Origin of the sequence: Pseudomonas sp. NPDC089406, assembly GCF_044900265.1 — a bacterium.
Classification (GTDB): domain Bacteria; phylum Pseudomonadota; class Gammaproteobacteria; order Pseudomonadales; family Pseudomonadaceae; genus Aquipseudomonas; species Aquipseudomonas fakonensis.
Genome location: NZ_JBJDNC010000005.1, coordinates 56,815 through 170,155, shown reverse-complemented (window position 1 = coordinate 170,155; position 113,341 = coordinate 56,815). Strand labels below are relative to the sequence as shown.

Annotated in this window: 102 protein-coding genes, 1 tRNA gene and 1 pseudogene (2 of these 104 running past the window's edge); 58 read left to right on the top strand and 46 right to left on the bottom strand. The window is 64.9% G+C overall.

What is annotated here, in order from left to right; translation table 11 throughout:
- Nucleotides 1-1,317, bottom strand: the 5' end (the start) of a protein-coding gene (locus tag ACI2KK_RS05605; protein WP_404668193.1) for an NEL-type E3 ubiquitin ligase domain-containing protein. 3,009 nt of this gene lie to the left of the window's left edge; the window shows 1,317 of its 4,326 coding nt (coding positions 1-1,317); it begins with the start codon at nt 1,315-1,317; its stop codon lies beyond the left edge, outside the window.
- A 322-nt stretch (nt 1,318-1,639) separates the two neighbouring features.
- On the opposite strand from ACI2KK_RS05605, the gene ACI2KK_RS05600 reads away from it, so the two are divergent.
- The 7 genes from ACI2KK_RS05600 (at nt 1,640) to ACI2KK_RS05570 (ending at nt 8,501) form a co-directional block, all read left to right on the top strand.
- Entirely contained in the window at nt 1,640-2,557 is a 918-nt protein-coding gene (locus tag ACI2KK_RS05600; protein WP_217887990.1) for a glutamate/aspartate ABC transporter substrate-binding protein, read from the top strand.
- Nucleotides 2,558-2,705: 148 nt separating this feature from the next.
- Nucleotides 2,706-3,452, top strand: a complete 747-nt coding sequence (locus ACI2KK_RS05595) for an amino acid ABC transporter permease (protein WP_404668192.1) — start codon at nt 2,706-2,708, stop codon at nt 3,450-3,452.
- Nucleotides 3,453-4,124, top strand: coding sequence for an amino acid ABC transporter permease (locus ACI2KK_RS05590; RefSeq protein ID WP_404668191.1), 672 nt, complete (start codon nt 3,453-3,455; stop codon nt 4,122-4,124).
- The gene (locus ACI2KK_RS05585) at nt 4,121-4,855 is read left to right on the top strand and encodes an amino acid ABC transporter ATP-binding protein (protein ID WP_217842077.1); all 735 of its coding nucleotides are present in this window, start codon (nt 4,121-4,123) and stop codon (nt 4,853-4,855) included. The genes ACI2KK_RS05590 and ACI2KK_RS05585 overlap by 4 nt, the downstream gene beginning before the upstream one ends.
- 61 nt (nt 4,856-4,916) lie before the next feature.
- The gene (locus ACI2KK_RS05580) at nt 4,917-6,815 is read left to right on the top strand and encodes an ATP-binding protein (protein WP_404668190.1); all 1,899 of its coding nucleotides are present in this window, start codon (nt 4,917-4,919) and stop codon (nt 6,813-6,815) included.
- A complete protein-coding gene (locus ACI2KK_RS05575) occupies nt 6,812-8,140 on the top strand; it encodes a sigma-54-dependent transcriptional regulator (protein ID WP_404668189.1) in 1,329 nt (442 codons plus the stop codon). The genes ACI2KK_RS05580 and ACI2KK_RS05575 overlap by 4 nt, the downstream gene beginning before the upstream one ends.
- A 25-nt stretch (nt 8,141-8,165) precedes the next feature.
- A complete protein-coding gene (locus ACI2KK_RS05570) occupies nt 8,166-8,501 on the top strand; it encodes a GlpM family protein (RefSeq protein ID WP_217887986.1) in 336 nt (111 codons plus the stop codon).
- A gap of 160 nt (nt 8,502-8,661) precedes the next feature.
- On the opposite strand, the gene ACI2KK_RS05565 is transcribed toward ACI2KK_RS05570, so the two are convergent.
- Nucleotides 8,662-9,657, bottom strand: coding sequence for an alpha/beta fold hydrolase (locus ACI2KK_RS05565; RefSeq protein WP_404668188.1), 996 nt, complete (start codon nt 9,655-9,657; stop codon nt 8,662-8,664).
- Between the two features lie 198 nt (nt 9,658-9,855).
- Between ACI2KK_RS05565 and metR the strand changes: the two genes are divergently transcribed.
- The gene (gene metR, locus ACI2KK_RS05560) at nt 9,856-10,773 is read left to right on the top strand and encodes a transcriptional regulator MetR (RefSeq protein ID WP_027594174.1); all 918 of its coding nucleotides are present in this window, start codon (nt 9,856-9,858) and stop codon (nt 10,771-10,773) included.
- Here metR and ACI2KK_RS05555 read toward each other — a convergent pair.
- Together ACI2KK_RS05555 and ACI2KK_RS05550 are read right to left on the bottom strand one after the other, a co-directional pair.
- On the bottom strand, nt 10,757-11,170 hold the full coding sequence (locus ACI2KK_RS05555) for an NUDIX domain-containing protein (RefSeq protein ID WP_404668187.1): 414 nt from the start codon (nt 11,168-11,170) through the stop codon (nt 10,757-10,759). The genes metR and ACI2KK_RS05555 overlap by 17 nt on opposite strands.
- 593 nt (nt 11,171-11,763) lie before the next feature.
- The gene (locus tag ACI2KK_RS05550; protein WP_404668186.1) at nt 11,764-12,018 is read right to left on the bottom strand and encodes a type B 50S ribosomal protein L31; all 255 of its coding nucleotides are present in this window, start codon (nt 12,016-12,018) and stop codon (nt 11,764-11,766) included.
- 183 nt (nt 12,019-12,201) lie between these two features.
- On the opposite strand from ACI2KK_RS05550, the gene ACI2KK_RS05545 reads away from it, so the two are divergent.
- Nucleotides 12,202-13,821, top strand: coding sequence for an FMN-binding glutamate synthase family protein (locus tag ACI2KK_RS05545; protein ID WP_404668185.1), 1,620 nt, complete (start codon nt 12,202-12,204; stop codon nt 13,819-13,821).
- 151 nt (nt 13,822-13,972) lie between these two features.
- The gene (locus ACI2KK_RS05540; protein WP_404668184.1) at nt 13,973-14,482 is read left to right on the top strand and encodes a YkgB family protein; all 510 of its coding nucleotides are present in this window, start codon (nt 13,973-13,975) and stop codon (nt 14,480-14,482) included.
- A 35-nt stretch (nt 14,483-14,517) separates the two neighbouring features.
- On the opposite strand, the gene ACI2KK_RS05535 is transcribed toward ACI2KK_RS05540, so the two are convergent.
- Nucleotides 14,518-15,948: an amino acid permease gene (locus ACI2KK_RS05535; protein ID WP_404668183.1), complete on the bottom strand. Its 1,431-nt coding sequence runs from the start codon at nt 15,946-15,948 to the stop codon at nt 14,518-14,520.
- Between the two features lie 459 nt (nt 15,949-16,407).
- Between ACI2KK_RS05535 and ACI2KK_RS05530 the strand changes: the two genes are divergently transcribed.
- From ACI2KK_RS05530 to ACI2KK_RS05520, 3 genes are all read left to right on the top strand, one after another.
- Complete coding sequence (locus ACI2KK_RS05530; protein WP_404668182.1) at nt 16,408-19,554, top strand: transglycosylase domain-containing protein; 3,147 nt, start codon at nt 16,408-16,410, stop codon at nt 19,552-19,554.
- Between the two features lie 88 nt (nt 19,555-19,642).
- A complete protein-coding gene (locus tag ACI2KK_RS05525) occupies nt 19,643-20,170 on the top strand; it encodes a PadR family transcriptional regulator (protein ID WP_404668181.1) in 528 nt (175 codons plus the stop codon).
- On the top strand, nt 20,167-20,928 hold the full coding sequence (locus tag ACI2KK_RS05520) for a siderophore-interacting protein (protein ID WP_404668180.1): 762 nt from the start codon (nt 20,167-20,169) through the stop codon (nt 20,926-20,928). The genes ACI2KK_RS05525 and ACI2KK_RS05520 overlap by 4 nt, the downstream gene beginning before the upstream one ends.
- 189 nt (nt 20,929-21,117) lie before the next feature.
- Here the strand turns inward: ACI2KK_RS05520 and ACI2KK_RS05515 are convergent, their stop codons facing one another.
- Together ACI2KK_RS05515 and ACI2KK_RS05510 are read right to left on the bottom strand one after the other, a co-directional pair.
- Entirely contained in the window at nt 21,118-21,747 is a 630-nt protein-coding gene (locus tag ACI2KK_RS05515) for a Pr6Pr family membrane protein (protein ID WP_404668179.1), read from the bottom strand.
- On the bottom strand, nt 21,747-21,968 hold the full coding sequence (locus ACI2KK_RS05510; protein WP_217887978.1) for a VF530 family DNA-binding protein: 222 nt from the start codon (nt 21,966-21,968) through the stop codon (nt 21,747-21,749). Before ACI2KK_RS05510 ends, ACI2KK_RS05515 begins: the two co-directional genes overlap by 1 nt.
- 276 nt (nt 21,969-22,244) lie before the next feature.
- On the opposite strand from ACI2KK_RS05510, the gene ACI2KK_RS05505 reads away from it, so the two are divergent.
- The 3 genes from ACI2KK_RS05505 (at nt 22,245) to ACI2KK_RS05495 (ending at nt 28,633) form a co-directional block, all read left to right on the top strand.
- Entirely contained in the window at nt 22,245-24,251 is a 2,007-nt protein-coding gene (locus ACI2KK_RS05505) for a TonB-dependent receptor (RefSeq protein WP_404668178.1), read from the top strand.
- A gap of 604 nt (nt 24,252-24,855) precedes the next feature.
- Nucleotides 24,856-26,190, top strand: a complete 1,335-nt coding sequence (locus tag ACI2KK_RS05500) for a carbohydrate porin (protein ID WP_404668177.1) — start codon at nt 24,856-24,858, stop codon at nt 26,188-26,190.
- Nucleotides 26,191-26,221: 31 nt separating this feature from the next.
- Nucleotides 26,222-28,633: a glucose/quinate/shikimate family membrane-bound PQQ-dependent dehydrogenase gene (locus ACI2KK_RS05495; protein WP_404668176.1), complete on the top strand. Its 2,412-nt coding sequence runs from the start codon at nt 26,222-26,224 to the stop codon at nt 28,631-28,633.
- A gap of 193 nt (nt 28,634-28,826) precedes the next feature.
- Here ACI2KK_RS05495 and ACI2KK_RS05490 read toward each other — a convergent pair whose 3' ends face one another.
- Entirely contained in the window at nt 28,827-29,276 is a 450-nt protein-coding gene (locus tag ACI2KK_RS05490) for a ubiquitin-conjugating enzyme E2 (RefSeq protein WP_404668175.1), read from the bottom strand.
- Nucleotides 29,277-29,410: 134 nt separating this feature from the next.
- Here ACI2KK_RS05490 and lon point away from each other — a divergent pair, with 134 nt between their 5' ends.
- From lon to cmoB, 4 genes are all read left to right on the top strand, one after another.
- Entirely contained in the window at nt 29,411-31,831 is a 2,421-nt protein-coding gene (lon, locus tag ACI2KK_RS05485) for an endopeptidase La (RefSeq protein ID WP_404668174.1), read from the top strand.
- Between the two features lie 201 nt (nt 31,832-32,032).
- Nucleotides 32,033-32,425, top strand: coding sequence for a protease inhibitor I42 family protein (locus tag ACI2KK_RS05480; RefSeq protein ID WP_404668173.1), 393 nt, complete (start codon nt 32,033-32,035; stop codon nt 32,423-32,425).
- An 89-nt stretch (nt 32,426-32,514) separates the two neighbouring features.
- Nucleotides 32,515-33,258, top strand: a complete 744-nt coding sequence (cmoA, locus tag ACI2KK_RS05475) for a carboxy-S-adenosyl-L-methionine synthase CmoA (protein ID WP_404668172.1) — start codon at nt 32,515-32,517, stop codon at nt 33,256-33,258.
- Nucleotides 33,255-34,211, top strand: coding sequence for a tRNA 5-methoxyuridine(34)/uridine 5-oxyacetic acid(34) synthase CmoB (gene cmoB, locus ACI2KK_RS05470; protein ID WP_404668171.1), 957 nt, complete (start codon nt 33,255-33,257; stop codon nt 34,209-34,211). Before cmoA ends, cmoB begins: the two co-directional genes overlap by 4 nt.
- 148 nt (nt 34,212-34,359) lie before the next feature.
- On the opposite strand, the gene ACI2KK_RS05465 is transcribed toward cmoB, so the two are convergent.
- Nucleotides 34,360-34,566, bottom strand: coding sequence for a hypothetical protein (locus ACI2KK_RS05465; protein ID WP_404668224.1), 207 nt, complete (start codon nt 34,564-34,566; stop codon nt 34,360-34,362).
- A gap of 298 nt (nt 34,567-34,864) precedes the next feature.
- Between ACI2KK_RS05465 and ACI2KK_RS05460 the strand changes: the two genes are divergently transcribed.
- A complete protein-coding gene (locus ACI2KK_RS05460) occupies nt 34,865-35,539 on the top strand; it encodes a heavy metal response regulator transcription factor (protein ID WP_404668170.1) in 675 nt (224 codons plus the stop codon).
- A complete protein-coding gene (locus ACI2KK_RS05455) occupies nt 35,536-36,921 on the top strand; it encodes a heavy metal sensor histidine kinase (protein ID WP_404668169.1) in 1,386 nt (461 codons plus the stop codon). The genes ACI2KK_RS05460 and ACI2KK_RS05455 overlap by 4 nt, the downstream gene beginning before the upstream one ends.
- 160 nt (nt 36,922-37,081) lie before the next feature.
- Here ACI2KK_RS05455 and pdxJ read toward each other — a convergent pair whose 3' ends face one another.
- The 10 genes from pdxJ to rpoE form a co-directional block, all read right to left on the bottom strand.
- The gene (pdxJ, locus tag ACI2KK_RS05450; protein WP_404668223.1) at nt 37,082-37,804 is read right to left on the bottom strand and encodes a pyridoxine 5'-phosphate synthase; all 723 of its coding nucleotides are present in this window, start codon (nt 37,802-37,804) and stop codon (nt 37,082-37,084) included.
- Between the two features lie 62 nt (nt 37,805-37,866).
- Nucleotides 37,867-38,550 carry a DNA repair protein RecO gene (gene recO / locus ACI2KK_RS05445; protein ID WP_404668168.1) on the bottom strand — a complete coding sequence of 228 codons (684 nt, stop codon included), beginning with the start codon at nt 38,548-38,550 and terminating at the stop codon, nt 37,867-37,869.
- 105 nt (nt 38,551-38,655) lie between these two features.
- Entirely contained in the window at nt 38,656-39,558 is a 903-nt protein-coding gene (era, locus tag ACI2KK_RS05440; RefSeq protein WP_028690122.1) for a GTPase Era, read from the bottom strand.
- Complete coding sequence (gene rnc / locus ACI2KK_RS05435; RefSeq protein ID WP_404668167.1) at nt 39,551-40,240, bottom strand: ribonuclease III; 690 nt, start codon at nt 40,238-40,240, stop codon at nt 39,551-39,553. The genes era and rnc overlap by 8 nt, the downstream gene beginning before the upstream one ends.
- Before the next feature lie 158 nt (nt 40,241-40,398).
- Nucleotides 40,399-41,253, bottom strand: coding sequence for a signal peptidase I (gene lepB, locus ACI2KK_RS05430; protein ID WP_217842048.1), 855 nt, complete (start codon nt 41,251-41,253; stop codon nt 40,399-40,401).
- A gap of 5 nt (nt 41,254-41,258) precedes the next feature.
- Entirely contained in the window at nt 41,259-43,058 is a 1,800-nt protein-coding gene (gene lepA, locus ACI2KK_RS05425; RefSeq protein ID WP_024717450.1) for a translation elongation factor 4, read from the bottom strand.
- Between the two features lie 272 nt (nt 43,059-43,330).
- The gene (locus ACI2KK_RS05420) at nt 43,331-44,731 is read right to left on the bottom strand and encodes a DegQ family serine endoprotease (protein WP_404668222.1); all 1,401 of its coding nucleotides are present in this window, start codon (nt 44,729-44,731) and stop codon (nt 43,331-43,333) included.
- A 199-nt stretch (nt 44,732-44,930) separates the two neighbouring features.
- Nucleotides 44,931-45,896: a MucB/RseB C-terminal domain-containing protein gene (locus tag ACI2KK_RS05415; protein ID WP_404668166.1), complete on the bottom strand. Its 966-nt coding sequence runs from the start codon at nt 45,894-45,896 to the stop codon at nt 44,931-44,933.
- An 11-nt stretch (nt 45,897-45,907) separates the two neighbouring features.
- A complete protein-coding gene (locus ACI2KK_RS05410) occupies nt 45,908-46,498 on the bottom strand; it encodes a sigma-E factor negative regulatory protein (RefSeq protein WP_404668165.1) in 591 nt (196 codons plus the stop codon).
- Nucleotides 46,499-46,529: 31 nt separating this feature from the next.
- Nucleotides 46,530-47,111, bottom strand: coding sequence for an RNA polymerase sigma factor RpoE (gene rpoE / locus ACI2KK_RS05405; RefSeq protein ID WP_008094990.1), 582 nt, complete (start codon nt 47,109-47,111; stop codon nt 46,530-46,532).
- 437 nt (nt 47,112-47,548) lie between these two features.
- Here rpoE and nadB point away from each other — a divergent pair, with 437 nt between their 5' ends.
- On the top strand, nt 47,549-49,153 hold the full coding sequence (nadB, locus tag ACI2KK_RS05400) for an L-aspartate oxidase (RefSeq protein ID WP_404668164.1): 1,605 nt from the start codon (nt 47,549-47,551) through the stop codon (nt 49,151-49,153).
- Between the two features lie 98 nt (nt 49,154-49,251).
- Here nadB and ACI2KK_RS05395 read toward each other — a convergent pair whose 3' ends face one another.
- Complete coding sequence (locus tag ACI2KK_RS05395) at nt 49,252-49,710, bottom strand: protein YgfX (RefSeq protein WP_404668163.1); 459 nt, start codon at nt 49,708-49,710, stop codon at nt 49,252-49,254.
- Complete coding sequence (locus ACI2KK_RS05390) at nt 49,694-49,948, bottom strand: succinate dehydrogenase assembly factor 2 (RefSeq protein WP_217842042.1); 255 nt, start codon at nt 49,946-49,948, stop codon at nt 49,694-49,696. The genes ACI2KK_RS05395 and ACI2KK_RS05390 overlap by 17 nt, the downstream gene beginning before the upstream one ends.
- 134 nt (nt 49,949-50,082) lie before the next feature.
- Here ACI2KK_RS05390 and ACI2KK_RS05385 point away from each other — a divergent pair, with 134 nt between their 5' ends.
- Nucleotides 50,083-51,024: a YgfZ/GcvT domain-containing protein gene (locus tag ACI2KK_RS05385; protein WP_404668162.1), complete on the top strand. Its 942-nt coding sequence runs from the start codon at nt 50,083-50,085 to the stop codon at nt 51,022-51,024.
- Nucleotides 51,025-51,079: 55 nt separating this feature from the next.
- Nucleotides 51,080-51,889 carry an HDOD domain-containing protein gene (locus ACI2KK_RS05380; RefSeq protein WP_404668161.1) on the top strand — a complete coding sequence of 270 codons (810 nt, stop codon included), beginning with the start codon at nt 51,080-51,082 and terminating at the stop codon, nt 51,887-51,889.
- Between the two features lie 125 nt (nt 51,890-52,014).
- Here the strand turns inward: ACI2KK_RS05380 and ACI2KK_RS05375 are convergent, their stop codons facing one another.
- Nucleotides 52,015-53,394 carry a sensor histidine kinase gene (locus tag ACI2KK_RS05375; protein ID WP_404668160.1) on the bottom strand — a complete coding sequence of 460 codons (1,380 nt, stop codon included), beginning with the start codon at nt 53,392-53,394 and terminating at the stop codon, nt 52,015-52,017.
- The gene (locus ACI2KK_RS05370; RefSeq protein ID WP_404668159.1) at nt 53,387-54,058 is read right to left on the bottom strand and encodes a response regulator; all 672 of its coding nucleotides are present in this window, start codon (nt 54,056-54,058) and stop codon (nt 53,387-53,389) included. The genes ACI2KK_RS05375 and ACI2KK_RS05370 overlap by 8 nt, the downstream gene beginning before the upstream one ends.
- 199 nt (nt 54,059-54,257) lie before the next feature.
- Here ACI2KK_RS05370 and ACI2KK_RS05365 point away from each other — a divergent pair, with 199 nt between their 5' ends.
- From ACI2KK_RS05365 to ACI2KK_RS05345, 5 genes are all read left to right on the top strand, one after another.
- Nucleotides 54,258-55,547 (top strand): OprD family porin, encoded by a 1,290-nt coding sequence (locus ACI2KK_RS05365; RefSeq protein ID WP_404668158.1) that lies wholly within the window; start codon nt 54,258-54,260, stop codon nt 55,545-55,547.
- Between the two features lie 44 nt (nt 55,548-55,591).
- Nucleotides 55,592-56,572, top strand: a complete 981-nt coding sequence (locus tag ACI2KK_RS05360) for a tripartite tricarboxylate transporter substrate binding protein (protein ID WP_217842036.1) — start codon at nt 55,592-55,594, stop codon at nt 56,570-56,572.
- Nucleotides 56,573-56,748: 176 nt separating this feature from the next.
- Nucleotides 56,749-57,207, top strand: a complete 459-nt coding sequence (locus tag ACI2KK_RS05355) for a tripartite tricarboxylate transporter TctB family protein (RefSeq protein WP_404668157.1) — start codon at nt 56,749-56,751, stop codon at nt 57,205-57,207.
- A gap of 3 nt (nt 57,208-57,210) precedes the next feature.
- Nucleotides 57,211-58,725 carry a tripartite tricarboxylate transporter permease gene (locus tag ACI2KK_RS05350; RefSeq protein ID WP_404668156.1) on the top strand — a complete coding sequence of 505 codons (1,515 nt, stop codon included), beginning with the start codon at nt 57,211-57,213 and terminating at the stop codon, nt 58,723-58,725.
- Nucleotides 58,718-59,746 carry an AbrB family transcriptional regulator gene (locus ACI2KK_RS05345; protein ID WP_404668155.1) on the top strand — a complete coding sequence of 343 codons (1,029 nt, stop codon included), beginning with the start codon at nt 58,718-58,720 and terminating at the stop codon, nt 59,744-59,746. Before ACI2KK_RS05350 ends, ACI2KK_RS05345 begins: the two co-directional genes overlap by 8 nt.
- A gap of 84 nt (nt 59,747-59,830) precedes the next feature.
- Here the strand turns inward: ACI2KK_RS05345 and ung are convergent, their stop codons facing one another.
- Complete coding sequence (gene ung, locus ACI2KK_RS05340) at nt 59,831-60,523, bottom strand: uracil-DNA glycosylase (protein WP_404668154.1); 693 nt, start codon at nt 60,521-60,523, stop codon at nt 59,831-59,833.
- A gap of 128 nt (nt 60,524-60,651) precedes the next feature.
- Between ung and ACI2KK_RS05335 the strand changes: the two genes are divergently transcribed.
- Complete coding sequence (locus ACI2KK_RS05335) at nt 60,652-61,758, top strand: enoyl-CoA hydratase/isomerase family protein (protein WP_404668153.1); 1,107 nt, start codon at nt 60,652-60,654, stop codon at nt 61,756-61,758.
- Nucleotides 61,759-61,932: 174 nt separating this feature from the next.
- Here the strand turns inward: ACI2KK_RS05335 and ACI2KK_RS05330 are convergent, their stop codons facing one another.
- A complete protein-coding gene (locus tag ACI2KK_RS05330) occupies nt 61,933-62,400 on the bottom strand; it encodes a hypothetical protein (protein WP_404668152.1) in 468 nt (155 codons plus the stop codon).
- Nucleotides 62,401-62,612: 212 nt separating this feature from the next.
- Between ACI2KK_RS05330 and ACI2KK_RS05325 the strand changes: the two genes are divergently transcribed.
- From ACI2KK_RS05325 to nadS, 8 genes are all read left to right on the top strand, one after another.
- Nucleotides 62,613-64,103 carry a diguanylate cyclase gene (locus tag ACI2KK_RS05325; RefSeq protein ID WP_404668151.1) on the top strand — a complete coding sequence of 497 codons (1,491 nt, stop codon included), beginning with the start codon at nt 62,613-62,615 and terminating at the stop codon, nt 64,101-64,103.
- A complete protein-coding gene (locus ACI2KK_RS05320) occupies nt 64,096-64,317 on the top strand; it encodes a cysteine-rich CWC family protein (protein WP_404668150.1) in 222 nt (73 codons plus the stop codon). Before ACI2KK_RS05325 ends, ACI2KK_RS05320 begins: the two co-directional genes overlap by 8 nt.
- 31 nt (nt 64,318-64,348) lie before the next feature.
- On the top strand, nt 64,349-65,041 hold the full coding sequence (locus ACI2KK_RS05315) for a 16S rRNA pseudouridine(516) synthase (protein ID WP_404668149.1): 693 nt from the start codon (nt 64,349-64,351) through the stop codon (nt 65,039-65,041).
- 691 nt (nt 65,042-65,732) lie between these two features.
- Nucleotides 65,733-66,617, top strand: coding sequence for an alpha/beta fold hydrolase (locus ACI2KK_RS05310; protein ID WP_404668148.1), 885 nt, complete (start codon nt 65,733-65,735; stop codon nt 66,615-66,617).
- A gap of 115 nt (nt 66,618-66,732) precedes the next feature.
- Nucleotides 66,733-66,806: transfer RNA gene (locus ACI2KK_RS05305), tRNA-Gly, on the top strand.
- 212 nt (nt 66,807-67,018) lie between these two features.
- A complete protein-coding gene (locus ACI2KK_RS05300) occupies nt 67,019-68,719 on the top strand; it encodes a SulP family inorganic anion transporter (RefSeq protein ID WP_404668147.1) in 1,701 nt (566 codons plus the stop codon).
- Nucleotides 68,720-68,868: 149 nt separating this feature from the next.
- On the top strand, nt 68,869-69,189 hold the full coding sequence (locus tag ACI2KK_RS05295; RefSeq protein ID WP_404668146.1) for a type II toxin-antitoxin system RelE/ParE family toxin: 321 nt from the start codon (nt 68,869-68,871) through the stop codon (nt 69,187-69,189).
- Nucleotides 69,186-69,473 carry a NadS family protein gene (gene nadS, locus ACI2KK_RS05290; RefSeq protein WP_404668145.1) on the top strand — a complete coding sequence of 96 codons (288 nt, stop codon included), beginning with the start codon at nt 69,186-69,188 and terminating at the stop codon, nt 69,471-69,473. The genes ACI2KK_RS05295 and nadS overlap by 4 nt, the downstream gene beginning before the upstream one ends.
- A gap of 76 nt (nt 69,474-69,549) precedes the next feature.
- Here the strand turns inward: nadS and ACI2KK_RS05285 are convergent, their stop codons facing one another.
- The 3 genes from ACI2KK_RS05285 to ACI2KK_RS05275 form a co-directional block, all read right to left on the bottom strand.
- Nucleotides 69,550-70,032 carry a hypothetical protein gene (locus ACI2KK_RS05285; RefSeq protein WP_404668144.1) on the bottom strand — a complete coding sequence of 161 codons (483 nt, stop codon included), beginning with the start codon at nt 70,030-70,032 and terminating at the stop codon, nt 69,550-69,552.
- Nucleotides 70,033-70,046: 14 nt separating this feature from the next.
- The gene (locus ACI2KK_RS05280; RefSeq protein WP_404668143.1) at nt 70,047-70,418 is read right to left on the bottom strand and encodes a hypothetical protein; all 372 of its coding nucleotides are present in this window, start codon (nt 70,416-70,418) and stop codon (nt 70,047-70,049) included.
- A 97-nt stretch (nt 70,419-70,515) separates the two neighbouring features.
- Nucleotides 70,516-71,583, bottom strand: a complete 1,068-nt coding sequence (locus ACI2KK_RS05275; RefSeq protein ID WP_404668142.1) for a glycerophosphodiester phosphodiesterase family protein — start codon at nt 71,581-71,583, stop codon at nt 70,516-70,518.
- A 203-nt stretch (nt 71,584-71,786) separates the two neighbouring features.
- Between ACI2KK_RS05275 and ACI2KK_RS05270 the strand changes: the two genes are divergently transcribed.
- The gene (locus ACI2KK_RS05270; RefSeq protein WP_404668141.1) at nt 71,787-72,797 is read left to right on the top strand and encodes a DUF4917 family protein; all 1,011 of its coding nucleotides are present in this window, start codon (nt 71,787-71,789) and stop codon (nt 72,795-72,797) included.
- A gap of 15 nt (nt 72,798-72,812) precedes the next feature.
- Here the strand turns inward: ACI2KK_RS05270 and ACI2KK_RS05265 are convergent.
- From ACI2KK_RS05265 to ACI2KK_RS05255, 3 genes and pseudogenes are all read right to left on the bottom strand, one after another.
- A pseudogene (locus tag ACI2KK_RS05265) lies at nt 72,813-73,019 on the bottom strand (DNA-binding protein); the annotation flags it as partial.
- A gap of 488 nt (nt 73,020-73,507) precedes the next feature.
- Nucleotides 73,508-74,725, bottom strand: coding sequence for a class I SAM-dependent methyltransferase (locus tag ACI2KK_RS05260; RefSeq protein WP_404668140.1), 1,218 nt, complete (start codon nt 74,723-74,725; stop codon nt 73,508-73,510).
- A 99-nt stretch (nt 74,726-74,824) separates the two neighbouring features.
- The gene (locus ACI2KK_RS05255; RefSeq protein WP_369989992.1) at nt 74,825-75,433 is read right to left on the bottom strand and encodes a TPM domain-containing protein; all 609 of its coding nucleotides are present in this window, start codon (nt 75,431-75,433) and stop codon (nt 74,825-74,827) included.
- 232 nt (nt 75,434-75,665) lie between these two features.
- Here ACI2KK_RS05255 and bglX point away from each other — a divergent pair, with 232 nt between their 5' ends.
- From bglX to ACI2KK_RS05230, 5 genes are all read left to right on the top strand, one after another.
- Nucleotides 75,666-77,954, top strand: coding sequence for a beta-glucosidase BglX (gene bglX, locus ACI2KK_RS05250; RefSeq protein ID WP_404668139.1), 2,289 nt, complete (start codon nt 75,666-75,668; stop codon nt 77,952-77,954).
- A gap of 118 nt (nt 77,955-78,072) precedes the next feature.
- The gene (locus ACI2KK_RS05245; protein WP_404668138.1) at nt 78,073-79,830 is read left to right on the top strand and encodes an ATP-binding protein; all 1,758 of its coding nucleotides are present in this window, start codon (nt 78,073-78,075) and stop codon (nt 79,828-79,830) included.
- Nucleotides 79,824-81,155 carry a sigma-54-dependent transcriptional regulator gene (locus ACI2KK_RS05240; RefSeq protein WP_404668137.1) on the top strand — a complete coding sequence of 444 codons (1,332 nt, stop codon included), beginning with the start codon at nt 79,824-79,826 and terminating at the stop codon, nt 81,153-81,155. The genes ACI2KK_RS05245 and ACI2KK_RS05240 overlap by 7 nt, the downstream gene beginning before the upstream one ends.
- Before the next feature lie 273 nt (nt 81,156-81,428).
- On the top strand, nt 81,429-82,748 hold the full coding sequence (locus ACI2KK_RS05235; protein ID WP_217842012.1) for an MFS transporter: 1,320 nt from the start codon (nt 81,429-81,431) through the stop codon (nt 82,746-82,748).
- A gap of 126 nt (nt 82,749-82,874) precedes the next feature.
- Nucleotides 82,875-84,005 carry a Fic family protein gene (locus ACI2KK_RS05230; RefSeq protein WP_404668136.1) on the top strand — a complete coding sequence of 377 codons (1,131 nt, stop codon included), beginning with the start codon at nt 82,875-82,877 and terminating at the stop codon, nt 84,003-84,005.
- 3 nt (nt 84,006-84,008) lie between these two features.
- On the opposite strand, the gene ACI2KK_RS05225 is transcribed toward ACI2KK_RS05230, so the two are convergent.
- On the bottom strand, nt 84,009-84,761 hold the full coding sequence (locus ACI2KK_RS05225) for a hypothetical protein (protein WP_404668135.1): 753 nt from the start codon (nt 84,759-84,761) through the stop codon (nt 84,009-84,011).
- Between the two features lie 689 nt (nt 84,762-85,450).
- Between ACI2KK_RS05225 and ACI2KK_RS05220 the strand changes: the two genes are divergently transcribed.
- Both ACI2KK_RS05220 and ACI2KK_RS05215 read left to right on the top strand, forming a co-directional pair.
- Nucleotides 85,451-85,816, top strand: a complete 366-nt coding sequence (locus ACI2KK_RS05220) for a heme utilization protein (RefSeq protein ID WP_404668134.1) — start codon at nt 85,451-85,453, stop codon at nt 85,814-85,816.
- Between the two features lie 119 nt (nt 85,817-85,935).
- Complete coding sequence (locus tag ACI2KK_RS05215; protein WP_404668133.1) at nt 85,936-86,541, top strand: flavin reductase family protein; 606 nt, start codon at nt 85,936-85,938, stop codon at nt 86,539-86,541.
- On the opposite strand, the gene ACI2KK_RS05210 is transcribed toward ACI2KK_RS05215, so the two are convergent.
- Nucleotides 86,542-86,775 carry a hypothetical protein gene (locus ACI2KK_RS05210; RefSeq protein ID WP_217887924.1) on the bottom strand — a complete coding sequence of 78 codons (234 nt, stop codon included), beginning with the start codon at nt 86,773-86,775 and terminating at the stop codon, nt 86,542-86,544.
- A gap of 40 nt (nt 86,776-86,815) precedes the next feature.
- Entirely contained in the window at nt 86,816-87,109 is a 294-nt protein-coding gene (locus ACI2KK_RS05205) for a putative quinol monooxygenase (protein ID WP_217842006.1), read from the bottom strand.
- A gap of 202 nt (nt 87,110-87,311) precedes the next feature.
- On the opposite strand from ACI2KK_RS05205, the gene ACI2KK_RS05200 reads away from it, so the two are divergent.
- Nucleotides 87,312-88,226 (top strand): AraC family transcriptional regulator, encoded by a 915-nt coding sequence (locus ACI2KK_RS05200; protein ID WP_217842005.1) that lies wholly within the window; start codon nt 87,312-87,314, stop codon nt 88,224-88,226.
- Between the two features lie 89 nt (nt 88,227-88,315).
- Here the strand turns inward: ACI2KK_RS05200 and ACI2KK_RS05195 are convergent, their stop codons facing one another.
- Entirely contained in the window at nt 88,316-89,953 is a 1,638-nt protein-coding gene (locus ACI2KK_RS05195; protein ID WP_404668132.1) for a 5-guanidino-2-oxopentanoate decarboxylase, read from the bottom strand.
- 113 nt (nt 89,954-90,066) lie between these two features.
- Between ACI2KK_RS05195 and ACI2KK_RS05190 the strand changes: the two genes are divergently transcribed.
- Entirely contained in the window at nt 90,067-90,939 is an 873-nt protein-coding gene (locus ACI2KK_RS05190) for a LysR substrate-binding domain-containing protein (RefSeq protein WP_404668131.1), read from the top strand.
- Between the two features lie 93 nt (nt 90,940-91,032).
- Here the strand turns inward: ACI2KK_RS05190 and ACI2KK_RS05185 are convergent, their stop codons facing one another.
- Both ACI2KK_RS05185 and ACI2KK_RS05180 read right to left on the bottom strand, forming a co-directional pair.
- Nucleotides 91,033-91,647 (bottom strand): NAD(P)-dependent oxidoreductase, encoded by a 615-nt coding sequence (locus ACI2KK_RS05185; protein WP_404668130.1) that lies wholly within the window; start codon nt 91,645-91,647, stop codon nt 91,033-91,035.
- 28 nt (nt 91,648-91,675) lie between these two features.
- The gene (locus ACI2KK_RS05180; protein WP_404668129.1) at nt 91,676-92,551 is read right to left on the bottom strand and encodes an MBL fold metallo-hydrolase; all 876 of its coding nucleotides are present in this window, start codon (nt 92,549-92,551) and stop codon (nt 91,676-91,678) included.
- A 104-nt stretch (nt 92,552-92,655) separates the two neighbouring features.
- Between ACI2KK_RS05180 and ACI2KK_RS05175 the strand changes: the two genes are divergently transcribed.
- Nucleotides 92,656-93,567 carry a LysR family transcriptional regulator gene (locus ACI2KK_RS05175; protein WP_404668128.1) on the top strand — a complete coding sequence of 304 codons (912 nt, stop codon included), beginning with the start codon at nt 92,656-92,658 and terminating at the stop codon, nt 93,565-93,567.
- Nucleotides 93,568-93,684: 117 nt separating this feature from the next.
- Nucleotides 93,685-93,858 carry a hypothetical protein gene (locus ACI2KK_RS05170; protein ID WP_217841999.1) on the top strand — a complete coding sequence of 58 codons (174 nt, stop codon included), beginning with the start codon at nt 93,685-93,687 and terminating at the stop codon, nt 93,856-93,858.
- A 9-nt stretch (nt 93,859-93,867) separates the two neighbouring features.
- Here the strand turns inward: ACI2KK_RS05170 and ACI2KK_RS05165 are convergent, their stop codons facing one another.
- A complete protein-coding gene (locus ACI2KK_RS05165) occupies nt 93,868-94,737 on the bottom strand; it encodes an oxaloacetate decarboxylase (RefSeq protein WP_404668127.1) in 870 nt (289 codons plus the stop codon).
- A gap of 478 nt (nt 94,738-95,215) precedes the next feature.
- On the opposite strand from ACI2KK_RS05165, the gene ACI2KK_RS05160 reads away from it, so the two are divergent.
- Nucleotides 95,216-96,667: an MDR family MFS transporter gene (locus tag ACI2KK_RS05160; RefSeq protein ID WP_404668126.1), complete on the top strand. Its 1,452-nt coding sequence runs from the start codon at nt 95,216-95,218 to the stop codon at nt 96,665-96,667.
- A gap of 73 nt (nt 96,668-96,740) precedes the next feature.
- On the opposite strand, the gene ttgR is transcribed toward ACI2KK_RS05160, so the two are convergent.
- On the bottom strand, nt 96,741-97,388 hold the full coding sequence (gene ttgR / locus ACI2KK_RS05155; protein WP_404668125.1) for an efflux transport transcriptional regulator TtgR: 648 nt from the start codon (nt 97,386-97,388) through the stop codon (nt 96,741-96,743).
- A gap of 244 nt (nt 97,389-97,632) precedes the next feature.
- On the opposite strand from ttgR, the gene ttgA reads away from it, so the two are divergent.
- The 5 genes from ttgA to ACI2KK_RS05130 all read left to right on the top strand — a co-directional run bounded on the left by ttgA (nt 97,633) and on the right by ACI2KK_RS05130 (nt 106,408).
- Nucleotides 97,633-98,787: a toluene efflux RND transporter periplasmic adaptor subunit TtgA gene (gene ttgA, locus ACI2KK_RS05150; RefSeq protein ID WP_404668124.1), complete on the top strand. Its 1,155-nt coding sequence runs from the start codon at nt 97,633-97,635 to the stop codon at nt 98,785-98,787.
- Nucleotides 98,788-98,790: 3 nt separating this feature from the next.
- On the top strand, nt 98,791-101,943 hold the full coding sequence (gene ttgB, locus ACI2KK_RS05145; protein ID WP_404668123.1) for a multidrug efflux RND transporter permease subunit TtgB: 3,153 nt from the start codon (nt 98,791-98,793) through the stop codon (nt 101,941-101,943).
- Complete coding sequence (locus tag ACI2KK_RS05140) at nt 101,940-103,382, top strand: AdeC/AdeK/OprM family multidrug efflux complex outer membrane factor (protein ID WP_404668122.1); 1,443 nt, start codon at nt 101,940-101,942, stop codon at nt 103,380-103,382. The genes ttgB and ACI2KK_RS05140 overlap by 4 nt, the downstream gene beginning before the upstream one ends.
- A gap of 378 nt (nt 103,383-103,760) precedes the next feature.
- The gene (locus tag ACI2KK_RS05135; RefSeq protein ID WP_404668121.1) at nt 103,761-105,014 is read left to right on the top strand and encodes an OprD family porin; all 1,254 of its coding nucleotides are present in this window, start codon (nt 103,761-103,763) and stop codon (nt 105,012-105,014) included.
- Between the two features lie 398 nt (nt 105,015-105,412).
- Nucleotides 105,413-106,408: a LysR family transcriptional regulator gene (locus ACI2KK_RS05130; RefSeq protein WP_404668120.1), complete on the top strand. Its 996-nt coding sequence runs from the start codon at nt 105,413-105,415 to the stop codon at nt 106,406-106,408.
- Here ACI2KK_RS05130 and ACI2KK_RS05125 read toward each other — a convergent pair.
- Nucleotides 106,296-106,982 (bottom strand): Crp/Fnr family transcriptional regulator, encoded by a 687-nt coding sequence (locus ACI2KK_RS05125; protein WP_404668119.1) that lies wholly within the window; start codon nt 106,980-106,982, stop codon nt 106,296-106,298. The genes ACI2KK_RS05130 and ACI2KK_RS05125 overlap by 113 nt on opposite strands.
- A 90-nt stretch (nt 106,983-107,072) precedes the next feature.
- On the opposite strand from ACI2KK_RS05125, the gene ACI2KK_RS05120 reads away from it, so the two are divergent.
- On the top strand, nt 107,073-107,597 hold the full coding sequence (locus ACI2KK_RS05120) for a DUF962 domain-containing protein (RefSeq protein WP_404668118.1): 525 nt from the start codon (nt 107,073-107,075) through the stop codon (nt 107,595-107,597).
- A 231-nt stretch (nt 107,598-107,828) separates the two neighbouring features.
- On the opposite strand, the gene pcaC is transcribed toward ACI2KK_RS05120, so the two are convergent.
- From pcaC to ACI2KK_RS05090, 6 genes are all read right to left on the bottom strand, one after another.
- The gene (pcaC, locus tag ACI2KK_RS05115) at nt 107,829-108,221 is read right to left on the bottom strand and encodes a 4-carboxymuconolactone decarboxylase (protein ID WP_010952489.1); all 393 of its coding nucleotides are present in this window, start codon (nt 108,219-108,221) and stop codon (nt 107,829-107,831) included.
- Between the two features lie 10 nt (nt 108,222-108,231).
- Nucleotides 108,232-109,023, bottom strand: coding sequence for a 3-oxoadipate enol-lactonase (pcaD, locus tag ACI2KK_RS05110; RefSeq protein ID WP_404668117.1), 792 nt, complete (start codon nt 109,021-109,023; stop codon nt 108,232-108,234).
- 11 nt (nt 109,024-109,034) lie between these two features.
- On the bottom strand, nt 109,035-110,387 hold the full coding sequence (locus tag ACI2KK_RS05105; RefSeq protein ID WP_404668116.1) for a 3-carboxy-cis,cis-muconate cycloisomerase: 1,353 nt from the start codon (nt 110,385-110,387) through the stop codon (nt 109,035-109,037).
- Nucleotides 110,388-110,396: 9 nt separating this feature from the next.
- Nucleotides 110,397-111,686 carry an MFS family transporter gene (locus ACI2KK_RS05100; protein WP_404668115.1) on the bottom strand — a complete coding sequence of 430 codons (1,290 nt, stop codon included), beginning with the start codon at nt 111,684-111,686 and terminating at the stop codon, nt 110,397-110,399.
- A 178-nt stretch (nt 111,687-111,864) separates the two neighbouring features.
- Nucleotides 111,865-113,070 (bottom strand): 3-oxoadipyl-CoA thiolase, encoded by a 1,206-nt coding sequence (gene pcaF / locus ACI2KK_RS05095; RefSeq protein ID WP_404668221.1) that lies wholly within the window; start codon nt 113,068-113,070, stop codon nt 111,865-111,867.
- On the bottom strand, nt 113,067-113,341 hold the end of the coding sequence (locus tag ACI2KK_RS05090) for a CoA-transferase subunit beta (RefSeq protein ID WP_404668114.1). The gene runs 505 nt beyond the window's last position; 275 of the gene's 780 nt are visible here — the last part of the coding sequence; its start codon lies beyond the right edge, outside the window; the stop codon is at nt 113,067-113,069. Before ACI2KK_RS05090 ends, pcaF begins: the two co-directional genes overlap by 4 nt.

Genomic DNA, 113,341 nt, shown 5'->3' with positions numbered 1-113,341 from the left:
ACCAAAGACACGGTCCAGCGCCCCTTCGCGATCGCCGATCGCCCAGTCTTCGTACCCCTCATAGACCTGCCCGGCAATCTGCACCGCCGTCACCACCAGCATCACCTGCCCCAACACAGGCACGAACATACTGGCCAGGGCCAGCAGGTCGAACCCTGCCGCAAGCATGCCCTCAAGCCGCTCATGGCGGTCGACCTCGTCTTCATCCCCGGTCGGTACCGCCAGTACGCGGGCGTCGTCCAGCAGCTTTTCCAGTTGCAGCTTGCGCAGGTGCACAAACAGTTTGTCGTCGAGCGCCAGGTTGCGCCCGTCCAGCTCGACCGCAGCATCGGGCCCGGCACCCCGTTGCAGGGCCTTGAGCCGGCCGAAGAACTTGCCACGGTCACGCTCGCTGATAAAACGCCCGAAAAACCCGCGAAACGCAGGCTCGCGCAAGCGCAGTGCCAATGCCAGGTACAGTGCCTCCCATGAAGCGTGCCGGCTCAGCGGCAACTGGGTATCCCCAGGCAGCCAGGCAATCACCGCATTGACCGGCTGGCCCGGCGCATCACGCACCTCCAGGGTGACCACGCCGCGTACCTTCCTGCCCAGCAGGTAAAGTTGCCGGGCAACGACTTGCTGGGCTACCGAGGGCACTGTGGGAGGGGACGCGAAGATAGACAGAAGCTCAAGGTAGCTTTGCTCATCGAGTTGCTGCCTGAGCCTGGCCATGCGCACCGCAACTTCCATCTGCGCCCGCAGGTTCTCTTCGATCTGCAGCTCGATTTCATGGGCGCCCCCGTCGGCTGTCGTCGCCGGCATGAACTGCAACTTGAGCAAAAACTGGTAGCTGGCGCCCAGGTCCAGCTTGCGGCAAACGGCGGTGAAGGCTTCGTAGCCGAGCCTCAACGGCCTGCCGTTTTCGTCGCTCAAATAACTGCGGCGGAAAATCGAGCTCCGGGTCTCGCTTTCATGGAAATTGTGCAGCGCAGCAGCCAGCAAGCTCTGGGTCGAACTGTACACACGCCAGGGCGACTTAAGATGAGGCGATGCACTGGGCAATTCGACATCCCGGCTCACCTGCACCTTGCAACGGCGCACATCGAGCTTGCCGGCGCCCGCGTCCTCAAGCGCCTTTTCCAGCAAGGGCGCGGCGAAAGCCTCCAGTGAAGGGAGGCTATCGAACAACGGCGCAAGTTTGAGCGCGCTCGCCTGCTGTTGCTGCAAGGCACGCTGGAAGGCGCCCAGGTGCGACACATCGGCCTGGCCCAGCCAATTCGGCAAACGGCTGGCAATCAATGCATCGATTGAATCGAACGGGATGGCAATGTCGGTCATGCCGGATGCTCCTGCTGAAAACCCCCAGCAGAACACCGCCCGTTGCCCGGCCCGCGTTAAATAGATCTTGCCGGCCACTCATTCGGTTTTCCGAACGCATTACAGCCACTCATTCGGAAACCCGCACGGCAAAGCCGCTCGCAGAATCGTCAAAAAACATTAATCCCTAGTATTTTCGCGCCGTTATGATCACTCTCAGAGCTTGGCACGACTCATGCTCTACACTTGGGAGCCGAATGCACCACGCTTGATGCTGTATTCGTTGAACGAAAGAGTCCGCCAACGGCTCCATAAAAAAAACAAACACGTCGAGGAAAATTTGATGCGCATCGTTCGTCAATTGCTGGGCGCCGCCATCGCGGCTGCTGTCATCTCGTCGCCAGTCATGGCTGAAGAACTGACCGGCACGCTCAAGAAGATCAAGGACTCGGGCACCATTACCCTGGGCCACCGCGACTCCTCCATCCCGTTCTCCTACCTGGCAGGCAGCACTACGCCGGTGGGCTACTCCCACGACATCCAGCTGGCCGTCGTCGAAGCGCTCAAGAAGCAACTGGGCACCGACATCAAGGTCAAGTACAACCTGGTCACCTCGCAAACCCGCATCCCGCTGGTACAAAACGGCACCGTCGACCTGGAGTGCGGCTCCACCACCAACAACGTCGAGCGCCAGCAGCAGGTCGGTTTCACCGTGGGCATCTTCGAAGTCGGTACCCGCCTGCTGACCAAGGTCAAGGATGGCCAGCCATCCTATAAAGACTTCCCGGACCTGGCCGGCAAGAACGTGGTAACCACCGCAGGCACCACCTCCGAGCGCCTGCTCAAGGCGATGAACGCCGACAAGCAGATGAAGATGAACGTGATCTCGGCAAAAGACCACGGCGAAGCCTTCAACATGCTCGAAAGCGGCCGCGCCGTGGCCTTCATGATGGACGACGCCCTGCTGGCCGGTGAAATGGCCAAGGCGCGCAAGCCGTCTGACTGGGTCATCACCGGCACCCCGCAGTCGTACGAAATCTACGGCTGCATGGTGCGCAAGGAAGACGCGGCGTTCAAGAAAGCCGTCGATGACGCCATCGTTGCTTATTACAAGTCCGGTGAAGTCAACAAGAGCTACGACAAGTGGTTCCAGCAGCCGATCCCACCGAAAGGCCTGAACCTGCAGTTCAAGATGAGCGACGAGCTGAAGAAACTGATCGCCGAGCCGACCGACAAGGCCGCCGACGACAAGCAGTCCTGATCCTCAGCTGCAGATAGTGGCCTGGCGCTCAACTGCGCGAATCGTTCCGACAGGCCACTGATTAAGTGTCTACCCTTCTTCCGAGGGCGCCCAGCGCCCTTGGAAGCTCGAAGGTGCCCGTGAAACAACCGTCTGAGGGGAAATCCCGATGAATTACAACTGGGACTGGGGCGTGTTCTTCAAGTCCACCGGCGTGGGCAGCGAGACCTATCTGGACTGGTACATCACCGGTCTGGGCTGGACCATCGCCATCGCCATCTCCGCCTGGATCATCGCGCTGCTGCTGGGGTCTATCCTCGGCGTCATGCGCACCGTGCCCAACCGTCTGGTGTCAGGGATCGCCACCGCCTACGTCGAGCTGTTCCGCAACGTACCGCTGCTGGTGCAGCTGTTCATCTGGTACTTCCTGGTCCCCGACCTGCTGCCCGAAGGCCTGCAGGAGTGGTTCAAGCAGGACCTCAACCCGACCACCTCGGCGCTGATCAGCGTGGTCATCTGCCTGGGCCTGTTCACCGCTGCCCGGGTGTGCGAACAGGTGCGTACCGGTATCCAGGCGCTGCCCCGCGGCCAGGAAGCCGCTGCCCGCGCCATGGGCTTCAGCCTGTCGCAGATCTACAGCAACGTGCTGCTGCCACAAGCCTACCGGATCATCATTCCGCCGCTTACCTCCGAATTTCTCAACGTGTTCAAGAACTCCTCGGTGGCCTCGCTGATCGGCCTGATGGAGCTGTTGGCACAAACCAAACAGACGGCCGAGTTCTCCGCCAACCTGTTCGAGGCGTTCACCCTGGCCACGCTGATCTACTTCACCCTGAACATGGGCCTGATGCTGCTGATGCGCATGATCGAGAAGAAAGTCGCCGTGCCTGGCCTGATTTCCGTGGGGGGCAAGTAAATGGAAATGGACTTCAGCGAAATCATCCCGGCCCTGCCAGCGCTGTGGGACGGCATGGTCCTGACCCTGCAACTGATGGTGATGGGCGTGGTCGGCGGTATCGCCCTGGGCACCGTGCTGGCCCTGATGCGCCTGTCGTCGAGCAAGCTACTGGCCAATATTGCCGGCGCCTACGTCAACTACTTCCGCTCCATCCCGCTGCTGCTGGTGATCACCTGGTTCTACCTGGCGGTGCCGTTCGTGCTGCGCTGGATCACCGGCGAAGACACCCCGGTCGGTGCGTTCACCTCGTGCGTGGTGGCGTTCATGATGTTCGAGGCGGCGTACTTCTGCGAAATCGTGCGTGCCGGCGTGCAGTCGATCTCCAAGGGCCAGATGGGCGCCGCCCAGGCCCTGGGCATGACCTATGGCCAGGTCATGCGCCTGATCATCCTGCCCCAGGCGTTTCGCAAGATGACCCCGCTGCTGCTGCAGCAGAGCATCATCCTGTTCCAGGACACCTCGCTGGTGTACACCGTGGGCCTGGTCGACTTCCTCAACTCTTCGCGTGCCAACGGCGACATCATCGGGCGCTCCCATGAGTTCCTGATCTTCGCCGGTGTCGTCTACTTCATCATCAGCTTCTCCGCTTCGTGGCTGGTCAAGCGCCTGCAAAAAAGGATCACCGTATGATTTCCATCAAGAACGTCAACAAGTGGTACGGGGACTTCCAGGTGCTGACCGACTGCAGCACCGAGGTGAAGAAAGGTGAAGTGGTGGTGGTGTGCGGGCCGTCCGGTTCGGGCAAATCCACCCTGATCAAGTGCGTCAACGCGCTGGAGCCGTTCCAGAAAGGCGACATCGTGGTCGACGGCACCTCCATCGCCGACCCCAAGACCAACCTGCCCAAGCTGCGTTCGCGGGTGGGAATGGTGTTCCAGCACTTCGAGCTGTTCCCGCACCTGACCATCACCGAAAACCTCACCATCGCCCAGCGCAAGGTGCTCGGTCGCAGCGAAGCCGAAGCCACCAAGAAGGGCCTCGCCCTGCTCGACCGCGTCGGCCTTGGCGCCCACGCCAAGAAGCACCCCGGCCAGCTGTCCGGCGGCCAGCAGCAGCGCGTGGCGATCGCCCGCGCGCTGTCCATGGACCCGATCGTCATGCTGTTCGACGAACCGACCTCGGCGCTGGACCCTGAAATGGTCAACGAAGTACTGGACGTGATGGTCGAACTGGCCCACGAAGGCATGACCATGATGTGCGTGACCCACGAGATGGGCTTTGCCCGCAAGGTCGCCAACCGGGTGATCTTCATGGACAAGGGCAACATCATCGAGGACTGCCAGAAGGAAGACTTCTTCGGCAACCCCGAGGGCCGCCACGAACGCACCCAGCACTTCCTCAGCAAGATCCTGCAACACTAAACAGGGCCCGGCTCCGCTGCCCGCCCGGGCAGCGGATGCTGGTCGTGACAAGGCCACTGTGATGAAATGCGACCCTTCGCTCCTTCGCCCTGCCCAGCCCGCCGTGAAATCCCGCCTGATCCGCCAATTGCTGCTGCCGCCCCTGGTCATCCTGCTGATGGTCGGGTTGGGTTTTGCCGGCTTCATGATCAGCGAGAACAACGGCATCCGCACCCTGAGCGAGAACGGCGAGCGCGCCCTCGAGCTGCACGCGCGCACGGTCGAGAGCGAAATCAGCAAGTACACCTACCTGCCCAGCCTGCTGGAGCTGGAAGACAGCGTGTCACGCTTGCTCACCGACCCCGACGGCGGCAACCGCCAGGCCGTCAACGAATACCTCGAAGGCTTGAACCGGCGCAGCCGCAGCCGGGCGATCTTCGTGCTCGACACCAATGGCCGGGTACAGGCCACCAGCAACTGGCGCGACGCCGACTCGTTCCTCGGTGAAGACCTGGCCTTTCGTGCGTACTTCCAGGACGCCGTGCGCGGCGAGCCCGGGCGCTTCTACGGCATCGGCAGCACCACCGGTGAAGCTGGCTACTACCTGGCCCACGGGCTTGAAGAACACGGCAAGATCATCGGCGTGGCGGTGATCAAGGTGCGCCTGGATACGCTGGAAGAGCGCTGGCAGCGCGCCCGCCTGGAAGCCTTCGTCAGCGACGAGAACGGCATCATCATCCTTTCCAGCGACCCGGCGCGGCGGCTCAAATCGGTGCGCCCGCTGACCCCGCAGATCAAGGAGCGCCTGGCGCGCAGCCTGCAGTACTACTGGTGGCCGCTCAACGAGCTGCAGCCCCTGGCCCGCGAGACCCTGGCCGATGGCGTCGAGAAGCTGACCTTCCCGGCCAACAGCGAGACCGACAAAGGCAAGCAGCGCGAGGTGGCCTACCTGGCCCAGACCCGGCGCCTGGTCGACACCCCCTGGCACTTCACCCTGCTGACCCCGCTGCAGGACCTGCGCCGCGAGTCCATGGTGCAGGGCATCCTCGTAGGCGTGGCCTTCGCCCTGCTGGCGATCCTCGGTATTGCCTGGAACGAGCGGCGCAAGGTGATCGCCACACGCCTGGCCGCCCGCGAGGCGCTGGAAGAAGCCAACAGCCAGCTGGAACGGCGCATCACCGAGCGCACCACCGACCTGCGCGCCAGCAACGAACGCCTCAAGGGGCAGATTCGCGAACGCCGCCACGCCGAACAGACCCTGCGCCACGCCCAGGACGAGCTGGTGCAGGCCGGCAAGCTGGCCGCCATCGGGCAGATGTCCACCAGCATCGCCCACGAGCTCAACCAGCCACTGGCGGCGCTGCGTACGCTCTCGGGCAATACCGTGCGTTTTCTCGAGCGCGGCGCGCTGGACACCGCCAGCACCAACCTGCGCACCATGAACGAGCTGATCGACCGCATGGGCCGCATCACCGCCAGCCTGCGTTCGTTCGCCCGGCGCGGCGACGACAGCGGCCAGGCCTCGCTGGACAAGGCCGTCGATGCCACCTTGCAGGTACTCAACGAACGCATCGGCGCCTGCCACCTGCACCGACAGTTCGACGACCAGCAACTGGCCATCGACCAGACCCGCCTGGAGCAGATCCTGGTCAACCTGATCGGCAACGCCCTCGACGCCATGGCCAGCCAGCCGCAGCCGCAGCTGTGGCTCGAAGGCGAAGTGCTGGGCGACAAGTACCGCCTGCGGGTGCGCGACAATGGCCACGGCATCGACCCCGAGGCGCGCAAGCACCTGTTCGAACCCTTCTTCACCACCAAACCGGGCGAGCACGGCCTGGGCCTGGGCCTGACCTTGTCGGCCAGCCTGGCCACCGCCGCCAGGGGCACCCTGAGCGTCGAACACCCCGCCGGTGGCGGTACCGCGTTCGTCCTCGCCCTGCCCCTGGCCACTCCCCCCAGCGAAACGGCAGAGCAACCATGACCCAAGCGCCCCTTACCGTCCTGATCGTCGAAGACGACCCGCATGTGCTGCTCGGCTGCCAGCAGGCGCTGGCCCTGGAATACATCGCCTGCGAGGGCGTCGGCACCGCCGAGCAGGCCCTCGAGCGCATCGGCGATGACTTTGCCGGCATCGTCGTCAGCGATATCCGCCTGCCCGGCATCGATGGCCTGGAGCTGCTCAACCGGCTCAAGGCCCGCGACCGCAGCCTGCCGGTGGTGTTGATCACCGGCCACGGCGACATCGACATGGCAGTGGGGGCCATGCGCAATGGCGCCTACGATTTCATGGAAAAACCCTTTTCACCGGAGCGCCTGGTGGATGTGGTACGCCGCGCGCTGGAACAGCGCGGGCTGTCCCGCGAGGTGGTGGCCCTGCGCCGCCAGCTGGCCGGGCAAAGCAACCTGGAAAGCCGCATCATCGGCCGCTCACCGGCCATGGAGCAGTTGCGCGAGCTGATCGCCAACGTCGCCGACACCTCGGCCAACGTGCTGATCGAAGGCGAAACCGGCACCGGCAAGGAGCTGGTCGCCCGCTGCCTGCACGACTTCAGCCGGCGCCAGGGCCAGCCGTTCGTGGCGCTGAACTGCGGCGGCCTGCCAGAGAACCTGTTCGAGAGCGAGATTTTCGGCCACGAGGCCAACGCCTTCACCGGTGCCGGCAAGCGCCGCATCGGCAAGATCGAGCACGCCAACGGCGGCACGCTGTTCCTCGATGAGGTGGAGAGCATGCCGGTCAACCTGCAGATCAAGCTGCTGCGCGTGCTGCAGGAGCGCACCCTGGAACGCCTGGGGTCGAACCAGAGCATCCCGGTGGACTGCCGGGTGATCGCCGCCACCAAGTCCGACCTCGATGCACTGGGCCAGAGCGGGCAATTTCGCAGCGACCTGTACTACCGGCTGAACGTGGTCACCCTGGAGCTGCCGCCGCTGCGCGAGCGCCGCGAGGACGTGCGCCAGCTGTTCGAGCATTTTTTGCAGCAGTCGGCGCTGCGCTTCGACCGCGAAACACCCGAGCTCGACAGCCAGACCCTGTCGCGCCTGCTGGCCCACGACTGGCCCGGCAACGTGCGCGAACTGCGCAACGTCGCCGAGCGCTACGCCCTGGGCCTGCCGGCGTTCAAGAAGGGCCCCAGCGGCGGAGCCAGCCAGGGCCTGGGCTTTGCCGAGGCGGTGGAAGCCTTCGAGCGCAACCTGCTCGGCGACGCTCTGCAGCGCACCGGTGGCAACCTCAGCCAGGCCAGCCAGGAGCTGGGCATGGCCAAGACCACCCTGTTCGACAAAGTGAAGAAATACGGCCTCGGCTGACCCGACCCCAACCTGGAAAGACAACGTGGACCTGGTATTCAAAGCGGCGCTCGGCGCCGGCGTGGTGGTGCTTCTGGCGATCCTGTCGAAGACCCGCAACTATTACATCGCAGGGCTGGTGCCGCTGTTCCCGACCTTCGCCCTGATCGCCCACTACATTGTCGGCAAGGGCCGCTCGCTGGCGGACCTGAAGACCACCATCCTGTTTGGCATGTGGTCGATCATTCCGTACTTCGTGTACCTGGCCACGCTGTATGTGCTGGTCGACCGCATGCGCCTGGAGGCCTCGCTGGCCCTGGCAACGGTGGCCTGGCTGATGGCCGCGACGGTGCTGGTGACCTTGTGGGTGCGCTTGCACTGAGCAGGCCGACCTATCCCCTGTAGGAGCCGGCTTGCCGGCGATGGGGCCGGGCCTGCCAACCAGAACCCAGGCCTTGTACCGGGGCTGATGGCCCTATCGCCGGCAAGCCGGCTCCTACAGGTAACGATGCAAGCCGGCCCCTACAGGGGTGTGCTCCGGCTCACAGCCCGGCGATATGCGTCACATCCTGGCGGTGCGCCTGCAGGTAGGGCAGCACCGCCCCCAGCAGCGGCTGCTTGAACGGCTCCTGGAAGCGGTGTGCCAACCCCGGTATCAAGCGCAGCTGACTGCCCTGGATATGCGCCGCCAGGTGCACCCCGTGCATCACCGGCAACAGCGGGTCGGCGGTGCCATGCACCACAAGCGTTGGCACCCGTAGCTGGTTGAGCAGCTCTACCCGGCTGGGCTCGGCCAGTATCGCCATGATCTGGCGCTTCACACCCTCGGGGTTGAACGACCGGTCATAGGCCAGCGCTGCCTGCTGCAACAGCACCGCGCGATCGTCCTTCACTTGCGGGCTGCCCAAGGCCGCCAACAGGTCGGCCTGCTGTTCCAGGGCCACCTCGCGGTTGGGCGCGCTACGCTGCGCCAGCAACTGCACCAGTGCAGGGTTGGGTGCCGGCAGCCCGGCAGCCCCTGAGCTGGACATCACCAGCGTCAGGCTGCGTACCCGCTCTGGCGCCATGGCCGCGATGTGCTGTGCGATCATCCCGCCCATGCTCACCCCAAGCACGTGGAACTGGCGAATTTCCAACGCATCCATAAGCCGCACGCCGTCATTGGCCATGTCGGTCAAGGTGTAAGGCGCCGACACCGGCAGGCCGAGCTTGTAGCGCACCAGCTCGACGGTGAGGTTGGCGCTGGCCGGCAGCTGGTTCCAGCGCGACAGGCCGACATCGCGGTTGTCGTAGCGGATCACCCGAAAGCCCTGGCGGCACAGCGCCTCGACCACGTCGTCAGGCCAGTGGATCAACTGCCCGCCCAGCCCCATGACCAACAGCAACGCAGGGTCGCGCGCAGCGCCCACGCTCTGGTAGACCAGGCTCAGTTCACCCAGCTCGGCACGTTGCACCGGCACGTGAGGGTTACAGCGATCATCGGCGAAGGCCGCCGGCGCGCTGACCAGAAAAAAGAAGAAAAGTAGTAAAGCCCGCATGAAAAGAAACACCAGAATGCAGATCCCCAGTAGAGCGCGAGTCTGATGAAAAACATTCGGGCGCGCTGCCACAAAACCGTGACAGTTTCATGAACCTTGCCGAGCGGTCATCGCCAGCACACAGTCGACAGGCCGGGGCAACATGAGCGAAACTCAACACAATCCTGCCTTTAGTCAAATATTGTTCACGGAGCCACTGTGCTGGAAATCCGCCATCTGAAAACCCTTCATGCCCTGCGCGAGGCCGACAGCCTGGTGGAGGCCGCCGAACGCCTGCACCTGACCCAGTCGGCGCTGTCGCACCAGTTCAAGGAGCTGGAAGAACGCCTGGGCCTGCCGCTGTTCGTGCGCAAGAGCAAACCCATTCGCTTCACCAGCGCCGGCCTGCGCCTGCTGCAACTGGCCGACGCCACCCTGCCGCTGCTGCGCGGCGCCGAGCGCGACATCGCGCGCCTGGCCGGTGGCACTGCCGGGCGCCTGCACATGGCCATCGAATGCCACAGCTGCTTCCAGTGGCTGATGCCGACCATCGACCAGTTCCGCGACGCCTGGCCGGAAGTGGAGCTGGACCTGGCTTCGGGCTTTGCCTTCGCCCCGCTACCAGCGCTGGCCCGCGGCGACCTCGACCTGGTGGTGACCTCCGACCCGCTGGACCTGGCCGGCATCACCTATGTGCCGCTGTTCACCTACGAGGCCATGCTGGCGGTGGCCAACCAGCACCCGCTGGCCAGCAAGCCGTACATGGTGCCCCAGGACCTGCTCGACCAGACCCTGATCACCTACCCGGTGGAGCGCGACCGCCTGGATATCTTCACCCGCTTTTTGGAGCCGGCCGACATCGAGCCGGCCGCGGTGCGCACTTCGGAGCTGACGGTGATGATGATGCAGCTGGTGGCCAGCGGGCGTGGCGTGTGCGGCATGCCGCACTGGGCGCTGCACGAGTACAGCTCGCGCGGCTATGTGAAGGGCAAGCGCCTGGGCGAGAAGGGGCTGTTCGCCACGCTTTATGCGGCAGTGCGCACCGACATGCTCGATGCGCCGTACATGCGCGATTTTTTGCTGACCGCCAAGGACACTTCGTTCGCCACCTTGGACGGGGTCAGCGCGGTGCGTTGAGGCTTTCGCGCCACAGCGGCAGGATCAGGTCGCGGGTCAGAGGCGCCAGGTCCAGGCCCGGGGTTTCGTCTGCCGCCAGCCATAGCACTTCTTCGATTTCTGCGGCCGGGGCCACGGCCTGGTCGCAGTCGACCCGAAACAGCTCGGCCTGCACCTCAAAGCCCGGCTCATTGGCGGCCGGGGCGCTGAAACGGCCCAGATGAGTGGCCTGTGCAGGGTCCAAGTGCAGGCCGAGTTCTTCGTGCAGCTCGCGCACCAGGGCCTGGGCCGGGGTTTCGCCGGCGTCGATCTTGCCGCCGGGCTGCATGAAGGCCTGGGTGCCGCGCTTGCGTACCAGCAGGGTGCGGCCTTGGGCGTCGATCAGCAGGGCGGCGGCGATGTGGATGGTTTTGGACATGGGAGGGGTCGCGGTTTTCTGAAGGAAGGCAGGATACCTGACAGGGCTCTGTTGCGGGGGGATCGGTGGAGAATTCAGGGTGGTTTTTTTGGAGATGTAAGCGCATTCATTGAGGATGGCGAGATTTAGTCAGCTTTTCGCCCTTAAGACCATCCCTTTCAAGATATTCGCGTCAGGGCTGCCAGGTGCTCGCCACAACCCTTGCAGCGCCTATCAGATCGAGCGCCGCCCGCGCGGCGCTTCGCGGGTAAACCCGCTCCCACAGTTTGTTTCGGGCCAATTATTCCTGTGCAAGTACCGGCGCCTGCCTTGGTGCATGCCTTGAGTCATGTGGAGCGGCGGCAACGCCCACGCTGAAACCGCGTCGAACCAACAAGGCGGACCAGGTGATGGCACAGGACAGACTGGCCCGAAACAAACTGTGGGAGCGGGTTTACCCGCGAAGCGCCGCGCGGGCGGCGCTCGATCTCATAGGCGCTGCAAGGGTTGTGGCGAACACCTAGCAGCCCTGACGCAAACTTCCGGCGAACACCTGCCAGCCCTGACGCGCCCCCCTTGAAAGGAATGCCCCTTAAGGCAGATAACGATCCCCGCTACTTGCCGGTAAACCCGGCAAAGCGCTTGTTGAAGCCTGCCACCCGCCCTTCCACGGCGGTCTTGCGCTGCTGCCCGGTGTACACCGGGTGCGAGGCACTGGATACATCCAGCGCCACGTAGGGGTAGGTCTGGCCGTCGCTATGCACCTGGGTGCGGTCGGTGTCCACGGTCGAGCCGATCAGAAAATACGCATCGGCGGCAGTGTCGTGAAAAAGCACGGTACGGTAGGCGGGGTGAATGCCGGCTTTCATGTCGAAGGTCTCCTCGGGATTAATTGCGTTACTTTATAACATAAATAATCGCGAATGATTTTCGATACGTGAATTTTCATTTTTTCGCTTGCGCACCAAGCTGGCGAAGCGCCGCCCAACCGGGCTATGGTCGGGGTTTGTTCCAGGCCCTGAGCCTGACCGAGCCATTCGCAAGGACCCCGTATGAGCCTGTCACTTCTCAGTCGCTATGCCTTCTTTGCTGCCTGCGTGCTGTTCACCCTGGCCAGCCTGCCGTTCCTGCATCACGAGTGGCTGTGGCCATTCACCCTGACTACCGGCGTGCTCAGCCTGATCGGCCTGTTCGACCTGCTGCAGCAACGCCACGCGGTGCGCCGCAACTACCCGATCCTCGGCAACATCCGCTACCTGGTGGAGGGCATCCGCCCGGAGATCCGCCAGTACCTGCTCGAGTCCGACAGCGATGCCCTGCCCTTCTCCCGCGCGCAGCGTTCGCTGGTGTACGCCCGGGCCAAGAACGAAGCCTCGGACAAACCCTTCGGCACCCTGATCGACGTGTACCAGTCAGGCTTCGAGTTCATCGGCCACTCCATGCGCCCGGCGCCGTTGGCCGACCCGGCCAGCTTCCGCATCGTGGTTGGCGGGCCGCAGTGCACCCAGCCGTATTCGGCGTCGATCTTCAACATTTCGGCCATGAGCTTCGGCTCGCTCAGCGCCAACGCCATTCGCGCCCTCAACCAGGGTGCCAAGCTGGGCAACTTCGCCCACGACACCGGCGAAGGCAGCATCAGCCCCTACCACCGCGAACACGGCGGCGACCTGACCTGGGAACTGGGCAGTGGCTACTTCGGTTGCCGCACCCCGGACGGGCGCTTCGACCCCGAGCGCTTCGCCGCCCAGGCGCAGAACCCGCAGGTGCGCATGATCGAGATCAAGATGAGCCAGGGCGCCAAACCCGGCCACGGCGGCATCCTGCCCAAGCACAAGGTGACCCAGGAAATCGCCGAGACCCGCGGCATCCTGATGGGCGAGGACTGCATCTCGCCGTCGCGTCACAGCGCCTTCTCCACCCCGCTCGAACTGATGCAGTTCATCGCCCAGTTGCGTGAGTTGTCCGGCGGCAAGCCGGTGGGCTTCAAGTTCTGCCTGGGCCACCCGTGGGAGTTCATGGGCATTGCCAAGGCCATGCTGGAAACCGGCATCCTGCCGGACTTCATCGTGGTCGACGGCAAGGAGGGCGGCACCGGGGCCGCGCCTGTGGAGTTCACCGACCATATCGGCGTGCCGCTGCGCGAGGGCTTGCTGTTCGTACACAACACCCTGGTGGGCCTGAACCTGCGCGACAAGATCAAGCTCGGTGCCAGCGGCAAGATCGTCAGCGCCTTCGACATCGCCAGCGTGCTGGCCATCGGCGCCGACTGGGCCAACTCGGCGCGCGGCTTCATGTTCGCCATCGGCTGCATCCAGTCGCAGAGCTGCCACACCAACAAGTGCCCCACCGGCGTTGCCACCCAGGATGCCCTGCGCCAACGCGCGCTGGTGGTGCCGGACAAGGCCCAGCGGGTGCTCAACTTCCACCACAACACCCTCAAGGCACTGGCCGAAATGCTCGCCGCCGCAGGGCTGGAGCACCCGGCGCAGCTGGAGGCCAAGCACCTGGTGCGGCGCATTTCGGCCACCGAGATCAAGCTGTTCTCGCAGATGCACGTGTTCCTCAAGCCCGGCGAGTTGCTGACCGGCGAGGTGAACGGGCAGTTCTATTCGCGCATGTGGCAGCTGGCCCGGGCCGACAGCTTCGAGCCGCACAGCGAAGTGGCAGCCTGACACCCCCGAAACTGGTGCGCCCGTGACGCACCAGGCAGGAAAGAGAAATACCCTACAAAACCTTGGGAATGGTCCTGCGCGCAGGTTAAGTGCCACTTAACCCAGTTCGAGGACCGTCGATGCTCCGCCATCACTTCCAAGGAAACGCAACATGCCCTCGATTCTGCTTACTGCAAATGCCCAAAGCGACATGACGCCCCTTCAGCGCAAGCTCCTGCGCCTGGGCAGAGCCATCGCCCTGGCAGGCGTCATCCTACCCATGCTGCTGATCGGCCTGCTCAAGTTCACCGATATCGAGGTCCAGGCCCTGCAGCCATTGATCGGCAATACGCCATGGCTCAGCTGGCTCTATACCGGGTTTGGCGAGGCAGGAGCGTCCTACCTGCTGGGCGTTGTCGAGCTGACGACCGCCGCCTTGCTCATCGCCTCCCCGTGGTCGGCCAGGGCAGCCATTGCCGGCGGTGCGCTGTGCGCCGTCACCTTCATCACCACCCTGTCGATCCTGTTCGCCGTGCCCGTCTGGGAGGAGGCCTCAGGCGGTTTCCCCTGGCTCAATGGCCTGGGTGCCTTCCTGGTGAAAGACCTGGCACTGCTGGGGGTAAGCCTGGTGGTACTCGCCGACGGCCTGTTGCGCTTGCACAAGCCCACTGCGCAGCCCTGAAAACAAAGCCCCGGCACTGGCCGGGGCTTTGTTCATCAGCAGGCGCGACTCACCGCGCCTTGCAACTCCGTGGGCAACTCCTTGGGCGCCAGCCGGAACGCGTAATACAGCACGGTCAGCAGCACCAGGAACGCCGGGCCGATATACAGCGCCACGCGGGTGTCCGGGAAGTACGCCATCAGCCCCACCACCAGCACCAGAAACGCCAGCGCCAGGTACGAGCTCAGCGGCCACAGCCACATGCGGTACTTCAGCGCCTTGCGCTCGGCAGTGGAAAGGCCTGCGCGGAACTTCAGTTGCGCCAGCAAAATCATCACCCAGGTCCAGATTGCGCCGAAGGTGGCGATCGAGGTCACCCACACGAACACTTTCTCGGGGACCAGGTAGTTGGCCAGCACGCCCAGCAGCAACGCGCCGATCGACAGCAGCAGGGCGTTGCGCGGCACGCCGCTGTTCGAGGTGCGGGCAAACAGCGCCGGGGCCTGGCCGTTCTGCGCCAGGCTGTAGAGCATGCGCCCGGTGCTGAAGATGCCGCCGTTGCACGACGACAGCGCGGCGGTGATCACCACGAAGTTGATGATGCCGGCAGCGGTCTTGATACCCAGGCGCTCGAAGGTCATGACGAACGGGCTGCCCTGGCTGCCGATCTCGTTCCACGGGTAGATCGACATGATCACGAACAACGCACCCACGTAGAACAGCAGGATGCGCCAGAACACCGAGCCGATGGCCTGGGGGATGGTTTTTTGCGGGTTGCGCGCTTCGCCGGCAGTCAGGCCGATCATCTCCACGCCCAGGTAGGCGAACATCACCATCTGCAGCGACATCAGCACGCCGGTCACCCCGTTGGGCATGAAACCGCCGTGGCTCCACAGGTTGCCCAGGCCCACCGCAACGCCGTCATTACCGAAGCCGAAGGCGATGATGCCGATGCCACCCAGCACCATGGCAATGATGGTGACGATCTTGATCAGGGCGAACCAGAACTCGAACTCGCCGAACGCCTTGACCGCGATCAGGTTGACCGCGCCCATGCTGCCCAGGGCCATCAACGCCCAGATCCAGCGCGGCACATCGGGGAACCAGATGCCCATGTAGATGGCCACTGCGGTGATTTCCGCGACGCAGGTCACCAGCCACAGGAACCAGTAGTTCCAGCCGGTCAGAAAGCCCGCCAGCGGGCCGAGGTAGTCTTGCGCGTAGCGGCTGAACGAGCCGGCCACCGGGTTGTGCACGGCCATTTCACCCAGGGCGCGCATGATCACCAGGATGGCCAGGCCGCCGATGATGTAGGAGAGCATGATGGCCGGGCCAGCCATCTCGATGGCCTTGGCCGAGCCGAGGAACAGGCCGACGCCGATACAGGCACCGAGGGCCATCAGACGGATGTGCCGTTCGCCCAGCTCGCGCTTGAGCGGGCCGCCCTGGGCGGATTGGCCTTGGGCCGCGTGGTTGCCGACTGGCATAAGGGTACAACCTCATTTTGTTATTGGATTTGACCTTCGTGCAGAGCCGGCCGCGCCGATAGGCAGGGCGTCGTCTTGCCAGGCCGGCCTTGTGGGCCGACCTGTCTGCCGCGCGGGGCGCAGGCAGGGCGAAGGGGGCGAGCAGTATAGGAAGGGGCTTGTAGGAGGATTCACTATAAAAGGCAGTAAATTTGGCGAGAATTCCCGGGCAAATGCGCATTTACCAAGGGGCATCAACGCCCTTTCGCGGCTATGCACAGGTTCCCTGTAGGAGCCGGCTTGCCGGCGATGAGGCCCGCTCGAGCAACGCCGTCTACCCTGCTGACGCCATCGCCGGCAAGCCGGCTTCTACACGGGACCTTTCATTCTCGGACGTTTCCCACAATTTTTTCACCGAACCCTGCCACCGTCTAAGCTTCAGGCAAGCAAGACGAAAAGTACCTGGCCGGACTCAAGACTATGGGCGCACTGTGGCAATCGGATCCACCCAGAACGGAAGCACCCAAAGCACCCCAGGCTGAAGCCCCGACGCCAAAGACTCCCCGCCAGCGCCGCCTGTGGTGGCGGCTGATCCTGCTGGTGCTGTTGCTGGCCATCGTCGCCGTGGGCTACGCCGCCTGGCAGGAAATCCAGACCTCGCGCCTGCAATCGCGCGAATTCAGCCGCCTGGCCAGCACCCTCACCTACAGCCTGCAACCCGGCCCGAGCGATGCCATCGTCTACCCAGGCGCCGGCCCGTTCGACAAACGCCTGGGCTACAGCGCCCTGGGCGAATTCCTGCCGCGTCTGCTCAAGCGCGACTACCTGATCAACCAGCAGGTGCGCTTTTCCCCCGCATTGATGAACTACGTCGACCACGGTCTGTTCGTGCCCTACGTCGAGAAGATCCAGGCCGGCCTGTCGATCACCGACTGCCGCGGCGACACCCTGTACCAGTACAACTACCCGCAGCACCTGTACCCCAACTTCGCGGCCATTCCGCCGGTGATGGTCAACAGCCTGCTGTTCATCGAGAACCGCGAACTGCTCGACCCGAAGGACCCGCAGAACAACCCGGCGGTGGACTGGCCGCGCTTTGCCAAGGCGGCCTACAGCCAGGTGGCCAAGTACCTGGCCCTGCCCGGCCAGTCGGCCGGCGGCAGCACCCTGGCCACCCAGCTCGAAAAATACCGCCACTCGCCGGACGGGCTGACGGTGTCTGGCGCCGAGAAGATCCGCCAGATGATCTCGGCCAGCGTACGCGCCTACCAGGGCGGCCCGGACACCACCGAGGCCCGTGAGCGCATCGTGCGCGACTACCTCAACAGCGTGCCGCTGTCGGCGGTGCCGGGCCACGGCGAAGTGCACGGCATGGCCGAAGGCCTGCGGGTGTGGTACGGCGCCGACTTCGACCAGGTCAATCAGGCGCTCAACTCCACCGCCACCGACGACAAGAGCCTGGCCGAGCGCGGCCTGGCGCTGCGTCAGGTGCTGTCGCTGATGATCGCCCAGCGCCGGCCTTCGCATTACCTGTCCAAGGGGCGCATCGAGCTTGCCGACCTCACCGACTCGCACATCCGCGTGCTGGCGGCCAACGCCATCATCGACCAGCCGCTGGCCAACGCCGCCCTGGCCAGCAAGGCGGTGTACCGCGACTGGGTGGCGCAGCCGACCATCGTGCCGATCATTACCAACAAGGGCATCAGCCTGGCCCGCAACCGCCTGGCAGCGATGCTCAACCGCCCGCTGTACGACCTCGACCGCCTCGACCTGTCGGCCACCAGCACCCTGCAGGCCGACCTGCAGGTGCAAGTCAGCCAGTACCTGAAAAACCTCGCCGACCCGGCGTTTGCCGCGCAGCTGGGGCTGATCGGCGAACGCCTGTTGACCAGCAAGACCACCGACCAGGTGAGCTACAGCTTCACCCTGTTCGAGCGCACCGCCGACGGCTCGCGGGTGCGGGTGCAGACCGACAGCACCGACCAGCCGTTCGACATCAACGAGGGCAGCAAGCTGGAGCTGGGCTCCACCGCCAAGCTGCGGGTGCTCACCACCTACCTTGAGATCATCGCCGAGCTGCACGACAAGTACGCCGGCAAGCCGGCTGCAGAGCTCAAGAAGGTGCCGGTGGCCGAACTCGACCGCATCAGCCAGTGGTCGCTGGAATGGCTGATGCAGAACAGCAAGAACCAGAGCCTGGACGCCATGCTCGACGCGGCCCTTGAGCGCAAATACTCGGCCAACACCGGTGAGGCGTTCTTCACCGGTGGCGGCATGCATGTGTTCAACAACTTCCGCAAGGAAGACAACAGCCGCAACCCCACGCTCAAAGACGCTCTGCGCGAGTCGATCAACCTGCCGTTCATTCGCCTGATGCGCGACATCGTGCGTTACGTCACCTACCAGCAGCCCTACAACCGCGAGCCGCTGCTGCGCGACGACGCCGACCCGCGCCGCCAGGAATACCTGGCGCGCTTCGCCGACCGCGAAGGCACCAACTACATGATGCGCTTTTGGAAGAAGTACCAGCGCAAGACCTCGCAGCAGCGCCTGGACACCTTCCTCGACAGCCTGCGGGTAACCCCGCAGCGCCTGGCCGCCGTGCACCGCTACCTGTTCCCCGAAGCCGGGCAAGAGACCTTCAACAGCTTCGTGCGCGCCCACAGCAAGGGCGACAAGCAGGCGATGGCCAAGCTCACCGACAGCCGCCTGGTGGAAATGTACGAAGCCTACGGCCCGGGCAAGTTCGACCTGCCAGACCAGGGCTTCATCGCCAAGGTGCACCCGCTGGATTTGTGGATGCTCGGCTACCTGCTGAAAAACCCCGGTGCCTCGCTCAAGGACACCCTCAACGCCAGCCGCTTCGAGCGCCAGGAAGTGTACGGCTGGCTGTTCAAGAGCCGCCACCAGGGCGCCCGCGACAGCCGCATCCGCACCATGGTCGAGATCGAGGCCTTCACCGACATTCATGCGCGCTGGAAGCGCGTGGGCTACCCGTTCGACCACCTGGTGCCGTCGCTGGCCACCGCCATCGGCAGCTCGGGTGACCGCCCGGCGGCGCTGTCCGAGCTGGTGGGGATCATCCAGAACGACGGCGTGCGCCTGCCCACCCTGCGCATCGACACCCTGCATTTCGCCCAGGGCACCCCGTTCGAGACACAACTGATCAGCGACCCGGACCGCGGCCAACGCATCCTCCCGGTGGAAGTGGCGCGGGCGCTCAAGGGCGCCATGTCGCAAGTGGTCGACGCCGGTACCGCGCGGCGCATCTCGGGCAGCTTCAAGCTGCACGACGGCACACCGCTGGTGATGGGCGGCAAGACCGGCACCGGCGACAACCGCATCGAAAGCTTCGGTGCAGGCGGCAGGCTGATCGGCTCGCGCTCGCTGAACCGCACCGCCACCTTTGTGTTCTACCTGGGCGACAACCACTTCGGCACCCTCACCGCGTTCGTTTCCGGGCGTTCGGCCGAGGCCTTCACCTTCACCTCGGCGTTGCCGGTACAGGTGCTCAAGGGCATGGCGCCGATCCTCATGCCGTACCTGGAGCCGGGTAACCCCAACGCCTGCAAGGCGCCGGAAATGGCCATGGTGCCGGTGGGCGGGCACGACTTATCAGCTAATTAGATGATAATCATCTGCATTTGAAGGCTTGTCTTTAGATATATCTTGAGTAATATCTTGCGATATATCGAAACAGACGGAGCCCTGCGCCATGCGCGACCACGACCCTTTCGAACGCCGCCCCGGCCGGGGCGAGCGCGGCCCGCGGGTATTCGCCCCGGGCGACCTCAAATTGCTGATTTTGTCGATGCTGGCCGAGCAGCCCGGCCACGGCTATGACCTGATCCGCCAGATCGAAAACCTCTTCGATGGCAGCTACAGCCCCAGCCCCGGGGTGATCTACCCGACCCTCAACTACCTCGAAGAAGCCGAGCTGATCGGCGGCCAGGTTCAGGGCAGCAAGCGCCTGTACGCCATCACCGACGCCGGCCGCACGGCCCTGGCCGAACAGGCCGTGGCCCTGGACGGTGTGCGCATGCGCATCGAGGTGAGCAAGCGCGCCCTGCGCGGCCACGACCGCCCGCCAGAGATTCACGAAGCCGTCGGCAACCTGCGCCATGCCCTGCACATGCACAGCGGCCGCTGGACGCCCGACGAGATCGAGCGGGTACGCACCCTGCTCAACGACACTGCCAAGGCCATTGCCACCGGGCCCGCCACCACGGAGACCACCCCATGAGCGACTCCATCCATCGCGTCAACCACGAGATCCGCCAGCGCCGGCTGGTGGTGCTGAAGGTCACCGACCTGACCCCGCGCATGCGCCGCATCACTCTCGGCGGCGCCGAGCTGGCCGGCTTCACCAGCCTGGGCACGGACGACCACATCAAGCTGCTGTTCGCCAGCACGCCAGAGCAGCAACAAGCCCTCGACGCCCGCAACCTGGGCCGTGACGGCGGCGCCCGGCCGACCATGCGCGAGTACACGCCGCGGCGCATCGACCTGGTCAACCTGGAGCTGGACATCGACTTCGTCCTGCACGGCGACGGCCCCGCCTCTACCTGGGCAGCCCAGGCGGCGCCGGGGCAGGCCCTGAACATCGCAGGCCCCCGGGCCTCGATGGTGGTGCCGGACATCTTCGACAGCTACCTGCTGATCGGTGACGAAACCGCGATCCCGGCCATCGCCCGGCGCCTTGAAGCGTTGCCGGCGGGCCGCAAGGTACTGGCGGTGATTCAGGTAGAAGATGAGCAGGAGCGCCAGGCGCTGGCGAGCCAGGCGCAGGTCGAGGTGATCTGGGTACGCCGGCATGAGCAGGATTTGCTGGGCGTTGTACAGCACCTGGCGCTGCCCGAGGGCCGGCTGTACAGCTGGGTGGCGCTGGAAAAGTCGCTGACCCGCCAGGCCAAGACGTTGCTGCTGGAAAAGGGCGTGCAGGAAGATGCCTTGAAAGCCGCCGCCTACTGGCGCGCGGATGGGACTGCTGACGACGAATAAATTTCAGCCCCGCGGATGCCCCTGTGGGAGCGGCCTTGTGTCGCGATGGGCTGCGCAGCAGCCCCAGGATCTCGACCTCATGTGAAATCGCCGGGGCTGCTGCGCAGCCCATCGCGACACAAGGCCGCTTCCCACAAGGAGCGCCCCGACTTTCATAAATGGAGCAAGGCAGTTGCTCCCATACTCAACCTAGCTCGTACGCCCCCGCCACCGATCCAGCCCCAGCAACACCAACCCGATCCCCCAGAACCCCGCCAGCACCCCCAAGGCATTGAGCATCACCTGCCCGTACCCCAGCTGCGCCACATCCACGAACGGGTACGGGTACACCCCGATCTCATGCCCGCGCAGCAGCACAAAGGCAAAGTACAACGCCGGGTACAACGCCCAGGCCGCCAGGTGCCACAGGCGCAGGCGCCCCTTGGGTACCTCGAACCACCAGTACAGAACGAACAGCACCGGCATCACATCGTGCAGCAGTTCGTCCGCCAGCCATTGCCAGCCCTCGGGTTGCCACAGGTGGCGCAGCAACACGCTGTAACCCAGCCCCACCAGCACGATACTGGCGCAGATGCAGCTGCTGACCGGTGCTGACAGCAACCAGCGCCGCGCCGCTGACTCACGGCCGAACGCGGCCTGGCTGAGCAGCGTGGCCGCCAAGGTGTTGCTGAGCACGGTGAAATAGCAGAACAGGTTGACCAGCCCGCCGATCAGGCTGGCCTGCTCCTGCCAGCGCGCCAGCAGCACCAGGTACAGCTGCACCGCCAGCCCCGCCCAACCGAGCACGGCGGCCAGGGTCAGCCAGGGGCGCTGCGGCATCAGCCTTTGCGCTGCAGCTTCACGTACAGCTGCTCGACCTTCTCCCGGGCCCAGGGCGTCTTGCGCAGGAAGGTCAGGCTCGACTTGATGGTCGGGTCGCTCTTGAAGCAGCGGATATCGACACGCTCGGCCAGGCCCTGCCATTGGTAGTGCGCCACCAGCTCGGTGAGGATCTGCTCGAGGGTCTTGCCGTGCAGCGCGTTGTGTTGGGCCGTGCTCATGCCAGTGCTCCAGGTTCGGGAAGGTGCGCACATTACACGAGTGTAGCGGGCTGTAGGAGCGGCCTTGTGTCGCGAAAGGGGCGCGAAGCGGCCCCGACGATGTGTGCCGTGGCCGAGATCCCAGGGCCGCTGCGCAGCCCTTTCGCGACACAAGGCCGCTCCTACAGGGGACCGCGTCGTGCCACAAAACACTGGCCAGCGCCAAACAGCTTGTGCTGAAATAGTGATGTTATATTGTAACAACACATAATATCTGCCAAGGAACGCCACGTCCCCATGCGTCACATCCCCCTGCGCCTCACGCCCCTCGCCGCCGCCCTGTGGCTGGCCTCATCCCCCAGCCAGGCCGTGGAACTGCAACCCCAGGTGATCACCGCCAACCCGCTGGGCAACGCCCAACTGGCCGCCCCGAGCAGCGTGCTCGAAGGCGACGATTTGCTGCTGCAGCAGCACGCCAGCCTGGGAGAAACCCTCAACAAGCAACCCGGCGTCGCCTCCACCTGGTTCGGCCCCGGCGCCAGCCGCCCGGTGATCCGCGGCCTGGACGGCGACCGTATTCGCATCCTGCGTAACGGCGTCGGAGCCCTGGACGCCTCGTCGCTGTCCTACGACCACGCCGTGCCGCTGGACCCGATCAACGTCGACCGGGTCGAAATCGTCCGCGGCCCAGCCGCGCTGCTGTATGGCGGCAACGCCATCGGCGGGGTGGTCAACACCTTCGACAACCGCATCCCCGACTCGCCCATCGACGGCATTCACGGCGCGGGCGAGCTGCGCTACGGCGGCGCCGACACCACCCGCAGCAGCGCCGGCAAGCTCGAAGCCGGCAACGGCGAGTTCGCCCTGCACCTGGACGCCAGCAGCCGCTCGTTCAATGACCTGCGCATCCCGGGCTATGCCCGCAGCTCGAAGGTGCGCGACGCCGACGAACCCGGCAGCAAGCACCGCCTGGAAAACAGCGACGGGCGCCAGGACGGCGGTGCCATCGGCGGTTCGTACCACTGGGATCACGGCTATGCCGGCCTGTCCTACAGCCGCTACGACAGCAACTACGGCTCGGTGGCCGAAAGCGGCGTGCGCCTGGACATGAAGCAGGACCACTACGCCTTCGCCTCCGAGCTGCGCGACCTCGACGGACCGTTCACATCGGTCAAGCTCGATGCCGGCTACACCGACTACGAACACCGCGAAATCGAAGACGGCGAGGTGGGCACCACGTTCAAGAACAAGGGCTACGAGGCACGCATCGAAGCCCGCCACCAGCCGCTCGGCCCGGTGGAGGGGGTGGTTGGCGTGCAGGTCAACCGCAACGAGTTCTCGGCCCTCGGCGAAGAGGCCTTCGTGCCCCAGACCGACACCGACAGCCTGGCGCTGTTCATGCTCGAGCAATGGCAAGCCACCGACCGCCTCAACCTCAGCCTGGGCGCGCGCCTGGAGCACACCCGTGTCGACCCCGACGCCAAGGGCAACGAGAACTTCGCCGACGCCGACAGCAGCAGCTCGTTCAACGCCTTCAGCCTGAGCTCGGGCGCGGTCTACCAGCTGGACCCGGTGTGGGCACTGGCCGCAAGCCTGGGCTACACCGAGCGCGCCCCGACCTTCTACGAGCTGTACGCCAACGGCGCCCACGTGGCCACCGGCGCCTACGAGGTGGGTGATGCCAGCCTGAACAAGGAAAAGGCGATTTCTGCCGACCTGGCGCTGCGCTTCGACAACGGCACCCACAAGGGCAGCGTGGGGGTGTTCTACAGCCACTTTCGCAATTACATCGGCCTGATCGACAGCGGCAACACGCACCTTACCGACGAGGGCGACGAGTTCCCCGAGCTGCTCTACCAGGGCGTGCGGGCACGCTTCTACGGGGTCGAGGCCCAGGACCGCTGGCAACTGCTGAAAAACCAGTACGGCAGCTTCGCCCTGGAGCTGTCGGGTGATTACACCCGGGCCAAGAACCTCGACAGCGGCGAGCCGCTGCCGCGCATCGCCCCGCTGCGCCTGAACAGCGGGCTGGTGTGGGAGCTGGACCGCTGGCAGGCGCGGGTAGACGTGCAGCATGCATCCTCGCAGCACCGCAAGCCGAGCAACGAGACCAGCACCGACGGCTATACCACCCTGGGTGCGAGCGTGGGTTATCGCTTCGATATCGGCAAAAGCGAGTGGCTGGCGTTCGTGCGTGGCGAGAACCTGACCGACCAGACCGTGCGCTATGCAAGCTCGATCCTGCGGGATATTGCGCCGGCGCCGGGGCGCAGTGTCGAGGTGGGGTTGCGCACCACGTTCTGATTCATTGACTGCAAGCCTGCCTTGCGCAATGTCTGAAAGCTGACGCTCCCACAGGACTGTGCAAATCCCGGCTCCTGCGCCGTACCTGTGGGAGCGGGTTTACCCGCGAAGCAGACGACGTGGTGGATGGCATGGGCTTCGCCCGTGTTCGCGGTGGTCCGGCAAGCCCGCTCCCACAGGACTGTGCAAAACCCCCGCTCTGCTCCTACAGGACTGTGCAAAAACCGGCTCCAGCACCGTACCTGTGGGAGCGGGCTTGCCCGCGAAGCAGGCACCGCGGTGGATGGCACCGGCTTTGCCGGTGTTCGCGGTGGTCCGGCACTCCGGTAAACCCGCTCCCACAGGAATCGCGCCAACTTTTAAAAATTGGGCAAGACAGTTGCTCCCGCTCCTGGACCTCGGTTCGCTGCAAATAACTCGATTATTACCATCAAAGCAACAATCCCCTGCGACAATTTGTCTTTTTTTCTTACAAATTCCCCTATATCCTCCCCGCCGCAAGCTGAAACGCTTCACCCGCACTCCTTGACCGCCATTTCCCTCGAAGACCTCACGCTTCGATGCGTTTGCCGTTTTCTCAATAATCAAAAGATAGCGCTATCTCATGTCCGTCGTCGTTCGTCACCTAGCCCTCGCCGCCTTGCTCGGCCCCCTGCCCCTCACCACCAGCGCCAGCGAGATGTTCGCCAAGGACTCACCCTGGATGCTCGGCGACTGGGGCGGCACCCGCAGCGAATTGCTCGAGCAAGGCTACGACTTCACCCTCGGCTACACCGGCGAAATGGGCAGTAACCTGCACGGCGGCTACAGCCACGACCGCGCCGCGCGCTACAGCGACCAGTTCACCCTGGGCGCGCACATGGACCTGGAAAAGATCCTCGGCTGGCAGGCCGCCGAGTTTCAGCTCACCGTCACCGAACGCCACGGCGACAACATCAGCAACGACCGCATCAACGACCCGCGGGTCGGCGGCTTCACCTCGGCCCAGGAAGTCTGGGGCCGCGGCGAAACCTGGCGGCTGACGCAAATGTGGGTCAAACAGAAGTACTTCGACGGCGCGCTGGATGTAAAAGTCGGCCGCTTCGGTGAAGGCGAGGATTTCAACAGCTTCCCCTGCGACTTCCAGAACCTGGCCTTCTGCGGCTCGCAGGTGGGCAACTGGGTGGGCGGCATCTGGTACAACTGGCCGGTCAGCCAATGGGCGCTGCGGGTGCGCTACAACCTCAGCGACCAGCTCTACGCCCAGGTCGGCGTATTCGAGCAGAACCCCTCCAACCTTGAGTCGGGCAACGGCTTCAAGCTCAGCGGTAGCGGCACCCAGGGCGCGGTAATGCCGGTGGAACTGGTGTGGAGCCCGCAGGTATTTGGCCTGAAAGGGGAATATCGCGCCGGCTACTACTACAGTAATGCCAAGGCTCAGGATGTGCTCAAGGACCGCAACGGCCAGCCTGCCGCCATCAGCGGCGCAGCTTATCGCAGCAGTTCGAGCAAGCATGGCCTGTGGCTCGGAGCCCAGCAGCAGGTGACTGCGCAGGCGTCCGACCAGTCCCGCGGCCTGAGCCTGTTCGCCAACGCCACGGTGCACGACAAGAAGACCAATGCCATCGACAACTATGTGCAGGCAGGTTTGCTTTACAAGGGCCCCTTCGATGCCCGCGCCAAGGACGACATCGGTTTCGCCCTGGCACGCGTGCACGTCAACCCCGGCTACCGCAAGAACGCCCGCCTCATCAACCAGGCCGCCGGCCTGGACGACTACGACAACCCCGGCTACCTGCCCGTGCAGGACACCGAGTACAGCGCCGAACTTTATTACGGCATCCATCTGGCCGACTGGCTCACCGTGCGCCCGAACCTGCAGTACATCCGCCACCCGGGCGGGGTGTCGCGGGTCGACGACGCGCTGATCGGCGGCCTGAAGATCCAAAGCAGTTTCTGACCTGACTTTTCACACATACGGAGAACCTTTGATGAGCACCGAAAGTGCCAAGACTGGACCCCGCTGGCTACCCCGCCTGATGGGCGTGCTGCTGTTGCTGATGGGCCTGGCCCTGGTGGCCGGCGGCATCAAGCTGAGCCAGCTGGGTGGCTCGCTCTACTACCTGATCGCCGGTATCGGCTTCGCCCTGTCGGGCATCCTGCTGCTGGCCATGCGCCGCATTGCCTTGGGCCTGTACGCCGTGGTGCTGCTGTGCAGCACCGTCTGGGCCCTGCTGGAAGTCGGCCTGGACTGGTGGCAACTGGTGCCGCGCCTGGCCATCTGGTTCGCCATCGGCGTGGTACTGCTGCTGCCCTGGGCACGCCGCCCGCTGTTCGGCCCGGCCGCCAGGCTCAACACCGCGCTGCTGAGCGTTGCCGTGGTGGCCTCCGGCGCTACTGCCGTGGCCAGCCAGTTCACCCACCCGGGCGAGATCCGCGGCCACTTCACCCGCGACAGCAGCGAGATGGCCAGCGCCGCACCGGCCATGCCCGATGGCGACTGGCAGGCGTACGGGCGCAGCGAGCACGGCGACCGCTACTCGCCGCTGCGCCAGATCACCCCGCAGAACGCCTACCAGCTCACCGAAGCCTGGCGCATCCGCACCGGTGACCTGCCCACCGACAACGACCCGGTAGAGCTGACCAACGAGAACACCCCGCTCAAGGCCAACGGCATGCTGTATGCCTGCACGCCCCACGGCCGGGTGCTGGCCCTGGACCCGGACAGCGGCGCCGAGATCTGGCGCTACGACCCGCAGATCACCAGCCCGACCAAGACCTTCAAGGGTTTTGCCCACATGACCTGCCGCGGCGTCTCGTACTACGACGAGAACAGCTACGTGAGCCGTGACGGCAGCCCGGCACCAAAAATCAGCGACGCCGGCCAGGCCGTGGCCCAGGCGTGCCCGCGCCGCCTCTACCTGCCCACCGCCGACGCCCGCCTGATCGCCATCAACGCCGACAACGGCAAGGTCTGCGAAGGCTTCGCCAACCAGGGCCAGATCGACCTGACCCGCGGCATCGGCCCGTTCACCGCCGGTGGCTACTACTCCACCTCGCCGGCGGCGATCACCCGTGACCTGGTGATCATCGGCGGCCACGTGACCGACAACGAGTCGACCAACGAGCCGTCCGGGGTGATCCGCGCCTATGACGTGCACGACGGCCGCCTGGTGTGGAACTGGGACAGCAACAACCCCGACGACACCAAGCCTTTGGCCGACGGCAAGTTCTACAGCCGCAACTCGGCCAACATGTGGTCGCTGGCCAGCGTCGACGAAGAGCTGGGCATGGTCTACCTGCCACTGGGCAACCAGACTCCTGACCAGTGGGGCGCCGACCGCACCCCGGGCGCCGAGAAGTACAGCGCCGGCATCGTCGCCCTGGACCTGGCCACCGGCAAGGCGCGCTGGAACTACCAGTTCACCCACCACGACCTGTGGGACATGGACGTCGGCAGCCAGCCGACCCTGGTGCACCTGAAGACCGACGACGGGGTAAAACCTGCGGTCATCGTGCCGACCAAGCAGGGCAGCCTGTACGTGCTCGACCGCCGCGACGGCACGCCGATCGTGCCGATTCGCGAAATCCCGGTACCGCAGGGCGCGGTCAAGGGTGACCGTACCGCACCGACCCAGGCCCGCTCCGACCTCAACCTGCTCGGCCCTGAACTGACCGAACAGGCCATGTGGGGCGCCACGCCGTTCGACCAGATGCTCTGCCGCATCCAGTTCCGCGAGCTGCGCTACGAAGGCCAGTACACCCCGCCGTCCGAGCAGGGCACGCTGGTCTACCCGGGCAACGTCGGTGTGTTCAACTGGGGCAGCGTGTCGGTCGACCCGGTGCGCCAGCTGCTGTTCACCTCGCCCAACTACATGGCCTTCGTGTCGAAGATGGTGCCGCGCGAGCAAGTGGCTGCCGGCAGCAAGCGCGAAAGCGAAACCAGCGGCGTACAGCCGAACACCGGCGCACCTTACGCGGTGACCATGCACCCGTTCATGTCGCCGCTGGGCGTACCTTGCCAGGCACCGGCCTGGGGCTATGTGGCGGCCATCGACCTGTTCACCAACAAGGTGGTGTGGAAGTACAAGAACGGCACCACCCGCGACAGCACCCCGGTGCCGATCGGCCTGCCGGTCGGTGTGCCAAGCATGGGCGGCTCGATCGTCACTGCAGGTGGCGTGGGCTTCCTCAGCGGCACCCTCGACCAGTACCTGCGCGCCTACGACGTGAGCAACGGCAAGCAGCTGTGGAGCGCCCGCCTGCCGGCTGGCGGCCAGGCCACGCCAATGACCTACACCGGCAAGGACGGCAAGCAGTACGTGCTGATCGTTGCCGGCGGGCACGGCTCGCTGGGTACCAAGATGGGTGACTACATCATCGCCTACAAACTCGGCGAGTAAGCGGCTGCATCGCGCTGCCTGCTTCGCGGCTAAAGCCGCTCCCACAGGGAATGCATAAGCTTCAGGCCAGTGCCGTACCTGTAGGAGCCGGCTTGCCGGCGATGGGGCCAGTACAGGTAGTACAAGACCGTTGCTCCCACGTGGGAGCAACGGTCCACTGATGCAACTTACCCCGCGATGAGCAGCAATCCCCTCACATGGCGTACTGCCGGGTCCACTGCCTGGCGGTATCGTCAAACGCCTTGCGATTGCGCAACCACTGCTCGGCAATCTGTGGCTGAAACGCAGGCTCCGGGTTGGGGTCGCGCAACAGCGACATGATGCTCAGCAGCACCTTGCCCACGGTCAGCGCCGGTGACCAGTTGTCGCCAAGGATATCCAGCCCGACCTCCCCCCCGCTGCCAATATTCGGGTGGTAGATGCGGGTCTGGAACTTCACCTGCAACGCCGATAGCGGGTAGTCCTGCGGGAAAACCAGCTCCAGAAAGAACACCCCTTGCTCGTAGGGCGTCCCCGACGGCCCCATGATCGAAGCCTTCCACACGAACAGGTCACCATCTGCGAACGGCCCTGCCGAACACCCCGCCGGCGGGTCCTTGACCATCAGTTCCAGCTCTTTTCGAATCCTTTGCAACGTCGCCATCGGCAGCCTCATATCCGGTTGGGTGGAGCACAACTTCGCCGCCGCGACAGTGACAGATCGTTCATCCGCCGGCCATTGAAACCTGCAGCGCCGCTCCCCATCTAAGCTCCCATAGCCATTCAAGCAGGTGCCCCATGAGCGACCAGCAGGATTTCCCGGAACATCCCGACGAACACAGCGAAGTCGAACACCTCGATAAAGCGGCCAGCACCGGCCACCACCTCGCCCTGCCCGGCCAGCAACTGCCGGACAAGGTCTACGTGATCCCGATCCACAACCGCCCGTTCTTCCCCGCGCAGGTGCTGCCGGTGATCGTCAACGAGGAACCCTGGGCCGAAACCCTCGACCTGGTGGCCAAGTCCGAACACCACAGCCTGGCGCTGTTCTTCATGGATACCCCGCCGGAAGACCACCGCCACTTCGACACCAAGGCACTGCCCGAGTACGGCACCCTGGTGAAGGTGCACCATGCCAGCCGCGAAGGCGGCAAGCTGCAGTTCGTCGCCCAGGGCCTGAGCCGGGTACGCATCCGCACCTGGCTCAAACACCACCGCCCGCCCTATCTGGTTGAAGTGGAGTACCCGCGCCAGCCGGCCGAGCCCACCGACGAGGTCAAGGCCTACGGCATGGCCCTGATCAACGCGATCAAGGAGCTGCTGCCGCTCAACCCGCTGTACAGCGAAGAGCTGAAGAACTACCTCAACCGCTTCAGCCCCAACGACCCGTCGCCGTTGACCGACTTCGCCGCCGCCCTGACCTCCGCCACCGGCAACCAGTTGCAGGAAGTACTCGACTGCGTGCCCATGCTCAAGCGCATGGAAAAGGTGCTGCCGATGCTGCGCAAGGAGGTCGAGGTCGCCCGCCTGCAAAACGAGATCTCCGCCGAGGTGAACCGGCAGATCGGCGAGCACCAGCGCGAGTTCTTCCTCAAGGAACAGCTCAAGGTGATCCAGCAGGAGCTGGGCCTGACCAAGGACGACCGCAGCGCCGACCTTGAACAGTTCCAGCAGCGCCTGGACGGCAAAACCCTGCCCGAGCAGGCTAAAAAGCGCATCGACGAAGAAATGGGCAAGCTGGGCATCCTCGAAACCGGCTCGCCCGAGTACGCCGTCACCCGCAACTACCTGGAATGGGCCACCGCCCTGCCCTGGGGCGTGTATGGCGCCGACAAGCTTGACCTCAAACACGCGCGCAAGGTGCTCGACCGCCACCATGCCGGGCTGGACGACATCAAGGAGCGCATCCTCGAATTCCTCGCCGTGGGCGCCTGGAAGGGCGAGATCAGCGGCTCCATCGTGCTGCTGGTGGGCCCGCCCGGGGTGGGCAAGACCAGCATCGGCAAGTCCATCGCCGAGTCGCTCGGCCGGCCGTTCTACCGCTTCAGCGTCGGCGGCATGCGCGACGAGGCCGAGATCAAGGGCCACCGGCGCACCTACATCGGCGCCCAGCCGGGCAAGCTGGTGCAGGCGCTGAAGGAAGTCGAGGTGATGAACCCGGTGATCATGCTCGACGAGATCGACAAGATGGGCCAGAGCTACCAGGGCGACCCGGCCTCGGCGCTGCTGGAAACCCTCGACCCCGAACAGAACGTCGACTTCCTCGACCATTACCTGGACCTGCGCCTGGACCTGTCCAAGGTGTTGTTCGTGTGCACCGCCAACACCCTGGACTCGATCCCGGGCCCTCTGCTCGACCGTATGGAAGTGATTCGCCTGTCGGGCTACATCACCGAAGAGAAGCTCGCCATCGCCAAGCGCCACCTGTGGCCCAAGCAGCTGGACAAGGCCGGCGTGTCGAAAAGCAGCCTGACCATCAGCGACAGCGCCCTGCGCACGGTGATCGAGGGCTACGCCCGCGAAGCCGGCGTGCGCCAGCTGGAAAAACAGCTGGGCAAGCTGGTGCGCAAAGCCGTGGTCAAGCTGCTGGACGACCCGGATGCAAAACTGAAGATCGCCAACAAGGACCTGGAGGCCGCCCTCGGCATGCCGGTGTTCCGCAGCGAGCAGGTGCTGGCCGGCAAGGGTGTGATCACCGGCCTTGCCTGGACCAGCATGGGCGGCGCCACCTTGCCGATCGAGGCCACACGCATCCACACCCTCAACCGCGGCTTGAAGCTCACCGGCCAGTTGGGTGATGTCATGAAAGAGTCCGCCGAGATCGCCTACAGCTACATCAGCTCGAACCTGAAAGCCTTCGGCGGCGAAGCGGGCTATTTCAACGAGGCGTTCATCCACCTGCACGTACCCGAAGGGGCCACGCCCAAAGACGGCCCCAGCGCCGGCGTGACCATGGCCAGCGCCTTGCTGTCGCTGGCCCGTGACCAGGCTCCGAAAAAAGGCGTGGCCATGACCGGCGAGCTGACGCTCACCGGGCAGGTGCTGCCGATTGGCGGGGTGCGTGAGAAGGTCATTGCCGCGCGCCGGCAGAAGATTTTCGAGCTGATCCTGCCTGAGCCCAACCGGGGTGATTTTGAGGAGTTGCCCGACTACCTGAAAGAAGGCCTGACGGTGCATTTCGCCAAGCGCTACAGCGACGTGGCGAAAGTGCTGTTCTGACCGCCATCATGGAGCGAGCCCGTTGCTGTTTTTGGGAGCAACGGGTTTGCTCTGCTTGTACCGGCCTCATCGCCGGCAAGCCGGCTCCTACAGGTAAAGCACAGGCCTGAAGGCCAGGCTTAACCTGTGCACCGTTGCCTGGTGAACACCCTGCCACCCGCTTCAGGTATCCTCCAGGCAACAACAGCCTTCGGAGCCACCATGACTGCCCCTCGTCTGCTCGTTCCCCTGAGCCTTGCCCTGCTTGCCGCCTGTGCCCAACAACCCAAGGGCCCGGTCGAACTCGACGCCGAAAGTGAATGCCCGACACGCTTGCAAGTGGGCCAGAGCATGACCCTCACCCTGCCCAGCAACCCCACCACCGGCTACCGCTGGCTGGTGCAAAACCCGGCACCGAACATCCTGCGCAGCCTCGGCCCCGAGGTGTACAGCGCCCCGGAAGAAGCCGGCATCGTCGGCAGCGCCGGCATTTCCACCTGGCGCTTCCAGGCCAAGGAAGCCGGGGAGGGGCATCTGGTACTGGTCTACCAGCAGCCCTGGGCCCCTGAAGTACGGCCAGTCCAGACCTTCGATTGCGCCATCCGAGTGAAATGACCGGCCCGCGCCGGTCAGCCAGTCATGCAAGCAAGCCGGGGTTTGGCTAGAATGCGCCCCCTCTGAGTTGCAAGCCGCCTGGACCCACCGTGAGCAAAGAACCCGACCGCCTATTCGCCCAACCCTTGGAACAGGTGCCCGACTTCGTCTTCAACGAGGCCGTGGTGCAGGTGTTCCCGGACATGATCAAGCGCTCGGTGCCCGGCTACCCCACCATCGTCGAGAACCTCGGTGTGCTGGCCGCGCGCTTCGCCCAACCCAATACCGCGCTGTACGACCTGGGTGCCTCGCTGGGTGCAGTGACCCAGGCGCTGCGCCGGCATGTGCGTGCCGATGGCTGCCAGGTGATCGCGGTAGACAACTCCGCGGCCATGGTCGAGCGCTGCCGCCAGTACCTCACTGCCCAGGACTCGATGTTCCAGGAGCTGCTGCCGGTACAGGTGCTCGAAGCCGATATCCTGACCTTGCCGCTGCAACCGGCCTCGGTGGTGGCGATGAACTTCACCCTGCAGTTCATCGCCCCCGAGCAGCGCCTGGAGCTGCTCGGGCGCATTCGTCAGGCCCTGCTGCCGGGCGGTGCGCTGATTCTTTCGGAAAAGCTGCGCTTCGAGGATGAAGAGCAGCAGCAGTTGCTCAATGAACTGCACCTGGACTTCAAGCGGGCCAATGGCTACAGCGAGCTGGAAATCGCCCAGAAACGCAGCGCCATCGAGCACGTGATGAAGCCCGACACCCTGCAAACCCACGAACAACGCCTGCTGGCCGCTGGTTTCAGCAAGGTCGTGCCGTGGTTCCAATGCCTGAATTTCGCCTCGCTGATAGCCCTGCCATGATCGATCTGTCCCCACTCGTCCGCCGCCTGGCGGGCACGCCCCTTGCCACCTGGTCCCAAGGCCTGCAGGCACAACTCGACGCCAAGATGGACAAAGGCCACGGCGACCTCGACCGCTGGCGCGGCGCGCTTGAGGCCCTGCCGAAGCTGAAGCCCAGCGAGGTCGACCTGGCCAACGGCCTGCGCCTGGACTGCGCTTGCGATGATGCCACCCGCGCTCAGGTGCGCGAGGCGTTGATGGGGCTGTCGCCCTGGCGCAAGGGCCCGTTCGAGCTGTTCGGCGTGCACGTCGACACCGAATGGCGCTCGGACTGGAAATGGTCGCGGGTTGGCCCGCACCTGGACCTCAAGGGCAAGCGCGTGCTGGATGTCGGCTGTGGCAACGGCTACTACCAGTGGCGCATGCTCGGTGCCGGCGCCGACATGGTCATCGGCGTTGACCCCAACTGGCTGTTCTTCTGCCAGTTCCAGGCGGTGCAGCAGTACCTGCCAGAACTGCCAGCCTGGCACCTGCCGTTCGCCCTGGAAGACCTGCCAGCCAACCTGGAGGGCTTCGACACGGTGTTCTCGATGGGGGTGTTCTACCATCGCCGCTCGCCCATCGAACACCTGCTGGCGCTCAAGGACTGCCTGGTGAAAGGCGGTGAGCTGGTGCTGGAAACCCTGGTCATCGAAGGGGACGAAAACCAGGTGCTGGTGCCCGAGGACCGCTACGCGCAGATGCGCAACGTCTGGTATCTGCCGTCGGTGCCGGCGCTGGAGCGCTGGCTGCGCCGGGCCGGGTTCAGCGATGTGCGCTGCGTCGACGTCAGCGTCACCAGCGTCGAGGAGCAGCGCAGCACCGAGTGGATGCGCTACCAGTCGCTGGGCGACTTCCTCGACCCCAACGACCACGGCAAGACCGTCGAAGGCCTGCCGGCGCCGCGCCGGGCGACGCTGCTGGCACGCAAGTAAGCTGAACAGCGCGAACCGGGGCTGCGCTGCAGCCCTTCGCGGGTAAACCCGCTCCCACAGGACCGCGCAGAGCCTGCACCAGGCGCAGTACCTGTGGGAGCGGGTTCACCCGCGAAGGGGCGCAACGCGCGCCCTGTTGACCAACCACTCAGTCCCTGGCCACCTCGCGGGCCTTTTCCTCGGCCTTGCGCTCGCGCTCGGCCAGCGCTTGCTGCCGGTCATCGCCATGCAGACGCGCCTGGTCCTCGCGGAACGCCTGCCAGAACTGCTTCGAGCGCTCCGCGCCACCCTCGGCGACAACGCTGGTGCTGCCCAGGGCGAGGATCGCCAGCAGCAGGTATTTGCTCGGGTTCATCATGCTTGCCTCGTGATAACCGTTTTGACAGGGCCATCTTGGCAAGGGGCAGCTAACGCCAAGGTGAGGCGTGGATTACAGTCTTGCAAGGCAAGGATGCCCATCGCGGGGCAAGCCCGCTCCCACGCAGGTAATGCGCGTCTGCGACAAGGCCTGCCCTGTCCGGCACATGACCTGAACATTACAAATCCGTTATCCCCGCCGCTTCCCCGTTCGCATCCCGTAACATCCCCGGCGCTTGACCCTGATCCCGCTACAGGGTCAAGAATCGCCACCCTTTCCACCACCGAGCCCGACCATGCGCCTACTGATCATCGAGGACGAACCGCGTACCGCCGACTACCTGCAGCAAGGCCTGCGCGAAAACGGCTACGTGGTGGACTGCGCCCACACCGGCACCGACGGCCTGCACCTGGCCCGCCAGCAGCCGTACGACCTGGTGATCCTCGACGTCAACCTGCCCGAACTGGACGGCTGGGGCGTGCTGCAGCGCCTGCGCGCCGAATCCGCCACGCGGATCATGATGCTCACCGCCCACGGCCGCCTGGCCGACCGGGTCAAGGGCCTGGACCTGGGCGCCGACGACTACCTGCTCAAGCCGTTCGAGTTTCCCGAACTGCTGGCGCGTATCCGTAGCCTGCTGCGGCGCAACGACCAGCGCCTGCAACCAAGCACCCTGAAAGTCGCCGACCTGGAGCTCGACCCTAGCCGGCACCGCGCCTTCCGCGGTGGCCAGCGCATCGACCTGACCGCCAAGGAGTTCGCCCTGCTGCACCTGTTGATGCGCCAGAGCGGCGAGGTGCTGTCACGCACCCAGATCATCTCGCTGGTGTGGGACATGAACTTCGATTGCGACACCAACGTGGTGGAGGTGTCGATCCGCCGCCTGCGGGCGAAAATCGACGACCCCTTTGAAGACAAGCTGATCCACACCCTGCGCGGCGTGGGCTACGTACTCGAGGCACGGGTGTGAAGCGCAGCACCCTGTCGCTGCGCCTGGGCCTCACCGTCACCCTGCTGGGCGCGGCGCTGGTGCTGCTGCTGGCCTGCCTTGCGGTGTTTGCCCTGGACCACGAACTGGACAGCCGGGCGCGCAAGGATTTGACCCGCAAGATGCAGCAGGTGGAGCACAACCTGCGGGTAGACCTGCGCAGCGACGACCTCGGCGCCCGCGCCCACCCGCTGCTCGACCTGGTGATGGGCCACGACAACCTCAGCCTGAGCGTGCTGGCGGTTGGCAGCCGCCACCCTGCCCTGCTGAGCCTGGGCCCGGCACTGCAATCGCAGCACCTGCTGGCGCTTGAGGCCGACAACCGGCTGGCCTTCCACGAATGGCGCGACGCCGAAGGCCGGCAGATGCTCACCGCCAGCCGCCTGATGCGCCTGCGCGACGACACCCCGGTGAAAGTGCTGATGTCGCTGGAGCGCGGCGACGACAACGCTTTGCTCCAGGCCTACCTGCACTCGACCCTGCTGGCCCTGCCGCTGCTGTTGCTGCTGATCGGCATGGTCGCCTGGAAGCTGGTGCAGCGCGGCCTGCGCCCACTGCGCCACTTCCGGCGCATTGCCGGGCAGGTGTCGGCCCACGACCTGGGCCACCGCCTGCCCCAGGACGGCCTACCGGAAGAGCTCGCCGAGCTGGCCCGGGCCATCAATGTCATGCTCGACCGCCTGGACCAAGGGGTCAGCCAGCTGTCGCAGTTTTCCGATGACCTGGCCCATGAGCTACGCACGCCCATCGGCAATCTGATGGGCAAGGCCCAGGTGACCCTGGCCCGGGAGCGCGATGGCGACAAGTACCGCGAAGCGCTCGAAGACAGTGTCGAAGAGCTGACCCGGCTCAGCCGCATCATCAACGACATGCTGTTCCTCGCTCAGGTGAGCCAGCCGCAGAGCCAGTTGAATCGGGTGCCGGTGGCGCTGGCCGATGAAGTGTCACGGGTCAGCGAGCTGTTCGCCTACAGCGCCGAACTCAAGGATATTTCGCTGTACCTGCACGGCTGGGGCACCGCCATGGCCGACCGGCTGATGTTCCAGCGCGCGCTGTCCAACCTGCTGAGCAATGCCATACGCCATGGGCCGGCGGGGCAGCCGGTGGCGGTGGGGATCGAACGCCTGGCAAACGAGGTGGCCATCTGGGTGGAAAACAGCGGGCCGGGGATCGGTGAAGCGCACCTGCCGCACCTGTTCGAACGTTTCTATCGGGCCGGGGCCGGGCGTTCACGGCTGGAGGGCGGGACGGGGTTGGGGCTGGCGATCGTGAAGTCGATCATGCAGTTGCATGGCGGGCGGGTCGAGGTGAGCAGCCCGGCTTGCGGGCCGACGCGGTTTACCTTGGTGTTTGCAACAGAGTGAGGATTACCTGTTCTGGCCTCTTCGCGGGTAAACCCGCTCCCACAGATTTTGCGCATGCCTGAGGTACCGGCTCCTGCAGGGAAATCGCAGGCCTGAAGCTCATGCGATCCCTGTGGGAGCGGGTTTACCCGCGAAGAGGCCGGAACAGGCGGCCTAGGTGTCAGCGCGAAGCAGCGACGATCAGCGCCTTCATTTCGGCCACTGCGGCCTTGAAGCCGACGAACAGCGCATGGGCCACCAGCGCGTGGCCGATGTTCAGCTCGTTGATGCCCTTGATCGCCGCCACCGCCTCGACGTTGTGGTAGTGCAGGCCGTGGCCGGCGTTGACGATCAGGCCCTGGCCGAGGCCAAAGGCCACGCCATCCTTGATGCGTTGCAGCTCATCGGCCACTTCGGTTGGCGTTTCGGCATCGGCGTAGCGGCCGGTGTGCAGCTCGATGGCCGGGGCACCCACGCGGCGCGAGGCCTCGATCTGCCGCTCGTCGGCATCGATGAACAGCGACACCTCGGCGCCGGTGCGCGCCAGGCGCTCCACTGCGGCCTTGATGCGTGCTTCCTGGCCGGCCACATCCAGGCCACCTTCTGTGGTCAGCTCCTGGCGGGTTTCCGGCACCAGGCAGATGTGCGCCGGGCGGATCTTCTCGGCGAACGCCATCATCTCTTCGGTGACGCCCATCTCGAAGTTCATGCGGGTCTGCAGCACGTCCTTGAGCACCACCACGTCACGCTCCTGGATATGCCGGCGGTCTTCGCGCAGGTGCACAGTGATGCCGTCGGCACCCGCTTCCTCGGCGTCCAGCGCGGCCTTGACCGGGTCTGGGTAACGCGTGCCCCGGGCCTGGCGCAGGGTCGCCACGTGGTCGATGTTGACGCCAAGAAGCATGCGGTTGCTGTGAGTCACGAAGGGGCACTCCTGAGGGTTGAGGCCGACAGCATACGTGCTGATCAACGCTTGCGAAACAGTTCCCGGCTGACCAGCGGCTTGGGCCCCAGATGAACGGCCAGGGCCTGGCGCATCAGGCGCTTGGCGGCCAGCAAGGCGCCGGGCGCCTCCCACTCGGCCTGGGCCAGGGCCAGCAGCTCGGCGCCCTTGAACAGGCCGGGCTGGAACAGCTCGACGCGCTCAAGGCCTGCGTCCACCTGCAAGCGGTAAAGCCCCTCGTCGACCACTGGCAGGCCGTTGGCGTCGTGGTCCAGGGCGAAGGCGTAGCCCAGCTCGTCCAGCAGGCGCCATTCGAACGAACGCAGCAAAGGTTCCAGTGGCCGGCCGGCGGCCAAAGCCTGGAGCGTGAGGGTGTAGTGCTCGAACAGTGCAGGGTGCGGCGCTTCGGCGGGCAGCAGGCGCATCAACAGTTCGTTGAGGTACAGCCCGCTGAACAACGCGTCGCCGTGCAGCCAGGCAGCGATGCCGCTGCTGTCCAGGCGCCCGACGTTCTTCAGCTCGCCGCGCCCGCGCAGCTCCACCTCCAGCGGCACGAACGGGCGCACCAGGCTGCCACCCTTGCCCCGCGCCCGGCGCAGTACCGCGCGCACTCGCCCCTGGGGGGTGAGGAAGTCCACCAGCGCGCTGGTTTCCTTGTAGGCGCGGCTGTGCAGCACATAGGCGGGTTGCGGGGTGGGTTGGTCCATGGGGGATCACTCAATGCCAGAAATGCTTGTGGGAGCGGGCTTGCCCCGCGATCGCCATCGCGGGGCAAGCCCGCTCCCACAAGAGATACGGGGCAAGCCTGACAGTTACAGGTCGCCGTAACCCAGCGAACGCAAGGCGCGTTCGTCGTCGGACCAGCCGCCCTTGACCTTGACCCACAGGTTGAGCATGACCTTGGAGTCGAACAGCACTTCCATGTCCTTGCGCGCCTCGGAGCCGATGCGCTTGATGCGCTCGCCCTTGTCGCCAATGATGATCTTCTTCTGGCCGTCGCGTTCCACCAGGATCAGCGCATGGATGTGCAGCACATGGCCCTGCTGCTTGAACTCTTCGATTTCCACGGTGATCTGGTACGGCAGCTCCGCACCCAGCTGGCGCATGATCTTCTCGCGTACCAGTTCGGCGGCCAGGAAGCGGCTGCTGCGGTCGGTGATCTGGTCTTCGGGGAAGAAGTGCTCGTTTTCCGGCAGGTGCTTGGCGATCTGCGCTTCCAGCGCCTCGAGGTTATGCCCCTGCTGCGCGGAAATCGGCATCACTTCGGCGTTGGGCAGTTGCTCCTGCAGCCACTGCAGGTGCGGGATCAGCTCGGCCTTCTCTTCCATGCGGTCGGTCTTGTTGACCGCGATGATCAGCGGGCCGGTGACGTACTGCACGCGCTCCAGCACCAGTTGGTCCTCGTCGGTCCACTTGGTGCGGTCGACCACGAAGATCACCACATCGACGTCTTTGAGCGCCGCCGAGGCGTTGCGGTTCATGTAGCGGTTCAGGGCCTTGTCGTTGGCCTTGTGCATGCCGGGGGTATCGACGTAGATCGCCTGCACGTCACCCTCGGTCTTGATGCCGAGCATGTTGTGGCGGGTGGTCTGCGGCTTGCGCGAGGTGATCGCGAGCTTTTGCCCGAGGATGTGGTTGAGCAGCGTGGACTTGCCCACGTTCGGGCGACCGACGATGGCTACATAGCCACAGCGGGTCGAAGTGTTCTCAGTCATTGCCATTCTCCACGCCCAGGGCGATCAATGCAGCGGCGGCGGCGACCTGTTCGGCGATACGCCGGCTCACGCCCTGGCCACGGCTCTTGTTGTTCAGCAGCACCACTTCGCATTCGACGAAGAAGGTCCGGCAGTGCGGTTCGCCCTGGATGTCCACCACTTCGTAGCGTGGCAGTTCGCAGGCACGGGACTGCAGGAATTCCTGCAGGCGGGTTTTCGGGTCCTTGTTGGTGTCTACCAGGGTGAGGCCGTCGAACTCGTCGGCCAGCCAGGCGAGGATCCGCTCGCGGGCGGTCTGCATGTCGGCGTCCTGGTAGATCGCGCCAATCAGGCCCTCAAGGGCGTCAGCGAGAATCGACTCACGGCGAAAACCGCCGCTCTTGAGCTCGCCCGAGCCAAGGCGCAGGTATTCACCCAAATCGAAGCCACGGGCCAGGCGGGCCAGGGTCTCGCCCTTGACCAGGCGTGCGCGCAGGCGCGACAGCTGGCCTTCGCGGGCCTGAGGGAAGCGCTCGAACAGCGCTTCGCCGGCCACGAAGTTGAGAATGGCGTCACCGAGGAATTCCAGGCGCTCGTTGTTGCGCCCGGCATAGCTGCGGTGAGTCAGGGCCAGCAGCATCAGCTCCTGGTTCTTGAAGGTGTAGCCGAGCTTGCGCTCCAGGCGGTCGAGAGAGGCGCTCATCGGGCCACTCCAGCGGTGTTCAACGGGTTATTCAAATCAACATCCTGAAAGACGGTTTGGCTGTGCTCGTCGTGCAAACGGCGAGAACTCGGTCCTTGAGAACACAAGCCTATGTCAGAAATGCAATCGGCGCTGTCCGCAGACAGCGCCGTCGATGCTCAGTGGATCAGGCCGACCCGCGACAGGTTCGGCAAGTGGCTCAGTTTTGGTTCCGGCCAGCTCATCCATACCGCGAAGGCCTTGCCGACGATGTTCCGGTCCGGAACCATGCCGTGCAGTTCTTTCGGGATGTTCGGGTCATCCCAGTAGCGGCTGTCGTTGGAGTTGTCGCGGTTGTCGCCCATCATGAAGTAATGCCCTGCCGGCACGGTCCATTGCTGGTCCGGCGGCATGCGGTAACGGGTCATTTCCTTGCGGATCAGGTGCTCGGCCTCGCCCAGTTTCTCCTTGTACAGCTGAGCGCTGCCCAAGGTGCCCGGCTCGCTGCCGACCAGCTGTTCAGCGACCGGCTGGCCATTGACGAACAGGCGCTTGTCATTGGTGTAGCTGATCTGGTCGCCCGGCAGGCCGACCACACGCTTGATGTAGTTGACGTTCGGGTCGCTCGGGTAGCGGAACACCATCACATCGCCGCGTTGCGGGTCACCCACTTCGATGACCTTCTTGTCGATCACCGGCAGGCGAATGCCGTAGGAGAACTTGTTCACCAGGATGAAGTCGCCCACTTCGAGGGTCGGCTTCATCGACCCCGAAGGGATCTGGAACGGCTCGACCAGGAACGAGCGCAGCACCAGCACGATGAACAGTACCGGGAAGAACGACTTGCCGTACTCCACCAGCAATGGTTCCTTGTTCAGCCGCTCCACCACGGCCATTTCTGGCTGGGTGACGCTGCCCTGGTAGGTGGCGATCGCCGCCCGCCGGCGCGGGGCCAGGAACAGCAGGTCGATCAGGCCCAACAGGCCACAGACGGCTACGGCAATGACGAGCAACAGCGGGAAATTTAGCGACATAGGACCTAGCTATCCAACCTGAGCACGGCGAGGAAGGCTTCCTGTGGAATCTCCACGTTACCCACCTGTTTCATGCGTTTCTTACCGGCCTTCTGCTTCTCGAGCAGCTTTTTCTTACGGCTGACGTCGCCACCGTAGCATTTGGCCAGTACGTTCTTTCTGAGCGCCTTGACGGTTGTCCGCGCGATGATCTGGCCGCCGATGGCTGCCTGGATCGCCACGTCGAACATCTGGCGAGGGATCAGTTCCTTCATCTTCTCGGTCAACGCGCGGCCTTTGTAGGCGGCGTTGTCACGGTGCACGATCAGTGCCAGGGCATCGACCTTGTCACCGTTGATCAGCACGTCCAGCTTGACCAGGTTGGCCGACTGGTAGCGATCGAAATGATAGTCCAGCGAAGCGTAGCCGCGGCTGGTGGACTTGAGGCGGTCGAAGAAGTCCAGCACCACCTCGTTCATCGGCATGTCATAGCGCACTTGCACCTGGCTGCCGAGGAACTGCATGTCGCGCTGCACACCGCGTTTTTCGATGCACAGGGTGATGACGTTGCCCAGGTGTTCCTGGGGCACGAGGATGGTGGCGGTGACGATCGGCTCGCGGAAATCGGTGACCGACGAGACGTCCGGCAGCTTCGACGGGTTGTCGACGATGATGGTTTCGCCGGTTTTCAGCTCCAGCTCGTAGATTACGCTTGGTGCGGTGGTGATCAGGTCCAGGTCGTATTCGCGCTCCAGGCGCTCCTGGATGATCTCCATGTGCAGCATGCCGAGGAAGCCGCAACGGAAGCCGAAGCCCAGTGCATCGGAGCTTTCCGGCATGTACTGCAGCGACGAGTCGTTGAGGGTCAGCTTTTGCAGCGCGTCGCGGAAGTCTTCGAAGTCGTCGGAGCTGACCGGGAACAGGCCGGCGTAGACCTGCGGCTGGATTTTCTTGAAGCCGGCCAGCACTTCGACCTCAGGGGTCGAGGACAGGGTCAGGGTGTCACCTACCGGCGCGCCGTGAATGTCCTTGATGCTGGCGATGATGAAGCCCACTTCACCGGCTTTCAGGTCGGCGGTTTGCGTGTGTTTCGGGGTGAACACGCCGACGCTGTCGACCAGGTGCACCTTGCCGGTGGACTTGACCAGGATCTTGTCGCCTTTCTTGACCCGGCCCTGGCGCACGCGCACCAGCGAGACCACGCCCAGGTAGTTGTCGAACCAGGAGTCGATGATCAGCGCCTGCAACGGCGCGTCGATTTCGCCTTCAGGGGCGGGGATGGTGTGCACCAGGCGCTCGAGCACTTCGTCCACGCCCATGCCGCTCTTGGCGCTGCAGGCCACGGCGTCGGTGGCGTCGATGCCGATGATCTTCTCGATCTCGTCCTTGACGCGGTCCGGGTCGGCCTGGGGCAGGTCCATCTTGTTCAGCACCGGCATGACTTCCAGGCCCTGCTCGATGGCGGTGTAGCAGTTGGCTACCGACTGGGCTTCGACGCCCTGGCCTGCATCGACCACCAGCAAGGCACCCTCGCACGCCGCCAGCGAACGCGAAACTTCATAGGTGAAGTCGACGTGGCCGGGGGTATCGATGAAGTTCAGCTGGTAGGTTTTGCCGTCCTGCGCCTTGTAGTGCAGGGTGACGCTGTGGGCCTTGATGGTGATCCCGCGCTCGCGCTCCAGGTCCATGGAGTCGAGGACCTGGGCCTCCATTTCGCGCGCCGACAGGCCACCGCACATCTGGATGAAACGGTCGGCCAGCGTCGACTTGCCATGGTCGATGTGGGCGATGATGGAGAAATTGCGGATATGACTCAAATCACTCACGGGTCAACACTCGAAAAGGCTGCGAGCCGGACGCCCGCCGAAAAATAGCCGGGAATTGTACCTCAAGCCGCAGGGATATGGGAGATTCCTCTATCGGCTGCTCTACATCCCTTGTGGGAGCGGGCTTGCCCCGCGATGAGGCCCGACCAGGCCCCCGTACTGCCTGATCAGGCCTCATCGCGGGGCAAGCCCGCTCCCACGTAGAGCTTTGTGATATTGACTGCTACGTAAAAGGGCAGCCGAAGCTGCCCTTTTCCTACTTTGTAATCAGCTTATTCAGCCAACTTGAAGGTGATGAAGCTGGCACGGCCCTGACGCAGTACACGCATCGACACCGAACGGTTCTTCGGCAGGCCCTTGGCAATTTCGGTGAATTCCTTGGCCGAGCCGATGGCCTGGTTGTTCAGGTGGCTGATGACATCACCCGGGCGCAGGCCGATCAGCGCTGCCGGGCCGTCCTGCACTTCCTTGATGACCACGCCGCCCTTGAGCTCCAGCGACTTCTTCTGTTCGGCGCTGAGGTCAGCCACCGAAACGCCCAGGCGGTTGCTGCTGCGCTCGGCGCTGCCTTCGCCACCGGTGCCGATGTCGGCATCGTCATCCGGCATGGCCCCCACGGTCACATCGAGGGTCTGGGGCTTGCCATCACGAATGATTTCCAGCTTGGCCTTCTCGCCGTCTTTCAGGCTGCCAACCAGGTGCGGCAGATCAGCCGACATGACGATCGGCTTGCCGTTCATGCTGAGGATCACGTCGCCCACCTTGAGCCCACCCTTGGCGGCCGGGCCGTTCTCCAGCACCTGGGCTACCAGCGCACCGGCCGGCTTGTCCAGGCCGAAGGATTCAGCGAGGTCCTTGTTGACCTCCTGGATGACCACGCCCAGCCAGCCGCGGCTGACCTTGCCGTCTTTCTTCAACTGGTTGGAGACATCGATGGCGACGTCGATCGGGATGGCGAAGGACAGGCCCATGAAGCCGCCGGAACGGGTGAAGATCTGTGAGTTGATACCCACCACCTCGCCCTTCATGTTGAACAGCGGGCCACCGGAGTTACCCGGGTTGATGGCCACGTCGGTCTGGATGAACGGCACGTAGGTGTCGTTGGGCAGGGTGCGGCCCTTGGCGCTGACGATACCTTTGGTCACCGAATGGTCGAAACCGAACGGCGAACCGATGGCCAGCACCCACTCACCCACCTTGAGCTTCTCGGAATCGCCCAATTTGACGATCGGCAGGTTCTTGCCCTCGACCTTGAGCAGGGCCACGTCGGTGCGCGGGTCAGTGCCCACCAGCTTGGCTTGCAGCTCGCTGCGGTCGGACAGGCGCACGATGATCTCGTCGGCGTCAGCAACCACGTGGTTGTTGGTCAGCACGTAACCATCGCTGGAAATGATGAACCCCGAGCCCAACGACTGCGCCTCACGCTGGCGGTCGCCACGGGGCGAACGCGGCTGCTGCGGCATGTTGCGCTCGAAGAACTCGCGGAACATCGGCGGCAGGCCTTCGAGGTCGGGCATCTGCCCAGCGGCGACGCGGCGGTCCGGCAGCTTCTGCTTGGTACTGATGTTGACCACGGCCGGCGAGGCCTGCTCGACCAGGGTGGTGAAGTCGGGCAGCGACTCCTCGGCCTGGGCGGTGAGCACCTGGCCGAGCATCAGCACGGCGGCGAACATCGATAGGTAGGTTTTCAAGCGTGGTATTGACATACGGCTCCCGTCACAACGAGCGTAGTTAGCAGTAAGGCCCTGCAAACGCAGGAAAGGCCAGACTCCGAGAAGCCTGACCTATAGAAAATTTGCGGCTGGATTGCAAATGACAATGCGTTAATTTCATGTCAGCACTGTGTAACAGAAGCTGTCAGGAAGACCACCGTCATTGACTGGCCTGGGCATCCTGGGCCCGCATCGACAGCGCCACGCGCTCGGCAGTGCCCAGCGGAATCTCGCCGACCACAGTGACCATCACCTTGCCCTTGGGCGTGGTGAGGTGGCGCGAAACCGCGACGGTTGGGCCAAGCTGGGCGCGGGTATCGGTGCCCGCCCCTTCGCTGACAGGCTCAAGGAACACCGAGAAACGCGCCAGGCCATCGTCGTACATCAGGCTGCTGACCGTGCTCTTGCGCTCGGGGTCACGGCGCACGCTGCTGTTGATCAGCTCGAAACCCGGCGGCAGCCAGTCGGAGCGCCAACCGGCAACGGCTTCGGCAGTGGTGGCCGCCACCGGCTCAACCGGCTTGCACGCGGCGCTGCCGGCCAAATCGGCATCGGTGAGGGTGTCGTCGGTGTCCAGGCGGGTCATCTGGAAGCGCTCGAGCAACTGCCCCTTGTCGTTGAGCATCAACGAGCGCAGCGGCAGGCCGGTCTGGCGGTCCAGGTGCAATTCGAAGGCGTAGCGGTGCTGATCGCGCGGGCGCAGGGTGACGATCACCGCATCACGCCCGGCGACGCGGGACTTCCCCGCGACGCTCAGGTCGTACCAGCTCATCAGCTTGAGGGGGTCGAGCACGCGCGCAGCAGAATCGGGCGGGGTGCCCACTCCGCTGACCAAGGCGCCGCTGACGCATTGCACCTTGCCATCCACACGCACGATTTCCTGGGCCGCGCCATCGAGCTGCAATAGCCGTTCGCTGACCTTGCCGGCCTGGACGCGATGCCAGATATCGTGGCTGGAAAAGCTGCCATTGCGTTCGTAGACGAACGAACCCTGGTAGCTCTGCGCTTGTTCGGCCCGGGCCAGCTTGTTCAGCCACTCACTCGCCTCGGGCGAGGAGTTGGCGGCCAGGGCCTGCACTGCCAGGCTGCTGCCAAGCAGCAGCGACAGAAGAGGGAGCGCGCGCATGATCCTCCTTACTAGCGGTTTTCCAGGCTGGCGGCGCGAGCGTAAGGCAAGGCGGTTTCAGTGCCCTTGAGCGCGGATTCCTGAGCGTGCTGGCGCAGGTAGTCCGGCAGACGCTTGTCCCAACCGGCCTGGTTTTGCAGCACACCGTTGGCCATCGGGCCGGTAGCCTGCTCGCTGACTTCACTATAGCCTGCCAGTACGGCCGGGCCTTGTGCCTGTGGCACGCTCAGGCCTTGCTGTACGGGCTGCTGGGCAGCCAGTTCCGCACCGGTGATTTCGTCCTGGTTGTAGAAGCGCACGCCCGCCAGCACGGCAACGGTCACCGAAGCGGCCACGGCCAGGCGGCCGATGCTGCGCCACGGGCCCTGCTTGACCTTGGCCGGCACGGCCTCGTCGGCCAGCGCCGCAGAGACTGCCGAGGCAATATCCAGCTTGGGCAGCAGCAGTTCCTTGTGCATGGCTGCACGGGCTACCTGGTAACGCGACCAGGTGGCACGGGTTTCGGCATCGTCGACGGCATTCAATACCCGACGCAGTTCCAGTTCGTCCGCTTCGTTATCCATTACCGCGGACAGCGATTCCTGCAAAGCTTCACGACTCATGGCGGTTCCTCTCTTGGCTGTCGCCGCTGTCTCAGGTGTCCTGCAACAGAGGTTGCAGGGCTTTATCTATGGCCTCCCGAGCGCGGAAGATTCGAGAGCGCACGGTACCCACCGGGCATTGCATGACACTGGCAATGTCCTCGTAACTCAGACCATCAAACTCACGCAGCGTCAGGGCCGTACGCAAATCTTCCGGCAGTTGCTGGATGGTGCGATGGACAGTGCCTTCGATTTCATCCCGCAACAACGAGCGTTCTGGGGACTCGAGATCCTTGAGACCATGATCGCCGTCGTAAAACTCCGCATCCTCGGAGCTCACATCGCTGTCTGGCGGCCGTCTTCCACGGGACACCAGATAGTTCTTCGCCGTGTTGATGGCGATGCGGTACAGCCAGGTATAAAAAGCACTGTCACCGCGGAAATTCCCGAGCGCCCGGTAAGCCTTGATGAAGGCTTCCTGCGCCACGTCCTGCGCTTCATGGGTGTCGTGTACGAAACGCACGATCAACCCGAGAATCTTGTGCTGATACTTCAGCACCAACAGATCGAACGCTCGCCTGTCGCCGCGCTGCACGCGCTCGACAAGCTGCTGATCCTCTTCCTGGGTTAGCATGAACACTCCTCAGTAAGCTCGAAGGAGCGTTGCGATTGCCATCGTTCAGGCTTGCAACCATAGACTCGGGCTTTGCGCAAAAGTTCTCCCCCTCCAAGCAAGTTTCCTGCGGCCCTTGGTCGGCTCGCACGAAAGTCGCAGCGCGGTCACGGCCGGCTGCGTCGATAATCAGGTTTCGTTACACAGGTGCCAGCCCAAGATAGAGCTGCCGCCCTGCGTCGCCGCGGCAAAATGTGGCGTGCGGGCAGCCTTCATAGGATTTCCGCGGGTGTAGGAAAGTTCCCAAGAAGATCGCCAGCGGCACGCAAGCGCCATTGGAAATCAGGCACCTATGGCTGCTATAAAGGCATCCCGGCCCGATTTCACGATAGTTTCACAATGCCATCTGCGCTCGACTATTGTGCCGCGCCCCCTCCAAAGATTACTAGTGCCCCGACATGAGCCAACAATTCCAACATGATGTCCTGGTGATCGGCAGCGGTGCCGCTGGCCTGAGCCTGGCACTGAACCTTCCCGGCCACCTGCGCATTGCCGTGCTGAGCAAGGGCGACCTGGCCAACGGCTCGACCTTCTGGGCCCAGGGCGGCGTCGCGGCGGTGCTCGACGACACCGACACCGTGCAGTCCCATGTCGAGGATACCCTCAACGCCGGCGGCGGCCTGTGCGACGAAGACGCCGTGCGTTTCACCGTCGAGCACAGCCGCGAAGCCATCCAATGGCTGATCGAGCAGGGCGTGCCGTTCACCCGCGACGAGCACTACAGCGTCGATGACGGCGGCTTCGAGTTCCACCTCACCCGTGAGGGCGGCCATAGCCACCGGCGCATCATCCATGCCGCCGATGCCACCGGCGCGGCGATCTTCACCACCTTGCTGGAGCAGGCCCGCAAACGCCCCAACATCCAGTTGCTGGAACAGCGCGTGGCGGTCGACCTGATCACCGAGCGCCGCCTGGGCCTTGCCGGCGAACGCTGCCTGGGCGCCTACGTGCTGGACCGCAACAGCGGCGAAGTCGACACCTTCGGTGCGCGTTTCACCGTGCTGGCGACCGGCGGTGCGGCCAAGGTCTACCTCTATACCAGCAACCCCGACGGGGCCTGCGGCGACGGCATCGCCATGGCCTGGCGCGCCGGCTGCCGGGTGGCCAACCTTGAGTTCAACCAGTTCCACCCCACCTGCCTGTACCACCCCCAGGCCAAGAGTTTCCTGATCACCGAGGCCCTGCGCGGCGAAGGCGCCCTGCTGCGCCTGCCCAACGGCGAGCGCTTCATGCCGCGCTTCGACCCGCGCGAAGAACTGGCCCCGCGGGACATCGTCGCCCGCGCCATCGACCACGAGATGAAACGCCTGGGCGTGGACTGCGTGTACCTGGACATCACCCACAAGCCGGCCGACTTCATCAAGAGCCACTTCCCCACGGTGTACGAACGCTGCCTGGGCTTTGGCATCGACATCACCCGCCAACCCATCCCGGTGGTGCCGGCCGCCCACTACACCTGCGGCGGCGTGATGGTCGACGACCGCGGCCATACCGATGTGCCCGGCCTGTACGCTATCGGCGAAACCAGCTGCACCGGCCTGCACGGCGCCAACCGCATGGCCAGCAACTCGCTGCTCGAATGCTTCGTCTATGGCCGCGCCGCCGCAGCCGACATCGAGGCGCACCTGGGCCAGGTCAGCATGCCGCGCGCCCTGCCCTGCTGGGATGCCAGCCAGGTCACCGACTCGGACGAGGACGTGATCATCGCCCACAACTGGGATGAGCTGCGCCGGTTCATGTGGGACTACGTGGGCATCGTGCGCACCAGCAAGCGCCTGCAGCGCGCCGAGCACCGGGTGCGCATGCTGCTGGACGAGATCGACGAGTTCTACAGCAACTATAAAGTCAGCCGCGACCTGATCGAGCTGCGCAACCTGGCTCAGGTGGCCGAGCTGATGATCCGTTCGGCGATGCAGCGCAAGGAGAGCCGCGGGCTGCACTACACCCTGGATTACCCGGGCATGTTGCCGGAGGCGGTGGATACCGTTCTCAGCCCCCTGTAAGAGCCGGCTTGCCGGCGATAGGGCCGGGTCGGCTGGCACCGGCATTGCCGGTGATCGCCGGCAAGCCGGCTCCTACAGAAGGTCACCTGCAACGCAGGCTATTGCCCGCAAGCCTGCGCCCAGCGCCGCCGGCTGAACTTCAGCCTCACCCGCAGCCGCCTGTGCTGCTCATGCTCCAGCGCATCCCGCGCCACGCACTGCCCTTGCGCCCACCAGCGCCCCTGGCGCACGAACCTCAGCACCACCAGCCCAGGTAACGCCACGCTGTCCCGGCACAGGCGCACCGGCTGCCAGCCCTGGGCCTGGCTGAACAGCTGCCAGCCGCGCGCGTCGCGGCGCAGCCCGGTTATGGCACTTGGGTGGGTCAGCAGGATTCGACGGGGAATGGCCCAACAGGCGTGGGCAAGGCAAGCCACCAGCAATAGCAGGCGCAACCAGAAAGGGATGGAGATGACAGCCAGGGTGACGATTGCCGCCACCCAACTCGCGACATAGGCCGTCAGCAGCAGGCGTGAGCCCTGCCAACGGCATTCGAAACGGTCACTTGGGCTGGACACGGTCCAGGATGATGCGAACCATGCGCTGCAGCTCGGCGTCTTCCGATTCGTTGCGCTCCATGAACCAGCCGAACATGTCCTGGTCTTCACAGGTCAGCAGGCGACGGTACAGCTCGCGGTCTTCTTCGCTCAGGGTCGGGTAGACCTCCTGGGTGAAAGGCACCAGCAGCACGTCGAGCTCCAGCATGCCGCGGCGGCTGTGCCAGAAAAGCCGGTTGAGTTCAGTTTGTTCGACCATGGGGCCCTCCTCGAATGGTCGCGCAGTATACCGCGCACCGAGCGAAGCGACACCGGGCGTTGGTCTAGTCACCTACCTATTTTGTTACCGGCGTTCTATGATGGCCGCCAGTCTTTAAGCCACCGCGATGACCCATGGCCGATTCCGCTTTCTTCTGCACGCTCACCCACGAGGGTGTCCTCGCTGTCCGCGGCTCCGATGCCGGCAAGTTCCTGCAAGGCCAGCTGACCTGCAATATCAACTACCTCAGCGATGACCACGCGAGCCTTGGCGCCCGCTGCATGGTCAAGGGCCGCATGCAGTCGAGCTTCCGTATTCTGCCCGAAGGCAACGGCTACCTGCTGGCCATGGCCGGCGAGCTGCTCGAGGCGCAACTGGCCGACCTTAAAAAGTACGCCGTATTCTCCAAGGCCACCCTCAGCGACGACAGCGCCGCCTGGGTGCGCTTCGGCCTGCAGCACGGCGACGCCGCACTCCAGGCCCTGGGCCTGGCTCTATCGGATGCCACCGGAGCGACCGTTCGTCATGAAGGCCTGATCGCCATCCGCGCAAGTGTCGGCCGTGCCGAGCTGTGGGCACCTGCCACGCAAGCCGATGCCGTGCGCGAACAACTCGCCGCCACGCTGGCCGAAGGCACGCTCAATGACTGGCTGCTGGGGCAGGTGCGCGCCGGTATCGGTCAAGTCATGGGCCCCACCCGCGAACTATTCATCCCGCAGATGATCAACCTGCAGGCGGTTGACGGCGTGAGCTTCAAGAAAGGCTGCTACACCGGCCAGGAAATCGTCGCGCGCATGCAGTACCTGGGCAAGCTCAAGCGCCGCCAGTACCGCCTGGCGCTCAATCAGGCCGAACTGCCGGCGCCGGGTGCCGAGATCTTTTCGCCCACCCACGGCTCGTCGGTCGGCGAGGTGGTGATTGCCGCCAGCACCGGCCACAACATCGAGCTGCTGGCAGTGCTCAGCGCCGATGCCGTGGCCGATGACAACCTGCACCTGGGCAGCCTGGAAGGCCCGCGCCTGACGCTGCTCGACCTGCCATACGAACTGGACCGCGACCGGGAAATCCAACGCTGACCAACCCGCCCCGCCAACACTGCGGGGCCGCACCACCTTTGCGGTAGAGAAGTCCATGAACAAGCTGGCCGAGATGGTCCAAGCACAATTGCTGGCAGCCATCGACAACGACGACCTGGTGCTGCCGACCCTGCCAGAGGTAGCGCTGAGCATTCGCGAGGCCGCCGAGGACAGCGAGATCAGCGTATCGGCCCTGAGCAAGGTGATCGGCCGCGACGCCGCCCTCTCGGCGCGCCTGATCAAGGTGGTCAACAGCCCGCTGCTGCGCGCCGCCGTCGAAGTCACCGACCTGCACACCGCCATCACCCGCTTGGGGATCAACTACAGCTGCAACCTGGCCATCGGCCTGGTGATCGAGCAGATCTTCCATGCCCGGGCCCCGGCGGTGGAGAACAAATTACGTGATATCTGGGCCAACAGCCTGGAAGTGGCCGGCATCAGCTATGAACTGTGCCGGCGCTACACCCCTGAATTGAAGCCCGACCAGGCCACCCTGGGCGGGCTGGTCCACCAGATCGGCGCACTGCCGGTGCTGATCTACGCCGAAGAGCACAACGAGCTGCTCTCGGACCCGGTGTGCCTGCACTATGTGATCGAACAGATCCAGCCGGTGCTGGGTGACAAGATCCTGTCGTCGTGGGAGTTCCCCGAACAACTGGTGAAGCTGCCGAGCCAGGTACAGGACCTGGACCGGCGCACCGACAAAGTCGACTACATCGATGTGGTGCAGATTGCCAAGTGCGTGAGCCAGCGGGGCCGCAGCCGGCCATTGGCGGCGTTGCCGGCGTATCGGCACCTCGGGCTGCCGTACGGCACCGAGCTTGAGATCGGCGAGTTGCTGGAAGCGCGCAACATGTTGCGCTGAGCCTAGGCCCGCGCTTTACCTGTAGGAGCCGGCTTGCCGGCGATAGGGCCAGGCCTGCAAACAAACCTGTGTGCCAGGGCTGCCGGCCTCATCGCTGGCAAGCCAGCTCCTACAGGGATACAGGCTTAATCCGCAATAAAGCTCACCCGCACCTTCAACCCGCCCTTCTCGCCATCATGCAGGCTGATCTGCGCCAGATGTGCCCGGCAGATTTCGCCAACGATGGCCAAGCCCAAGCCACTGCCCTGCACACTGCGCCGGTAAAACCGCTCGAACACCCGCTCGCGCTCATCTTCAGGGATTCCGGGGCCATCATCCTCGACCTCCAGCACCGCCGGCGCCAGCACACGCAAGATCACATCGCCCCCAGCGGGAGTGTGCGCCAAGGCGTTGTCCACCAGGTTGCTGAGCAGTTCGTTGAGCAAGGTCGGCTCACCCTTGAGCCACACCGGCGCCTCGGCCTCCAGCGCCAGGGACACACCCCGGGCATGGGCCAGCGGCGCCATGGCCATGCCCAGCTCGCGGGCCAGCTGGCTCAGGTCCAGGCGCTGGGCGCCGCCCTCGGCGATGGCCCGGGCGCCGTTCTCGACCCGCGCCAGCGACAGCAACTGGTTGGCCAGGTGGGTCAGACGGTCGGTGCCTTGGGCCGCAGATTCAAGGGTTTGGCGCCACTCGTCCGCCTCCTTCGAGCGCAGCCCCAGCTCGACCCGCGCCTTGAGCGCCGCCAGCGGCGTGCGCAGTTCGTGGGCGGCATCGGCGATGAACTGCGCCTGGCGCTCGAACTGCCCGCGCAGCCGCTCGGTAAAGTGGTTCAGGGCGCGCACCAGCGGCCCCAGCTCGCGCTGCACCTGCACCACCGGCAAGGCCCGCAGGTCGTCGGGCTGGCGCTCCTCCACGGCGCTGCGCAGGCGCTCCAGCGGGCGTAGCGCGGCACTCACGGCAAACCACACCAGCACCAACGCACCAAGCGCCAGCATCCCTAAACGCAGCAAGGTATCGGCCATCAGGCTGCGGGCCATGCGCACCCGCGCTTCTTCGGTTTCGGCCACGCGAATTTCGGCCATGCCGTTCATGTTCGGCTCGCTGACCGCCTTGAGCAGGCTGACCACGCGCACGTCCTGGCCCAGGTAGGTGCCGTTGTAAAACCGCGCCAGGGCCGGGTAGTCGTCCGTGCGCGGGGTACCTGACGGCGGCGGCGGCAGGTGCTCGTAGCCGGAAATCAGCTTCTGGTTGATGTCCAGCACCTGGTAGTAGATGCGCCCGGCGCTGTCGTAGGCGAAGGTGTCCAGGGCCACGTAGGGCACATCGGCGCTGAGGGTGCCGTCACGCTGCGACAGGCCGGCGGCGATGGTCCGCGCCGAGGCCAGCAGGGTGCGGTCGTAGGCGGTGTCGGCGGCTTCGCGGCCGTTCCAGTAGGCACTCAGGCCGCTGGCCAGCATCAGCACCACCAGCAGCAGCGCCAGGTTGCCCAACAGGCGCCCGCGCAGGCTGCCGTTGTCACGCATCGCGGTGCTCGAGCAGGTAACCCAGGCCGCGGAAGGTGACGATGCCTACCGGCTGGCCGTCGAGCTTCTTGCGCAGGCGGTGGATGTAGATCTCGATGGCGTCAGGGCTGGCCTCTTCGTCCAGGCCGAACACCTGGGCGGCCAACTGCTCCTTGCTCATTACCCGGCCCGGCCGGGCGATCAGCGCTTCGAGCACACTCTGTTCGCGCTGGGTCAGGGTCAGCGGTTCGTCGCCCAGGCTGAAACGCCGGGTGTCCAGGTCGTAAACCAATGGCCCGCAGCGCTGCTGACGCTCGCCGCCGAGCACGCTGCGGCGCAGCAGCGCCTTGACCCGCGCCTCCAGCTCGCTCAGTTCGAACGGCTTGGCCAGGTAATCGTCGGCACCGAGGTTGAGCCCGTGCACCCGGTCCTTCACATCGCTGCGCGCGGTCAGCATCAAGACCGGCAGGGTCTTGCCGCGCCCGCGCAAACGCGCCAGCACCTCGAACCCGTCCAGCCTCGGCAAGCCGACATCAAGCACGGCCACGGCGTAGTCCTCGCTGGCCAAGGCCAGGTCGGCGGCCACGCCGTCATGCAAAACATCCACGGTCAGGCCTTGGCTCTTGAGGGCCTGGGCCACGCTTTCGGCCAGTTGCAGATGGTCTTCGACCAGCAGCACACGCATCGGATTCTCCCTGCTCGGGTGGGGCGGTGGCGCGGAGTGTACCGCTGCCGGGCGGCCTGTGAAGCCCCTTGTAACAAACCTTTCGCGCTGAAAGGTTAGCGAAAGGTTCGTTACCTAGCATCGCACCACGGTCGCGCCACGCGCCGAAAAAAGCACCAGCAAGGTGCAACGAATAAGAACAATAAACGGAGTCATCCCGATGCTGTCATCGCAGCCTCAGGCGTTCGCGCCTACCCGTTCCCTGTCCGCACGCCCGTCCGCCATTGCCAGCGCCCTCGCGCTTGCCGGTGTCGCCCCGCTGAGCCAGGCCGCCTTCTTCGAAGACAGCACGGCCACCTTCGAAACCCGCAACATGTACTTCAACCGCGACTTCCGCGACGGCACCAGCGCGCAGCAATCCAAGCGCGACGAATGGGCCCAGGGTTTCATGCTCAACTTCGAGTCCGGCTACACCGACGGCACCGTGGGCTTTGGCCTGGACGCGCTGGGCATGATGGGCATCAAGCTCGACTCCAGCCCCGACCGCACCGACACCGGCCTGCTGCCCACCCATGACGATGGCCGGGCCGCCAACGAGTATTCCAAGCTCGGCCTGACCGGCAAGGTGAAGATTTCCAAGACCGAATTGAAGATCGGCACCCTGATCCCCGAACTGCCGACCCTGCAGCCCAACGACGGGCGCATCCTGCCGCAAACCTTCGAAGGCGGCCTGCTCACCTCCCAGGAAATCAAGGGCCTGACCTTCACCGGCGGGCGACTGGACCACGCCAAGGACCGCAACGACAGCAACTGGGAAGAGCTGGCCCTGAACAACAAGAACGGCCGCTTCGGTGGCAGTTTCAGCGCCGACAACCTGAGCCTGGCCGGCCTTGACTACAAGTTCACCGACCGCATCACCGGCAGCTACCACTTCGCCCAGCTTGACGACATCTACCGCCAGCACTTCATCGGCATGCTCGCTACCCAGCCCTGGGGCCCGGGCACCTTCGGCGCCGACCTGCGCCTGGCGATCAGCGACGAGGCAGGCTCTGCAAAAGCCGGGCGCATCGACAACACCACCTTCAGCAGCATGTTCAGCTACGGCCTGGGCGGGCACAAACTCAGCGCCGGCTGGCAGCAACTGAGCGGCGACAGCGCCTTCCCCTATGTCGATGGCGCCGACCCGTACCTGGTCAACTTCGTCCAGATCAACGACTTCGCCGGTGCCGACGAGCGCTCCTGGCAGGCGCGCTACGACTACAACTTCGCAGCCCTGGGCGTACCCGGCCTGACCTTCATGACCCGCTACATCAACGGCGACAACGTCAGCCGCGCCGCCGGTGGCGAGGGCAAGGAGTGGGAACGCAACACCGAACTGAAGTACGTGGTACAAAGCGGCCCGTTGAAAAACGTCGCCGTGCGCCTGCGCAACGCCACCTTCCGCTCCAACTTCGCCCGCGATGCCGACGAAGTGCGGCTGCTGGTGAGCTACAGCGTAGCCCTCTGGTAAGCCACTCGCGCCACCCATAACAACAATGCTCACGGAGACCGACAATGACCTTTTCACTGCGCCGCCTCGCCCTCGCCACCGGCTGCCTGCTGCTGGCCGGCAACGCCCTGGCCGCCGAACCCAAACGCCCTGAATGCATCGCCCCGGCCTCGCCCGGCGGCGGTTTCGACCTGACCTGCAAGCTGGTGCAAAGCGCCCTGGTGCAGGAAAAGATCCTCAGCAAGCCGATGCGCGTCACCTACATGCCAGGCGGCGTGGGTGCGGTCGCCTACAACGCCGTGGTCGCCCAGCGCCCGGGCGATGCCGGCACCCTGGTAGCCTGGTCCAGCGGCTCGCTGCTGAACCTGGCCCAGGGCAAGTTCGGCCGCTTCGACGAAAACGCGGTCAAGTGGCTGGCAGCGGTCGGCACCAGCTACGGCGCCATCGCGGTGAAGAGCGATTCGCCCTACAAGACCCTCGACGACCTGGTCGCGGCGCTGAAAAAAGACCCGAGCAAGGTGGTGATCGGCTCCGGCGGCACCGTCGGCAGCCAGGACTGGATGCAGACCGCCCTGATTGCCAAGGCCGCCGGCATCAACCCGCGCGACCTGCGCTACGTAGCCCTGGAAGGCGGCGGCGAGATCGCCACCGCACTGCTGGGCGGGCACATCCAGGTCGGCTCCACCGACATTTCCGACTCCATGCCGCACATCCAGAGCGGCAACATGCGCATCCTCGCGGTGTTCTCGGAAAAGCGCCTGGACGAGCCGGAGATGAAAGACATCCCCACCGCCAAGGAGCAGGGCTACGACATCGTCTGGCCGGTGGTCCGCGGTTTCTACCTGGGGCCGAAGGTCAGCGACGAGGACTACGCCTGGTGGAAGGCCTCGTTCGACAAGATGCTGGCCTCGGAAGATTTCGCCAAGCTGCGTGACCAGCGCGAGCTGTTCCCGTTCGCCATGACCGGTGAAGAGCTGGACGGCTACGTGAAAAAACAGGTGGCTGACTACAAGGCCCTGGCTCGGGAATTCGGGTTGATTCAGTAAGCCTTCCGCGCCGCTCTTTGTAGGAGCGGCCTTGTGTCGCGAAAGGGGCGCGAAGCGGCCCCAGGGTTGCAGCTTCGCAGCGTCAACTGCCGGGGCTGCTTCGCAGCCCTTTCGCGACACCAGGCCGCTCCTACACAGGGACCGCGTCATGTCGATGAACCATGAGGATTTCTTCAATGATCCTGCAACGTATCTTCGCCCTGGTCCTGCTGGCCGTCTGCGCCGCCCTGGCGGTGATGGCCTGGCCTTACCAGGCCGCGTTTTCCTATGAACCGGTGGGCCCGCGCGCCTACCCGTTGCTGATGCTCGGGCTGATGGGCCTGGGCCTGCTGTACCTGGCCATCCGCCCCACGCCCATCGTGCGCAAGGACGATGAGCCGGAGCTGGACCGCGAAACTTTGATCAAGATCGCCGCCTGCGTGGGCCTGCTGATCGTCTTCGCCGCCACCTTCGAAGCGCTGGGCTTCATCCTCAGCGCGATCCTCGTCGGCCTGCCCATGGCACGCCTGTACGGCGGGCGCTGGTTGCACTCCGCCATCGTCGTGGTGGGCATGAGCATCTTCCTCTACTGGCTGTTCGACCGCGTGATGGACGTGCCCCTGCCCCTTGGCCTGCTGAGCGTACTGGAGAACTGACACATGGATACCTTTAGCTACCTCGGCCAGGGCTTCGGCGTCGCCCTGAGCCCCTACAACCTGGTCACCGCCCTGTGCGGCACCCTGATCGGCACCGTGGTCGGCCTGCTGCCAGGCCTGGGCCCGATCAACGGCGTGGCCCTGCTGATCCCCATCGCCTTCGCCCTGGGCCTGCCGCCGGAGTCGGCGCTGATCCTGCTGGCCGCGGTGTACCTGGGCTGCGAATACGGCGGGCGAATCAGCTCGATCCTGCTGAACATCCCCGGTGAAGCCTCCACCGTGATGACCACCCTCGACGGCTACCCCATGGCCCGCCAGGGCCTGGCCGGCGTTGCCCTGTCGCTGTCGGCGTGGAGCTCGTTCATCGGCGCCTTCATCGCCACCTGCGGCATGGTGCTGTTCGCCCCGCTACTGGCGAAATGGGCGATTGCCTTCGGCCCGGCGGAATACTTCGTGCTGATGGTGTTCGCCATCGTCGCCCTCGGCGGCATGGCCGGCGACAAGCCGCTGAAAACCTTCATTGCCGCGCTGATCGGGCTGTTCCTGTCGGCAGTCGGCATCGACGCCAACAGCGGCGTGTACCGCTTCACCGGCGACAGCGTGCACCTGGCCGACGGTATCCAGTTCGTGGTGCTGGTGCTGGGCCTGTTCTCCATCAGCGAAATCCTCCTGCTGCTGGAAAAGACCCACCATGGCCACATGGCAGTCAAGGCCACCGGGCGCATGCTGTTCAACTTCAAGGAAGCGGCTTCGGTGTTCGCGGTGAACATCCGTTGCGGCCTGCTGGGCTTCTTCATGGGCGTGCTGCCCGGTGCCGGCGCAACCCTGGCAAGCGCCGTAGCCTACATGACCGAAAAACGCATGGCCGGCGAAAAGGGCAAGTTCGGCAAGGGCGATGCCCGTGGCCTGGCTGCGCCTGAAACCGCCATCGGCGCCTCCTGCTGCGGCGCCCTGGTGCCGATGCTGACCCTCGGCGTACCCGGTTCGGGCACCACTGCAGTGATGATCGGTGCACTGACCCTGTACAACATCACCCCCGGCCCGCTGCTGTTCGAACAGCAACCAGACATCGTCTGGGGCCTGATTGCCTCGCTGTTCATCGCCAATATCATGCTGGTGATCCTGAACATCCCGATGATCCGCATCTTCACCCGCATTCTCGCCGTGCCGAACTGGGCGCTGGTGCCGGTGATCGCCATCATCACCGCAATCGGCGTGTACGCCGTGCATGCCACCACCTTCGACCTGTTCCTGATGGTCGGCATCGGCATCATGGGCTACATCCTGCGCAAGCTGGACTTCCCGCTGTCGCCGATCCTGCTGGGCTTCATCCTCGGCGGGCTGATGGAGCAGAACCTGCGCCGCGCGCTGTCGATCTCCAACGGCGAGCTGGGCATTCTCTGGGCGAGCCCGATCAGCATGGGCGTGTGGGCCCTGGTGGTGTGCATGCTGAGCCTGCCGCTGCTGCGCATCTGGCGCAAACGTGCCCAGCAGCGCCGGGCCCTGGCCGATGCCTGATCGGTCGTTGCCCCTGTTCTGGGCCACCGGGCTGGTCGGCCTGGCCGGCGGCTTTGCCGCCAGCCAGGTCGGCTGGCCTTTGCCATGGATGGTCGGCTCGCTGCTGGCGATCATCCTGGTGCGCTGCCTCACGCCCTGGCAGCTCAGTGAAATCCCCAATGGCCGCAAGTGCGGGCAATGGATCATCGGCATCGGCATCGGCCTGCACTTCACCCCGGCGGTGATCGAGCAGGTGGCCAGCCACTTCGCGCTGATCTTCTTCGGCGCACTGTTCACCACGCTTTCCAGCGTGATCAGCGTGTGGCTGCTGCGGCGCACCGGCGAGGACCGCGCCACGGCGTTCTTCGCCAGCATGCCGGGCGGCTCGGGCGAGATGGTCAACCTGGGCGCACGCAACGGCGCGGTACTCAGCCAGGTGGCGGCAGCGCAAAGCCTGCGGGTACTGGCGGTGGTGCTGTGCGTGCCGGCGCTGTTCAAGCTGCTGCTGGGTGATGGCGTGCCGCTGAACCATGCCGGTAGCGTGAGCTGGGGCTGGCTGGCACTGATCGCCCCGCTGGGCGTGGCGGTGGCGTTGCTCTGGCAGCGTTTGCGCCAACCCAACCCCTGGCTGTTCGGCCCGCTGCTGGTGGCGGCCAGCATAAGCCTGGCCGGCAACCTGCAGATCGGCCTGCCCGACGGCGCCAGCCAGATCGGCCAGTGGCTGATCGGCAGCGGCCTGGCCTGCCACTTCAACCGTGCGTTCTTCCGCCGCGCGCCGTCCTTCCTCGGCCGCACCCTGCTGGCCACCGCGCTGTGCATGCTGATTGCCGCCGCAGCAGCCTGGGCGCTGAGCCTGCTCACCCACCTGGACCTGCGTTCGCTGACCCTGGGCATGATGCCCGGCGGTATTGCCGAGATGAGCCTGACGGCGGAGACCCTGCAACTGTCGGTGCCGCTGGTGACCGCACTGCAGGTGATGCGCTTGCTGTTCGTGCTGTTTCTGGCCGAGCCGTTCTTCAGGCGCTGGAACGCCAGCTCGTAATATTGCGTCGCCTTCTTGCGGGTACTGCACTGCTCTCAAGGCATGTGCAGTACCTTGTAGGAGCCGGCTTGCCGGCGATAGGGCCTACAAGGCCGGCACCGCCCAGTTAATCGGCGCGATCCCACGCTGCTCCAAGAAGCCATTGGCCCGGCTGAAATGCCCGCAACCGAAGAACCCGCGATAAGCCGACAACGGCGACGGGTGCACGGATTTGAGCACCAGGTGCTTGCTTGCGTCGATCAGCTTCTGCTTGCTCTGGGCATGGGCGCCCCACAGCAGAAACACCACGTTCGGGCACTGCTCGCTGACCACCTGGATGACCCGGTCGGTGAAGAACTCCCAGCCCTTCTTGGCATGGGACGCTGCATTGGCACGCTCCACGGTCATGGTGGTGTTGAGCATCAACACGCCTTGGTCGGCCCAGCTTTGCAGGTAACCGTGGCTTGGGATCGGCAGGTTGAGGTCGCGCTGCAGCTCTTTATAGATGTTCACCAGCGACGGCGGCGTGGGCACCCCCGGCTGCACCGAGAAGCACAGGCCGTGGGCCTGGCCCGGGCCGTGGTACGGGTCCTGGCCGAGAATGACCACCTTTACCTGCTCGAGCGGCGTGGAATTCAAGGCGTTGAAGATCATCGGCCCCGGCGGGTAGATCTCCTTGCCGGCGGCATACTCGCCACGCAGGAACTCGCGCAGTTGGTGCATGTAAGGCTGGTCGAACTCGGCGCGCAGGGCGGCCTTCCAGCTGGGTTCGAGCTTGATGCGGTCGTCGTCGGTCATGGGGCGGTCCGGAAACAAAGTGGCGCGACACTAGGAAAGCTGGGCCGGCTTGTCAATCGAGGCGACCGGCGACCGGCAGCTTTGCCGGCGCCGGCCATACTGGTGGGACGACTTGCGCGAGGTAGTCCATGTCCATTCATTGCGAGGTACTCACCGGCGCCGACGGCGCCCGCATCGGCATCGCCAGCCTGGATGCCCCCAAGGCGCTCAACGCCCTGACCCTGCCCATGATCGAGCAGCTCGACCAGCAGCTCGACGCCTGGGCCCGCGACCCCGGCATCGTCTGCGTACTGCTGCGCGGCAACGGCGCCAAGGCTTTTTGCGCCGGCGGCGATGTACGCGCCCTGGCCCAGGCCTGCCGCGAACAACCCGGCAGCGTGCCGGCGCTGGCGGCCAGCTTCTTTGCCAGCGAATACCGCCTCGACCACCGCCTGCACACCTACCGCAAGCCCCTGCTGTGCTGGGGCCATGGCCATGTGCTGGGTGGCGGCATGGGGCTGTTGCAGGGCGCAGCAATCCGCATCGTCACCCCCAGCAGCCGGCTGGCGATGCCGGAGATCAGCATCGGCCTGTACCCGGACGTCGGCGCCAGCTGGTTCCTCGCCCGCCTGCCCGGCAAGCTCGGGCTGTTCCTCGGGCTGACCGGCGCCCCCATCAACGCCCGCGACGCCCTCGATCTTGGGTTGGCCGACCGTTTTCTGGGCGAGCAGCAACAGGAAGCCCTGATCGATGAGCTGCTGCAGCTGAACTGGCAGGAGCAGACCGCACTGCAACTCAACAGCCTGCTCAAGGCCGAGCAGCACCGCGCCTGGGCCGAGCTGCCCGAAGGGCAGTGGCTGGCGCGGCGCGCAATCATCGACGAGATGCTGGACGTGGCCGACCCGATGGCAGCCTGGCGCGCCCTCAGCGGCCTGGCCCGGCATGCCGACCCGTTGCTGGCCGATGCCGGCAAGCGCCTGCACGAAGGCTGCCCGCTGACTGCGCATTTGGTATGGGAGCAGATTCACCGGGCCCGGCACCTGTCGTTGGCGCAGGTGTTCCAGATGGAATACACCCTGAGCCTGAACTGCTGCCGTCACCCTGAGTTCAGCGAGGGCGTGCGCGCCCGGTTGCTGGACAAGGACAACGCCCCACACTGGCACTGGCCGGACGTGGCGCAGGTGCCGGCTGCGGTGGTGCAGGCGCATTTCAGCAAGGTGTGGGACGGGCGGCACCCGCTGGCCGATCTGGGTTGAAAGCATCGCGGGGCAAGCCCGCTCCCACGGAACTGCGCATGACTTGCTGATTCAATGGGAGCCTGTGGGAGCGGCTTCAGCCGCGAACACCGGCAGAGCCGGTGCCATCCACCGCGCCGCCTGCTTCGCGGCTAAAGCCGCTCCCACAGGGTATGAGCTGTGCACACATTGCATTCAACGCTGCCAGTTGCGGTCCCCGCCCCGCCCGTTGCCGGGGCCACGGTTCTGGTTGCCCTGCCCGTTGGAATGCCAGCGATCACCCTGGCTATTTCCCCGGTTGTTGTTGCGATAGTCGTTGCGATCCCGGTCACGCCCATAGTCATAGCGCTGGCGGTTGCCGTAGTCATGCCGCGGGTTGCCCTGCCACTGCGCCGGCCTGCCCGGGGGCGGGCCCGGGCGGTAATGCGGGGCAGGCTCCGGCCGGTAATAGCGCGGTGCAGGTTGGTAGTAGCGCGGCGCGGGCTGGTAGTAGTAACGCGGTTGCGGCGCCACGTAATAGCGGTCCTGGCGGTAATAGCCTGGGTACACGTAGCGGTCGCTGGTGTAATAGTCGCTGCGGTAATAGCCGTCGCTCTCGTAGTAAGGCGCGCAGGCAGAGGTCAAAAGCCCCAGCAGGACAATGATCAGAATTCGTGGGTACATGGCGGCCTCCTGGACCGCTGGGGTGCCCGGGTCAGCGGCGCTGACAGGCATCGGCGGAAATGCGATCACCGACACCAGATAAGACATCCGAGCCAGGGTTCAGTGCCATTTCGGCAACAATTTGAAACAGCTCGTATAACCCTGAAAAACATGCAGTCATTTCCCGGTCATCTCACTAGAATGTGACCTCTGGCACATGTCACGGGACGATCATGCCCTCGCCTTCCGCCCTGTTTTCGCAACGCTCGCTGATCTTCACCCTGCTGCTGTTGCTGGCCAGCGGCTTTTTGGCCACTTCGCTGCTGAGCTACTACGCCTCGCGCGGGGCGATCCGCGACGGCATCGTCAACACCGAGCTGCCACTGACCTCCGACACGGTGTATTCGGAGATCCAGAAAGACCTGATCCGCCCGGTGCAGATCTCGGCGATGATGGCGCAGAACACTTTCCTGCGTGACTGGGTGCTGGCCGGCGAGCAGAACCCGGAACGCATCACCCGCTACCTCGGCGAGGTGATGGACACCCAGAACACCTGCACCAGCTTTTTCGTCTCCGACCGCACCCTCACCTACTACCAGGCCAAGGGCGTGCTCAAGCAGGTCAAGCCCGACGCCTGGCGCGATGCCTGGTACTTTCGCCTGCGCAACCTGCAGCAGCCCTACGAAATCAACGTCGACCTGGACATGGCCAACCAGGACAAGCTCACCGTGTTCATCAACCACCAGGTGCTCGACTACCAGCAGCGCTTCATCGGCGCGGTGGGCGTGGGCCTGAGCGTGGAATCGGTGGTCAGGCTGATCGATGACTACCAGCGGCGTTACCAGCGGGCAGTACTGTTCACCGACAGCCAGGGCAAGATCGTGCTGACCGGCACCGGCGGCGGCCCCCACGGCCTGCGTGCTGGCCAGCAACTGGCCGACAGCGACCAGTGGCAGGACCTGCTGAGCCGCCTGCCGACGCCGACCGCCGGCAGCCATGAATACAAGGACAGCGAGGGCCATGCGCATTTTCTCAACGTGCGCCTGCTGCCGGAGCTTGACTGGTACCTGCTGGTGGACAAGCGCGAAACCGAAGCCCTGGACCGTATTCGCCAGTCGCTGTACCTGAACCTGGCCATCTGCACCATGATCACCCTGGTGGTGCTGTCGCTGCTGGGTGCCATGGTCAGGCGCCACCAGGCCAACGCCGAAGCGCTGGCCACCCTGGACAGCCTCACCGGCCTGCCCAACCGCCGCAGCTTCGACCTGCTGGCCGGCCAGGCGCTGATCGAGGCCCAGCGCGACAACGCGCCACTGGTGGCCCTGCTGATCGACCTCGACCACTTCAAGGCGCTCAACGACACCCACGGCCACCTGGCCGGCGACGAAGTGCTGCGCCAGTTCGCCAATGTGCTGCAGGGCAGCTTGCGCCAGTCCGATATACTCTGCCGCTGGGGCGGTGAGGAGTTCATCGTGCTGCTGCGTGAAACCGAGGGCCGCCAGGCCATCGAAGTGGCCGAGAAGATCCGCCGGCGCACCGAACAGCTGATTTTCAGCTACGCCGACCAGCCGCTGCGCCTGACCGTCAGCATCGGCCTGTCGGGCCTGCAACGCGGCGACTCGCTGCACGCCCTGCTGACCCGCGCCGACCACGCGCTGTACCGCGCCAAACAAAGCGGACGCAACCGCGTCTGCAGCGAAACACCCGGAACCGAGCATGCCTGATACCACCCTCTGCCCCGCCTGCGGTGCCACCAACCAGTGCGGCCTGGCCGACCCACGCACGGCCGCGCGCGGCTGCTGGTGCTTCGAGGTGAGCATCGACCCGGCAGTGCTCGAAGCCCTGCCCGCCGAGCTGCGCGACAAGGCCTGCCTGTGCCCGCGCTGCGCCCAGGTGGACGAGCAGCTCAAGGCAGCGCAGCGGCCGGCAATCCGCTAGACTGCGCGCCGATTCCTGCCGACCTGCCGCCATGCGCCTCGACCGCTTCCTCGCCAACCTGCCTGCCTACAACCGCCAGCAAGTGCGCCTGCTGCTGGTGCAACGGCGTGTGCGCGTGGATGGCGTGGCCACCGCCGACCCGCTGCACGAGGTGCGCGAGTTCAGCCGGGTGGAGGTGGACGAACAATTGCTGCAGGCCGGCCGCCCGGCGCGTTACCTGATGCTGCACAAGCCGCAAGGCTGCGTCAGCGCCACCCGCGACCCCGAGCACCGCACCGTGCTCGACCTGCTGCCAGCCGAGCTACGCGACGACCTGCACATCGCCGGGCGCCTGGACTTCAACACCACCGGGTTGCTGCTGCTGACCAACGACGGCCAGTGGTCACGCCGACTGACCCAGCCGGCCACCAAGCTGCCCAAGGTGTACCGGGTGCACACCGAGGACGAGATCGGCGCGCACTACGTCGACACCTTCCGCGAGGGGCTGTACTTCGCCTTCGAAGACCTCACCACCCAGCCTGCCCGGCTGGACATCCTCGGGCCGCGCGAAGCACGGCTGACGATCGTCGAGGGGCGCTACCATCAGGTCAAGCGCATGTTCGGGCACTTCCAGAACAAGGTGGTGGGGCTGCACCGGGAGAGCATGGGGCAGATCGCGCTGGACCCTGAACTGGCGCCTGGGGCTTTCAGGGCATTGAGCTGTGAAGAGATCGCAGCCGTCTGACCGCCCCGTATCCCTCTGTAGGAGATCACCCAGCCCTTCGGGCTGCGCTGTCGCGCAGAGAACTGGGCACGAGCCCGCCGCGGTACCTGTGGGAGCGGGCTTGCCGGAGTGCCGGACCACCGCGAAACAGGCGACGCGGTGTCTGGCACCGGCTTCGCCGGTGTTCGCGGGCAAGCCCGCTCCCACAGGCCCCTGCTAAATCAATGAGTTGTAGTTTGTTCTATGAGAGCCGGCTTGCCGGCGATAGGGCCTGGCCTGAAACAGCATTTCCCTGCGCCGGCCTCATCGCCGGCAAGCCGGCTCCTGCAGGGGCGGCGCCCGAGGCCTCAACCACGCCACTTCCCGCGCAAACGATTGGGTAGCCACCCCGCACCCGCACTACACGACCGCCGGCAAAAAATCCCTTCAACGGCACTTGCGCGACCCCGTACCCACTGCTTGACTGCTCACTTGTCGGTCTGCATGTGACCCAACAGTCACAGCCGTAGTCCAAGACACCTTTTTGCCGGCCACCCAGGGTCTCGATGCCTTGGGGCACGGCAGATCGCCCGCCACAACAATACCGTCGACACAAGCGTCAAGGATCGACACAAGGGCCCACCGCTTTCACTTCCAGGCAAATGCCTACCTGTCATAAAGCACGTGCACCCTAGGTGACGCGAATACCCTTTTTGCGCCAGGAGTCGACGACATGAGGCCAGAAATCGCTGTACTTGATATCCAAGGGCAGTACCGGGTTTACACGGAGTTCCATCGCGCAGAAGGCGCCGAAAAGACGATCATCCTGATCAACGGCTCGCTGGCCACGACGGCTTCATTTGCCCAGACGGTGCGCAACCTGCACCCGCAATTCAACGTGGTGCTGTACGACCAGCCGTATGCCGGCAAGTCCAAGCCGCACAACCGCCAGGAGCGTTTGCTCACCAAGGAGACCGAGGCGCACATCCTCCTTGAGCTGATCGAGCACTTCCAGGCCGACCACGTGATGTCGTTCTCCTGGGGTGGAGCCTGCGGGTTGCTGGCGCTGGCGCACCAGCCACGGCGGGTGAAAAAAGCCATCGTCAGCTCGTTCTCGCCGGTGATCAACGAACCGATGCGCGACTACCTGGAGCGCGGTTGCCAGTACCTGGCCGCCTGCGACCGCTACCAGGTGGGCAACCTGGTCAACGACACCATCGGCAAGTACCTGCCGTCGCTGTTCAAGCGCTTCAACTACCGGCATGTCAGCAGCCTGGACAGCCACGAATACACGCAGATGCTGTTCCACATCAACCAGGTGCTCGACCACGACCTGGAGCGGGCGCTGCGGGCTGCACGCAACATCGACATCCCGGTGCTGTTCATCAACGGCGACCGTGATGAGTACACCACCGTCGAAGATGCCCGCCAGTTCAGCCAGCACGTGGGGCAGAGCCACTTCAGCGTGATACGCGATGCCGGCCACTTCCTCGACATGGAGCACAAGGGCGCCTGTGAAGATACCCGCAGCGTGATGCTTGGTTTCCTCAAGCCGACCGTGCGCCAGCCCCGTCAACGCTACACACCTGTACAGGGGCAGCATGCACTGGCCATCTGAGCGCATCGGCGTCTTGCTGCCCCACCCACCCGCAGGCAGCAGGGCGCCGACCAGCTTTTTTTATAACCTGGGCTTCTATTTTGAGGGGAGTTCTGGTAAAAAGTCGTGCGCTGACGCGGGTATAGTTTAGTGGCAAAACGAAAGCTTCCCAAGCTTTAGTTGAGGGTTCGATTCCCTCTACCCGCTCCACATTGCATTCCCCGCATGACGTTCAATTAACGTCATCGCTGTCAAAAGGAGCCAAAGGCTCCTTTTTTCGTTTCTGCCTCCTTACATTGATCTGGCCCATGGCCGCCCTCTCGCCGATCGATTTCAATGCCCGGCCACGCCGCACTTGCCAGCCAGACGGCTTGCGCGCATAAACGCCCTACGCTTGTCGAAACATATCCAAAGGACTGCCCATGTTTCTCTCCCGCTGGCTACCGGGCCTGGCCAACCTGCTGCACTACCGCCGCGAGTGGTTCCACGCCGACCTGCAGGCCGGCTTGTCGGTGGCCGCCATCCAGATCCCCATCGCCATCGCCTACGCGCAGATCGTCGGCCTGCCGCCGCAGTACGGCTTGTACGCCTGCGTGCTGCCGATGATCGTCTATGCCCTGATCGGCAGCTCACGGCAGTTGATGGTCGGCCCCGACGCCGCCACCTGCGCCATGATCGGCGGCGCCGTGGCGCCATTGGCCATGGGTGACCCACACCGCATCGCCGAACTTTCAGTGATCGTCACCGTGCTGGTGGGGGCGATGCTGATCGCCGCCGGCGTGGCCCGGGCCGGGTTCATCGCCAGCTTCTTCTCGCGGCCGATCCTCATCGGCTACCTCAACGGCATCGGCCTGAGCCTGATCGCCGGGCAGTTGTCGAAGGTGGTGGGGTTCAAGATCGAGGGTGACGGGTTCATCCTCAGCGTGGTCAATTTCCTCGAACGCCTGGGCGAGATCCACTGGCTGACCCTGCTGATCGGCCTGGCCGGGCTGGGCCTGCTGATCTGGCTGCCGCGCCGCTACCCACGGCTGCCGGCGGCACTGGTCACCGTGGTGGTGTTCACCGCCCTGGCCGGGCTGTTCGGCCTGGACCGCTTTGGCGTGGCGATTCTCGGCCCGGTGCCGGCGGGTATCCCGGAGCTGGCCTGGCCACAAAGCAACCTGGCGGAGACCAAAAGCCTGCTGCGCGACGCCCTGGGTATCGCCACCATCAGTTTCTGCAGCGCCATGCTCACCGCCCGCAGCTTTGCCGCGCGGCACGGCTACGCGATCAACGCCAACCACGAATTCGTCGCTCTGGGGGTGAGCAACCTGGCTGCCGGCATCTCCCAGGGTTTTGCCATCAGCGGCGCCGACTCGCGCACCGCAGTCAATGACATGGTCGGCGGCAAGAGCCAGCTGGTGGGCATTATCGCCGCCTTGGTGATCGCCTTGATATTGCTGTTCTTCACCGCCCCCATGGCCTGGATCCCCCAGGCAGCCCTGGGCGCCGTGCTGCTGATGGCCGGTTGGGGGCTGATCGACGTAAGGTCGCTCAAGACCATCTACCAGCTCAGCCGCTTCGAGTTCTGCCTGTGCCTGCTGACCACGGTCGGCGTGCTCGGCCTGGGCGTTTTGCCGGGTATCGTGTTCGCCGTGACCCTGGCGATTCTGCGTTTGCTGTACAGCATCTACCAACCCACCGACGCCGTGCTGGGCTGGGTGCCGGGCATCGAGGGCCAGGTGGACGTGCGCCAGCACAAGGACGCGCGCACCGTGCCGGGGCTGGTGGTGTACCGCTTCGATGACGCGATCCTGTTCTTCAACGCCGACTACTTCAAGATGCGCCTGCTGGAGGCCGTGCAGGGGGTGGACAAGGCCCAGGTGGTGCTGTTCGACGCAGAAGCGGTGACCAGTATCGACGTCACCGGCATCGCTGCCCTGCGCGAAGTACGCGACACCTTGGCTGCCCAAGGCATCCACTTCGCCATCGCCCGCGCACGGGGCACCTTCCTGCGCATGCTGGTGCGCTCGGGGATGGCCAGGGAGATGGAAGACAAGCTGCTGTTTGGCTCAGTGCGGGCGGGGATCCGGGCGTATCGGGTGTGGCGTAACCGGGTGCGCAGGGAGGCCGGGAGCAAATAAGGAAAGGGACTACAGCCAAACGAGAAGAGATGATCCTGACACTCACTGGATTGTGGGTAGGCTGGCCATTCCTCCTGCCGCAGCAGGTCAACTCATTCTTTGCGTAACGTTGATGCGACATCAACTACGCCAGTGGCGCACACCCTGCTATGCTCTTCACCGAAACAGCAGCGTTCACCCGACGTGCTACCGAATTGCTTGATGATGAAAGCTACCGATTGCTTCAGTTGCGCCTGCTCATGTGCCCCGATGCGGGAGACCTGATCGAGGGCACGGGTGGGCTGCGCAAAATCCGTGTTGCCGCCAGAGGCCATGGCAAGCGTGGTGGAGCAAGGGTGATTTACTACCACTTCATCAATGCTTCAGAGATAGCGATGCTCTTCATCTACCCCAAAAATGAACAACTCGATCTGTCCATGGAGCAACGCAAGGCACTGGGGAATGTGATCAAGAACTGGAGGCGCCCATGAGCCGTTTCTTCGATGAGTTGATGGATAGCGTTGTAGAAATGGATGAAATCATCCAAGGCAAACGTCAGCCATCCCGGCAGTTTGTGGTGGATGCCCTGCAGGTCAGGGAAATCCGCAAGGCCACAGGCCTGTCCCAGGTGCGTTTCGCCGAAATGATCGACGTGCAGGTGGCCACGCTTCGTAACTGGGAACAAGGGCGCCGCGAACCTGCCGGCCCTGCCAAGGCGTTGCTGCGGGCCATCCATAACGATCCAGACCACGTGCTCAAGGCACTTTCCCACTGACCTGGGCAGCATCTGGTCTTTCTTCACCCGCGCGTTGGCAAAGGGCCCGGGCAACCCCGGGCCTTTCTTTCCGGCCTCAGCCCTGCGGGTAGCTGCAGCCGACGTACAGGTCGCTGTTCTTGTCTTCAGTGGACACCACCCGCAGCGCGCCCTTGCTGTCGAGCTTGCGCTGATAGTCGACGTAGCCGTCGGTATCGAGGGTCTTTTCCAGCTTGAGGCTGCTGGCCAGCTTGGCCGCGTCGGCCTGTGGCGTGCTGGTGGCCGATTGCAGGAAGAAGCTGAAGCGGTCAGTCATCACCACGGTGGCCGAGGTAACGCCGTTGATGCTCAGCGCCGGGCTCACCTGCCAGGCCGCGCCGCCCCAAGGGGTATGGGCTTCGTCCTTGGTCAGGGTCAGCTGCTCGTCATCGAGCATCTTGTTGAACTGCGCCACCTGCTGCGAGCTGGCCTGGCACTTGACCAGGCTGGTCAGCAGCGCAACCTGGTCGGCCTCGGCGGCCGAAACGGAGCAGGCGGCCAGGCTGCCGGCCAGGGCGATAAGGCGAAGCGAAGTTTTCATGGAAACATCCTTGTTCAGTTGAATGTGCATTGGTTGAAGGCAAGAAAGTCACTGCCGGAAGTGAACTGCAACACGCATTCGGCAGCGATCTTCTGCCCCGTGCGCATGCCTTTCATCAGCGCCACCTGGGCCGGGTCGGCGCCGATCAGGCGGGCCAGTTCATAGCCGTCGTCGTTGCCAGCCGCCAGCACCGGCGTGCCGTTCAAGCTGCTGCTGACACCCAGTGCCACTGCGTCGAAGCGCACCGGCTTGTTCAGCTCATCCATGCTCAAGGTGGAACGGCCTTTGTCTTCGTAAGACTGGTAGAGCGTGGAGATGTCCTGGGCGTGGGCCCACTGGGCGAGCAAGAGGCTGCTGGCAAGCGCTGCCATGATCCTGATTTTCACACTGACTCCTTGTGACATGCCCCCAGCGCGGGCGCGCAAGGGGCAGGCACTCTGCCAGCATCTGGCGCAATGCGCCATCGGGGACACCCTGAGCAGGCTAGTAGCCTAGCTGGCGCAGCAACTGCCCTTCCCCACCTGGCGCGCGCCCGAGAAAGCGCATGAAAGCCCCGGGGCGATTGCTGAAAATACCGTCCACCCCGGCCTTAAGCGCCTTGTCGAAGTCTGCAGGGTCATCAAGGGTGTACACGTGCACCAACAGCCCGCGCTGATGGCTAGCCTGGTTCATCCAGGGCTGGATCAGGTCGGCGTAGCTTTGCTCGCCAAGCCCGCTGCGCATGGCCGAAGGGCCGGTGCCAATGGCGCCGCCAGCCTTGGCGTAATCCAGCCAGCGTTCAAATTCAGCGCGGTTTTTTGGTTGCTGACGGGCGTAGAACCCGGCCTTGTCGCGCTCACCGGACTCGGCGAAATTCTGCCCGGAAGCCGGCTCGATGCTGCCCTTGGCCACCCACAGCAGGAGAATCTTCGGGGTTTGCGGCATGGCCTTGTGCAGCAGTGCCAGGCTGTTGCGGTCAAAGGTCTGCAACACCACCCGTCCGGGCTTGTCGAGCCAGCCGCGGGCCTCGAGGCGCGTCTTCAGGTCGTTTTCGATGCCGGGGAACTGCGCAGGTTGCTTGGTCTCGATGTACAGGCCCGGGTGGCGCTCGGGGTCGGCCTCGGCAATGTCGATCACCTCGTCGAGGGTGAGGATGCGCTGCCCTTTGAATGACGCCCTGGCACGCTCGGGGTAGGCCTTGTTGAACCAGCTACCGGCATCCAGCGACTTGAGCTCTGCCAGGGTGAAGGCACTGACCGGGCTGGCGGCACGCTCGGGGAAGCGCTCGGCCACATCACTGGTACGCGCCAGCACATCATCGTGCACCACCACCAGCACGCCGTCGCGGGTGCGTTGCAGGTCCATTTCCAGGTAGTCGGCGCCCTGCTCGCGGGCCAGCAGGTAGGCCGGGGTAGTGGATTCAGGGGCGTCGAACGAGGCGCCGCGGTGGGCGATGACGGCCGGGTACGGGATACCTTGAGCGGCGGCCAGGGCTTTGCCATCGCTGGCTGAGGCAGTGGTGGCCGCCAGCAGCAGGGTGAGAGTGAGTAATTGCGTGAAGCGGTTGTGCATGGGCGAAGTCCTCTTTCGTCCGGTTGGAACGCATCACTTTCAGGCCAGTGCCGCCCCTGTAGGAGCCGGCTTGCCGGCGATGAGGCCGGTACAGGCAGTACAACCCCGTTGCCCCCAAATTGATCTGCCGCCCCCCTACCCTCGCACACTGCCCATGACATGCTAAAGTCCCCGCGTTTTCCGCCATGCCAACGGACCTGCCGATGCCTGCCCTCGACGCCTACCTGCCCGCCTGGGCCGACCTCAACCAGCGCCACCCAAGCAGCGCCCTGTTGCTGGGCAACGGCGCCAGCCGCGCACTGTGGAAGCCTTTCAGCTATTTCTCGCTGTATGAAGAAGCCCAACGCGCCGGGCGCAAGAAGGGCCTGGCCGTCAGCGATCAGGCACTGTTCAAGTCACTGGGCACGGAGCTGTTCGAGCCGGTTCTGAGCACCCTCAATCACACGGTGCGAGCCAACGCCGCGCTGGCCATCAGCTCCACCGCACCGCTCAACCGCTACTACTCGATCAAGGAAGCAATGATTCACGCCGTGCGCACCGTGCACCTGCCTTGGGCGCTGATGCCGGCGGCGACGCTGGCCACCATCAACCAGGCCCTGCGCGGCTACCGCAGTGTCTATACCAGCAACTACGACCTGATCCTGCCCTGGGCCGTGCAGCATGCGCCGCAAGGCTTTGCCGAACAGTTCGATGAACAGGGTTTCTTCGACATTCGCCGCAGCCGCACCAGCGGCACCCGGGTACTGCACCTGCACGGCGGCCTGCACTTGCTCAAGCTACCTGACGGCACCACGCGCCAGCGCAGCGCCGAGGCTGCCGAGCTGTTCGACGGCTTTGCGGTGAACATTCCCGGCGAGGTGCCGCTGTTCGTCAACGAAGGCCGCAGCGACGAAAAGCTGGGCGCCATCCGCCATTCGGACTACCTGTCCTGGTGCCTGGGCGAACTGGCCCGCGAACGTGAAGGGTTGTGCCTGTTCGGTCAGCACCTGGACAGCAGCGACCAGCACTTGGTCGAGGCAATCCGTCAGGCGCGGCCTGCACACATCGCCATTGCCATCCGGCCGTTGAGCGACGCGTCGGTGATCAACCAGAAGCAGCATTTCGTTGACAGGTTTGGCGACCTCGAAGGGACGGCGCTGTACTTTTTCGATGCAAGCACGCACCCGTTGGGTGCCGCGCAGCTGGCAATCGAAGTGCCTGGTTCGCGTCACTGAAGCTGCAGGGTAGCGTTACTGCGCAAGGCGCTCGTAAGCGCTGAAAATATTCACGCGCATGGCGGCCGAAGCCAGCTCCAGTACTGGTTGCTCCACGGAGTAACCGCCACGCGCCTGCATCCAGCCCAGCACATCGGCAAGGTGCCAGAGCGCCGTGCCACCGTCATGCACTGGCGCGGGAAAACTGCGGTAGTGGGTCAACATTAGCTTGCGCATGTTCTGAACAGCTTCGGAAAATTCGCGCTCAAACCCCATCCCTTTCAAGGTGTTGGTGCCAGGGCTGGCAGGTGCTCGCCCGAGGGTTCGCGTCAGGGCCTCCAAGTGCTCGCCACAACCCTTGCAGCGCCTATCTGATCGAGCGCCGCCCGCGCGGCGCATCGCGACGCAAGGCCGCTCCTACATCTGTTTCGGGCCAGTTATGCCTGTGAAAGTATCGGCGCCTGCCTTGGTGTATGCCTTGAGTCATGTGTGGCGGCGGCAACGCCCACGCTGAAACTGCGTCGTACCAACAAGGCGGACCAGGTGATGGCACAGAACAGACTGGCCCGAAACAGATGTAGGAGCGGCCTTGCGTCGCGATGCGCCGCACGGGCGGCGCTCGATCTGATAGGCGCTGCAAGGGTTGTGGCAAGCACCTGGCAGCCCTGACGCAAACACCTTGAAAGGGATGCGCTTAAACCCGGCCCCCCCCTGCGGGCAAGGGGCGGGTTTCAGTCAGCAATCAGCCCATCATCCCGCAGCAACGTCTCCAGGCAGTGTTCCTTCACCCCGTAAAACGCCTTCAGCTCAGCGATCTTTTCCAGCAGCGCAGCGTTGTCCTGCACTTGGCGCCGCTTCACCGCCAAAATCATCTTGTTCTTGTTGGTGTGCTCCAACGAGATGAACTCGAACACCTTGGTTTCATAACCGCAGGCCTCCAGATACAGCGCGCGCAGGCTGTCGGTGAGCATCTCGGCCTGCTGGCCCAGGTGCAGGCCGTACTGCAGCATCGGCTGCAGCAGCCCGGGGCTGTGCAGTTGCGGGCGGATCTGCTTGTGGCAGCACGGCGAGCACATGATGATCGCCGCGTTGCAGCGGATGCCGGTGTGGATGGCGTAGTCGGTGGCCACGTCGCAGGCATGCAGGGCGATCATCACTTCGATGGCTTCCGGCACCACGCTGCGCACGTCGCCGCACTCGAACACCAGGCCCGGGTGTTCCAGGCGCGCAGCGGCGCCGTTGCACAGCTCGACCATGTCCGGACGCAGCTCAACGCCAGTCACCTGAGCCTCACGGCCCAGGCTGTTGCGCAGGTAATCGTGCATGGCGAAGGTCAGGTAACCCTTACCCGAACCGAAGTCGGCCACCCGCAACAGCTGCTCCGGCGCCAGCGGCGCACCGGCCAGGGCGTGGTCGAAAACTTCGATGAACTTGTTGATCTGCTTCCACTTGCGCGACATCGACGGGATCAACGCGCCTTGCGCATCGGTCACGCCCAGGTCGCGTAAAAACGGCCGGCTCAGTTCCAGGTAGCGCTTCTTCTCGCGGTCATGCCCGGCAGCGGCCACCTCGCGCGGGGCCTGTTGCGCCAGGTGGCGCTGCAGCATCGGCTTGCCCTTCTTGCTGAAGGCCAACTGCACTTCACCTGCGGCGGTGAACAGGTGCGCGTTGCGAAAATGCTCCGGCAGTTGCGCCGCCACGAACGCCTCGACTTCGGCCAGGGGCAGGTTGCGGGTGATGTCGCGGGTCTGATGGCGGTAGACCAGTTGCAGGCAGGCCTCACCCTTGATCTGCACCGGCTTGGCGATGATCCGTTGCAGGCTGGCATCGCTGCCGACATGGCGGGCCAGCACCAGCTTGCCCAGGCTGGCGTCGCCCAGGGCGTCGGCCAGCAGGCTCAAGAACTGGTCACGCGCATCGGGCGCGGCGGAGGAAATGGCGGAAGACATGGGGAACAGGTGCCTCGGAATGCGGGGGGCGCGTTGCGCAATGCCGCGCATTCTACGTGGCTGCCGCCCCAGCGCGAAGGCTTTCGCGACAGGTGCGGCTCAGTCGAGGATCACCAGCCGGTTGGGCAGCTCGTTGCGCGCATGGGTGGGCGGCACATGCTCGCTGAGCAGCTCGCCACAGGCCTCGATGCACTCGACGAAGCCCTGCAGCGTATGGCCCTGACACACCTGCTCGGTAAAGCGCGCGACGATTTGCTCGCGGGCACGCGGCGGTAGGTGCCGGGCTATGCCCTCATCGACCAGGATTTCCACATGCCGTTCGGCTTCGCTGACAAAAATCAGCACGCCAGTGGCGCCGGCCGTACGCTGCAGGTTGAGCTCGAGAAACTGCTGGCGAGCCAGGCCCGAGGCGCGCCGCCGGCGCAGGACCGCCGGCACCAGCCAGGCGGCAATCCGCGGGTGGCGCAGCAGCAGGCACAGGGCAACGAAAGTGAGCATCTGCGCCAGCAACAGGCCGTTGAGGCCGATGCCGCCCTGCCAGCGGTGCAGCAGCAGCGGAATCGCCAGCGCCAGCAGCGCGGCCCAGAGCAGGGGTAAATAAGGGTAGTCGTCGGCGCGGCGGGCCAGCACCGTGACCAGTTCCGCGTCGGTGCGCCGCTCGGCGCGCGCGATCGCCTCGGCGATCTGGCGCTGTTCGTATTCGGTCATGCCATCGTCTCTTGAGCGTTCTTATCGTTGTTATCCCGGCATCGGGCTGGCGAGAGTGTATCTCATCAGGGCGCATATATAAGGCATAATCGCCGGCTGCCACAGGTTCAAAACAGCACCGCCCGCGCACAACGGACGCCGGGGGGGGCTGAACAACAAACAGCCGCCTGAACAACTTCGGCCACGCACGTATCACCGTGGGTACGGCAAGGCCTCTATAACGGAATCGACGATGAAACTGTCTTTGCTGGGCCTGGCCATGGGCCTTGCCAGCCAGGCGGCCCTTGCCGCCCCCACCGCCCCGCCCCTGCAGGACAAGCAGGCGTTCATCGAGCATTTGCTCGGGCAGATGACCGAAGCCGAGAAAATCGGCCAGTTGCGCCTGATCAGCATCGGCCCCGAAATGCCCCGCGAAAAAATCCGTGAAGAAATCGCCGCCGGGCGCATCGGCGGCACCTTCAACTCGCGCACCGCCCCCGAGAACCGGCCGATGCAGGACGCTGCCATGCGCAGCCGCCTGAAGATCCCGATGTTCTTCGCCTACGACACCATCCACGGTGAGCGCACCATCTTCCCCATCAGCCTGGGCCTGGCCGCCACCTGGGACATGGACGCCATCGCCAAGGTTGGCCGCACCTCGGCCATCGAAGCCTCGGCCGACGCCCTGGACATGACCTTCGCGCCCATGGTCGATATCGCCCGCGACCCACGCTGGGGCCGCACCAGCGAAGGCTTCGGCGAAGACACCTACCTGACCTCGAAAATCGGCCAGGTGATGGTGCGCTCGTTCCAGGGCTCGAGCCCCGCCAACCCCGACAGCATCATGGCCATCGTCAAGCACTTCGCCCTGTACGGCGCGGTGGAAGGCGGGCGCGACTACAACACGGTCGATATGAGCCCGGTGAAGATGTACAACGACTACCTGCCGCCCTACCGCGCCGCGCTCGACGCCGGTGCCGGCGGGGTGATGGTGGCGCTGAACTCGATCAACGGCGTGCCGGCCACCTCCAACACCTGGCTGATGAACGACCTGCTGCGCAAGGAGTGGGGCTTCAAGGGCGTGACCATCAGCGACCACGGCGCCATCCAGGAGCTGATCCGGCACGGCGTGGCCCGCGACGGTCGCGAAGCGGCCAAGCTGGCGATCAAGGCCGGCATCGACATGAGCATGAACGACACCCTGTACGGCGAAGAGCTGCCGGGGCTGCTGAAGTCCGGAGAGGTGAGCCAGGCCGAACTGAACCAGGCAGTGCGCGAGGTGCTCGGCGCCAAGTACGACATGGGCCTGTTCAAAGACCCTTACGTGCGCATCGGCAAGGCCGAGACCGACCTTGCCGACTACTACGGCAACGACCGCCTGCACCGCGACGCCGCCCGTGATGTGGCGCGCCGCAGCCTGGTGCTGCTGGAAAACCGCAACGATACCCTGCCGCTGAAAAAAGCCGGCACCATCGCCCTGGTCGGCCCGCTGGCCGATGCCCCCATCGACATGATGGGCAGCTGGGCCGCCGACGGTCGCCCGGAGCACTCGGTGACCGTGCGCGAAGGCCTGGCCCAGGCCCTGGCCGGCAAGGCCAAGGTGGTCTACGCCAAGGGTTCGAACGTCACCGGCGACAAGGCGATGTTCGACTACCTGAACTTCCTCAACTTCGCCGCACCCGAGATCATCAACGACCCGCGCCCGGCCAGCGTGCTGATCGACGAAGCGGTCAAGGCCGCGCAACAGTCGGATGTGGTGGTCGCCGTGATCGGTGAATCCCGCGGCATGTCCCACGAGTCCTCCAGCCGCACCACCCTGGAAGTCCCGGCGGTGCAGCGCGACCTGATCAAGGCGTTGAAAGCCACCGGCAAACCGCTGGTGCTGGTGCTGATGAACGGCCGCCCGCTGTCGATCGGCTGGGAGCGCGAACAAGCCGACGCCCTGCTGGAAACCTGGTTCAGCGGCACCGAGGGCGGCAACGCCATCGCCGACGTGCTGTTCGGCGACTACAACCCGTCCGGGCGCCTGGCGATCACCTTCCCGCGCTCGGTGGGGCAGATCCCGATGTACTACAACCACATGCGCATCGGTCGCCCGTTCACCCCGGGCAAGCCAGGCAACTACACCTCGCAGTACTTCGAGGAGCCCAACGGCCCGCTGTACCCGTTCGGCTATGGCCTGAGCTACACAAAGTTCGAACTGTCGGGGCTCAAGCTTTCGCAAAAAGCGCTCAAGCGCGGCGGTACCTTGCAAGCCAAGGTAACGGTGAAGAACACCGGCAAGCGTGACGGCGAGACCGTGGTGCAACTGTACGTGCAAGATGAAAGCGCCTCGATGAGCCGCCCGGTGAAAGAGCTTAAGAACTTCCAGAAGCTGCTGCTCAAGGCCGGCGAAGCGCGCACCTTGACCTTCGACATCAGCGAGCAGGACCTGAAGTTCTACAATGGCCAGCTGCAACACGTGGCCGAGCCTGGGCAGTTCAATATCCAGGTCGGCCTCGACTCGCAGGATGTGCAGCAGCAGAGCTTCGAACTGCTCTAACACCTGCTCTGGCCCTATCGCGGGCAAGCCCGCTCCTACAGGCAATGCACGCCCCCTGTAGGAGCAGGCTTGCCTGCGATAGGGCCAGCACTGCCACCAAAGTTTCAGGACCCTCCCCATGCCCTCATCCTTCCGCGCCCTGCGCCTGGGCCTGATCATCCTGCTGATCGTGGTCGGTACCGTGCTCAGTGCCGGCTGGGCCATGCACCAGGCCAAGCGCGAATCGATGCAGCTGGACGCACGCCGGGCCAACCAGCAACTGGGCCTGTACGCCACCGCCCTGCACACCTTGATCGAACGCTACCGCGCCCTGCCCGCCGTGCTGGCGCTGGACCCGGAGCTGATCGAAGCCCTGCGCGGCCCGGTCACCGAGCAGGTGCAGGACACCCTCAATCGCAAGCTAGAACGCATCAACGGCGCGGCCAACTCCGACACCCTGGAGCTGCTCGACCGCACCGGCCTTGCCATCGCCGCCAGCAACTGGCGCCTGCCGACCACCTACGTCGGTTCCAACTACGGCTTCCGGCCCTATTTCAAGCAAACCCGCAGCCAGGGCAGCGGGCGCTTCTACGCCGTCGGCGTGACCAGCGGCGTGCCGGGCTACTTTTTATCCAGCGCGGTGAACGACGAGCACGGGCGCTTTCTCGGCGCCATGGTGGTCAAGCTGGAGTTCCCCGAGCTTGAGCGCGAATGGCGCCAAGGCAGCGATATCCTGCTGGTCAGCGATGCCCGTGGCATCACCTTCATTGCCAACCAGGACGGTTGGCGCTACCGCGAGCTGCAACCGCTGAGCCCCGCCGACCGCGCCGAGCTTGCCGAAACCCGCCAGTACGACAAGCAGCCGCTGGTTCCCCTGCAACGCCAGGTGATGACCCGCTTCGCCGAAGACAGCCACCTGACCCGGGTACAGGCCCCCGACGGCCCGGCAGAATACCTGTGGGAGAGCCTGCCGCTGGAGGCCGAAGGCTGGACCTTGCACCTGCTGCGCAAGCCGCAGGTGGCCGAGGACGGGCGCAATGCAGCGCTGGGCGCGGCGGCGGTGTGGCTGAGCCTGGTATTCGCGGTATTGTTCGTCAGCCAGCGCCTGCGCCTGGCCCGCCTGCGCCAGCGCAGCCGCGAAGAGCTCAAGCGCCAGGTCGACGAACGCACCCGCGAGCTGCGTACCGCCCAGGAAGGCCTGGTGCAATCGGCCAAACTGGCCGCCCTGGGGCAGATGTCGGCAGCCCTGGCCCACGAGATCAACCAGCCGCTGACCACCCAGCGCATGCAGCTGGAAACCCTGCGCCTGCTGCTCGACCATGGCCGCCACGAACAGGCGCGCCAGGCCCTGGAGCCGCTGGAGCAGATGCTCACGCGCATGGCCGCGCTCACCGGCCACCTCAAGACCTTCGCCCGCAACAGCCCCGGCGGGCTGCGCGAGCGCCTGGACCTGGCCACCGTGGTGGACCAGGCACTGCACCTGCTGGAGGCGCGCATCCGCAGCGAAGAGGTCGAGGTGGCCCTGTACCTGGCCCGCCCGGCCTGGGTGCGCGGCGATGCCATCCGCCTGGAACAGGTGCTGATCAACCTGCTGCGCAACGCCCTCGACGCCATGGCCGACAAACGCTACAAACGCCTGGAGATCCGCATCGAGGCCGACGGCGGGCAGTGGCGCCTGAGCGTGCTGGACTCCGGCGGCGGCATCGACGACGGCCACCTTGCCAAGGTATTCGACCCGTTCTTCACCACCAAGCCTGTGGGTGAAGGGCTGGGCCTGGGCCTGGCGATCTCCTACGGCATCGTCGCCGATGCCGGCGGCGCGCTGCGGGTCGAGAACCTGCCCGGCGGCGCCCGCTTCAGCCTCACCCTGCCCCGCGACCTGGAGCCTGTATGTTGAATTCAGTGATCGTCGTCGATGACGAAGCCAGTATCCGCACGGCGGTAGAGCAGTGGCTGAGCCTGTCCGGGTTCAGCGTGCAGCTGTTCGCCCGCGCCGAAGAGTGCCTGGCGCAATTGCCGGACAACTTCCCCGGGGTGATCCTCAGCGATGTGCGCATGCCGGGGCTGTCGGGCATGCAACTGCTCGAGCGCCTGCAGCAGCAGGACCCGGGCCTGCCGGTGATTCTGCTGACCGGCCATGGCGATGTGCCCATGGCGGTGGAAGCCATGCGCAACGGGGCGTATGACTTCCTCGAAAAACCCTTCACCCCGCAGCACCTGATGAGCAGCCTCGGCCGCGCCCTGGAAAAACGCCAGCTGGTGCTGGAGAACCGCCGCCTGCACGAGCAGGCCGACTTAAAGGCGCAGCTTGAAACCACACTGCTCGGCATGTCCCAGGGCCTGCAGCAACTGCGCCGGCAGGTGCTGGACCTGGCCGGCCTGCCGGTCAACGTGCTGATCCGCGGCGAAACCGGCAGCGGCAAGGAGCGCGTGGCCCGCTGCCTGCACGATTTCGGCCCGCGCGCCGGCAAGCCCTTCGTCGCCCTCAACTGCGCGGCCATCCCCGAAGCGCTGTTCGAAGCCGAGCTGTTCGGCCACGAGAGCGGCGCCTTCACCGGCGCCCAGGGCAAGCGCATCGGCAAGTTGGAGTACGCCAACGGCGGTACCCTGTTCCTCGACGAGATCGAGAGCATGCCGCTGGCCCAGCAGGCCAAGCTGCTGCGGGTGATCCAGGAGCACAAGCTGGAGCGCCTGGGTGCCAACCAGAGCATCGAGGTGGATTTGCGGATCATCGCCGCGACCAAGCCCGACCTACTCGAAGAAGCCCGCGCCGGGCGTTTTCGCGAAGACTTGGCCTACCGCCTGAACGTTGCCGAACTGCGCCTGGCACCGCTACGCGAGCGGCGTGAGGATATCCCGTTGCTGTTCGAGCACTTCGCCCGCGCTTGCGCCGAGCGCCTGGGGCGCAGTGCCCCCGCGCCGAGCGGTGCACAGCTGGCGCAACTGCTGGCCCATGACTGGCCGGGCAACGTGCGCGAACTGGCCAACGCCGCCGAGCGCCATGCCCTGGGGCTGGGTTCGCCGAACCTGGCGCCAGCGGCCGAATGGCAATCGCTGAGCGATCAGGTGGAGGCGTTCGAGGCCCAGTGCCTGCGCGCCGCCCTGCGCCAGCACAAGGGCGAGATCAAGGGGGTGATGGAGGCGCTGCAACTGCCCAGGCGTACGCTGAACGAGAAGATGCAACGGCATGGGCTGGTGCGTGAGGATTTTCTCGAGGGCTGAATGAGCGGATTTCCGCCTAGTCATTTGGATGAATGAGCGGAAGTTCGCTCATTGGCCCTGGGATTGTTGGGGCTGCTGTGCAGCCCATCGCCGGCAAGCCGGCTCCTACAGGGGAACGTGCAACCCAGGCTACGCAAGGGGCCGGCTAGCCAGCGGTGGCCTGCACACGCACTCATTTGAATCACCCCGCACCCATTTGGCACAGCTTCTGCAAAACCCTTCTCAAGCCGCGCCCGACGCGCGCCTCACAAAAACAACGAGAAGGTATCCCTGATGGATAACGCCAGCACCCTGCCCACCGGGGCGGCCGCCGCGCCCGCCGCAGAAAAATCCACCGCCAGCCGCCTCAAATCGATTTTCAGTGGTTCCATCGGCAACATGGTCGAATGGTACGACTGGTACGTCTACGCCGCATTCTCCCTGTACTTCGCCAAGGCCTTCTTCCCCGCCGGCGACACCACCGCGCAACTGCTCAACACTGCCGCGATCTTCGCCGTGGGCTTCCTCATGCGCCCGATCGGTGGCTGGCTGATGGGCCTGTACGCCGACCGCAAGGGCCGCAAGGCCGCGCTGATGGCCTCGGTACTGCTGATGTGCGCAGGCTCGCTGGTCATCGCCCTGACCCCGGGTTATGAAACCATCGGCGTCGCCGCACCCGTGCTGCTGGTCATCGCCCGCCTGATGCAGGGCCTGTCGGTAGGCGGCGAGTACGGCACCTCGGCCACCTACCTCAGCGAGATGGCCAGCAAGGAGCGCCGCGGCTTCTTCTCCAGCTTCCAGTACGTCACCCTGATCTCCGGCCAGCTCATCGCCCTGGCGGTGCTGATCATCCTGCAGAACACCCTGACCACCGAAGAGCTGTATGCCTGGGGCTGGCGTGTGCCGTTCGTGATCGGCGCGCTGTGCGCGGTGGTTGCGCTGTACCTGCGCCGTGGCATGGAAGAGACCGCCTCGTTCACCAAGAAAGAGAAGTCCAAGGAAAGCCTGATGCGCACCCTGATGCGCCACCCCAAAGAGCTGCTGACCGTGGTCGGCCTGACCATGGGCGGCACCCTGGCCTTCTACACCTACACCACCTACATGCAGAAGTACCTGGTGAACACGGTGGGCATGAGCATCGGTGACTCGACCACCATCTCGGCTGCCACCTTGTTCCTGTTCATGTGCCTGCAGCCGGTGATCGGCGGGCTGTCCGACAAGATCGGCCGGCGCCCGATCCTGATCGCCTTCGGCGTGTTGGGCACCTTGTTCACCGTACCGATCCTCAGCACCCTGCACACCATCCAGACCTGGTGGGGTGCGTTCTTCCTGATCATGGCGGCGCTGATCATCGTCAGCGGCTACACCTCGATCAACGCCGTGGTGAAAGCCGAACTGTTCCCTACCGAGATCCGCGCCCTGGGCGTGGGCCTGCCGTACGCGCTGACCGTGTCGATCTTCGGCGGCACCGCCGAGTACGTGGCCCTGTGGTTCAAGAGCGCCGGCATGGAAAGCGGCTTCTACTGGTACGTCACCGCCTGCATCGCCTGTTCGCTGCTGGTGTACGTGACCATGAAGGACACCAAGCAGCACTCGCGCATCACCACTGACTGATCGCAGCGCTGCAAGACACAAAAGGGGCGCTCCGCTTGGCGGGGCGCCCCTTTTTTTGTGGGTGTGAGCCGAATAGCGGGTTTATTCGGCTCACTTTATGAGCCGAATAGCGCTATTATTCGGCTCATGAACACAACCGTACCCTTCTGGATCTGGCAGCAGCCCGACTGGCCAGCGTTCCATTGGAACGATCAGCACCTGGCGGCGCTGCTGCGCGACTGCGTTGAAACGCAGGGCCAACTGCTGGGCAGAACAGGGGCCGTAGCGGCCATCGATGCCGGCGACGATATCCTCGATACACTGTTGCAGAACATCGTCACCTCCTCGGCCATCGAGGGTGAACGACTGAATGTCGAGTCGGTGCGCTCATCACTGGCCCGCCGTCTGGGCATCGATGAACCCGGGCCAACCAGTGCACGCAGCGAAGGCCTGGCCGAGCTGATGCTCGACGCAACCACAGGCTACGACCGCCCGCTGGGCATGCAGCGCCTGTTCACCTGGCATCGCTGGCTGTTCCCCGAGGGCCCCAACCTGCTGGACCAGGCCCTGCCTGTGGGCGAGTTGCGCGATGAGGCACCGATGCAGGTGGTTTCCGGACGCACGGACAAACCTCGAGTGCACTTCGAAGCACCGCCACGGGCAGGCCTGGAAGCGCAACTGCAGCAGTTTATTGATTGGTTCGAGGCCAGCCGCAGCGACAACCAGCTAGACCCGTTGCTGCGTGCAGGTATCGCCCATTTCTGGTTCGTCACCCTGCACCCGTTCGCCGATGGTAACGGTCGCCTGACCCGGGCGCTCACCGACCTGGCCCTGGCCCAGGGCGAGCAACAGGCCATTCGCTTCTACGCCATGTCGGCCAGCATCCTGGAGGATCGCGCCGGCTACTACGAGGTGCTGGAGCGCAGCCAGAAAAGCAGCCTGGACATCACCGAGTGGCTTGCCTGGTTTCTGCTGACACTGCTGCACAGCCTCGAACAGGCTCTGGTACGCATAGATCGGGTGCTGGCCAAGGCGCGCTTCTGGCAGGCACACCGGGATGACGGCCTGTCGCCGGAGCAGGCCAAGGTGCTCAACCGCCTGCTCGACGGCGGCCCGAAAGGCTTCGAGGATGGCATCAGCGCCAGCCAGTATCAGGCCGTGGCCAAGGTCTCCAAAGCCACGGCCACCCGTCACCTGGCCGACCTGCTGGCCAAGGGTTGCCTGCTGCGCCTGCCTGGCGGCGGGCGCAGTACGCGCTATGCCATCCAGCCGGCCTGAGCCTTACGAGCGCTCGAGCACCCGCACCGGCTCACGCCGCTGGTAGTAGGTCGCCATCAGCACCAGCACCAGCAGCACCCCGCCCAGCACCGCCGAGGAGCCGATGGTGCCAAAGTCCAGCCCGCCCTTCTCGTGGGTCTTGGTCAGCACATCGCCCAGGGTTGCACCGAACGGCCGGGTCAGCACGAAGGCGATCCAGAACAGCACCACGCCGGAGATCCGCGTCCAGTAGCGGGCCGCTGCAACTACAGCGATGGCCGAGCCGATCAGCAATGCACCGCCGGCAAAGCCCAGGCCGGAATCGTCGGCCAGGTAGTCGCCAAGCGCGGTGCCGAGGGTGTTGGAGAACAGGATCGCCACCCAGTAGAACAGCTCGCCACCGCGGTTGCGGATGCGCGTGACGTCCAGCGGGTTGCCGCTCAGGCGCCACAGGGCAAAGGTCAGCAGCAGGATGCCGATCAGCAGCGCAGAACCGGCGGCGTAGCCCAGGCCCAGGGTACGGTCCATGAAGTCGGACATGGTGGTACCGGCGGTGCTGGTGGAGAGGATCACCAGCCAATACAGCACGGGGTGGTAGCGGCGCGAGTAGAGCTGGGTGACCAGCGTCACCAGGAACACGCTGATCAGCAGCAACGAGCTCATGGCGTAGCCGATGTTCAGGGTCATCGACAGCAGGTCGCCTGCGGTCTCGCCGAGGGTGGTGGCGCAGATCTTCATGACCCAGAAGGCCAGGGTGATTTGCGGGAGTTTGTTCATTGTTGTGCCGCTCCAGGGGTTGGGTGCGGCGATGGTGCAGAGCGGGGGCTGAAAAATTGGTTGGGCGTGGATGAAAAATGCGTTGGTGTTTGCCGAAGCTTCTTCAGCGCCTGTGAGATCGAGCGCCGCCCGCGCGGCGCTTCGCGGGTAAACCCGCTCCCACAGTTTGTTTCGGGCCAGTCTGTCCTGTGCCATCACCTGGTCCGCCTTGTTGGTTCGACGCGGTTTCAGCGTGTGCGTTGGCGCCGCTCCACATGACTCAAGGCATGTACCAAGGCAGGCGCCGGTACTTCACAGAAAAAACTGGCCCGAAACAAACTGTGGGAGCGGGTTTACCCGCGAAGCGCCGCGCGGGCGGCGCTCGATCTGATAGGCGCTGCAAGGGTTGTGGCGAACACCTGCCTGCCCTAACGCGAACACCTCGAAAAAGATGGCCTTAACGACCGATTAATTTCCGGCGCCCATGCTGTGCCGAACGATGCCCGCTGCCGGGGCCGGGGCTGCAAATACTGTCACCGCTGATGGCCCTATCGCCGGCAAGCCGGCTCCTACAAGGACGAGTCGCGCCCATACACATCGATTAAATCGATTTTTAAGCGTTATTTTTTGCGCTTTTTAATCAAATTAATCGGCGTAGCATTGAATCCATAGAAACAAACAACCCCAACGAAACCCTCGGAGCAACCACCATGAAAAACAAACTGATCCTCACCCTCGCCCTCTCCGTCCTGGCCACTGGCGCCTTTGCCGAAGACGGTTTCGACCGCACCAACAGCCACAACTTCGCCGCCGTACAGAGCCAGTCGGCCACCTACGCCGAAGACGGCTTCGACCATACCAACGCCCAACGCTTCGCCGAAGACGGCTTCGACCGCACCAACGCCCAGCGCTTCGCCGAAGACGGCTTCGACCGCACCAACGGCCAACGCTTCGCCGAAGACGGCTTCGACCGCACCAACGGACAACGCTTCGCCGAAGACGGCTTCGACCACACCAACGCCCAGCGCTTCGCCGAAAACGGCTTCGAGCGTACCAACGCCCACCGCTTCAGCTGATCACTGAACGCGTGCAACCAGCCCGGCTTTTGCCGGGCTTGATCATTTCCAGCCAGGCAAAGCCTTGGCACACTAGGCGCCTCGTCCCCGCAAAGGAATGGCCTCCGGGCCTCGCGCAGATGTACTACTACGAACCCGCCAAAGGCCACGGCCTGCCCCACGACCCGTTCAACGCCATCGTCGGCCCGCGCCCCATCGGCTGGATCTCCAGCCACGACCGCGACGGCCGCCTGAACCTGGCGCCGTACAGCTTCTTCAACGCCTTCAACTACATCCCGCCAATCATCGGTTTCTGCAGCGTCGGGCGCAAAGACAGCCTGAACAACATCGAGCAGACCGGAGAATTCGTCTGGAACCTGGCCACCCGCCCGCTGGCCGAGCAGATGAACCAGAGCTGCGCGCCGGTGGCCGCAGAGGTCGATGAGTTCGCACTCAGCGGCCTGACCCCGGCCGCTTCGAACGTGGTCAAGGTGCCGCGGGTGGGTGAAAGCCCGGTGAGCTTCGAGTGCAAGGTGAGCCAGATCATCCAGCTGACCCGCGCCGACCAGGAGCCGGTACCGAGCTGGTTGATCCTGGGTGAGGTGGTGGCCGTGCACATCGCCGACCACCTGCTCAAGGACGGCATCTACGACACCGCGGCCGCAGAACCTATCTTGCGCGGCGGCGGCCCGGCCGACTACTTCGCCCTGGGCGAGTTGTTCAAGATGGGCCGCCCGCAGGCCTGATCAGAAGATCAGTTCGCCGTCTTCGCTCACGCCCTGCAGACGTTCGAGTTCAGCGCAAGCCGCCTCGTCGGCGGCTATCGCGCCCTTGAACAGCTGGCCGTCCAGTACCTTGTGAAAGCGCGGTGCGCCGCCCTGGTTCAGGGCCTTGACGGCGATTGCCGCGTGGTAGCCGCCACCTTCTACCGGCACCATCGCCGAGACCGCTTCGAAGTGGGGGAATTCTCTACGTGCCATGCTGCACTCCGCTTGTGATCGAGGGGCGGCATTCTACACCTCAGGCAAAGGTGTGCAGGTCGAGGCTGCTGACAAACTGCTCCTGCACCAGCTCGCCAAAGGCCTGCAAGGTCGGTGAGGCGAAGTAGCCGCTCATCGCTTGCTGGTCGCTCCAACTGCCGCTGAGCAGCCACAGGTCGGCATCGACTTGCGAGCGTTGCACGCTGAAGCTCAGGCAGCCGGGTGTGCGCAACGATGGCTCGAGCAGATCGCGCAGACGCATGCCGAGTTCTGCCGAACGACCGTTGCTGGCGCGGATGAAAGCCAGGTGTGTGACCGGTTGCTGTTGGGTCATGAACGATCTCCTTGAAGCAGTGCGAGCGGGAAAACCAGGCTGCCAAGGTTAGGGCCCCGCCCGCGCGGGCCGTTAGGCCAATACTGCCGGCCGATTGCCTGATCCTGCCGCGTTGCAGGATCAGGCAATCGAGGTGCAGCATTCGACTAGCGCCCGGCATTGCCCAAACCTATGCTGGCCGGGTCTTCCGAGGAAACCCGCCATGACCACGCCCCTCGAACCCTCACTCGAACTCCAGCGCCAGGAACTGGCCGGGCTGATCCTGCGCCATGCCAGCGGCCCCCACGGGCCGATGTCGGCGGTGCAGGACCTGTACCTGTCGGCCTACCGCGAAAACGTACGCTCGGTGCCCACCCTGGCGCAGCCGGCGCTGTGCATTCTGGCCCAGGGCAGCAAGGCGCTGTTTCTGGGTGATGAGCAATACGCCTACGACCCGCTGCACTACATGGTGGTGTCGGTGACCTTGCCGATCAGCGGCGTGCGCCTGGACGCAAGCCCCGAGCACCCAAGCCTGGGCCTGCGCCTGGACCTCGACGCAGCGGAGATCAGCCAGTTGATTGCCGAGAGCGGGCCGATGCTGGTGCCCAACCTGCCCTCCGGCCGTGGCCTGTATGTGGAGCGCAGCGACCCTCAGTTGCTCGATGCTTTGCTGCGGCTGGTGCGCCTGCTGGACAGCCCGCGGGACATCCCGATGCTCGGCCCGCTGATCCGCCGTGAAATCCTCTACCGCCTGCTGCGCGGGCCCCAGGGCCATCGCCTGTACGAGATCGCCCTGGCCAACAGCCAGACCCACCGGGTGTGCCAGGCCATCGCCTGGCTTAACCGGCATTACCAGCAGCCGCTGCGCATCGAGGACCTGGCGCGTGAGGTGAACCTGAGTACATCGACGCTGCACCACCGGTTCAAGGCGGTCACCTCGATGAGCCCGCTGCAGTATCAAAAACAGCTGCGCCTGCAGGAGGCGCGGCGCTTGATGCTCAACGACGGGCTGGAGGCGGCGGTGGCGGCCTACCGGGTGGGCTATGAGAGCCCCTCGCAGTTCAGCCGCGAGTACAGCCGGTTGTACGGCGCACCGCCGATTCGCGATGTGGCGCGGTTGCGCGCCAGCGCAAACTAGCCTCTGGCCCTATCGCCGGCAAGCCGGCTCCTACAGGCGGGTGCCTCTCCCTGTAGGAGCCGGCTTGCCGGCGATAGGGCCAGCAGCCATCACCCTTTCACTGCACCTTGCCACTGCTGCTGATCCACCTGGATCAAGGTCGGCCCGCGCCGCTCCACCGCACGCAGCAATGCCGCCTGCAACTGCGCCACATCCCCCACATCCTCAGCCTCGGCGCCCAGCGCCCTGGCCACTCCAATGAAGTCCGGGGTATGGATGTCCACCCCCACCGGCTCGATGGCCCGGTTGACCATGTATTTCTTGATTTCCTCGTAGCCCTGGTTGTTCCACAGCAGCACGATCAGCGGCACCTGCGCCTCTACTGCACTGGCCAGCTCGGGCAGGGTGAACTGCAAGCCGCCATCACCGATCAGGCACACCGCCGGCGCACGCTCGGCCGCAGCTGTGGCGCTGCCCAGCCAGGCGCCCATGGCCGCCGGCAAGGCGTAGCCCAGGGTGCCGTAGCCGGTGGAAGCATTGAACCAGCGGCGCGGGCGGGCCATGTCCAGGGTCAGGTTGCCGGTGTACACCGGTTGGGTCGAATCGCCTACCAGGATCGCATCTGGCAGTGTTTGCAGGATGCTGGTCAGCAGGCGGGTCTGGCTCAAGGTGGGTGCATCCCAGGTGGCGGCATTGTCCTCACGCAAGCGGGCCGCGCGGGCACTGCCCCAGCCGGCCTCACGGGCCGGCGCAGGCAGCGCCTGCAAGGCCTTGAGCAAGGCATCAGCCGCCGTTTCGGCATCGGCCACCAGGGCCAGCTCAGGCAGGTAATTGCGCACGGTCTGGTCGGGGTCGATGTCGATGCGCAGCAAGCTGCCGGATATTTCGAAACCACCCTTGAAAGTCACGTCGTAGTCGGTCTCGGCAAGCTCGGTGCCAATGGCCAGCACTACATCGGCCTCTGCCACCAGGGCGCGGGTGGCGGGCAGGGTCTGGGTCGAGCCGATCTGCAGCGGGTGGCTGGCCGGCAGCAGGCCCTTGGCGTTGATGGTCAGCGCCACCGGGGCCTGCAGATGCTCGGCCAGGGCCGCCAAAGGCTCACCGGCGGCCAACGCACCGCCGCCTGCCAGAATCAACGGCCGGCGCGCCGCCGCCAGGCGCTCGGCCATCTGCCGTACCGCAGCAGGCGCAGCACCTGCACGCAAGGTACGCACCGGGCGGCCTGGCAGCAGGTGGTCGGCAGGCTCCACCAGCACATCCAGCGGGATCTCGATATGCACCGGGCGCGGGCGGGCACCGTCGAACACGGCGAAGGCCCGGGCCAGCACCTGAGGCAGGTCGTCGGCGCTCATCAGCGTCTGCGAAAACGCCGCCACGCCGGCCACAAGCCCCGCCTGGTTAGGCAGCTCGTGCAGCTTGCCGCGCCCGCCGCCAAGCGCGCTGCGCGACTGCACACTGGAGATCACCAGCATGGGGATCGAGTCGGCGTAGGCCTGGCCCATGGCGGTGGTGATGTTGGTCATGCCGGGGCCGGTGATGATAAAGCACACCCCCGGCTTGCCGCGGGTACGCGAATAGCCGTCGGCCATGAAGCCGGCGCCCTGCTCGTGGCGCGGCGTGACGTGGCGGATGCTCGACGCCGCCAGGCCCCGGTACAGCTCGACGGTATGCACGCCAGGAATGCCGAAGACATGGTCGACGCCATAGCCTTCGAGGAGTTTGACCAGCACTTCGCCACAGGTTGCCATTATCGAGTACCCGATTCTTGTTGAAATCAGGCTTCATGGAACCAATTGGCCGCTGTTGCCACAATGCAAAAAAACACATACTAGGCATGTCTTCACGTCATGGCTGAACACCAATGAACCGCCTGCCGCCCTTGCCCGCCCTGCACACCTTCCTGGTCACCGCCCGGCATTGCAACTTCACCCGGGCGGCCCAACAGCTGCATATCACCCAAGGCGCCGTCAGCCGGCAGATTGCCGGGCTCGAGGAACACCTGGGCTACCCGCTGTTCCTGCGCCAGGCGCGGGGGCTGGCGCTTACCCGCGAAGGCCAGGATTGGCTGCCGCGGGTGCAGCAGGTGTTCGCCCTGATCGAACAGGGCGTGCGCGAAGTAGGCGGGCGCAGCGCCGCCCTGCAGCTCAAGGCCCCCACCTGCGTGATGCGCTGGCTGTTGCCGCGGCTGATGGAGTGGCAGGCGCTGCGCCCGGACATACCGGTGGAGCTGACCACCACGGTGCAGCACGGCGTGGATTTTCGCCATGAAGGCTTCGACGCCGCAGTGGTGTATGGCGCCGCGCCCAACCAGGGTTTGCAGGTACGCAAGCTGTTCGACGAGCAACTGACCCCGGTGTGCGCCCCTTCCCTGCTCGCAGGCAAGCTGCCCTTGCAGCAGTTGCAGGACCTGGCGCGGCACATGCTGTTGCATCCGTCCCGCGACGAGCATGACTGGCGGCTGTGGTTGCAGGCAGCGGGGGCCGGCTTCGAGCCCCAGGGGCCGAGGCAGCATTTCGAGACCCTGGACATGGCCATGGCCATGGCCTCCCAGGGCACCGGCGTGGCCATCGGCGACTGGGCGTTGATCGGCGATGACCTGCGCAGCGGCCGCTTGTGCATGCCGTTCGGGCTGAAGGTGATGACCGGCAAAGGCTATTACCTGGTGAGCCCGGGCAAGGCCATGCCGGCGGGGCTCGGGGAGTTGCTGGACTGGCTGCAAGCCCAGGCCCTGTAGGAGCCGGCTTGCCGGCTCCTACAGGTGGTGGGGCATGCCTGAGATTACAGGCTCGGCCGCAACGCCAGGCTCCTACAGAGGGGCGGTGATGCCTCAGTAGCCGACAGTGAACCGTGCCCGCGAATGCGCCGGCTTTTCCAACTCGTCGAGCATGGCGATGGCATAGTCGGCAAAGGTGATCCAGCTCTTGCCGTCGGCGCCGATCAGCAGGTGGTCCTTGCCCAGGGTGTAGCGCCCGCTGCGCTCACCTTCGACGAATTCCGCCGAGGGCGACAAGAAGGTCCAGTCCAGGGTCGGCTGCTGACGCAGCGCATCGAGAAACTTCACCCCCGCGCTGGCCTCGGCCTTGTAGGCCTCGGGGAAGTCCGGGCTGTCGATCACCCGATGACCCGACGGCAACAGCAGGCTGCCCGCTCCGCCCACCACCAACAGGCGTTTCACCCCGGCACGTTTGACCGGCTCGATGATCGCCTGCGGTGCGAGGGTGGAAAAATGCGCGGCGCTCAGCACTGCATCAACGCCTGCCACAGCGGCCTGCAGGGCGGCGCTGTCCTTGGCGTCCAGTGCTTTGACGGTCACGCCCTCGCGCCCTTGCAGTTGCGCGGGGTCGCGGGCAATGGCGACCACGCTGTGGCCACGGCGCAGGGCCTCTTCCAGCAGTTGGCTGCCGGCGCGCCCGGTGGCGCCGATGATTGCGATCTTGCTCATGGGAAACACTCCAGTCAGGTTAAAGGGGTTACCACTTCATCTCGCCCTTGGCGACCTTGGCTCCCAGTTCCAGCGAGCTTTCATCGGCAAGGTTGGGGTAGCGCTGCTTCATCGCCTGCACCAGCGCGGCAGCATTGCTGGCCTTGCCGGCTTCGGCGTCGAAATCACGAATGTAGCCTGCGGTAAAGCGCACCGCCTGCAACGAGCGGCTGCTGTCGCCCAGGTAGTGCCCCGGGATCACCGTGCGCGGTGCCAGGTGCTCGATACGCTTAAGCGTGCCCAGCCAATCGGCATGGGACTTGGCGCCTTGGGTGTCGGCCATCCACACGTGGATATGCTCGGACACCACCACGCCACCGACCACCGCCTTGATCGACGGAATCCACACAAAGCTGCGGTCTGGCTGCGGGCCGTCCAGGCCGATCACTTCCAGGGCCTGGCCTTCCAGTTCCAGGCGGTCACCTTCAAGCACCTGCGGCAGCACCAGCCTGGCCGGCTTGTCGGCGCCCATCTGCGGGCCCCAGTAGGCGAGTTTGGCGTCCATGGTCTTGCGGATATGCGCAACGGTGGCAGCTGAGGCTACTACCCGGGCCTTGGGGAATGCCTGGGTCAGGGTGTCGAGGCCGAAGTAGTAATCCGGGTCGCCATGGCTGATGTAGATAGTAGTCAGTTGCTTACCTGAGGCCCGCAGGCGCTCGACCACCTGCGCAGCCTGGGCCTTGCCGAACTGGGCATCGACCAGAATGGCATCGTGCTCGCCGCTGACGATCACCGAACTGACCGGGAAGATGGCGGCATCACCTGGGTTGTACACATCAAGGGCCAGGGGTTCGGCGGCCAGCGCCGGGCCTGCCAGGGTGGCGCAGGCCAGCAGCAGGCTGCGTAAGGGCGTGAACAAGGACATCGGTGAATCCTGCTGTGAGGGAAGATGCAGCACAGCTTAGTTGCCCGAACCGGTACAAAAAATGCGATGCTGCAACATAGTTTGTTTCTGAAACCGGGCAAATCATGGACCGTCTCAACGCCATGCGCGTGTTCGTCACCGTCGTCGACCTAGGTAGCCAGTCTGCCGCTGCTGACCATCTGGAGCTTTCAAGGCCTGTGGTCTCGCGCTACCTGGCGGAGCTTGAGGAGTGGGTGGGTGCACGCCTGATGCAGCGCACCACGCGCAAGCTCAGCCTTACCGCCGCAGGCAGTGAGACGCTGCCGCGCTGCCGGCAGATGCTGGAGCTGGCCGGCGACCTGCAAGAGGCGGTGCGCCAACCCGACGACGCCCCGCGCGGCGAGCTGCGCATCAGCGTCAGCACCTCGTTCGGCCAGGCCCAGTTGGTGGATGCGCTGGCCGCCTACGTGAAGCGCTACCCGGGGGTGAAGGTGGAGCTGCAGATGCTCGACCGCACCGTCAACCTGGTGGACGAGCGCATCGACCTGGCCATCCGCACCAGCAACGACGTCGACCCCAACCTGATCGCCCGGCGCCTGTGCGTATGCCGCTCGGTGATCTGCGCCAGCCCTGCCTACCTGGGCGAGCACGGCACGCCGCAACGGGTGGAGGATCTGAGCCTGCACAACTGCCTGACCCACGCCTACTTTGGCCACAGCCTGTGGCACTTCGAAGTGAATGGGGTCGAGCTGGCAGTGCCGGTGCAGGGCAACCTCAGCGCCAACGAGGCCCTGACCTTGCAAAAGGCAGCGCTGGCCGGGGTGGGTATCGCCATGCTGCCCAGCTACCAGGCGGCCGCGGCCATTCGCGAAGGTGATCTGGTGCGCCTGTTGCCGCAAGCCAAACCCAGGGAGCTGATGCTGAACGCCGTTTACACCTCGCGCAAACACATGCCGGCGACGCTGCGCAGCATGGTGGATTTTCTTGCGCAGCGGTTTGCCGGGGAGCCGGAGTGGGATCGGGGGTTGGTGGTGTAGCTGAGGGCCCTATCGCCGGCAAGCCGGCTCCTACAGAGGAGTGCGGTACCCTGCAATTCTGCCAGACCGGCCTATGCTTGAACGTATCACCTGTTGCAGCAACAGGAGGTCCGTACCATGAGCATCAAGTCCAGGCGTTGCGCCCTTGTCTTCGCCCTTGTCGCCGTCGCCGGCCTGTATGGCTCGGCCTGCTGGCGGGTCGAACTGCTTCGCAGCCAGCCCAACAGCGCCGCCAGTTGCGCGCAGGAGCACTGCGTGCCCCACACCGCCACCTTGAGCGCCGTCAGGTAACCTGCGCGGTTACTCCTCGACGCTCATGTATTCCTTGGCCCAGCGGATGTAATCCTCCGGCTGGGTGTAGGTGTGCGAGAGCTCGGTGGCGCTGAGGTTTTCCGACTTGTTCTGCTGGCCGCGCTGCAGGCGCAGGCAGTCGTAGGTGGCCTTGATCGCGGCAAAGTACGCGGCGTGGCCATCGACCACGATACGCACGCCCAGGCGCGCCAGGCGCTCGTCGTCGCGCAGGTTGGGGTTGGCGTAGGTAACCAGCATCAACGGCACGCTCAGGTGTTCGGCAATCTGCTCCAACTGCTCGAAGTCCTTCACCCCCACCATGCAGATACCGTCGGCACCGGCCTTCTGGTAACTCTGGGTGCGCACGATGATCTCTTCGGTGGTCAGCACCCCGGCGTTGGTCCGGGCGATGATCGCCAGGGCCGAGTCAACCCGGGCTTCAAGCGCAGCGCGGATCTTGCCCACGCCTTCTTCAACCGAAATCAGGTCGGTGGACTTGCGGCCGAACTGGGCCGGCAGCAAGGTATCTTCGATGGTCAGCGCAGCCACGCCGGCGCGCTCCAGCTCGATCACCGTGCGCATCACGTTCAGCGCGTTGCCGTAGCCATGGTCGGCATCGGCCAGTACCGGCAGTTGGGCAACGCGGCCGATGCGGGTGGCCTGCTCGACGAATTCGCTGAGGGTGATCAGCGCAAAGTCCGGTGCGGCCAGCACCTGCAACGAGGCGACCGAGCCGCCGAGAATACCGACTTCAAAGCCCAGGTCCGAGGCGATGCGCGCGGACATGGGGTCGAACACCGACGCGGTGTGATAGCACGAACCTGAGGCAAGCAGCTCGCGGAAGGCAAAACGAAGATCGTGGTGGGAAGCCTTGGGCATGATCACTCCGCCTGTAATAAGAAATGTTGAACGGCTGACAACCGACCCCTGTATCGGGTCCACCTGAGTGTTACAACCGTCGCCATCAGGGCGGTCATGCTCGACATGCAGGTAGAGGAATAAAAGGTGTGGACATACAGCGACGCGAAACCCTGCGGCAAATTGTTGCACCAAGCTGGTGCAGGCCACGGGTTTCAGCCTCTGCAGCCTTCGCACGATATCACGCGGCCATGCAGCTAATGGTGAATGTGCTAATGCCGATCTTGCATAGGCGATGCACATAGTACATAGGAAGCTACGTAACTCAGGTTACAATCTGCCCATTGCAAATCGGCTGATCGAAGGGTCGCCCACGCCCGCAAGTCACTGTTTTGTGTTGGCTGTACCGGCCTCATCGCCGGCAAGCCGGCTCCTACAGGGGCATCCCTGTGAAACGGCGCTTCGACTTGCCCCGCGATCACCACAAAGAAGGTACCCCGTGACTGCCGCCCTGCCCCCCACCGCCCTGCGCAGCGTCCTCACCGCCCTGATGCTGGCGATCTTCCTCGGCGCCCTCGACCAGACCATCGTCGCCGTGTCGATGCCGGCCATCTCCGCCCAGTTCAACGATGTCGGCCTGCTGGCCTGGGTCATCTCCGGCTACATGGTGGCGATGACCATCGCCGTGCCGATCTACGGCAAGCTGGGCGATCTTTATGGGCGCCGGCGCATGATCCTCACCGGTACCGCGCTGTTCACCCTGGCCTCGGTGGCCTGCGGCCTGGCCCAGGACATGCCGCAACTGGTGCTGGCGCGGGTGCTGCAGGGCATCGGGGCCGGCGGCATGGTGTCGGTCAGCCAGGCGATCATCGGCGACTTCGTGCCACCGCGCGAACGTGGCCGCTACCAGGGCTATTTCAGCAGCATGTATGCCCTGGCCAGCGTTGCCGGGCCGGTGCTGGGTGGCTGGCTGACCGAGTACCTGTCGTGGCGCTGGGTGTTCTGGATCAACCTGCCGCTGGGGCTGGTGGCACTGTGGGTGATCCACCGGGCGCTGGACGGGCTGGCGGTGAGCCGGCGCCAGGCGCAGGTGGATTACCTCGGTGCGGTGCTGATGATCATCGGCCTGGGCAGCCTGCTACTGGGCATCACCCTGGTGGGCCAGGGCCACGCCTGGCTGTCGCAGCCGGTGCTGCTGCTGATGAGTTGCGCGCTGCTCGGGCTGCTGGTGTTCGTCGCCCACGAGCGCCGTTGCCACGAGCCGCTACTGCCCATGAGCCTGTTCGGCAACCGGGTGGCGGTGTTGTGCTGGTGCGTGATCTTCTTCGCAAGCTTTCAGTCCATCTCGCTGACCATGCTGATGCCGCTACGCTACCAGGGCATCACGGGCGCCGGCGCCGACAGCGCGGCGCTGCACCTGCTGCCGCTGGCCATGGGCCTGCCCTTGGGCGCCTTCACCGGCGGGCGCATGACCAGCCGCACCGGGCGTTACAAGCCGCAGATTCTGGCAGGGGCCCTGCTGATGCCGCTGGCCATCGCGGCCATGGCCGTGACCCCTCCGCAGTCGGGGCTGCTCAGTGCACTGTTCATGCTGCTGACCGGCATCGCCTGCGGGCTGCAGTTCCCCACCTCACTGGTGGGTACCCAAAGCGCGGTGGAATCGAAAGATATCGGCGTGGCCACCAGCACCACCAACCTGTTCCGCTCGCTGGGCGGGGCGATGGGGGTGGCGTGCATGTCCAGCCTGCTGCTGGCATTTCTGCAGATGGGCGGGTTCGAGATGGTCGGTAACCCGTTGCTGGGCAGCCTTAAGGCCGGGGAAGCGGACCTTGTGACCCAGGCGCGCTTGCTGGAGACCTTCAAGCACCTGCTGCTGGGCAGTGCCGCGGTGGCGGTGCTGGGGTTGCTGGCGGCGCTGGCGTTGCCGGACAGGCAATTGCGCGGGCGATGAGGCCGGTACAGAGGTTGTTAATCCCCGCTTAATAGCCAGTGGGCAACACTTCCTCACAATCCTTCACAAAGTGTCATTTGCGCAGCCCGGGGCTCAAGCGCAGCATATCCAGCCCGGTGTCGACCCACTTCTCGGCATCGCGCAGCAAATCGAAACTGTCCGGCAGCAGCAACCAGCGCCCGATCAGGCCGTCGACGTAGGCGAACATGGCCACCGCAGCCCGCTCGCAGTCGAGGTCTGCCGGCAGCTGTTCGCGGCGCACGGCGTTGGTCAGGGCCAGGGCGATGCCCTCGTGGCAATCCAGCACAGCGCTCTGGCGCTGCTGGCGAATCTCACACATGTCATCGGTGAACTCGCACTTGTGATGCAGGATTTCATTGATACGCCGGGTCCGGGCGTCGAGCACCAGCTCGTTGAACACTTGCAGCAGCAGCTTGCGCATGCAGCCGAGCGGGTCCAGCTCGTCTTCGCTTTCACTGGCCCGCGCCAGGTGGTCATGGGTTTCGTGCAGGCTGTCGAGCAGCGCCTGCACCAGGTCCGCCTTGTTGCTGAAGTGCCAGTAGATCGCGCCGCGGGTCACCCCCGCGAGCTCGGCGATATCGGCCAGGGTAGTACGCGCAACCCCGCGCTTGTAGAAGGCCCTTTCGGCAGCCTCGATGATCTGGGCGCGGGTTTCCTGGGCTTCTTCTTTGGTTCGCGGACCATGGCAGCACAACCTCATCAGGCCGCCCGGCGCTCATCACGGGCGGGCGGATTTCAGGCCGGGGGCGCCTCTTTCAGGGCATCTCCCGGTAACAATTGATTACTAAGAGGCGGTCTTCCCGGACCCGCCTGCGGTATTTACAAACAACCATGAATGTAAGTATATTCCTTAGCAAGCTATTTATCCACTCGATAGCATTCTTCTGACCAAACACTTCCACTATATTCTTGAGCTCCCCCGCTCCAGCGACCCGAGGATCCTCATGCAATTCAAGCCAGCTGTTACCGCTCTGGTTTCCGCCGTCGCCCTGGCAACTCTGCTCAGCGGCTGTAAGAAAGAAGAAGCCCCGCCTGCAGCGCAGGCTCCTCAGGTCGGCGTCGTCACCCTGCAACCGCAAGCCTTCACCCTGACCTCGGAACTGCCGGGGCGCACCACCGCCTACCGCGTGGCCGAGGTTCGCCCGCAGGTCAACGGCATCATTCTCAAGCGCCTGTTCAAAGAGGGCTCCGAGGTCAAGGAAGGGCAGCAGCTCTACCAGATCGACCCGGCCGTCTACGAGGCAACGCTGGCCAACGCCCAGGCCAACCTGCAGGCGACCCGCTCGCTGGCCGAGCGCTACAAGCAACTGATCGACGAGCAAGCCGTCTCCAAGCAGGAGTACGACGATGCCAACGCCAAACGATTGCAGGCCGAAGCCTCGCTCAAGAGCGCGCAGATCGACCTGCGCTACACCAAGGTGCTGGCCCCGATCAGCGGCCGCATCGGCCGTTCCTCGTTCACCGAGGGCGCCCTGGTGAGCAACGGCCAGACCAACGCCATGGCCACCATCCAGCAGCTCGACCCGATCTACGTCGACGTCACCCAGTCCACCGCAGAGTTGCTCAAGCTGCGCCGTGACCTGGAAAGCGGCCAACTGCAAAAGGCCGGCGACAACGCAGCGCAAGTGCAGCTGGTGCTGGAAGACGGCAGCCTGTTCAAGCAGCAGGGCCGCCTGGAGTTCTCCGAAGTGGCAGTGGACGAAACCACCGGTTCCGTCACCCTGCGCGCGATCTTCCCCAACCCCGACCACACCCTGCTGCCTGGCATGTTCGTCCACGCCCGCCTGAAAGCCGGTGTCAACGCCAACGCCATCCTGGCCCCGCAACAGGGCGTTACCCGCGACCTGAAAGGCGCGCCGACCGCCCTGGTGGTCAACAAGGATAACAAGGTCGAACTGCGCCAGCTCAAGGCCAGCCGTACCCTGGGCAGCGACTGGCTGATCGAGGAAGGCCTGAACCCGGGTGACCGCCTGATCACCGAAGGCCTGCAGTACGTGCGCCCGGGCGCCGAGGTCAAGGTCAGCGAAGCCACCAACGTCAAGAAGCCGGGCAGCCCTGATCAGGCCAGCGCAGCGAAAGCAGACGCCAAAGCGGAGTAAACCATGTCGAAGTTCTTTATCGATCGCCCGATCTTCGCCTGGGTGATCGCACTGGTGATCATGCTGGTCGGCGCCTTGTCGATCCTGAAGCTGCCGATCAACCAGTACCCCAGCATCGCGCCGCCGGCCATCGCCATCGCCGTAACCTACCCGGGCGCCTCGGCGCAAACCGTGCAGGACACCGTGGTGCAAGTCATCGAGCAGCAGCTCAACGGTATCGACAACCTGCGCTACGTGTCGTCCGAGAGCAACTCCGACGGCAGCATGACCATCACCGCCACCTTCGAGCAGGGTACCAACGCCGACACCGCCCAGGTGCAGGTGCAGAACAAGCTCAACCTGGCCACCCCGCTGCTGCCGCAAGAAGTGCAGCAGCAGGGTATCCGCGTGACCAAGGCCGTGAAGAACTTCCTGCTGGTGATCGGCCTGGTGTCCGAAGACGGCAGCATGACCAAGGACGACCTGGCCAACTACATCGTCTCCAACATGCAGGACCCGATCTCGCGTACTGCGGGCGTGGGTGACTTCCAGGTGTTCGGTGCCCAGTACGCCATGCGTATCTGGCTGGATCCGGCCAAGCTCAACAAGTTCCAGCTGACCCCGGTAGACGTAAAAACCGCCGTGGCCGCGCAGAACGTGCAGGTATCCTCCGGCCAGCTCGGCGGCCTGCCTGCCATGCCCGGCACCCAGCTCAACGCCACCATCATCGGCAAGACCCGCCTGCAGACCGCCGAGCAGTTCCAGAAGATCCTGCTCAAGGTCAACAGCGACGGCTCCCAGGTGCGCCTGGGCGACGTGGCCCAGGTTGGCCTGGGCGGCGAGAACTACGCCATCAGCGCCCAGTTCAACGGCAAGCCGGCCTCCGGCCTTGCGGTAAAACTGGCCACCGGCGCCAACGCCCTGGACACCGCCAAGGCGCTGCGCAAGACCATCAGCGACCTGGAACCGTTCTTCCCGCCAGGGGTGAAAGCGGTATTCCCGTATGACACCACCCCAGTGGTCACCGAATCGATCAGCGGGGTAATCCACACCCTGATCGAGGCCGTGGTGCTGGTGTTCCTGGTGATGTACCTGTTCCTGCAGAACTTCCGCGCCACCATCATCACCACCATGACCGTACCGGTGGTGTTGCTGGGGACCTTCGGCATCCTCGCCGCCGCAGGCTTCAGCATCAACACCCTGACCATGTTCGCCATGGTGCTGGCCATCGGCTTGCTGGTGGACGATGCCATCGTCGTGGTGGAGAACGTCGAGCGGGTGATGTCCGAAGAGGGGCTACCGCCCAAGGAGGCCACCAAGCGCTCCATGGGGCAGATCCAGGGTGCCCTGGTGGGTATCGCCCTGGTGCTTTCGGCGGTATTGCTGCCGATGGCCTTCTTCGGTGGCTCCACCGGTGTGATCTACCGCCAGTTCTCGATCACCATCGTCTCGGCCATGGGCCTGTCGGTACTGGTCGCGCTGATCTTCACCCCGGCGCTGTGCGCCACCATGCTCAAACCCTTGAAAAAGGGCGAGCACCATGTGGCCAAGCGCGGCTTCTTCGGCTGGTTCAACCGCAACTTCGACAAGAGCGTGCAAGGTTACGAGCGCAGCGTCGGCACCATCTTGCGCAACAAGGTGCCGTTCCTGCTGGCCTACGCGCTGATCGTGGTCGGCATGATCTGGCTGTTCGCCCGCATCCCCACCGCGTTCCTGCCTGAAGAAGACCAGGGCGTACTGTTCGCCCAGGTACAGACCCCGGCCGGTTCCAGTGCCGAGCGCACCCAGGTGGTGGTCGACCAGATGCGCGAGTATCTGCTCAAGGAAGAGTCCGACACCGTAGCCTCGGTGTTCACCGTCAACGGCTTCAACTTCGCCGGCCGCGGCCAGAGCTCGGGCATGGCCTTCATCATGCTCAAGCCGTGGGGTGAGCGCTCCAAGGAGAACAGCGTGTTCGCCCTGGCGCAGCGCGCCCAGCAGCACTTCTTCACCTTCCGCGACGCCATGGTGTTCGCCTTCGCCCCGCCTGCGGTACTGGAGCTGGGTAACGCCACCGGCTTCGACGTGTTCCTGCAGGACCGCGGCGGTGTCGGCCACGCCAAGCTGATGGAAGCGCGCAACCAGTTCCTTGGGCTTGCCGCACAAAGCAAGATCCTCAGCGCCGTGCGCCCGAACGGCCTGAACGATGAGCCGCAGTACCAGCTGACCATCGATGACGAACGTGCCAGCGCCCTGGGCGTGACCATCGCCGACATCAACAACACCCTGTCGATCGCCCTGGGTGCCAGCTACGTCAACGACTTCATCGACCGTGGCCGGGTCAAGAAGGTGTACATCCAGGGGCAACCCAACTCACGGATGAGCCCTGAAGACCTGCAGAAGTGGTACGTGCGCAATGGCGCCGGCGAAATGGTGCCGTTCTCCTCGTTCGCCAAGGGTGAATGGACTTACGGCTCGCCGAAACTGTCGCGCTACAACGGCGTCGAGGCGATGGAAATCCTTGGTGCGCCAGCCCCGGGCTACAGTACCGGTGAAGCCATGGCCGAGGTCGAGCGTATCGTCGGCGAACTGCCTGCGGGCATCGGCTACTCCTGGACCGGCATGTCCTACGAGGAAAAACTCTCCGGCTCGCAAATGCCGGCGCTGTTCGCCCTCTCGGTACTGTTCGTGTTCCTGTGCCTGGCAGCGCTGTACGAAAGCTGGTCGATCCCGATCGCGGTCGTGCTGGTAGTACCGCTGGGTATCATCGGTGCACTGCTCGCCACCAGCCTGCGCGGGTTGTCCAACGACGTGTACTTCCTGGTCGGCCTGCTCACCACCATCGGTTTGGCGGCGAAAAACGCCATCCTGATCGTCGAGTTCGCCAAAGAGCTGCACGAGCAGGGCCGCAGCCTGTACGACGCGGCCATCGAGGCCTGCCGCATGCGTCTGCGCCCGATCATCATGACCTCCCTGGCGTTCATCCTCGGCGTGGTACCGTTGACCATCGCCAGCGGCGCCGGTGCCGGCAGCCAGCACGCCATTGGTACCGGCGTGATCGGCGGCATGATCAGCGCCACCGTACTTGCCATCTTCTGGGTACCGTTGTTCTTCGTCGCCGTGTCTTCGCTGTTCGGCACCAAGGAACACGAACCGAAAGAAACTCCTGAAACTCCACGTTATGAGGCTGGGCAATGACCAAGTCTTTGTTGTCCCTGGCGGTTACCGCCTTCATTCTCGGCGGCTGCTCGCTGATCCCCGACTACCAGGCGCCTGAAGCGCCGGTGGCTGCGCAGTGGCCCCAGGGCCCTGCGTACTCGCCGACCGAGTCGGCCAACGTCGCCGCCGCCGAACAGGGCTGGCGCCAGTTCTTCCACGACCCGGCGCTGCAGCAACTGATCCAGAGCTCGCTGGAGAACAACCGCGACCTGCGCGTGGCAGCGTTGAACATCGACGCCTACCGCGCCCAGTACCGCATCCAGCGCGCCGACCTGTACCCGGCGGTTTCGGCCACCGGCAGCGGCAGCCGCCAGCGGGTGCCGGCCAACCTGTCGCAAACCGGTGAAGCCAACATCACCAGCCAGTATTCGGCCACCCTGGGCGTCAGCGCCTATGAGCTGGACCTGTTTGGCCGGGTGCGCAGCCTCACCGAGCAAGCCCTGGAAACCTACCTGTCCAGCGAGCAGGCGCGCCGCTCCACGCAGATCAGCCTGGTGGCCAGTGTGGCCAACGCCTACTACACCTGGCAGGCCGACCAGGCGCTGCTGAAGCTGACCGAAGACACGCTGAAAACCTACGAAGAAAGCTATAACCTCACCCGCCGCAGCAACGAGGTGGGTGTGGCGTCGGCCCTGGACCTGAGCCAGGCGCGCACGGCAGTGGAAGGCGCGCGGGTCAAGCTGTCGCAGTACCAGCGCCTGGTCGCCCAGGACCTGAACAGCCTGACCGTGCTGGTCGGTACCGGCGTCGGCAACCTGCCGGCACCGCTCAAGCTCGACGCCGACCAGTTGGCCGAAGTGCCGGCAGGCCTGCCCTCCGAGCTGCTGCAACGCCGCCCGGACATCCAGGAAGCCGAGCACCTGCTCAAGGCCGCCAACGCCAACATCGGCGCCGCCCGCGCAGCGTTCTTCCCAAGCATCAGCCTGACCGCCAACGCAGGTACCTTGAGCCCGACCATGGGCGGGCTGTTCAAGGGTGGTTCGGGCACCTGGCTGTTCCAGCCGCAGATCAACCTGCCGATCTTCAACGCCGGCAGCCTGAAGGCCAGCCTGGATTACTCGAAAATCCAGAAGGACATCAACGTCGCCAAGTACGAAAAGACCATCCAGACCGCCTTCCAGGAAGTCGCCGATGGCCTGGCCGCACGCAAGACGTTCGAAGAGCAGTTGCAGGCCCAGCGCGACCTGGTGGCCGCCAACCAGGACTACTACCGCCTGGCCGAGCGCCGCTACCGCATCGGTATCGACAGCAACCTGACCTTCCTCGACGCCCAGCGCAACCTGTTCAGCGCCCAGCAGTCGCTGATCAGCGACCGCCTGTCGCAACTGGTCAGCGAGGTCAACCTGTACAAGGCCCTCGGCGGTGGCTGGTACGAGCAGACCCAGCAGCAGGCGTCGATCGAACAGCCCAAGGGCTGATCGACCGAACGGCAACAACAAGCCCACCCTCACGGTGGGCTTTTTTGTGGCCAACGAACTCCGCCCCCTGTAGGAGCGGCCTTGTGTCGCGAAAGGGCCGCAAAGCGGCCCCGGCAATTCGGTATGAATACTCAGATCCTGGGGCTGCTGAGCAGCCCTTTCGCGACACAAGGCCGCTCCTACAAAGCTAGATGCCAGGCCTCAGAACATTGCGTTCGATAATCGCCCCATTCCGCTTGCGACGAATTGCCTCGCCCCCGCCCTGCCGCGCACCATCGCCCACGCAACGTTGCACAAGTTCTCACAAAAAGCGCCCTGCCCCTGCGGCCCGCACCCGCAGCGCACCGGCTCGCCCAATAAAAACAAGAGTCCGCACCCATGAGCACTTTGCACCCTGCACGCCAGCTGCTGCCCGGCCTGTTGGCCATGTCCTGCGCCCTGCCCGCCCTGGCCGCCGAAAGCGGTTTCTTCGAGGACGCCAAGGCCAGCCTCAACCTGCGCAACTTCTACATCAACCGCAACTTCGTCGACCCGGCCAACCCCCAGGGCAAGGCCGAAGAGTGGACCCAGAGCTTCATCCTCGATGCCCGCTCAGGCTTCACCCAAGGCACGGTCGGTTTCGGTGTGGATTTACTGGGCCTGTACTCGATCAAGCTCGACGGCGGCAAAGGCACGGCCGGCACCCACCTGCTGCCGGTGCACGACGACGGCCGCCCGGCCGATGACTTCGGCCGCCTGGGCGTGGCCTTCAAGACGCGCCTGTCGCAAACCGAACTGAAAATCGGCGAATGGATGCCGGTGCTGCCGATCCTGCGTTCGGACGATGGCCGCTCGCTGCCGCAGACCTTCCGTGGCGGCCAGCTCACCTCCAAAGAGATCGACGGCCTGACCGTGTATGCCGGCCAGTTCCGCGGCAACAGCCCGCGCAACGACGCCAGCATGGAAGACATGTTCATGCAGGGCCGCGCCGGTATCACCTCCGACCGCTTCAACTTCGCCGGCGGCGAATACAGCTTCAACGACAAGCGCACCATGATCGGCCTGTGGGATGCGCAGCTCAAAGACATCTACCGCCAGCAATACCTCAACCTGGTGCACAGCCAGCCCTTGGGCGACTGGACCCTGGGCGCCAACCTCGGCTATTTCATCGGCAAGGAAGACGGCAGCGAACGCGCAGGCGAGCTGGACAACCGCACCGCCTCAGCCATGCTCTCGGCGCGCTACCAGGGCCACACCTTCTACGTAGGTTTGCAGAAGGTCAGCGGCGATGACGCCTGGATGCGGGTCAACGGCACCAGCGGCGGCACCCTGGCCAACGACAGCTACAACGCCAGCTTCGACAACGCCAAGGAACGCTCCTGGCAGGTTCGCCACGATTTCAACTTCGTCACCGTCGGCATTCCCGGGCTGACCCTGATGAACCGCTACATCAAGGGCGACAACGTGCACACCAGCGCGGTGAACGACGGCAAGGAATGGGCGCGGGAGACGGAGCTTGCCTACGTGGTGCAGTCAGGCACATTCAAAGACCTGTCGCTGAAGTGGCGCAACTCGACCATGCGCCGGGACTTCAGCACCAATGCGTTCGACGAGAACCGGGTGATCGTGAGTTATCCGCTAAACCTGCTCTAGCAGGCCCGGCCTCTTCGCGGGCAAGCCCGCTCCCACAGGGACCTCATGGCGTTCAGGCCTGTATTGAACCTGTAGGAGCCGGCTTGCCGGCGATAGGGCCAGTACAGGCAATCGAGATGCTGTGGCCTGCACCGGCCTCTTCGCGGGCAAGCCCGCTCCCACAGGGACCTCATGGCCCTCAGGCCTGTGCCATACCTGTAGGAGTCGGCTTGCCGGCGATAGGGCCAGTACAAACAGTCGAGATGTTCCGCCCTGCACCGGCCTCATCGCCGGCAAGCCGGATCCTACAGAGGACAGCATCATAGTCCAAAATGGCATATATAAATCAAATAACATTCCTTGACGCTATATGCAACAAAAGCTAAAACCGAGCCCTGCCCCCGCACCAGAGCCCGAGCATGGACCTCCGCCAACTGCGCTATTTCATCGCCCTCACCGAATACCGCAGTTTCGTCCGCGCCGCCGAAGCCATGGGCATCACCCAGCCGGCCTTCAGCCGCGCCATCCAGAACCTCGAACAGGCCTTTGGCTGCACCCTGGTCGACCGCGCCAATAAAGCCCTGCCACCCACCCCCGAAGGCCAGGTGGTGCTGCAGCACGCCCGCCGCCTGGTACAAGGCGCCGCCCAGTTGAACAACGAGGTGCTGCAGATGACCAAGCTCGACGCTGGCGAGCTGCACTTCGGCAGCGGCCCGGCCCTGGCCGTGCGCCTGGTGCCCGAAGCCCTGCAGCGCTTCATCGCCAGCCACCCCGGCATCCGCACCGCGCTGCGGGTGGACAACGCCGAGCAACTGGGCCAGGCCCTGCGCCGCGAGCAGATCGAATTCTTCGTCGACGACATCCGCCCGTTCGAGGCCGACCCGAACTTTCACACCGAGCCGCTCAACCCGCGCCCGGGGCTGTTCTTCTGCCGCCCCGGCCACCCGCTGCTGGCCAAGGACAGCCTGTCGACCAACGACCTGTTCAGCTACCCGCTGGCCTGCGCCCTGCTCGCCCCCGGCGTGCGCAAACGCCTGGCCAACCTCAGCGGGCGCAGCGACTTCACCCCGCACCTGCAAACCGAACACCTGGCCGTGCTGCGCAGCGTGGTGCTGGCCAGCGACGCCATCGGCAGCGCCAGCGAAGAAGCGGTGGCCGAAGACCTGGCCGCAGGCCAGCTGGTGCGCCTGCACTGGCGCAACCTGCCGCCGGGGCTGGAGGTGCTGAGCGTGCGTTGCGGCATCGTCAGCCGCAGCGGCTACCGACTGTCCCCGGCGGCGCGGGCGATGATCGACACCCTGGTCAGCCTGGATGCACTGCCAGCGCCCGCAAACGCTGCGCATCGACAATCTCCACCTCGCCATAGCCCAGGCGCACCACGCCGGCCTGCTCGAGGTTCTTCAAGATCTGGTTGATGGTCTGGCGCGACAGCGACAGCATCAGCGCCAACTGCTCTTGCGACAGCTGCAAGCGCCACTGGGCGACATCGCGCTCGCCATAGCCTTCGGCGATCTGCAACAGGCGGTGCGCCACCCTGGGCGCTGCAGCCAGCAGGCTTTGCTGCTCCAGGGCGACGAACACCCAGCGCAGCTTGTGGCTCATCAACAGGGCCAGTTCGCGCCAATGCTGCGGCTGCTGCGCCAACCACTGCAGCAGCGGCGCCTGGGGGATCCACAGCAACCGCGTCGGGCCCTCGGCGAAGGCATCGTGGGTGCGCGGCTGGCCATCGAACAGGCTGATCTCGCCGAACCAGTGCGGCGCTTGCACCAAAGTCAGCAACGCCTCCTTGCCCTCGCTGCTGACCGCGCCCACGCGCATCGCGCCCTCGAGCACCGCATACAACCCGCAGGGCGCGTCACCGCGCTGAAACAGGCACTGCCCGGCCGCCAGCTCGCGCACCCGGGCCAAAGCCAGCAGGCTATCCTGAACCGCATCGGGCAATTGCCGGAACCACTGGCCGTGCAGCAGTTGGGGACGCAGGTCGAGCATGGCACCTCGCTTACGCACTCTGTCGCCCAGGCGACAGACCGCAACGAATGAACGGGGCAAGCTGGGCCTACCCCTGATGGAGGAACAACAATGAAAAACCTCGTCGAACACCTGAGTCAATACGCCGCCTACCACCGCGACCCACGCAACATCGCCACGCATTTTGTCGGCATCCCGCTGATCGTGCTGGCGGTGAGCATTCTGCTGTCACGCCCCGGCTGGGAGCTGGCGGGTATCTGGCTGTCGCCGGCGCTGCTGCTGGCGGGCTGGTCGGTGTGGTTCTACCTGCGCCTGGACACCCGCTTCGGGCTGGTCATGGGGCTGCTGCTGGGCCTGTGCCTGTGGGCCGGGCAGGCGCTGGCGGTGCAAGGCACCGGGCTGTGGCTGAGTGCCGGGCTGGGGGCGTTCGTGGTGGGCTGGATCATCCAGTTCGTCGGGCACTGGTACGAAGGGCGCAAGCCGGCGTTCGTCGACGACCTCAGCGGGCTGATCGTCGGGCCGTTGTTCGTGGTGGCGGAGCTGGCGTTCATGCTCGGGCTGTGCGCCGAGCTGAAAAAGGCCGTGGAGGCCAATGCCGGGCCGGTGGCGCTGCGCGAGCGCAAGGCCAACGCATAACCCCTGTAGGAAATCACCCAGCCCTCCGGGCTGCGCTGTCGCGCAGAGAACAGAATTCGTAAGGGCGCCACATACCCTGTGGGAGCGGGTTTACCGGAGTGCCGGACCACCGCGAAGCAAGCGACGCGGAGTCTGGCACCGGCTTCGCCGGTGTTCGCGGGTAAACCCGCTCCCACAGGACCCCGCTAAATCAATGAGTTGTGTTTTGTTCTATGAGAGCCGGCCAGTCGGTTACTGACGCGACTCAACCCCCAGCTCATCCCACACCGACTCGGCCAGGTGGAAGGTGGCGTTGGCCGCCGGGATGCCGCAATAAATCGCGCTCTGCATCAGCACTTCCTTGATCTCGTCGCGGGTCACGCCGTTGTTGGCCGCCGCGCGCAGGTGCAGCTTGAGCTCGTCGTTGCGGTTCATGCCGATCAGCATGGCGATGGTGATCAGGCTGCGGGTGTGCCGCGGCAGGCCCGGGCGGGTCCAGATATCACCCCAGGCGTGCCGGGTGATCATTTCCTGGAACTCGCCGTTGAAATCGTTGAGCTTCTCCAGGCTGCGGTCCACGTGGGCATCGCCGAGCACCGCGCGGCGTACCTGCATGCCGGCGTCGTAACGTTGTTTCTCATCCATGGCAGGTTCCTCAGCGGGCCAGCAAAAAGTCGAGCACACGGGTGGTGAAGGCCGCACCGATTTCGACGTTGGACAGGTGCGCCGCCGGGAATTCGGCATAGGTCGCGTTGATGATGCGGCTTTGCATGAAGCGGCCATGCTCGGGGGTGGTCACCACATCCGCGGTACCGGCGACGATCAGCGTCGGCACCTGGATGTTTGCCAACTGCTCGCGGTAGTCGGCATCGCGTACTGCCGCGCAGTTGGCGGCGTAACCTTCGGGGCTGGTTTGCGCCAGCATCTGGCAGATGCGCTGGGCTTCGGCGGGTTGGGCCTGGGCGAAGGCCGGGGTAAACCAGCGGGCGATGGAGGCATCGCGCAAATCTGCCATGGCCTGCTGGCCACCCTTGAGCACGGTGTCGATGCGGGTGTTCCACACCTCGTCGTTGGCAATCTTGGCGGCGGTGTTGCACAGGGTCAGGCTGTGCAGGCGGTGGCCGGCGTTGATGCCCAGCCACTGGCCGATCAAACCGCCCATGGACAGGCCGACGAAATGCGCGTGCTCGATATCCAGTGCATCCAGCAGCGCCAGCACGTCCTGGCCCAGCTGTTCAATGCAGTACGGGCCAGCGGTGACCAACGAGGCGCCATGGCCACGAGTGTCATAGCGCAGTACGCGAAAGTGCTCGCTCCAGGCCGGGACTTGCGCATCCCACATGCCCAGGTCGGTGCCCAGGGAGTTGGACAGCACCAGCACGGGTGCATCGGCCGGGCCATCGAGTTGGTAGTTCAGTACGCCATCGGCCAGTTGCAAGTGCGCCACAGCGGTCTCCTTCAGGCAGTGAAACGTTGATGTTCAGCCACGGCGCGCGCCACCCAGACGCGGGCCTGGCCGAGGTAATGGGCAGGGTCGAGCAGGCGGTCGAGTTCTTCGCCGGTCAGTTCGGCGCTGACCTGCGGCTCGTCCCCCAGCACCGCGCGCAGGTGGCGTTGTTCGGCCACCGCGCGCTGGCAGCATTGCTCCAGTAAATGGTGGGCACGATCGCGCCCCAGGCGCTGGGCCAGCACGATGCTCACAGCTTCTGCCAGTACCAGGCCCTGGGTCAGGTCGAGGTTGCGGCGCATGCGTTCGGCATCCACCTGCATACCCTCGGCGATCAGTTGCGCCTGGTACAGCGCGCCCGAAACCAGACAGCAGATCTCTGGCAGGGTTTCCCACTCGGCGTGCCACAGGCCCAGGCTGCGTTCGTGCTCCTGGGGCATGGCGGCGAACAGCGTCGAGACCAGCCCCGGTACACGGGTCGCGGCGCCGATCAGCACCGCCGCGCCCACCGGGTTGCGCTTGTGCGGCATGGTCGAGGAACCGCCCTTGCCCGGCGCCGAAGGCTCGAACAGCTCAGCGGCTTCGGTCTGCATCAGCAGGCTGACATCGCGGCCGAACTTGCCCAGGCTGCCGGCGATCATGCCCAGCACCGAGGCGAACTCCACCAGGCGGTCACGTTGGGTGTGCCAGGGTTGCTCGGGCAGGCTCAGCTTGAGTTGTTCGGCCAGCGCCTCGGCCACCGGCAGCGCCTTGCTGCCCAGCGCCGCCAGGCTGCCCGACGCACCGCCGAACTGCAGCACCAGCAGGCGCGGGCGCAGCTCCTTCAGGCGTTCGCGGTGGCGGGTCAGCGCGCCCAGCACGCCGGCCAGCTTCATGCCCAGGGTCACCGGCGTTGCATGCTGCAACCAGGTGCGCCCCACCATTGGCGTGTCGGCATGCTGCAGGGCCTGGCGGGCCAGGCTGTCGGCCAGCGTGCCCAAGGCGCTTTCGATCAGCCCCAGAGCATCGCGCAGTTGCAGCACCAGCCCGGTGTCCATGGCGTCCTGGCTGGTGGCGCCCAGGTGCACGTAGCGTTCGGCCTCCGGCACACCGCTGGCGATCACCTTGCCCAGCGCCTTGACCAGCGGGATCGCCGAGTTGCCGGCCGTGGCGATGGCCGTGGCCAGGGCGCCGGCGTCATAGCGTTCGGCCTTGCAGGCCGCCTCGATGGCCGCCACCGCACTGTGCGGCACCAGCCCGGCAGCGGCCTCGGCGCGGGCCAGGGCGGCTTCGAAGTCGAGCATGCCCTGCAACCGGCCGCGGTCGCAGAACACCTCGCGCATGGCGGGCGCGGTGAAGTAGGCGTCGAACAGTTGGTTGCTCATGCAACGTCCTTAATGGTCATGGTGCAGGTACTCGGCCTGTTTCGGCAGGCGCAGGCTGAACAGGAAGGCAATCGCCATCATCGCCGTCACGTACCAGTAGAAGGTGTTCTCCATGCCCAGGGTCTTCAGGCCCAGGGCCACGTACTCGGCCGAACCACCAAAGGCGGCGTTGGCCACCGCATAGGCCAGGCCCACGCCCAGCGCGCGCACCTGCGGCGGGAACATCTCGGCCTTCACCAGGCCGCTGATCGAGGTGTAGAAACTGACGATGCACAGCGCCAGGCTCACCAGCACGAAGGCCATGAACGGGCTGGTCACGGTTTTCAGCGCCATCAACAGCGGCACGGTGAACAGCGTACCCAGGGCGCCGAACAGCAGCATCGAGTTACGCCGGCCAATGCGGTCGGAGAGCATGCCGAACACCGGCTGCAAAATCATGAACAGGAACAGCGCCCCGGTCATCACGAAACTGGCGCTCTTGGCATTCATGCCGGCGGTGTTCACCAGGTACTTCTGCATGTATGTGGTGAAGGTGTAGAAGATCAGCGAACCGCCGGCGGTGTAGCCCAGCACCGTAATGAAGGCTGCCGTGTGGTTGCGGAACAGCCCCTTGATGCTGCCGGCGTCCTTGTCCTTGCGGGTTTCGGCGCTGCTGGTTTCGTGCAGCGAACGGCGCAGCATCAGCGAGATCAGCGCGGCAATGGCGCCGACCACGAACGGGATGCGCCAGCCCCAGGCGCGCAGTTCGTCTTCAGTCAGCAGTTGCTGCAGGATCACCACCACCAGCACCGCCAGCAACTGGCCGCCGATCAGGGTCACGTACTGGAACGAGGCGAAGAAGCCGCGCTGGCCGCGCAGGGCCACCTCGCTCATGTAGGTGGCGGTGGTGCCGTACTCACCGCCCACCGACAGGCCCTGGATCAGCCGCGCCAGCAACAGCAGCGCCGGGGCCAGGGTGCCGATGCTCGAATAAGTCGGCAGACAGGCGATCATCAGCGAGCCGAAACACATCATCAGCACCGAGATCATCAGCGAGTTCTTGCGCCCGTGGCGGTCGGCCAGGCGGCCGAAGATCCAGCCACCGATCGGGCGCATCAAAAAGCCTGCGGCGAATACCCCGGCGGTGTTGAGCAACTGCACGGTGGGGTCGTCGGAGGGGAAGAACGCCGGGGCGAAGTAGATGGCGCAGAAGGCATAGACGTAGAAGTCGAACCATTCCACCAGGTTGCCCGATGAGGCACCGACGATGGCGAAGATGCGTTTGCTGCGTTCTTCGCCGGTGTAATAGCTGGAAGTCATGGTGGGTTTGCTCCTGGAGGGTCCTAGGTAAGTCTAGACATACCTAGTAACACACTCGTTCCGCTTGGGGGGCTGGCCTTTAACCTTGTGTCTTGGCTGATGGCCTATCGCGGGGCAAGCCCGCTCCTACGGGTGACAGGCGTGGGAGCGGGCTTGCCCCGCGAAAGGCCGGTACAGGTCAAACCCGCTCGATGGCCAACGCCAAGCCCTGCCCAACGCCCACGCACATGGTCGCCAGGCCTTTACGCCCGCCAGTTTTCTCCAGTTGGTGCAGCGCAGTCAGCACCAGGCGCGCGCCGCTCATGCCCAGCGGGTGGCCAAGGGCGATGGCACCGCCGTTGGGGTTCACCTGCGGCGCATCGTCAGCCACGCCCAGTTCACGCAGCACCGCCAGACCCTGGCTGGCGAAGGCTTCGTTGAGCTCGATCACATCGAAATCGCTCACCGCCACGCCCAGGCGCTCGGTCAGCTTGCGCACCGCCGGCACCGGGCCGATGCCCATTACCCGTGGCGCCACACCGGCACTGGCCATGCCCAGTACCCGGGCGCGTGGGGTCAGGCCGTGCTTTTTCACCGCCTCCGCCGAGGCCAGAATCAGTGCTGCCGCGCCGTCGTTGACGCCCGAGGCGTTGCCAGCGGTAACCGTCTTGTCCGGGCCGTTGACCGGCTTGAGCTTGGCCAGCGCTTCCAGGCTGGTGTCCGGACGCAGGTGCTCGTCCTGTTCGACCAGGGTCTCGCCCTTCTTGTGGGCGATGCGCACCGGCACGATCTCTTCGGCAAAGAAGCCAGCAGCCTGGGCTGCGGCGGCTTTTTGCTGGCTGCGTACGGCGAAGGCGTCCTGGTCGGCGCGGGACACTTGATAGTCGTCAGCCACGTTGTCGGCGGTCTCGGGCATCGAGTCGACGCCGTACTGGCTCTTCATCAACGGGTTGATGAAGCGCCAGCCAATGGTGGTGTCCTCAAGCTTCATGTTGCGCGAATAACCGCTCTCGGCCTTGCCCATGACAAACGGCGCGCGGGACATCGACTCGACGCCGCCGGCAATCGCCAGCTCCATCTCGCCGCTGGCGATGGCGCGGAACGCGGTGCCGATGGCGTCCATGCCCGAGGCGCACAGGCGGTTGAGGGTTACACCGGGGATGCTCTCGGGCAGGCCGGCCAGCAGCAGGGCCATGCGCGCGACGTTGCGGTTGTCTTCACCGGCCTGGTTGGCACAGCCGAAGAACACCTCGTCCAGCTGCTCCCACTGCACGCCCGGGTTGCGTTCGATCAACGCCTTCAGCGGCACCGCCGCCAGGTCGTCGGCACGCACGCCGGCCAAGGCGCCGCCGAAGCGGCCGATGGGGGTGCGGATGGCATCGCAGATGAATACGTCGCGCATCAGGCTTCTCCTGCCACTTGGCCGTGGGCGGCGGCGGTGCGGGCTTCGAGGTCGCGCAAGGCGGTCAGCTCGACCTCGCTCGGGGCCGCGGTTTCCTGCACGTTGTCGGCGAAGCGGATCGCCCAGCCAGTGGCAGCAACGATCTGCTCGCGGGTCACGCCCGGGTGAATCGACGTCACCACGAACTCATGGGTACCGGCTTCCGGCTCCATGATGCACAGGTCGGTGATGATGCCCACCGGGCCCTCACCAGGCAGGCCGAGGCGCTTGCGCG

Coding starts and splice junctions, on each gene's coding strand:
- ACI2KK_RS05235 (WP_217842012.1), top strand. CDS start 81,429: ATGGATAACGCCAGCACCCTGCCCACCGGGGCGGCCGCCGCGCCCGCC.
- ACI2KK_RS05170 (WP_217841999.1), top strand. CDS start 93,685: ATGAGCATCAAGTCCAGGCGTTGCGCCCTTGTCTTCGCCCTTGTCGCC.
- ACI2KK_RS05175 (WP_404668128.1), top strand. CDS start 92,656: ATGGACCGTCTCAACGCCATGCGCGTGTTCGTCACCGTCGTCGACCTA.
- ACI2KK_RS05300 (WP_404668147.1), top strand. CDS start 67,019: ATGTTTCTCTCCCGCTGGCTACCGGGCCTGGCCAACCTGCTGCACTAC.
- ACI2KK_RS05465 (WP_404668224.1), bottom strand. CDS start 34,566: ATGAACCCGAGCAAATACCTGCTGCTGGCGATCCTCGCCCTGGGCAGC.
- nadB (WP_404668164.1), top strand. CDS start 47,549: ATGAGCCAACAATTCCAACATGATGTCCTGGTGATCGGCAGCGGTGCC.
- ACI2KK_RS05260 (WP_404668140.1), bottom strand. CDS start 74,725: ATGTCTTCCGCCATTTCCTCCGCCGCGCCCGATGCGCGTGACCAGTTC.
- ACI2KK_RS05530 (WP_404668182.1), top strand. CDS start 16,408: ATGGGCGCACTGTGGCAATCGGATCCACCCAGAACGGAAGCACCCAAA.
- ACI2KK_RS05320 (WP_404668150.1), top strand. CDS start 64,096: ATGCCTGATACCACCCTCTGCCCCGCCTGCGGTGCCACCAACCAGTGC.
- ACI2KK_RS05500 (WP_404668177.1), top strand. CDS start 24,856: ATGTCCGTCGTCGTTCGTCACCTAGCCCTCGCCGCCTTGCTCGGCCCC.
- ttgA (WP_404668124.1), top strand. CDS start 97,633: ATGCAATTCAAGCCAGCTGTTACCGCTCTGGTTTCCGCCGTCGCCCTG.
- lepB (WP_217842048.1), bottom strand. CDS start 41,253: ATGTCGCTAAATTTCCCGCTGTTGCTCGTCATTGCCGTAGCCGTCTGT.
- ACI2KK_RS05200 (WP_217842005.1), top strand. CDS start 87,312: ATGACCACGCCCCTCGAACCCTCACTCGAACTCCAGCGCCAGGAACTG.
- ACI2KK_RS05285 (WP_404668144.1), bottom strand. CDS start 70,032: ATGAAAACTTCGCTTCGCCTTATCGCCCTGGCCGGCAGCCTGGCCGCC.
- ACI2KK_RS05540 (WP_404668184.1), top strand. CDS start 13,973: ATGCCCTCGATTCTGCTTACTGCAAATGCCCAAAGCGACATGACGCCC.
- ACI2KK_RS05215 (WP_404668133.1), top strand. CDS start 85,936: ATGTACTACTACGAACCCGCCAAAGGCCACGGCCTGCCCCACGACCCG.
- ACI2KK_RS05600 (WP_217887990.1), top strand. CDS start 1,640: ATGCGCATCGTTCGTCAATTGCTGGGCGCCGCCATCGCGGCTGCTGTC.
- ACI2KK_RS05545 (WP_404668185.1), top strand. CDS start 12,202: ATGAGCCTGTCACTTCTCAGTCGCTATGCCTTCTTTGCTGCCTGCGTG.
- ACI2KK_RS05345 (WP_404668155.1), top strand. CDS start 58,718: ATGCCTGATCGGTCGTTGCCCCTGTTCTGGGCCACCGGGCTGGTCGGC.
- ACI2KK_RS05410 (WP_404668165.1), bottom strand. CDS start 46,498: ATGAGTCGTGAAGCTTTGCAGGAATCGCTGTCCGCGGTAATGGATAAC.
- ACI2KK_RS05190 (WP_404668131.1), top strand. CDS start 90,067: ATGAACCGCCTGCCGCCCTTGCCCGCCCTGCACACCTTCCTGGTCACC.
- ACI2KK_RS05245 (WP_404668138.1), top strand. CDS start 78,073: ATGCCCTCATCCTTCCGCGCCCTGCGCCTGGGCCTGATCATCCTGCTG.
- ACI2KK_RS05180 (WP_404668129.1), bottom strand. CDS start 92,551: ATGTCCTTGTTCACGCCCTTACGCAGCCTGCTGCTGGCCTGCGCCACC.
- ACI2KK_RS05315 (WP_404668149.1), top strand. CDS start 64,349: ATGCGCCTCGACCGCTTCCTCGCCAACCTGCCTGCCTACAACCGCCAG.
- ttgB (WP_404668123.1), top strand. CDS start 98,791: ATGTCGAAGTTCTTTATCGATCGCCCGATCTTCGCCTGGGTGATCGCA.
- ACI2KK_RS05325 (WP_404668151.1), top strand. CDS start 62,613: ATGCCCTCGCCTTCCGCCCTGTTTTCGCAACGCTCGCTGATCTTCACC.
- ACI2KK_RS05515 (WP_404668179.1), bottom strand. CDS start 21,747: ATGCCGCAGCGCCCCTGGCTGACCCTGGCCGCCGTGCTCGGTTGGGCG.
- era (WP_028690122.1), bottom strand. CDS start 39,558: ATGACTGAGAACACTTCGACCCGCTGTGGCTATGTAGCCATCGTCGGT.
- cmoB (WP_404668171.1), top strand. CDS start 33,255: ATGATCGATCTGTCCCCACTCGTCCGCCGCCTGGCGGGCACGCCCCTT.
- ACI2KK_RS05335 (WP_404668153.1), top strand. CDS start 60,652: ATGTCCATTCATTGCGAGGTACTCACCGGCGCCGACGGCGCCCGCATC.
- ttgR (WP_404668125.1), bottom strand. CDS start 97,388: ATGAGGTTGTGCTGCCATGGTCCGCGAACCAAAGAAGAAGCCCAGGAA.
- ACI2KK_RS05505 (WP_404668178.1), top strand. CDS start 22,245: ATGCGTCACATCCCCCTGCGCCTCACGCCCCTCGCCGCCGCCCTGTGG.
- ACI2KK_RS05525 (WP_404668181.1), top strand. CDS start 19,643: ATGCGCGACCACGACCCTTTCGAACGCCGCCCCGGCCGGGGCGAGCGC.
- ACI2KK_RS05420 (WP_404668222.1), bottom strand. CDS start 44,731: ATGTTCGCCGCCGTGCTGATGCTCGGCCAGGTGCTCACCGCCCAGGCC.
- ACI2KK_RS05585 (WP_217842077.1), top strand. CDS start 4,121: ATGATTTCCATCAAGAACGTCAACAAGTGGTACGGGGACTTCCAGGTG.
- ACI2KK_RS05555 (WP_404668187.1), bottom strand. CDS start 11,170: ATGTCCAAAACCATCCACATCGCCGCCGCCCTGCTGATCGACGCCCAA.
- ACI2KK_RS05125 (WP_404668119.1), bottom strand. CDS start 106,982: ATGCTCGACCTGCGTCCCCAACTGCTGCACGGCCAGTGGTTCCGGCAA.
- ung (WP_404668154.1), bottom strand. CDS start 60,523: ATGACCGACGACGACCGCATCAAGCTCGAACCCAGCTGGAAGGCCGCC.
- ACI2KK_RS05390 (WP_217842042.1), bottom strand. CDS start 49,948: ATGGTCGAACAAACTGAACTCAACCGGCTTTTCTGGCACAGCCGCCGC.
- ACI2KK_RS05185 (WP_404668130.1), bottom strand. CDS start 91,647: ATGAGCAAGATCGCAATCATCGGCGCCACCGGGCGCGCCGGCAGCCAA.
- ACI2KK_RS05210 (WP_217887924.1), bottom strand. CDS start 86,775: ATGGCACGTAGAGAATTCCCCCACTTCGAAGCGGTCTCGGCGATGGTG.
- ACI2KK_RS05520 (WP_404668180.1), top strand. CDS start 20,167: ATGAGCGACTCCATCCATCGCGTCAACCACGAGATCCGCCAGCGCCGG.
- recO (WP_404668168.1), bottom strand. CDS start 38,550: ATGGACCAACCCACCCCGCAACCCGCCTATGTGCTGCACAGCCGCGCC.
- ACI2KK_RS05370 (WP_404668159.1), bottom strand. CDS start 54,058: ATGCGTGTGCTGCTGGTCGAAGACCATCTGCAACTGGCCGAAAGCGTG.
- pcaC (WP_010952489.1), bottom strand. CDS start 108,221: ATGGATGAGAAACAACGTTACGACGCCGGCATGCAGGTACGCCGCGCG.
- ACI2KK_RS05255 (WP_369989992.1), bottom strand. CDS start 75,433: ATGACCGAATACGAACAGCGCCAGATCGCCGAGGCGATCGCGCGCGCC.
- ACI2KK_RS05550 (WP_404668186.1), bottom strand. CDS start 12,018: ATGAAAGCCGGCATTCACCCCGCCTACCGTACCGTGCTTTTTCACGAC.
- ACI2KK_RS05580 (WP_404668190.1), top strand. CDS start 4,917: ATGAAATGCGACCCTTCGCTCCTTCGCCCTGCCCAGCCCGCCGTGAAA.
- ACI2KK_RS05460 (WP_404668170.1), top strand. CDS start 34,865: ATGCGCCTACTGATCATCGAGGACGAACCGCGTACCGCCGACTACCTG.
- ACI2KK_RS05205 (WP_217842006.1), bottom strand. CDS start 87,109: ATGACCCAACAGCAACCGGTCACACACCTGGCTTTCATCCGCGCCAGC.
- pdxJ (WP_404668223.1), bottom strand. CDS start 37,804: ATGCTTCTTGGCGTCAACATCGACCACGTGGCGACCCTGCGCCAGGCC.
- ACI2KK_RS05565 (WP_404668188.1), bottom strand. CDS start 9,657: ATGCGGGCTTTACTACTTTTCTTCTTTTTTCTGGTCAGCGCGCCGGCG.
- ACI2KK_RS05105 (WP_404668116.1), bottom strand. CDS start 110,387: ATGAGCAACCAACTGTTCGACGCCTACTTCACCGCGCCCGCCATGCGC.
- ACI2KK_RS05135 (WP_404668121.1), top strand. CDS start 103,761: ATGAGCACTTTGCACCCTGCACGCCAGCTGCTGCCCGGCCTGTTGGCC.
- ACI2KK_RS05310 (WP_404668148.1), top strand. CDS start 65,733: ATGAGGCCAGAAATCGCTGTACTTGATATCCAAGGGCAGTACCGGGTT.
- ACI2KK_RS05330 (WP_404668152.1), bottom strand. CDS start 62,400: ATGTACCCACGAATTCTGATCATTGTCCTGCTGGGGCTTTTGACCTCT.
- ACI2KK_RS05140 (WP_404668122.1), top strand. CDS start 101,940: ATGACCAAGTCTTTGTTGTCCCTGGCGGTTACCGCCTTCATTCTCGGC.
- ACI2KK_RS05220 (WP_404668134.1), top strand. CDS start 85,451: ATGAAAAACAAACTGATCCTCACCCTCGCCCTCTCCGTCCTGGCCACT.
- ACI2KK_RS05120 (WP_404668118.1), top strand. CDS start 107,073: ATGAAAAACCTCGTCGAACACCTGAGTCAATACGCCGCCTACCACCGC.
- ACI2KK_RS05355 (WP_404668157.1), top strand. CDS start 56,749: ATGATCCTGCAACGTATCTTCGCCCTGGTCCTGCTGGCCGTCTGCGCC.
- ACI2KK_RS05130 (WP_404668120.1), top strand. CDS start 105,413: ATGGACCTCCGCCAACTGCGCTATTTCATCGCCCTCACCGAATACCGC.
- ACI2KK_RS05365 (WP_404668158.1), top strand. CDS start 54,258: ATGCTGTCATCGCAGCCTCAGGCGTTCGCGCCTACCCGTTCCCTGTCC.
- bglX (WP_404668139.1), top strand. CDS start 75,666: ATGAAACTGTCTTTGCTGGGCCTGGCCATGGGCCTTGCCAGCCAGGCG.
- ACI2KK_RS05165 (WP_404668127.1), bottom strand. CDS start 94,737: ATGCCCAAGGCTTCCCACCACGATCTTCGTTTTGCCTTCCGCGAGCTG.
- ACI2KK_RS05535 (WP_404668183.1), bottom strand. CDS start 15,948: ATGCCAGTCGGCAACCACGCGGCCCAAGGCCAATCCGCCCAGGGCGGC.
- ACI2KK_RS05195 (WP_404668132.1), bottom strand. CDS start 89,953: ATGGCAACCTGTGGCGAAGTGCTGGTCAAACTCCTCGAAGGCTATGGC.
- ACI2KK_RS05385 (WP_404668162.1), top strand. CDS start 50,083: ATGGCCGATTCCGCTTTCTTCTGCACGCTCACCCACGAGGGTGTCCTC.
- nadS (WP_404668145.1), top strand. CDS start 69,186: ATGAGCCGTTTCTTCGATGAGTTGATGGATAGCGTTGTAGAAATGGAT.
- ACI2KK_RS05575 (WP_404668189.1), top strand. CDS start 6,812: ATGACCCAAGCGCCCCTTACCGTCCTGATCGTCGAAGACGACCCGCAT.
- ACI2KK_RS05270 (WP_404668141.1), top strand. CDS start 71,787: ATGCCTGCCCTCGACGCCTACCTGCCCGCCTGGGCCGACCTCAACCAG.
- ACI2KK_RS05350 (WP_404668156.1), top strand. CDS start 57,211: ATGGATACCTTTAGCTACCTCGGCCAGGGCTTCGGCGTCGCCCTGAGC.
- ACI2KK_RS05240 (WP_404668137.1), top strand. CDS start 79,824: ATGTTGAATTCAGTGATCGTCGTCGATGACGAAGCCAGTATCCGCACG.
- ACI2KK_RS05360 (WP_217842036.1), top strand. CDS start 55,592: ATGACCTTTTCACTGCGCCGCCTCGCCCTCGCCACCGGCTGCCTGCTG.
- lon (WP_404668174.1), top strand. CDS start 29,411: ATGAGCGACCAGCAGGATTTCCCGGAACATCCCGACGAACACAGCGAA.
- ACI2KK_RS05480 (WP_404668173.1), top strand. CDS start 32,033: ATGACTGCCCCTCGTCTGCTCGTTCCCCTGAGCCTTGCCCTGCTTGCC.
- ACI2KK_RS05415 (WP_404668166.1), bottom strand. CDS start 45,896: ATGCGCGCGCTCCCTCTTCTGTCGCTGCTGCTTGGCAGCAGCCTGGCA.
- ACI2KK_RS05490 (WP_404668175.1), bottom strand. CDS start 29,276: ATGGCGACGTTGCAAAGGATTCGAAAAGAGCTGGAACTGATGGTCAAG.
- ACI2KK_RS05380 (WP_404668161.1), top strand. CDS start 51,080: ATGAACAAGCTGGCCGAGATGGTCCAAGCACAATTGCTGGCAGCCATC.
- ACI2KK_RS05510 (WP_217887978.1), bottom strand. CDS start 21,968: ATGAGCACGGCCCAACACAACGCGCTGCACGGCAAGACCCTCGAGCAG.
- ACI2KK_RS05375 (WP_404668160.1), bottom strand. CDS start 53,394: ATGCGTGACAACGGCAGCCTGCGCGGGCGCCTGTTGGGCAACCTGGCG.
- ACI2KK_RS05590 (WP_404668191.1), top strand. CDS start 3,453: ATGGAAATGGACTTCAGCGAAATCATCCCGGCCCTGCCAGCGCTGTGG.
- ACI2KK_RS05295 (WP_404668146.1), top strand. CDS start 68,869: ATGCTCTTCACCGAAACAGCAGCGTTCACCCGACGTGCTACCGAATTG.
- ACI2KK_RS05100 (WP_404668115.1), bottom strand. CDS start 111,686: ATGACTTCCAGCTATTACACCGGCGAAGAACGCAGCAAACGCATCTTC.
- ACI2KK_RS05225 (WP_404668135.1), bottom strand. CDS start 84,761: ATGAACAAACTCCCGCAAATCACCCTGGCCTTCTGGGTCATGAAGATC.
- rpoE (WP_008094990.1), bottom strand. CDS start 47,111: ATGCTAACCCAGGAAGAGGATCAGCAGCTTGTCGAGCGCGTGCAGCGC.
- ACI2KK_RS05495 (WP_404668176.1), top strand. CDS start 26,222: ATGAGCACCGAAAGTGCCAAGACTGGACCCCGCTGGCTACCCCGCCTG.
- ACI2KK_RS05230 (WP_404668136.1), top strand. CDS start 82,875: ATGAACACAACCGTACCCTTCTGGATCTGGCAGCAGCCCGACTGGCCA.
- rnc (WP_404668167.1), bottom strand. CDS start 40,240: ATGAGCGCCTCTCTCGACCGCCTGGAGCGCAAGCTCGGCTACACCTTC.
- ACI2KK_RS05595 (WP_404668192.1), top strand. CDS start 2,706: ATGAATTACAACTGGGACTGGGGCGTGTTCTTCAAGTCCACCGGCGTG.
- ACI2KK_RS05275 (WP_404668142.1), bottom strand. CDS start 71,583: ATGCACAACCGCTTCACGCAATTACTCACTCTCACCCTGCTGCTGGCG.